This is a genomic window from Sagittula stellata E-37 (assembly GCF_039724765.1).
Classification (GTDB): Bacteria; Pseudomonadota; Alphaproteobacteria; order Rhodobacterales; family Rhodobacteraceae; genus Sagittula; species Sagittula stellata.
In genome coordinates this window covers 506,388-619,631 of record NZ_CP155729.1, presented here as the reverse complement: position 1 = coordinate 619,631, position 113,244 = coordinate 506,388, and the positions used below count along the sequence as shown (strand labels likewise).

Genomic DNA, 113,244 nt, shown 5'->3' with positions numbered 1-113,244 from the left:
GGACCCGAAACCTGACGCTCGATATGCCCGACTGCGCAAGAACAGGTGACTTTCTGGTGTTGAAAAACCTTGTGGAAGACCTGACAATCGCCGCGAGGTAGCGGCTAGGCTGACGAGGACCTTCATGACGATCAGACGTGCGGCGGTTTTCGCCGCACTTTTCCTTTTCATGCAGGCCGCTTCGGCTTTTGCACAGGATATCGTGCTGCGGTCCCGCGACGGCTCCATCGAGTTGAGCGGCAACCTCTTGGGCTTCGACGGCGAGTTCTACCGCATCGACACCCAGTTCGGCGTGCTGACGGTGGACGGCTCCGGCGTCAGCTGCACCGGGATCGGGTGCCCCTCGCTTGTCGACTACGTGGCAGAGATCGAGGTGTCCGGCTCAGCCACCATCGGGCGCGTTCTCCTCCCCGCGTTGATCGAGGCCTTCGCCCTGCGCAATGCCATGTCGGCGGAACGAACGAACGTCGACGACACCCACTTTCGCTACGACCTGAGCAGCAACGGCACCGGCAAGATCGTGGGACGGTTCCATGTGCATGTCTCGAACACCGACGAGGGCTTTGCCGATCTCCTGGCCGACGATGCCGACATCGTCATGGCCCTGCGCGAAATCCGTCGGGAAGAGGCCCGCCGCGCGCGAGAAGTGGGACTGGGCGACCTGACCCTCTCCAATCGCTCGACCGTGCTTGCGTTGGACGCGGTGGTGCCGATTGTCGCCCCGGGCAACCCGGTCTCCTCCCTGTCGATGTCCGATCTCGTAGCCATCCTGTCCGGCAGCCAGTCGAACTGGCAGGTCTTTGGCGGACCCGACGCCCCGATCACCGTCCACATGCGCGACGAGGCGTCCGGGCTGGCGCAGGGCATCGAGGACAGGTTGCTCCAGCCCGCCCGCGCAAAACTCGGCCCTGCCGAGCGACACCGCTCCAACACGACACTGGCGGCGGCGGTGACGCGCGATCCCTTCGGTATCGGACTGGCCAGCTTCTCTGATGTCGGCAACGCCAAGGCGCTGGATCTGACCGGCCCCTGCGGCTTCCGGATGCGCGCTGCCCGCCGGACGGTGAAGACCGAGGACTACCCGCTGACCGCCCCTGCCTTTCTATACGTACCCGCCCGGCGGCTGCCGGCGTTGGCGCGCGACTTCCTGCGTTTCACCCGCAGCCCGCAGGCCCAGATCGTCATCCGCCGCGCCGGTTTCGTCGACCAGGCCGCCGAAGAGATCAGCGCCGACCTTCAGGGGGATCGCCTGTCGAATGCCATCCTCACGGCGCAAGGCGCAAACGGGCTGGCCACCTTGCAGCGTCTGACCGGCACTCTGGCGCCCATGCGCCGCCTGACGACCTCCTTCCGGTTCGAGACGGGCTCATCCAGGCTGGATGCGCAGTCGCGCTCGAACGTGTTGCAACTGGCGCATGACCTTGAGGCCGGGCGCTATGACGGACGCAAGCTGTTGTTCGTCGGCTTCTCCGACGGGGCGGGGCCGGCCGACGCCAATCTGGCCATCGCCCGCCGCCGCGCCGAGGCGGTGAAGTCCGCCGTGGAGGTCACCGCCGAGACCGCCGACCTGACCAGCTTCGAACTGGCGCTCGACGCCTTCGGAGAAGCGATGCCCATGGCCTGCGACGACACCTCTTGGGGGCGTCAGGTCAACCGGCGGGTCGAGGTGTGGGTGAAGTGACGCTCTGACAGGCCCTTAAAGCAGGCCCTCCGAGCGAAAGCTCAGCTCCCGCGATTTGCCGATCACGAGATGATCGTGCACCACGATGCCCATGACCTCTGCCGCCGCCTGTATCTGCACCGTCATGTCGATGTCCGCAGCCGATGGCGTCGGGTCGCCCGAGGGATGGTTGTGGACGAGGATCAGCGCCGAGGCGTTCAGTTCCAGCGCCCGCTTGACCACTTCGCGCGGGTAGACAGGCACGTGATCCACGGTGCCGCGCGCCTGCCGCTCATCGGCGATCAGCACGTTCTTGCGGTCGAGGTACAGCACCCGGAACTGCTCGATCTCGCCGTGGGCCATGGCGGTCTGGCAATACGCCAGCAGCGCGTCCCAACTGGACAGCACCTGCTTCTGCATCACCCGCGACCGGGCCAGCCGATGCGCCGCCGCCTCAACGATTTTCAGCTCGCAGACAACCGCCTCCCCCACGCCGCTGACCTCTGCCAGACGGGTGGCGGGGGCCGACAGGACGCCGTTGAAGTCGCCGAACACCTCCAGCAACTGCCGCGCCACGGGTTTCACGTCGCGGCGCGGGATCGCCCGGAACAGCACCAGCTCCAGCATCTCGTAGTCCGGCAAGGCATCCGGTCCGCCCGCAAGAAACCGTTCCCTCAACCGGGCGCGATGGTCCTTGATATAGGAAGGCAGCTTGGCCGTAGGGGCAGTGACCGGCGCTTCCTCGTGATCGAAGAGCGCCGCCTGCGAGTCGGAGAAGGATCGCCCACGGGTCATGGCGCAAGGCTGCACCGTGGGCGATGAACAGACGGTTAACCGGTCTCCTCGACCTTGCCAGAGGCATCCCCATCCCGCGGATTGCGGCGATAGTAGGTGGCCACGCGCCAGACGTAGATCGCCACCAAGCCGATCACGACCGCTGTCGACACCGGATCGAGCCATTGGGACACCACGTCATACCCGCTTTCCAGCCAATACCCCGCCATCGTCAGCGCCGTTGTCCAGGCGAAGGTGCCGATCGCGCTGTAGGCCAGGAACTTGCCCCTGTGCATCCGGCGCACCCCGGCGGGCACGGAGATCAGCGTTCGAACGGTGGGGATCAGGCGCCCGATCAGAACGGCGCTGCCCTTGTGCCGGTCGAACCAGCCGTTCGCCCGGTCCAGCTCATCGGGAGAGATCGACAGCCAGCGCCCGTGTTTGCGAGACAGGCTGCACACCCGGTCGAACCCGATCTTGCGCGCCATCCAGTACCAGAGATACGCCCCGGCAAGCGACCCGATGCTGCCGGACACGATCACCAGCCAAAGCGACATGTCGCCTCGCGCGGCGTTGAACCCGGCCAACGGCATGATGAGTTCGGACGGGATCGGCGGGAACACGTTTTCCAGAAACATCAGCAAGGCGACGCCAAACGCACCCATGCTGTCGATAAGGCTCGTGATCCAGTCGAACATCCGCTTTTTCGCTCCCAGTGCCTCTGTGAAGGACTGTAGTCTGAACCCCGTGGCGTTTGAATTCGTTCCAAGTGCTTCGACTGACGACGATTTTCCGGTCAGGGCCTGTCTCGAACGAAAAGGGCGAGGTGGATGAACCACCCCGCCCCTCGTATCTTGCACAACCCCGGCGCCATGGCATGGCCGGAGCACCCTTTGCGGCTTCAGCCCTTCATCGAATCCCAGAAGTTCTTGACCGAACTGAAGAAGCTGGAACTTTCCGGGTTATTGTCCTCGGACAGCTCGTCGAATTCCTTCAGCAGTTCCTTCTGGCGCGCGGTCAGGTTGACGGGTGTTTCCACAGCAAGCTCGATGAACATGTCACCGGCCCCGCCGCCCCGGAGGGCAGGCATCCCCTTGCCGCGCAGACGCATCTGGCGCCCGGACTGCGACCCCGCCGGGATCTTCACGCGCGACCGCCCGCCGTCGATGGTCGGCACCTCGATGTCGCCGCCAAGCGCCGCCGCGGTGATCGACACCGGGACGCGACAGTGCAGTTCCGTGCCCTCACGCTCGAAGATCTTGTGCGACTCCACCTCGATAAAGATGTACAGGTCGCCCGGAGGGCCACCCCGCATCCCAGCCTCGCCTTCGCCGGCCAGCCGGATCCGCGTGCCCGTCTCCACCCCGGCGGGGATGTTGACCGACAGCGCCCGGTCCTTCTGGACGCGGCCCGCACCATGGCAATTGCCACAGGGGTTCTTGACGATCTGCCCCATGCCCGAACACGTCGGGCATGTCCGTTCGACCGTGAAGAACCCTTGCGTCGCGCGCACCTTGCCCATCCCCGAACAGGTCGGGCAGGTGGTGGGTTCGGAGCCGCCCTCCGAGCCGGTGCCGTTGCAGACACCGCACTGGACGGACGTCGGCACGTTGATCGTCTTGGCCATGCCGTTGAAGGCGTCTTCGAGACTGATCCGCAGGTTGTAACGCAGGTCGGCGCCGCGCGCTGCGCGCTGGCGTCCCCCCTGACGTCCGCCCATGAAGTCGCCGAACAGATCGTCGAACACATCCGAAAAGGCGCTGGCGAAATCCGCGTTTCCTTGCGCACCGCCACCGGGACGCGGTCCGCCTCCCATGCCGCCTTCAAAGGCCGCATGTCCGAAACGGTCGTACGCAGCCTTCCTGTCGGCGTCCTTCAGGACGTCGTAGGCTTCGTTCACTTCCTTGAATTGTGCTTCGCTGTCAGGATCGTCCTTGTTGCGATCCGGGTGCAGCTGCTTGGCCTTGGCCCGGTAGGCCTTCTTCAGCTCTTCCGCAGAGGCGCCCTTCTTGACCCCGAGCACGTCGTAATAGTCACGCTTGGACATTCAAGTCCTCCTCTCGGCCCGAACAGTCTGACCCTCGGTCAGAACGAAGGGGCCGGCCCGGCATCCGGACCGGCCCCTCCTGTGTTTCCGGGCGCGTGCCTCAGGCCCGCTTGTTGTCGTCAAGATCCTCGAAATCGGCATCGACGATATTGTCGTCGGCCGACGTGTTGCCACCGGTGTCGCCACCCATGTCCACGTCGTCGCTGCCGCCGTCGGCCTGCGCCTTGTAGATCGCCTCGCCAAGACGCATCGCCGCTTCGGTGACGTTCTGGATGCCCGACTTCAGCTTGTCAGCTGCAACGTCGTCCTTCTCCAGATCGTCTTTCAGCGCGGCAACCGCCAGCTCGATGGCTTCGATGGTCGACGGATCGACCTTGTCGCCATGCTCCTCGATCGACTTCTCGGTCGAGTGGATGAGGCTTTCCGCCTGGTTCTTCGCCTCGACAAGCTCCTTGCGGGCCTTGTCGCCTTCGGCGTTTTCCTCGGCTTCGCGGACCATCCGGTCGATGTCCTCATCCGACAGACCGCCAGACGCCTGGATCGTGATCTTCTGTTCCTTGTTGGTGCCCTTGTCCTTGGCACCGACGGACACGATGCCGTTGGCGTCGATGTCGAAGGTCACTTCGATCTGCGGCATGCCGCGCGGTGCCGGCGGGATATCCTCGAGGTTGAACTGGCCGAGCATCTTGTTGTCGGCAGCCATCTCGCGTTCACCCTGGAACACGCGGATCGTCACGGCGTTCTGGTTGTCCTCTGCGGTCGAGAAGACCTGGGACTTCTTCGTCGGGATCGTCGTGTTGCGGTCGATCAGGCGGGTGAACACGCCACCCAGCGTTTCGATACCCAGCGACAGCGGCGTCACGTCGAGCAGAACCACGTCCTTGACGTCACCCTGCAGAACACCGGCCTGGATGGCGGCGCCCATGGCGACGACTTCGTCCGGGTTCACGCCCTTGTGCGGCTCCTTGCCGAAGAACTTGGTCACTTCTTCCATGACCTTCGGCATACGGGTCTGACCGCCGACCAGAACGACCTCGTCGATGTCGGAGGTGGTCAGGCCCGCGTCCTTCAGGGCCGCCTGACACGGCTTGATCGACGCCTTGATGAGATCGCCGACGAGGCTTTCCAGCTTCGCGCGGGTCAGCTTCATCACGAGGTGCAGCGGCGTGCCGCCGGAGCCCATCGAGATGAACGGCTGGTTGATCTCGGTCTGCGTCGCGGACGACAGCTCGATCTTCGCCTTCTCGGCCGCTTCCTTCAGACGCTGGAGCGCCATCTTGTCCTTGCGGAGGTCGACGGAGTGCTCTTTCTTGAACTCGTCCGCGAGGTAGTTGACGATCCGCATGTCGAAGTCTTCACCGCCGAGGAACGTGTCGCCGTTGGTAGATTTCACTTCGAACAGGCCGTCATCGATCTCCAGGATGGTCACGTCGAAGGTGCCGCCGCCGAGGTCATACACGGCAATGGTCTTCGCATCCTTCTTGTCCAGACCATAGGCCAGCGCGGCCGCCGTCGGCTCGTTGATGATGCGCAGCACTTCGAGGCCGGCGATCTTGCCCGCGTCCTTCGTCGCCTGACGCTGAGCGTCGTTGAAGTACGCCGGAACGGTGATGACCGCCTGCGTGACTTCCTCGCCCAGATAGGACTCGGCGGTCTCTTTCATCTTCTGCAGCGTGTACGCAGAGATCTGGCTGGGCGAATACTTCTCGCCGCGGATCTCGACCCATGCGTCGCCGTTGCCGCCGTCGACGATCTTGTACGGAACGATGTCCTTGTCCTTCGTCACCTCGGCGTCGGTGGTGCGACGGCCGATCAGGCGCTTCACGGCAAAGACGGTGTTCTCCGGGTTCGTCACCGCCTGACGCTTCGCGGGCTGGCCGACCAGCCGCTCGTCTTCGGTGAAACCAACGATCGAAGGCGTCGTCCGCGCGCCTTCGGCATTTTCGATCACCCGGGCCTGGCTGCCATCCATGATGGCGACGCAGGAGTTGGTGGTCCCGAGGTCGATGCCAATTACCTTACCCATGTCTTCGATCCCTTTATCAAGTTCAGGCGATACCGCGAGGCCCTGGACCCGTTTCGGCATCCGCGCCCCGCATTGGTTGACGCGGGCGGTGGCCCCGCCAGCGCGTTCGGAGGGTATATAAGGAGGCCCTCCCCCTTTGCCAAGCGTCCGCGACGGGCCAATTTGCGTGGATTCGGGCCTTGTGGGGCGATGAATACGCGACAAATCCTTGGCAGACCGTTTTCAAGGCGCCAGATGTGACGCATGGATCGCATTTCCCACCAAGGTTTCGAGATTTTCCCCGCAGCCCTCGATCGCACCACGCAGGAACGGGTTGTGGCCGATGTCCGCAAGGTGCTGGAACAGGCCCCGCTTTTCCGGCCCCGCACGCGGCGCGGCCCGATGTCGGTGCGGATGAGCGCGGCAGGCCGGTTCGGCTGGATCAGCGACACCAAAGGCTACCGCTACGAGGAAACGCACCCGAACGGCACCGCCTGGCCCGCGATCCCCGACAGCATCATGGCGCTCTGGGACACATACGCCGACAGTCCGCGCCCGCCGGAATGCTGCCTTATCAACTGGTACGCCGAAGACGCGCGCATGGGTCTGCACCAGGACGTGGACGAACAGGATTACGACTGCCCAGTGCTCTCGGTCTCGCTGGGGGACGACGCGCTTTTCCGCATGGGCGGAGAAAACCGCCGCGACCCCACACGCTCCGTCTGGCTGGCGTCCGGCGACCTCGTGCTGCTGACCGGCCCGTCCCGCCGGGCGTTCCACGGCATCGACCGGCTGCGCCCCGGCACCTCGACGCTCTTTCCCGATGGCGGACGACTCAACCTGACCCTGCGCGTCGTCACCTGAACCGTCACGGGCCGTGGCTTGGAGGGTGGGCCGCTGGTGCCCGAAGGGCCGCCAGTCGGGGCGCCCGTAAAGCGGCGGCTCAATCGCCCAGCGTGCAGCAGCCGGACAGCACCCGCCGATCCCCGCCCGACAGCACCACCGACACGTCCAGCCCGAACGCCCGGTCCGACATGCCGTCGTTGCAGGCGGCGCGCTGGATGATTGCCGCAACCGCACCCTCCGGACCACTGCCATCGACCAGGTATTTCTCCAGCGCAGCGGGCATGCGGCGCAGTTCACCGACCTCATAGGCTGCGCCGTCCATATTCTCCGGCGAGGTCAGGACGGCTTCGGCACCGGGTGCGATCTTCAGGCTCCAGAACGGCTCTGTCCCGAAACAGCGCAGCGCGCCAGCCTCGGCCAACGTGCCGCCCGGCTCCGCCTCCAGGAACCGGAGGGACGCCCAGCCCGCCCGCTCGCCCGCGTTGACCAGCCCCCAGCCGCCCTCCGTCCGCACAACGCCGACCCCCGTGGCATCCGGCGCAAGGGTGCCCACGATCTCGGTTTGCGCCGAAGGGCCCGCCCGCACGTTCAGCACGTCGTCCGCAGCCACGCCGGTCACCCTGTGCAACGCCGGAAGCGTCCCGTCCTGCGCCACGGCGGCGACCGCCGTCCAGAAAGTCACCAAAATTGCCAGAATTGCACGCATCGTCCCTGCCTTCCCGTGGCCGGGGCGCGTCCGTCCTCAGCGCCGCGCGCCCCAGGAAACCGAGGCATGTTTGCGGGTGTAGAACTCCCCCATCAGCCCGATCATCACCAGGACGATAGACAGGTAGAAGGCGTATTCCCAGCTTGAATTGCGCGGCACATAGTTGACGAAGGCATAGCCGCGCGACTGGTCGATGGTGTGGAACAGCGGGTTCCAGTCGAACATCACCAGCATGTAGCCCGGCAGCGTGTTGGCCACGAACATCTTGCCCGACGCAATCATGTTCGCCCGCTGGTAAACCGTGGACAGGATGCTGACAGGCGTCGGGAACCATGGCTTGACCGCCAGCACCACCATGCCGATCGCCGCCCCCGAGAACCACGACAGCAGCAGCATCGCCAGGCACCCGATCGGATCGTAGATCTCCTGCATGACGAAGGGATTGAAGGCCACGTCGTAGACGAAGAGGATCGCGAACAACGACAGCACCTGGATATAGAGTGTCGAAACCATGGCTGCGGCGATGGCGATGGCGGTGTTCATCGGCGCGTGCTGCATCATCGGGCTGGCCGGCCCCTCCGATCCGGCGACCGCGCCCATCGTCTTGGTGTGCGTCATGTAGAGGAAGACGCCCGTCATGATGTAGATCATGAAGTCGCCCCTCAGCGCCGCGCTGCGCATCCCCATGATCTTGAACATGAAATAGAAGGCCAGCACGAAGATGATCGACTGCAGCATGTTCATGAAGATGGCCATGAAGGCGTTGCCATGCGCCTTCCGCACCGCGCGAACCGAGTTGTGGTAAACCAGTTCTGCGATGTTCAGCGCCGAGCCCAGGCTGGACTTCGGTCGCGTCGTTGATTGAAACATAGGCCTGCTCCGTGATGCGCGTGCATTTTGCAGCGCTCTGCTCTGCCATATCCTGCGGCATCCTTGCCGTTCTTTGTAAACGGCAGCATAAGGCCAGTAGCGTTGCAAATCAATAAATCGCCGCCGGACGCGGGGCCGTGCGCGAAAGGAGCTTTCCATGAACTATTCGGAACTGATGAACGTCATGCGCCGTCTCGCCCTCGAAGCGGGCGACAAGATCATGGAAATCTACGACTCGCCCGATTTCGAGGTGAAGACGAAATCCGACGCCTCCCCCGTGACAGAGGCCGACGAGGCCGCCGATGCCCTGATCTCTGCCGGCCTGCGCGAGGTCTTCCCCGATGTCGCGCTCGTGACCGAGGAACAGGCCGACTCTCATGACACGTCGGCCATGACCTTCCTGATCGTCGATCCGCTGGACGGCACCAAGGAGTTCATCAAGCGGCGCGGCGACTTCACCGTGAACATCGCGCTGGTCGAGGACGGCGTGCCGACCCGCGGCGTGGTCTATGCCCCCGCCAAGGGCCGCATGTTCTACACCAATTCCGTCGGCCACTCGGTCGAGGAGATCGGCCCCTTCGACCCGGCCACCCCCGGCGAGACCAAGCAGATCCGCGTGACCGAACCGAGCAACGACTCCCTGATGGTCGTGGCGTCGAAATCGCACCGCGATCAGGCCACCGACGACTACATCGCGCTCTACAACGTCAAGGACATGACCTCTGCGGGCTCTTCTCTGAAGTTCTGCCTTGTTGCCACCGGCGAGGCGGACCTCTACCCGCGTCTCGGCCGCACGATGGAATGGGATACCGCAGCCGGTCACGCCGTTCTGGCGGGCGCCGGTGGCCGGGTCGTGCGTTTCGACGACCACTCGCCCCTGTCCTACGGCAAGGACGGCTTCGCCAACCCGTTCTTCATCGCCTACGCGCCCGGGGTCGACCTGAAGAAGGGCTGAACATGGTCCTGCCGGTCAGCATCGTGGTGGTCAGCAGGCACCGGCCCGCGGCCCTCATGCGGTGCCTGACCGGCATCTCGCAGCTCGACTATCCCAGCTACGAAGTCATCGTCGTCGCCTGCCCTGACGGGCTGGCGGCGCTGGCGCGGCGCCCCGACGCAGACCAGATCAAGCAGGTCGCCTACGACGAACCGAACATCTCGGCGGCCCGCAACCTCGGGATTTCCCGTGCCGCCGGAGAAGTGGTCGCCTTCATCGACGACGACGCCGTGCCCGAACCGCTCTGGCTGACCCATCTCGCCGCTCCGTTCGAGACCGCGGACATCGCTGCCGCCGGGGGCTTCGTGATAGGGCGCAACGGCATCACCTTTCAGTGGACCGCCCGCACGGCGGATGCCACCGGTCAGGCCACGCCGCTCGACGTGTCGGATATGCAACCCACCGTACTGCACCCCACCCCCGACCGCGCGATCAAGACCGAGGGCACCAACATGGCACTGCGCCGTGACGTGCTGGCACAGATGGGCGGCTTCGACCCGGCCTTCCGCTACTTTCTCGACGAAACCGACGTGAACCTGCGGCTGGCGCAGCGCGGGCTGGCCACCGCCATCGTCCCTCTGGCGCAGGTGCATCACGGATTCGCTGAAAGCGCCAGCCGCGCCTCCGACCGCACCCCGCGCGACCTGACCGAGATCGGCGCCTCGCAACAGGCGTTCCTGCGCAAGCACTGCCCGTCGAACGCGCGAGCCGCCGCGTGGGACGGCTTTGTCCACGACCAGCGCAAGCGCCTTCTGGGCTACATGCAGCGCGGTCCGCTCGATCCGATGGGCGTCCGCCGCCTCATGCGCGGGCTGGAGCGGGGCGGTCGCGACGGCGCGGAACGCATCCTTGAGCGCTGCCCCGAGATCCCCCGTGCCGCGCAAGGCTTCCTGCCCTATCCCGGGCGGCCCGGCGCGCCACGTGTCAGGCTGTCTGGCCGGACATGGCAGGCCGCGCAACTCCGCCGGACGGCAGCCGAAAAAGCCGCCCAGGGGGCCATCGTTTCTCTCTACATCCTCAGCCCCGGCGCCCGATTTCACCGTGTGAGGTTCACCGATACGGGTGTCTGGGAGCAGACCGGCGGGCTCTTTGGACGTAGCGTCAGGAAGGGGCCCTTATGGCAACCATGGAGCCATCAACGCAGGGTTGACTCGGAAGTGCTGCGGACACAAAAGGTTCGTGGTTAATGTGCCCATTTATTGGTGCAACCACACGAAATGTGCCATAACTTGGGGCCGAGCCACTGGCATTTTGACTGGTTAAGCGCGATGGTCCGGTCAGCTACACGACACCGATTTCAAAATGACCATCCGATAGCAAAATAAAGGAGCATCCGGATGCCCAAAAAGGTCACCAAAGCAATTTTCCCGGTTGCAGGCCTCGGAACCCGTTTCCTTCCGGCGACGAAATCCGTCCCGAAAGAGATCATGACGCTCGTGGACCGTCCGCTGGTCCAGTACGCAATCGACGAAGCCCGTGCCGCAGGCATCAAGGAGTTCATCTTTGTCACGTCCCGCGGGAAGGGCGCGCTCGAAGACTACTTCGACCACGCCCCGCAACTTGAGCAGGAGCTGAAGAAAAAGGGCAAGGACGATCTGCTGAGCATCCTCAAGTCCACCAACATGGACTCGGGCGAGATCGCCTACATCCGCCAGCACAAGGCGCTCGGCCTCGGCCACGCGATCTGGTGCGCGCGCAAACTGGTCGGCAACGAGCCTTTCGCCGTGATGCTGCCCGATGACGTGATCGCCTCTGAAAAGCCCTGCCTCCAGCAGATGGTCGAGGCCTACGAGGAAACCGGCGGCAACATGGTCGCGGCGATGGAAGTCCCGCAGGAGAAGACCAAAGCCTACGGTGTGCTCGACGTCGCGGAAGACATGGGCTCCATGGTCAAGGTGAAGGGCATGGTCGAAAAGCCGGAGCCGAAGGACGCCCCATCCAACCTTGCCGTGATCGGCCGCTACATCCTGTCGCCGCAGATCTTCAAGAACCTCAACTCGAAGCAGGCCGGCGCCGGCGGCGAGATCCAGCTTACCGACGCGATCGCTCAGGAAATCGACAAGGAGGACGGCGGCGTCTACGGCTTCCGCTTCCGTGGCCAGCGCTTCGACTGCGGCTCCAAGGCGGGCTTCCTGCAGGCGACCGTCGCCTTTGGCCTCGCCCGCGACGACCTCCGAGATGAACTGGAAGGCTATCTCCAGGAACTGATGTCCACTCGCAAGGCGGCAGAATAGGACAGTGACTAACGTTCTGGTTACCGGCGGAGCCGGGTACATCGGCAGCCATGCCTGCAAGGCGCTGAAGGCTGCGGGCTATACACCTGTCACTTATGACAATCTCGTCACCGGCTGGCAGGACGCGGTGAAGTTCGGCCCCTTCGAACAGGGCGACCTGATGGACCGCGCCCGACTGGACGAGGTGTTCCGCAAATACGAACCCGCAGCCGTCATGCACTTCGCGGCACTCAGCCAGGTGGGCGAGGCCATGGCCAAGCCCGGCATGTACTGGCGCAACAATGTCTGCGGCTCACTGACCCTGATCGAGGCGGCGGTCGAAGCCGGCTGCCTCGACTTCGTGTTCTCCTCCACCTGCGCGACCTACGGCGAACACGACAACGTCGTGCTCGACGAAAACACGCCGCAGGAACCGCTGAACGCCTACGGTGCGTCGAAGCGCGCGGTCGAGGACATCCTGCGCGACTTCGGTGCCGCCTACGGGCTGCGCCACGTCATCTTCCGCTACTTCAACGTGGCGGGCGGCGACCCGGAGGGCGAAATCGGCGAACACCATCGTCCCGAAACCCACCTGATCCCCGTCATGCTGGAAGCCGTCGACGGCAAGCGCCCGGCTTTGACGGTGAACGGCACCGACTACGACACGCCGGACGGCACCTGCATCCGCGACTACGTGCATGTCTGCGACCTCGTGGACGCGCACGTGCTGGGGCTGAAGTGGCTCAAGGACGGCAAGGGCAGCCGGGTGTTCAACCTGGGCACCGGCAAGGGGTTCTCGGTGCGCGAGGTCATCACCGCCGCGGGCACCGTCACCAACGCCGAAGTCCCCTGTTCGGAGGGGCCGCGCCGTGCCGGCGATGCGACGAAGCTGGTCTCCGGCTCCGTTCGCGCCCACGAAGAGCTGGAATGGGTGGCCCACCGGTCCACGATGCCCCAGATGATCGCGGATGCATGGCGCTGGCACAGGAACGGGCACTACGATAAATAAATTGGGGCGCGCTCAGGCGCCCCGGTTCAAAGGCAAATAATGACAAGACTGCTCGACCTGACGCGGTTGATCGCGCGGGCCGGTTTCCGCACCACCGGCATCGACCGCGTCATATACTGTTACCTCGATCATTTCGTTCGGGATACGTCAGTGCCGCTGTTCGGCATCGTCCGCACGGCAGCGGGCTACATCCTGTTGGACCGATCCGGTTGCGCGGACCTGCGTGACCGGATCCGGGACAACCGTTGGGGCAAGCCCGATCTGCTGTCGCGCATCCGGCGCAAGTACAAACCCAACCTCGCCGCCGCCGAGTCCGACATGCGCCGCGCGGCCCTTGCCCGCTCCCCGGCACGGGGGCTTGAACGGATGCTGAAGAAACGCGTCGGGACCGGGATGCAGTACTTCAACTTGGGACAGAAGGCCCCGACCCGGCGCCTTCTCGACACGCTCAAGACGCTCGACGGCAAGATCATCACGATGATCTACGACACGATACCGCTCGATCATCCGGAATTCTGCGTGGGCAGGGTCACCGAAATGTTCGACGATTTCTTTCAGCGCATGATGAAATACTCGGACATCACCATCTGCATTTCCGAGTTCACGCGACAGAACGTGCTCCGGCACGCGGCACCGTTCACACCCCGGACGGTGACCGCGCACCTGGGTGTCGAAATTGACCTGCCCGACATCCGGCCCGCCACGCCGCCGGGCGGCAGACCTTATTTCGTCATCCTGTCCACCATCGAGGTCCGAAAGAACCATCGCCTGCTGCTCGATATCTGGCCGGAAATTCCGGAGGCCGATCTCGTGATCGTCGGGCGGCGCGGCTGGGGCGTGGATGAGCTTTTCGAACGGCTGGACGCGCGCCCCCCCCATGTCTTCGAATACAACAATGCCAGTGACGAAGAGGCCTTCAGCCTCGTGAAGGGGTCGACCGGAATGCTCTTCCCCTCGTTCAACGAAGGATACGGCCTGCCGCCGATGGAAGCCGCCGTGATGGGGGTGCCCGTGATCTGCAACGATCTTCCGATCTTCCGCGAGATTCTGGGAGACTACCCCGTTTACGCGGACGTCAATGACCGTTATCTGTGGATAAAGGCGATCAGGAAGCTGGCACAAGACCACAAGGCAGGCGTCGCGACGCAGCCCCCCATGGAACCCCCGACGTGGGACGACCATTTCAAGGCAGTCTTAAGGCACCTCTGATAGCCGGAGCAGAGGCATTCGACCGGGACCCCGGGCGATGAGAAGGGCAAGACACGTTGGGTGCTTGGCAGTCATACAAGATGCGGCTGCGGAGGCGACGCTGCCGCATTCGCGCGTTCAGGAAACGCCGCGAGCTGAGACCCGTTGCCGACCGCACATCCGACATCCGCCCGTCCGACCTGCTGGTGTTCTCCACCCAGCGCAACGAGGGCGTGCGCCTGCCATACTTCCTGCAGTATTACCGCGACATGGGAGTGAACCACTTCCTCTTCGTGGACAACGACAGCGACGACGGTTCGCTCGACTACCTGAGCCGCCAGCCGGACGTGTCTGTCTGGGCGACCCGGGCCAGCTACAAGCGGTCGCGCTTCGGCGTCGACTGGATGAACTGGCTCCTGATGAAATACGGGCACGACCACTGGTGCCTGACCGTCGATCCGGACGAGCTGTTCCTGTACCCGTTCTGCGACACCCGGCCCCTGCGCGCGCTGACCGACTGGCTCGACGCCTCCTCGATCAAGTCGTTCTCGGCCATGCTGCTCGACATGTATCCAAAGGGGCGGATCGACCTGCATCCCTACAGCGCCGGGCAGGACCCGCTTGAGATCGCGAACTGGTTCGACGCCGGGAACTACACGATCTCCAAGAACGCACAGTTCGGCAACCTCTGGATCCAGGGCGGCCCGCGGGCCCGCATGTTCTTTACCGCGATGCCGGACGCCGCGCCGGCGCTGAACAAGATCCCGCTGGTCCGTTGGAACCGGCGCTATACCTACATGTCCTCCACCCACAACCTGCTGCCGCGCGGGCTGAACCTGATCTACGACGAATGGGGCGGCGAAAAGGCCTCGGGCGTGCTCTTGCATACCAAGTTCCTCGACACCTTCGGCAAGAAAGCCGAGGAGGAGCTTGATCGCCGTCAGCACTACGGGGCGTCCCGGGAATACATCGCCTATGCGGACGGCGTGAAGGACAATCCCGACCTCTGGTGCAAGTGGTCGGAGAAATACATCAACTGGCGCCAGCTCGAAATCCTCGGCATCATGTCCAAGGGGAACTGGGCATGAGCGTCGGCATCGTGATGCTGGTCCACACCGCCTTCGACCGCGCCGAACAGATGGCGCTGCACTGGGCGAAGGGCGGCTGCCCGGTGGTCATCCACGTCGACAGCGCCGTACCGCGTGCCAGCTACGACGCCTTCCGCGCGCGCCTGTCGCAGACGCCCGGCATCCTGTTCTCCAAGCGCCACCGCTGCGAATGGGGCACCTGGGGGCTGGTCGCCGCCGCGCAGGACGCGTCCGAACTCATGCTGAAAAGCTTCGAGGAGGTGCGCCATGTCTACCTTGCATCGGGGTCCTGCCTGCCGCTCCGCCCGGTGGAGGAACTGACCAGCTACCTCGCCGAACGCCCCCGCACAGACTTCATCGAAAGCGCCACGACCGCCGATGTGCCATGGACCGTCGGCGGGCTGGACCACGAACGCTTCACGCTGCATTTCCCCTTCTCCTGGCGCAAGAACCGGATGCTCTTCGACAACTTCGTCGAACTGCAGCGCATGGTCGGCTACAAGCGCCGCATTCCCAACGGCATCGTCCCGCACATGGGGTCGCAATGGTGGTGCCTGACACGGCAAACGCTGTCCGCCATCCTCGGCGATCCCGAGCGGCGCCGGTACGATGCCTACTTCCGGCACGTCTGGATCCCGGACGAAAGCTACTTCCAGACGCTTGCGCGGGTCTACTCCACGCAGATCGAAAGCCGCTCGCTCACGCTGTCGAAGTTCGACTTTCAGGGCAAGCCGCACATCTTCTACGACGACCACCTGCAACTCTTGCGCCGCTCCGACTGCTTCGTCGCGCGCAAGATATGGCCGCACGCCGACCGGTTGTACGACGCCTTCCTCACCGACCCCAACCGCGCCATGTCGCGACAGGAACCGAACCCCGGCAAGATCGACCGCATCTTCGCCAAGGCGGTGGACCGACGGACCCGCGGGCGTCCCGGCCTCTACATGCAGTCGCGCTTCCCTAACTACGGCTGGGAAAACGGCGTCACCGCCGGCAAGTACTCCGTGTTCCAGGGCTTTTCCGAGCTGTTCATCGACTTCGAGCAATGGTTGGCCCGCGCCACCGGCGCGCAGGTGCACGGCCACCTCTACGCCCCCGAAAGGGCCGAGTTCACGGGCGGGCAGACGCTGATCAACGGCGCCCTTTCCGACAATGCGAAGCTGCGCGACGCCAACCCCCGCGCGTTCCTCACCAACCTGATCTGGAATACGCGCGGCGAACGGCAGTGCTTCCAGTACGGGCCCCGCGACAACCCGGAGATCCTCTGGCCGGTCTCCCGCGACCCCAACGCCCAGATCTCGGTGATCTCCGGCGCCTGGGCCGTGCCGCTCTTCAAGTCCAACGCCAACTTCGCCGACATCCGGGCAGAGGCCGCGCGCCTCCAGAAGGTCGAAAGCAAGATGCTCGACACCCTGCGCAGCCCGGACGTGAAGGCCCGCATCCGCATCTGGTCCATGGCCGAATTCATCGAAAGCCCGATGGAGCCGCTGCAGGTCATCATCGACGAGATCGGCCAGAAGTCCCTGCGCCGCCTGGCCGAAGCCCCGCGCCTCGAAGACCTGACCGGCTTCGGCCAGTTCCTCCAGAACCTCAAGAACCAGGGCATGCACCCCTACCTGATGGGCGACTTCCCCGTCGATCCCGCCCCGCGCAACACCCGGGGCAACACGCGCAAACCCTACCTCGTAAAGAAATAACCCATGCCCAAATTCGATTGCTTCGTTGTCTTCGCCGAAATGCGCACCGGCTCCAATTTCCTCGAGGCCAACCTCAACGCCTTCGACGGGCTGTCCTGCCTCGGCGAAGCGTTCAACCCGCATTTCATCGGCTACCCCAACGCCGAGGACGTGCTGGGGATCGTGCAGTCGGAACGCGACCGCGACCCGGAATGCCTGCTCACCCAGATCCGTGTGGCGACACCGGGCGGGCTGGGCGGGTTCCGCTATTTCCACGACCACGACCCGCGCATTCTCGACACGCTGCTGACCGACCCGAAGATCGCCAAGATCGTGCTGACGCGGAACCCGGTGGAAAGCTACGTGTCGTGGAAGATCGCCCGCGCCACCGGCCAGTGGAAACTGACCAACGTCAAGAAGCGCAAGGAGGCCAAGGCTCACTTCGACGCCCGAGAGTTCGAGGCCCATGTGAACGGCCTCCAGGCCTTTCAGGTGAAGATCCTGAACACCCTGCAAACGACGGCGCAGACCGCCTTCTACGTCGGCTACGAAGACCTGCAGGACGTCTCGGTGATGAACGGGCTGGCACGCTGGCTGGGCTGCTCCGCGCAGCTCGACAGCCTGAACACCGCGCTGAAACGGCAAAACCCCGAACCCCTGTCCGAAAAGGTCGAGAACTTCGACGAGATGCAGAAGGCACTCTCCCGCCAGGATACGTTCAACCTGACCCGCACACCGAACTTCGAGCCCCGCCGCGGCCCGGTAGTGCCCGGCTACCTGGCCTGCGCGAAAACGCCGCTCCTCTACATGCCGATCCGATCCGGCCCGGAACCCATGGTCACGCAATGGATGGCCGCGCTCGATGGCGTGAACACCGGGCAGCTCGCGGGCGATTTCAGCCAAGGCAGCCTGCGCGCGTGGAAACGTGAACGACCGGGACACCGCAGCTTCACCGTGATACGGCACCCCCTCGCCCGTGCACACGAAGCCTTCTGCTCGAAGATCCTCTCCACCGGCAAAGGCAGCTTCAAGGGCATCCGCCAGACGCTCCGCCGCGTGCACGCCCTGCCGATCCCGGAACACGAGCCCGGCCCGGACTACGACGTGAACGCCCACCGCGAGGCCTTCACCGCCTGGCTGCGCTGGGTCAAGGCCAACCTTTCCGGCCAGACCGCGGTCCGGGTCGACGGTCACTGGGCCACCCAGGCACAGTCCATCCAGGGCATGGGTGACTTCACTCTCCCCGACATGGTCATCCGCGAAACCGAAGCCGCGGACTACTTGCCCGCCCTCGCGATGCAGGTCGGCCATGCCGCGCCGCCCGACCCGGAACCGGTCCCGACCGAAGCGCCTTTCGGCTTGGCGCAGATCTACGACGAGCAGATCGAAGCCCTCTCCCAGGACGCCTATCAGCGCGACTACCTGATGTTCGGCTTCGACAGTTGGGGCTGACGCCGATGGCGTCAGCGGTGGAGGGGCTCCGCCCCTCGCGCTCCCCGAGGTATTTCAGCCAAGATGAAGGGAAAGGGCCGCGGGCCTTCATCTTGGTCCAAATACCTGAAGGCCTCAACGGATCACGCGCGTGCTCCATTGAAGTTGGGAGCGTCATGCGTCAACGACCGGGTATCGCCGGCTGGTCGGGGGATGAAGGGTCGGTGGGCGGGCGAATGGCGCAGCCAGAGTCCCGTCCCGCCGACGGTCGCGGGTGTCAGGCCGCCTTGACCGTCTCGAACTCCGTCAGGATCGTGAAGAGGGTGGCCGGGTCGCGGTTGGCGCGCAATTTTGTGCACAGGCCTGCGTCCCGGAGGGTCCGGGACACAAGTGCCAAGGCTTTCAGGTGTTCGACCCCCGCCTCTTCGGGAGCGAAAAGCGAGAACACCAGGTCCACGGGTTGGCGATCGACGGCGTCGAAGTCGATCGGCCGTTCCAGCAGCATGAACACGCCCAGCACCTCGTCGAGCCCCGACACACGCGCGTGCGGCAGGGCGACGCCGTGGCCGACCCCTGTCGGCCCCAGCGATTCCCGTTCCAGCAGGGCTTCGACGACCCGTTGGGCATGCAGGCCATGGACGCTTTCGGCGAGGTCGGCGATGTCGTGCATCAGCCGTTTCTTCGACGAACAGGAGCCCATGACCTTGACGGCATCCGGTTTCAGCAGATCGCTAAACTTCATCATCCAGCCTCTGGTGAAAATCGTTTACCGGTCAACATGTCGCGCGGATCATGGATCGATCCAGCCGATGTTGCCATCGTCGCGCCGGTAGACGACATTCACTCCGTCTTTCTTTTCGTTCCGGAACACCAGCACCGGAGCGCCAGCCAATTCCATCTGCATCACGGCTTCACCGACGGACAGCGAGGGGATCTTGGTTTCCATCTCTGCCACGATGATCGGCTGAAGCGTCTCGGGTTCGGCAGCGTCGTCTCCGCCGTCGTGCGCGAGGATATACGAAGAGGCCCCGAGAAATTCAACAGGTTCCGTACGGTCCTTGTGGTGGTCCTTCAGGCGTCGCTTGTAGCGCCTGAGCTGCTTGTCCATCTTCTCGGAGCAGGCGTCGAAAGCGGCATAGATTTCAGTGGCATGCCCCTTTGCGGCGGCGTTCAGACCGCTCGACAGGTGGACGACGGCCTCGCAAACGAACTGATGGGCCGCCTTGGAAAAAATCACGGTCGCGTCGGTCGGGCGCTGGGAATACTTCTCCAGCACCGAGCCAAGCTCGGTCTGAACGTGGGTCTGCAAAGCTTCGCCAATGTCGATTTGTTTGCCCGTGATCTGGTAACGCATGATCCGTCCTTCTCTCTTATAACCAGACACTTCCTCCGGGGGTGCCATACCCCCGGCAGGAAAGATGCCGGTTCAGGAAAGGCGCCCGTATGCGGTCAGCGCGCAACCGCCCCGGAAAGCCGGGAGTCGGAAGATCTGACATGCCGCAATACAGAGCACCATGTTGCTATTTGAGGTGGAAAGCTCCCCGAGTGTCAATGCAAACCGGAGTGACAGGGTGGTTCATTTCCTGACGTCCCGCGACGCTCCTACGATGCATTTGCGAATTTTCCGTTCACCGGACAAGGAATGCCGCGCTGCGGCACGACATCCGGTCAGGCCAGGCGGAAGTTGTCGCCCAGGTAGACGCGGCGCACGTTCTCGTTCTGCACCACCTCTTCCGGCGTGCCCGACATCAGCACCTGCCCGTCGTGCAGGATGTAGGCCCGGTCGACCAGTTCCAGCGTCTCGCGCACGTTGTGGTCGGTGATCAGCACGCCGAGGCCCCGCGTCTTCAGGTCCGCGACGAGGTGGCGGATATCGCCCACGCTGATCGGGTCCACGCCGGCAAAGGGTTCGTCCAGCAGCAGGTACTTCGGATCGGCGGCCAGGCAACGCGCGATCTCCACCCGGCGGCGTTCACCGCCCGACAACGCCAGCGCCGGTGCCCGGCGCAGGTGCTCGATCGAGAACTCGCCCAGCAGTTCCTCCAGCCGCTCGCGCCGCTTGTGCGCATCGGGTTGAGAGATATCCAGCACCGCGCCGATGTTGTCCTCGACGCTCAGCCCACGGAAGATCGACATCTCCTGCGGTAGATAGCCGATGCCCAGCCGGGCGCGGCGGTACATCGGCAGATAGGTCGCGTCGTGGCCGTCGATCAGCACTTCGCCCGCGTCCGGGTTCACCAGCCCCGCGATGGCATAGAAGGAGGTGGTCTTGCCCGACCCGTTCGGACCGAGAAGCGCGACCACCTCGCCCCGGTCCAGCCGCATCGTCACGTCGCGGATCACGACGCGCTTGCGGTAGGCCTTGCGCAGGTGGTTCACACGGAGGCCGCTGTCGCCTTCGGTCACTCGCAATTCAGGTCGGGACATCGGCGCTACTGGCCCCCGTCCCGGCCGCCCTGCTGCAGCACGGTCTTCACACGGCCAGACATCTGCGCCGTGCCATCGTCGAGGTTGACCACCATCCGTTCGGAGGTCATCGCGCTCTCGCCCTGCGTCACCAGCACGTTGCCGGACAGCACGATCTGGCCGTCGTCGATGTTGTAGTCGGCGCGTTCGCCTTCGGCGGCTTCCTCGCCGCGCACCATGACGACGCCGCCGGTCGCCTCCATCCGGGTGATCTCGGACCGCGTGTCGGAATAGATCACCAGCACCCGAGGCGCGGCGAGGCGCATCTCGCCCTGAACGATCACCACGTTGCCGGAGTACAGAGCCGTGCCGTCCGCCTGGTTCACCGACAGGGAATCCGCCGTGACCTCGACCGGAGCGCTGGTGTCCTGACCGCCCCCGCCGAACGACACCTGCGACTGCGCCAGCGTCACGGCCGGGAAAATGGCCATGCAGATCGCCGCGAGTAATGCCTTGGTCATTCTTCAACTTCCTTGTCTGCAGGCCGGTATATCATCTTCACGCCGCCGGTGAAGTGGATTTGCACGGCGCCCTCACCGTCCGCCGGGGCGATGACCATGCGACCGGCCTCCAGCTCTTCCGCCGGGCCGTTGCCCGCCACCGGACCGAGGGTTTCGGCATTCACGGAGTCGAGCGCACTGACCATCGCATTTGTCGTGAGGATATAGCCGAGAGAACTTTCGATGCGAACGCCGTCGTCCAGGAAGGCCTTGCGTTCGCCTTCCCGCATCGTCGCCTTCTTGGAGTCGAGCTGGATGACCGATCCGTCGCCCATCTGCATGCGCGCCGAATACTGGTCGGCCAGGATGTCGCCATCCTCCAGCGGCCAGGCCCGGCGTGCCGTCATCGTCAGCATGTCGCCGTCGCGCGTGGTCCCGGAATAGTAAGGCGAGGAAACGCCTTCGGAGGCGACCTCGCCCTGCCGGAGGGCCTCGGCGAAGGGGACGTTTTCCAGCACCTCCCGGTCGGAGGCCAGAAGAAAGATGGTCGACAGCATCGCCAGTGCCGCAATCGGCAGAAGGATCTTGAGCCACGCGATCAGTCTGGAATAGCCCCCGCTCGCCCGGGCCATGGGTCAAACCACCGCGCCGCAGGGGCGGCATGTGGCGCAAGCCGTGTCGGGCCTGGGCAAATCGAAGACGGGCAGATTGGAGGCGGGCAAATCGAAGGCGGTTAGGTCAGGCATGGTCAGGTCAGGCATGGGCGAAGATATCCGTGTCGGGCCAGCCGGCGAGGTCCAGCTTCGCCCGTGCCGGCAGGAAGTCGAAACAGGCCTGCGCGATCTCCGTCCTTCCTTCGCGTTCCAGCATCGCGTTCAGGGCGGTGCGCAGCCGGTGCAGGTGAAGCACATCCGAGGCGGCATAGTCCTTCTGTGCGTCGGTCAGAGTCTCTGCCCCCCAGTCCGACGACTGCTGCTGCTTGGAGATATCGACGCCCAGCAGTTCCTGCGTCAGGTTCTTCAGCCCGTGGCGGTCGGTATAGGTCCGCACCAGCCGGCTGGCGATCTTGGTGCAATAGACCGGCGCGGCCAGTGCGCCGAAGGCATTGTACATAGCGGCGATGTCGAACCGGCCGTAGTGGAACAGCTTCAGCACGTCCGGGTCCGTCAGCAGGCGGGAAAGGTTGGGTGCCTCGGTCTGACCCCGTGCCACCTGCACCAGGTGCGCGTTTCCGTCTCCCGCCGAAAGCTGCACGACGCACAGCCGGTCGCGGTGCGGGTGCAGACCCATCGTCTCGCAGTCGATGGCCACCACAGGGCCGAGGTCGAGGTTGTCAGGCAGGTCGCCCTGGTGCAGTTGATTGGCCATGTCGGCGCGCGCCCCCGCGTTTGAACTCTAAGCGACATATCCGCAGGCCGGAGGTCTTTCAACTGAGCCCCCGGCCGAGGCCTGCCACAATTCACCCCTGAAAACTTGGGTAAATGGCGGGCGAGGGGCAGATTCGGGCGGAAATGGGGCCGTTCTCGGGTGCGATTCGGGCACCCTTTCTCACGCATTTCGGGCCCTTGTAACATTCCGTGATCAAAACCGCTCTCCCGGGAATTGTTTTTGCCCCCTCGTTCACGCGTGTGCGACAGATGCTCGGTCAACTGTGCGTTACCACCCCCTTTCAGCGCACAACCGGGGGTTTGACCGGGGGTCAAGTTTCCAGATGGGAAACGATTTCCCTATCCAACCGGCCTCTACGCCGCAAAGCAGAATGACAGTATCGCAAATCCGCATATATTGACCGGATTATTGTCAACCTATGACGCTCAATCGCGTCATATTCGTCCGCGAAATTTGACCTATCCTTTTGCGACGTAAGCCCCAAAAAATACCACTTCGGTGATACTCCTTTGGATATCACGCAACCTAATGGTGTAGACGAAATCATGCGAAATTTCGGGTGATTTTCGGTGCTCAGCGACGCCCCAATACAACCAAAAAGTGTGCGAAAAACCCTTTGTTGACCGGAATTTAGCCCAGGGGCATAAGAGCCCTGTCGCGTGGTGCTGACATACTTCTGCCCAGTTCCACTTTTCACGGCACTTGGGGGTTGGTGCTTCCACTTTGGGAGTTTTCGGGTACGTCTGCTGCGATCTGCCTTGATATTTTGCTGGTAATCTAACCGTCGCCCGAAAGGGCCCGGCGTCGTGCAACGCGCATTCTGCGCGGCGGCGAAGCTTTGCCGAAATTCAAGATCACGGCCGGTGTGCCTCCCCCGTCCTTCACGACGCACAGGAGGTCAAAATGACACTGCAATTTCGTCAGCCACTGCCGACGGCCACTTTCGAAGCGCTCATCAACGAGACGCTGTTCTGCGATACCGAAGCCACGCCTTACCGCGACGCGCTGAAGCGCGCGCTGGACGTGACGCTGGTCCTTCTGGTGGCACTGCCCGCCGCCCTGCTGACCCTCGCCTTCGCCGCGCTGGTCATGCTCGACGGTCACGGCCCCTTCTACAGCCAGCAACGCGTTGGCCGGAACGGCCGCACCTTCCGCATGTGGAAGCTGCGCAGCATGGTGCCGGACGCCGATGCCCAGCTTAACGCCTACCTCACCGCCAACCCTGAAGCGCGGATGGAATGGGACCTGACCCAGAAGCTGCGCCGCGACCCGCGCATCACCGCGATCGGCCGGATCATCCGCAAGACCTCGATCGACGAACTGCCGCAGCTCCTGAACGTGCTCACCGGCGACATGTCCCTGGTCGGTCCGCGTCCGATGATGCTGAACCAGCGCGAGATCTACCCGGGCACCGCCTACTACTCGCTGCGCCCCGGCATCACCGGCTTCTGGCAGACCTCGGTCCGCAACGAGTCCAGCTTTTCCGAGCGCGCCCGTTTCGACTCCGAATACCTCCGCGAGCTGTCCTTCGTGACGGACCTGCGCGTCCTGCTGAAGACGGTGCGTGTGGTCATCCACGGCACCGGCTGCTGAACACAAGGCCGACCGGCCAACCGGTCGCTTGCGTCTGACGCACCGGGTCCGAACCTCATTCGAGGGGAAGGCCAATCCACCGGCGAAGGCCCGGAACGGTGCAGATCACGCCACATCGTCGGCTCCTGGCCCGCAGCTTTCCTGCGGATCTCCCAAGGGCCGGAAAGAACGGGAAACGGACGACAGCCGCCTGTGCCGGCGGAGGTTCTCCGGCCCGAATGCGGAACGGCCAAGGCCATGGGGGAGCGTCGCCCCCTTGGACCCGGGCCGTTCCGCAGCGCATTCAAGCTCTTCCAATCATTGCATCGACCTTTTGGCCCAGGACGGCCTCCGCCCCCTGAGCCCTGAGCCCTGAGCCCTGAGCCCTGAGCCCTGAGCCCTGAGCCCTGAGCCCTGAGCCCTGAGCCCTGAGCCCTGAGCCCTGAGCCCTGAGCCCTGAGCCCTGAGCCCTGAGCCCTGAGCCCTGAGCCCTGAGCCCTGAGCCCTGAGCCCTGAGCCCTGAGCCCTGAGCCCTGAGCCCTGAGCCCTGAGCCCTGAGCCCTGAGCCCTGAGCCCTGAGCCCTGAGCATGGGGCGACAATTCGCCCGCGCCGGGTCAACCCCATGTTTTCCGAATCGCTTCAGGTTGGAGGGCGGTGGGGAGGGGAAAACACTGACAGGCCGTTAAGCAGCCGTTCACACAGGTTGGCCCTCGTTCACCTCTGCCGTCATGACCTGTCGCCCGTCCGGGCCGCGCACCCACATCCGGGCGCCGTCGCGGCACAGCTCTGCCGTCTCGTACACCATCAGCGCCGAGGTGCCCCTGAACCGGAAGGTCGAGACCGGGGCGGTCTCCCCGGCCCACAGGATCAGTTTCTGTGCCAGGAGAGGACCGTGCACCACCAGCCCGTCATAGCCCTCCACCTCCCGGGCATAGACCGGATCGTAGTGGATGCGGTGCCCGTTGAAGGTCAGCGCCGAGTACCGGAACAGCAGCGTCGGGTCGAAGCGGACCCCGGCAATGGCCGTGGCATCCTCCGGGGCACGGGGCGGCAACGGTCCCGGCTCACCGGGTGCGGCGTCGGCGCGATAGACGAGGTCCTGTGCTTCCCGCACGCAAAGCGTGCCGTCCTGCCAGATCTCATGCTGGAGGGTCACGAAGGCCAGCGGTCCGCTCCGCCCCGTCTTGCGGGACGTGTGGATGCAGGCAGAACGTTTCTCGGAAAGCCGTCCGGCGCGCAGCGGGGCGAGGAACTCCAGCGCTCCGCCCGCCCACATCCGGCGCGGCAGGCCGAAATCCGGGATCAGGTCGTCTCCGACCGCGGGATGACCATCGCGGCCCAGGGCTTCGGGCGGCCGGGCGTCCCAGAAATAGATCTGGTGGAAGAAGGGCGGGAGCGGCGTCCCCTCGGCGAACGTCGCGTCGATCCCGAGCGTTGCGGCCAGAGCCCCGGCGCGCGCCGGGTCCAGCACGTCCGTGCGGATCAGTTGAGAGGTGGGGGTGTCCTGCATCGGCGGCTCCTCACCCCCGATTAGCGAGGACTGCCGTAGGCGTCCAGAGGTGGGGCAAGGCTGTCGACGCCCGTGCCCCTGCTGGCCGTCCGGATGGGTTCACCCATGCGACCTGTGCGGGCATGCGGATCGCGCCATTGAATGCAGACCGGGGTTTTCCTCTCCGACGCGGCGCTTCAGCCTTTCGAATGCCGGGCACATGGAAAACGGGCACATGGACGACGAGCGCGCGCCTTTGCGCGTCGTCCGTATCCCTGCAGGCCGTGTTGCGCGCCGCGCGCGCCGTCTTTGCCCTTGCTTCACACGGATGTGCCGCGACGGGGGCCCATTCAGCCTTTGCAGGCCTCGGCCAGCCTGCGCAGGTCTTCCATCAGCTCGGTCAGCAGCTTGATCCCGGCCTCGTCTGTCAGGTGGCCGTTCTCGTCCCACTTGGTCGCGGTCTGGCCGACCATGACCTCCGGCCCGGGCAGGAGGTGCGGGCGGAAGGCGTTCAGGCAGAGCCGCGCCTGTGCCTGCGAGCGCGGCCCGCCCGCCATGCCGGAGGCGGCAGAGACCAACGCCACGGGCTTGTCCCGCCACGGGTTGCCCTCGGCCCTGCTGATCCAGTCCAGCGCGTTCTTCAGCACGCCGGTGATGCCCTTGTTGTACTCCGGCGAGGCGACGATCACGGCATCGGCTGCGGCGATCCCTTCCGCGGCCTTCCGGACTTCTGCCGGGATGCCGGGACCGTTCTCGATATCGGCGTCGTAGAGCGGGAAGCGCAGGTCCAGTTCGGTGTAGTCGGCCGGGCCGAAACGGCGGGCGGCCTCGTTCAGCAACAGGCGGTTGGTGGAAGCGGCGCGCAGGGCGCCGCAGAGGCCGACAAGCTTGAGATCGGGCATGGTGTCTCCTGTCTCGGGTTTCGCGGCGGAACCCCCGCGAAGATTTGCTATCGCCTCACAACATAAACGAAAAAGCGCCGCGGCAAGGCCACGGCGCTTCGGAAGGGCATTGCGGCGCCCCTCAAAAATGAAAGCGGGATCAGACCGCGTTCGGCAGGATAACGATTTCCACCCGGCGGTTCTGCTGCTTGCCCTGCGGCGTCAGGTTGGACGCGATGGGCTGGTCCTCGCCGCGGCCGATGACCTGGATGCGGCTGGAAGGCACGTTCTGCGCGAGGAAGACGTTGGCCACGGCCTGGGCCCGGCGCTGCGACAGCGAAAGGTTGTAAGCCGCGTCGCCATCGGAGTCGGTGTGGCCGATGATCTGGGTGGTGGTGTTCGGGTAGCGCAGGACGGACTGGGCCACGTCCTGGATGTCGCCCAGCAGGCCGCCGCTGAGGGTGGCGCTGTCGGTGGCGAACAGGATGTCCTGCGGCATGGTCACGATCAGGCGGTCGCCGGTGTTGCGGATGTCGACCTGCGAGCCAAGCTGCTGGCGCAGTTCGGCTTCCTGCTTGTCGAGCTGGTTGCCGATGGCGGCACCGGCTGCGGCACCGATCAGGGCGCCGGCCAGAACGGAGCGGTTACGCTCGCCCACGTCGCCGTTGCCGGCGGCCAGACGACCCGCCACGGCGCCGGTGGCTGCCCCGGCGAGGGCGCCGGTCTTGGCCTGACGGTTCGGGTCGTTCTCGTCGAAGAGACCGCCGCCGGTGGTGCAGGCGGACAGGCCGAGCGCGGCCACGGTGGAAAGAAGGATGGACGAACGGATCATGATGTCTCTCATTGCCTCTCGTAGTTTCTGGTGCGCCTTTCGCGGGCGCGTTGTTCTCCTGAAGGCTTAATGCCACAGCAGAGAGCGAGGTTCCCGAGAAAATCCACTGTTGGTGCGGCAGGCGGCGGCAAATTGCCACCGAACCTGACGGTCCGGAAGGTTTCGCGGCGAAACCTTATTTATTAACATACGGTTAACCATGCACAGAGGCCGATCACAGCCAACCCGGCGAGGCTGAAACGACCTGTCGCAAGCGCGCGTGTGGGCTTTCGTTATGGTTAGGAGACCCGGACAACCGCCTGCCCCGGCAACCCGCAGCGATCGGCAGGTGGCTGATCTTCGCTGTTGGAATCGGGCGGGAACGGCGCATCGCGATTGGCAAACGCCCATCACCGCACGGAAATCCGCGGGGAAGCCCCGGGCGAAAGCTTGCCGTCCGATGCGCGCACAGACCAATGCCGCAATCGGCGACTGGTACGCTGCCACGTTGCGGACGAGGCAAGTCACCCCAAGGGTTTCGGAAAAGGGCCGCGCATCTGCGTTCGTTCAAAGCGCCTCAACGAAGATGGCCCGACCCGGCGCCCGATCCATGTTCCAGCCAGGCGCGGTCTTCGGGTGACAGATGTGCCTCCATCATGGCGTTGTAGGCGGCGAGGTCGTCGTCGCTCAGGATGCTGTGCCACTGACCATTGGCGCCCCGGTGGAAGAAATCGGAATCCGATTTCATGAAGCCCTTGCCGCCGGAGGGCGCGAAACGGGCGGCGTTCCGCTTCATGTTGTCGAAGGACGCGGCCCCGATCAGGCGCGCCGTCAGCGGTGCGGGGTGCGACGTGCCAAGCATGCCCGCCACCCTCTCGAAGGTCGCCGCGAGGTCCCGCTTCATGTCGGCGTAGTGGAACAGCGCGACGTTGGGCCGGTCGGCCAGCGCGCGCGCGGATCCGTAATGCCTGAGGATATGCGCCAGCGGCACGGCATCGCAGTCGAACCCGTCCGGCGCACCGTCAAGGAAGCTGCGGAAGGTGCGGCCCCCTGTATCGTTCTCGGGATACCAGTCCTCGAACCACGGCACAGGAATGTTGCGGACGTGTTTGCGGAAGGACATGTGCACGTCCAGCGGATGCCGGAACACACAGATGTACTGCGCCCGATCGTCCAGCGGCAGCCCGTCCAGCGGCGTGTGGCTTTTCATGCTGCGCCGGTGCGTCATCGCGTCGAGCCGCCCGGCCACCTCTGCCAGGTCGCGATGCCTGATATCGACCCAGGGCATCCGGATCGACAGCTCCGTTTCGACCTCCGGATCGCCGGAGAGCAGGAGCGCGACGATGGTCTGCATCCATGTCGTTCCGCATTTCGGCGGGGTCACGACGATCACGTCGTCGGGCCGGAGGGGGACAGCCTCCCAGCGGCGGCTGTCGGTCAGCGGGCCGAGGTAGTGTGTGCGGCGGGTCATGGCGGTCCGGTCCGTGCGGGCGATGCGCCATGGTGGAACGGGACGGGCCCTCTGTGCAACGGGTTTGACGCCGCGCGTGTATCCCGGCCCGTTTGCGTTTCGGCATGGTTTCCAGCGGCCCGTGGCCGGGCTAGACTGGTGGCAAGACCAACAAGACGACATCGAGCAGGAGTAATGGCATGCGCAAGGCGATCCTTGGGGCGATGGTGCCCGCCGTGGCGGCGGCGCTGGTTCTGGCGGGGGCGGTCCCCGCAGCGGCACAGTGGCGGGAACGCTACGAGGTCTTCGGCGTCGAAGGCGACGACATGCTGAAGATGCGGGAAGGTCCGGGCACGGGGTATGTGGTGATCGTCGGCCTGCCGAACGGCACGGTGGTGCGCGTGCTGGACTGCCAGCGCACCGGGGCGACCAAGTGGTGCGAAGTGGGACTGGACCGGGCGATGGGGCTGAGGGGCTTCGTCTCGCAGGCGTATCTGCGCAAGAGGTGAGGTACGGCCTGCCGGGTCAGTCAGGTTGTGGCAGCGGGATTTCCGCGATGCCAAGGTGGGCGGCGAGGGTCGCGGCGGCAAGCTGGTGATCCTCGATGGAGGGCAGGCCGGAGACGGCGATGGCAGCCACCACGCCCATGCCCCCGACCGTGACCGGGAAGCCGCCGCCGTGGTCGACGAAATCTTCGTAGGCGAGGCCCGCGTCGGGCCACTGCACACGCCCGGAGCGTTTCAGTTCCAGCCCGACCCGCATGGAGGATTTCCACGTCCGGAGCACGGTGTTGCCCTTGCGGCGGCCCCATTCCTCGTTGTTGGGCGTCGCACCGGGGAGCGTGGCAAAGAAGAAGCGGCGGGAGGTGGCGCGGATCTCGATCGAGACGGGGGCGGCGATGGCCCGCGCGCGGTCGCGCAGCGCGCAGCCGATGGCAAAGGCCGTGTCCTCGTCGAAGGCGGGGAGCACGAGGGCGCGCTCCTGCTGCTGGATGGCGGCGATCAGGTCGTCTGGCATGGCGCTCCTCCTGCGGGTGGGGCGGAGTTTAGGGGCGCTGGCCGGGGCCGCAAGGGGGCGCCTGCTGGGGCCGGTCAGGCTTCGAGCCGCGCGGATTCCCAGGCGAGCAGCGCGCGTTTCACCGGGATACCCCAGTGGTAGCCGCCCAGCCCGCCGGACTTGCGCAGCGCGCGGTGGCACGGGATCAGGAAGCTGATCGGGTTGCGGCCCACGGCGGTGCCTACGGCGCGCACGGCCTTCGGATGGCCGATGGCCTCGGCGATTTCCGAATAAGTGGTGACGTGGCCGGAGGGGATGCGCATGAGCGCTTCCCAGACCTTGATCTGGAAGGGCGCGCCGATGAGGAAGAGCGGCACCGGCCCCTCCGCCTGCTGGCCGAAGGCGGCGGTCGCCCAGGGGCGCAGGCGCATGGGGTCCTCGACGTAGGTGGCTTTGGGCCAGCGTCCGGTGAGGTCCTGCATGGCGTGCTCTTCGGTGGTTTCCGCCGAGAAGGCGATGCCGCAGATGCCCTTGTCGGTGCCCATGACGAGCGCCGGGCCGAAGGGGCTTTCGAACCAGCCCCAGTAGATCGTGAGCCCCTGCCCGCCGCGTGCAAAGTCGCCGGGGCTCATCGCCTCCCACCGGAGGAAGAGGTCGTGCAGGCGGCCACCGCCGGAGAGGCCGGTGGCGAGCGCGGTTTCCAGCGTGGTGAAGCGGTCCTGCAGAAGTGCCTTGGCGTGACCGAGGGTGAAGTACTGCTGCAGGCGCTTCGGCGAGACGCCCGCCCATTGGCTGAAGAGCCGCTGGAAATGCGCCGGGGACATGCGCATCTCGGCCGCGAGCTGGTCGAGCGTGGCCTTCGGGCCGAGGCGGTCCACGGCTTCGATGGCGCGGGCCATGACGTGGTAGTGGTAGCTGTCGGTGTCGTCCCTGGGCATGGCTCTGGCTCCTTTGCGGGGAGGATAGCGTGGCGGGCCGGGGCTGCGCAGCCCGTTTCTTGCGCTTAAGGCCGGGGGTGGAGGGGGCGCTGCCCCCGCCTTCGGCTCCCCCGAGGTATTTTTGCCAAGATGAAGGGCGGCGGGCTGGCGCGGTGCTTGCGGGCCGGCGCATGAGCGGGCATGACGGTTTCATGGCCAGGCAGATGGATTATCACACTTTGCGCGAGGTGTTCTCGCGCTTTCGGGCGGCGGAGGCCGAGCCGAAGGGCGAGTTGAACCACGTGAACGCCTATACGCTGGTGGTCGCCGTGGCGCTGTCGGCGCAGGCGACGGATGCGGGCGTGAACAAGGCGACGGCGGGGCTGTTCGCCGTGGCGGACACACCCGAGAAGATGCTGGCGCTTGGCGAAGAGGGGCTGATCGACCACATCAAGACGATCGGTCTGTTCCGCAACAAGGCGAAGAACGTCATCAAGCTGTCGCGCATCCTGGTCGATCAGTACGGCGGCGAGGTGCCATGTTCGCGGGCGGCGCTGGAATCGCTGCCCGGGGTGGGGCGGAAGACGGCCAATGTCGTGCTGAACATGTGGTGGCATTACCCGGCGCAGGCGGTGGACACGCATATCTTCCGGGTCGGCAACCGGACGGGGATCTGCCCCGGCAAGGATGTCGTCGCCGTGGAGCGGGCCATCGAGGACAACGTGCCGGTGGATTTCCAGCAGCACGCGCATCACTGGCTGATCCTGCACGGGCGCTACATCTGCGTGGCGCGTAAACCGAAATGCAAGGCATGTCTCATAAAGGATCTCTGTCCCTTCGAGGAAAAGACCGCATGAGCCTTTGCCTGACCCCGCCCTCCGGGCGGCCCCTGGTGCCGGGAACCGCCCGGCCCCCATCCGGGACGGCGCGCGCGCTGCGTGCCGCCCGTTCCGTGCACGGCCCGGACACGCGGATACCATCCTGCAGGAGCAAGACCTCATGAAGAAGTACCAGGTTGTCGGGATCGGCAACGCGATCGTCGACGTTCTGACCCGGGAGAGCGACAGGTTCCTCGACCTGATGGGCATCCAGAAAGGCATCATGCAACTGGTGGAGCGCGAGCGCGCGGAACACCTTTACGGCGCGATGAAGGAGCGGGTGGAGGCGCCCGGCGGGTCGGTCGCCAACACGCTGGCCGGGATCGGGGCCATGGGGCTGCGGACCGGGTTCATCGGACGGGTCCGAGACGATGCGCTGGGCCGGTTCTATGCCGATGCCATGGCCGACGACGGCACAGACTTCGTCAACCCGCCGGTGGCGGGCGGCGAGCTGCCGACGTCCCGGTCGATGATCTTCGTTTCGCCGGACGGCGAAAGGTCGATGAACACCTACCTCGGGATCTCGGCCGAACTGGCGCCGGAGGATGTGTCCGAGGCGGTTGCCGCGGAGGCGGAGATCCTGTTCCTCGAAGGCTATCTCTTCGACAAGGACAAGGGGAAGGAGGCCTTCCTGAAGGCGGCGCGGTCCTGCCGCGCGGCGGGCGGCAAGGTCGGCATCGCGATTTCGGACCCGTTCTGCGTGGAACGGCACCGCGCGGATTTCCTTCGGCTGATCGAGCACGAGATGGATTTCGTCATCGGCAACGAGGCGGAGATCCGGTCACTTTACGGCAACGAGAACCTGGAGGCCGACCTGCAGGCGGTGGGTGCGATCTGCCCGCTGGTGGTCTGCACCCGGTCCGGCGACGGCGTGTCGGTGCTGCAGGACGGCACGCGCACGGATGTCCCGGTGGAGAAGATCGTGCCGGTGGATGCCACCGGGGCGGGCGACCAGTTCGCGGCGGGTTTCCTTTACGGTTTGGCGACCGGACGCGACATGGCCACTGCGGGCCGCATGGGCACGGTCGCGGCGCGCGAGGTGATCGGACACATGGGGCCGCGCCCCGAGGCCAACGTCATAGGGCTGTTCCGCCAGAAGGGCCTGGTCTGAGGCTGCCGCGCGAGGCGGGGCGTGACGGGCCGGTGCCTGGCGCAGAGTGGCGGGCCTGTTCCACGCAGGTGTGACGCCATTCGGCATCATTTTTAACGCGCCATTCACGCGGACATCGTTCCTGTGGATGGCGCGCGGATGTAGCCTTGGGACAGAGATTTTGCCCCGGGGATTTGATGTCCAGATTCATCGTGCTGCGCGACAGGGCCGACAATTGGCGCCGGCCGGCCGTGCCGCTGAGCGCCCCGGTGGCGCCGCGGTTTCCGGAGGCCGCATCCGATCCGCAGATCGAATCCGTCGACCTCGACCCCGCCGGGCTGCGCGACCTGATGCGCGACCGGAGCTGCCTGACCGTGGCTCCGGTGATGCCGACCCGGATCGTCAACCCCGAGCCGCTGGACGACCTGAGGGCGGAGGACGCGGTGCCGGGCTGGGGCTTGCGCGCGGTGGGCGCGGACTGGACCAATGCCACCGGGCGCGGCGTGCGGCTGGCGCTGTTGGACACCGGGCTCGACCGCAAGCATCCCGCCTTTGCCGGGGTGCGGTTGACCACCAGGGATTTCGTCGGCACCGGCGTGGGGGATGCGAACGGCCACGGCACGCATATGGCGGGCACGATCCTCGGACGGGATCTGGGCGGCACCCGGATCGGGGTGGCACGCGGGATCGAGGATCTGTTCGTCGCCAAGACGTTGGCGGACAGCGGCATGGGCCGGTCGGACTGGTTCATGCAGGCGGTGCTCTGGGCCGCCGGGGCAGATGTGGACATCGCGGTCTTTGCGCTGAGTTTCGACATCGCCGCGCAGGTGGAGGCGCTGACCGCCGACGGCTATCCACGGGTGCAGGCCAACACGGCGGCGGTGAACGCCTATCGCGGCAACCTGCGGATCTTCGAACTGGTGATGCAGATGATCTGCGCCGCGAAGGGGCCGCTCATGCTGGGGGCCATCGGCAACGACAGCCTGCGGGTGATCTCTCCGGATTTCGAGACCGGCCCGGCGGCGCCCGCGGCGGCCCGGCACGTACTGGCCGTGGGCGCCTGCGGGCCGGGACCCGAGGGGATGGAGCCCGCCGTCTTTTCCAACGCCGGGCCCGCGCTGGTGGCGCCGGGGGTGGGCATCATCTCGGCCAGCCTGGGCGGGGGGTTGAGGTCGCTGAACGGCAGTTCGATGGCGGCGGCCCATGCGGCGGGGGTGGCCGCGCTGTGGGTGGAACAGATGCGCGGCGAGGGCGAGACTGTCACGGCGCAGAGCCTTGCGGCCAAGCTGATCGGCACGTCGACGCGGAACGGGCTGGTGCCCGGGCAGACCATTCTGGATTGCGGGCACGGGCTGATCCAGGCGCCGAAGGGGCGGCTGGACTGAGTTTCAGGACCCGCTCAGGCGCGCGCGAAGGGCCTGCACCTCGGCCTCCAGTTCGGCGATGCGGTTGTCGCGTCTGGCGATGTTGGCGGCGACGTCCTCTGCCTCGAACCGCTGGGGGATGTGCTGCGGGCAGTTCACGTCCCAGGCCGCGACGTCGATCAGCAGGGCGCGGTCGGCGCGGGCGCCTTCGGGGCGAAGGCGGGCGACGGTGGCCGGATCGTCGGTGACACGGGCGTTGCCCCAGATCTTCACGCGCTGGCGGTGCATGTAGTCGATCAGGAACAATTCGACCCTGGGGTTTTCCGACAGGTTGCCGAGCGTGACGTACTGCCGGTTGCCGCGCAGGTCGGCCATGCCCAGCGTGCGGCTGTCGAGCACCCTGAGGAAGCCGGGCGCGCCGCCGCGGTGCTGGACGTAGGGCTGGCCGTCCGCACTGGCGGAGGCGAGGAAGAAACTGCGTTGCCGGGCGATGAACGTCTCCAGGTCGGCAGAGATGTCGATCGGCCATTCCGCCTGTTCGAACATCCCGCGCGAGCCGAGGCGGCGCTGCATGTCCTGCACGGCGGGTGAAAAGACCAGCCCGTCGGGAGAGCGGTCGAAATCGCCCATGTCAGTGCGCCTCGGCCCAGTTCGCCCCCTGCCCCGCATCGACCACCAGCGGCACGTCCAGTTTCACCACCGGATCGCAGGCGTTCTGCATCACCTCGCGCGCTACGTCGATCAGGTCGCCGGCGGCGCCGTCCTCGACCTCGAAGATCAGTTCGTCGTGCACCTGCAACAACATCTTCGCCGGGAGCTTCGCGATGGCGTCGGGCATCCGGACCATGGCCCGTCGGATGATGTCGGCGGCGGTGCCCTGAATCGGCGCGTTGATCGCGGCGCGCTTGGCGAAACCGGCACGCGGCCCCTTGGCGCCGATTTCCGGCGTGTGGATGACACGGCCGAACATTGTTTCGACCCGCTTGTGTTCGTTGGCGAATTTCACAGTGTCGTCCATGTACTGCTTGATGCCCGGGAAGCGCTCGAAATAGCGGTCGATGAAGCCCTGCGCCTCGGCGCGCGGGATGCGCAGGTTGCGGGCAAGGCCGAAGCCCGAAATGCCGTAGATCACACCGAAGTTGATCGCCTTGGCCTGACGGCGGATGTCCGGGGTCATCTCGTCCAGCGGCACGTTGAACATCTCGCTCGCGGTCATGGCGTGAATGTCCAGACCGTCGCGGAAGGCCTGCTTCAGCGCGTCGATGTCGGCCATGTGGGCAAGGATGCGCAACTCGATCTGGCTGTAGTCGAGCGAGACCAGCGTGTGCCCTTCCGGCGCGACAAAGGCCTCGCGGATGCGGCGGCCTTCCTCGCTGCGCACGGGGATGTTCTGCAGGTTCGGATCATTCGACGCCAGCCGCCCGGTGTTCGCTCCGGCGATGGAATACGACGTGTGCACACGGCCCGTATCGGGGTTGATGTGCTCCTGAAGCGCGTCGGTATAGGTCGACTTGAGCTTTGACAGTTGCCGCCAGTCGAGCACGCGGCCCGGCAGATCGTGTTCGGTCGCAAGGTCTTCGAGCACATCCGCAGGGGTGCTGTACTTGCCGTTCTTGCCGCGCTTTCCGCCCGGCAGGCTCATCTTCTCGAACAGGATGTCGCCAAGCTGCGCGGGGGAGCCGACATTGAACTTCTCACCCGCAAGCGCGTGGATCTCTTCCTCTAGCTCGGCCATCTTCTGCGCGAACTTGCCGGACATGCGCGACAGGGTGGCGCGGTCCACCTTGATGCCCCGCATTTCCATCGCCTTCAGTACGGGCACCAGCGGACGTTCCAGCGTCTCGTAGACACGGGTGACATGCGCGCGGTGCAGCTGCGGCTTGAAGGTCAGCGCGAGGCGCAGGGTGATGTCCGCATCCTCGGCGGCATAGCCCGTCGCCTTGTCCAGCGGCACCCGGTCGAAGGTGATCTGGCTTTTGCCGGTGCCCAGCAGGTCCTTGATCGGGATCGGCGTGTGGGCAAGGTAGCGTTCCGACAGCGTGTCCATGCCGTGCTGGTGTTCGCCGCCATGCAGCGCGTAGGACATCAGCATGGTGTCGTCGATCGGCGCGATCTCGATCCCGTAGCGGGAGAAGATCTTGGCATCGTATTTCATGTTCTGGCCGATCTTCATGACCGACGCGTCTTCGAGCAGAGGCTTCAGCGCATCGAGCGCCTGCTGCATCGGGATCTGGCCCTCGGCCTTGGCGTCGGAGGCGAAAAGCCCCTCGCCGCCGTCCTCGGCCAGGTGGGCAAGCGGGATGTAGCAGGCTTCGCCCGGGGCGACCGCAAGCGAGATGCCGACTAGGTCGCAGAGCATTTCGTTGAGGCCCGTGGTCTCCGTATCGACGGCGACGGTGCCGAGGTCCATGGCGCGGGCGATCCAGCGGTCGAGCGCCGCCATGTCCTGCACGCATTCGTAGGCGGCGGGGTCGATGGCAGGCCAGTCCGGCGCGGCGTCCGGCGTTTCCTGCTGTTCGGGTTCGGGGATGGCGGGCGCCTCCACCCCGGCGTTCTCGGCGATCCGCTTCGTCAGCGTGCGGAACTCCATCTTCGTCAGGAAGGCGAGCAGTGTGTCGGGATCGGGTTCCTTCACCTCAAGATCGTCGAGGGTGAAGGGCAGATCCATGCCGCAGTCGAGCTGCACCAGCTTCTTGGACAGTTCGATCTGGGCGCGCTTCTCGATCAGGGTCTCGCGGCGCTTGGGCTGCTTGATCTCGCCCGCGCGGTCCAGAAGCTCTTCGAGGGAGCCGAACTCGTTGATCAGGAGCGCGGCGGTCTTGATGCCGATGCCGGGGGCGCCGGGCACGTTGTCGACGCTGTCGCCCGCCAGCGCCTGCACGTCCACGACGCGTTCCGGACCGACGCCGAATTTCTCCATCACGCCTTCGCGGTCGATGCGCTTGTTCTTCATCGGGTCGAGCATTTCGACACCGTCGCCGACAAGCTGCATGAGGTCCTTGTCCGAGGACAGGATCGTCACCCGCCCGCCGGCCTCGCGCGCCATGCAGGCCAGCGTCGCCATGATGTCGTCTGCCTCGAAACCCTCGATCTCCTTGCAGGCGATGTTGAAGGCTTCGGTCGACTCGCGGGTCAGGGGGATCTGCGGACGCAGCTCTTCCGGCATGGCCTCCCGGTTGGCCTTGTAGTCGTGGTAGAGATCGTTGCGGAAGGTGTGGCTGCCCTTGTCGAAGACGACGGCGACGTGGGTCGGCGCGTCGGGGCCGGTGTTGTCCTCAACGTAGCGGTGCAGCATGTTGCAGAAACCCGACACGGCACCGATGGGTAGCCCGTCGGACTTGCGGGTCAGCGGCGGCAGCGCGTGGAAGGCGCGGAAGATGTAAGCCGATCCGTCGATCAGGTGCAGATGGCAGCCCTTGCCGAAAGTTTCCGCCATGTTGTCGCCTCCTCTGGATCTCCGGAGGGGTTTGCCACGTTGCGCGGGCGCGTGCCAGCCCTTCGCGGGGTCATCGCCCCGTCAGGAGATGCCGAAGAACCTGTCCTGCCAGCGCAGCGAGCGCCCGCCGCTGAAAACGCCGAACCGGTCGCGCATGTAGCTGACACATTCGAGGTTCGCCGCCATGCGGTTGAACCCGCCGAATTCGTAGTCGCACAAGGCGTCGATGTTGCGCACCGCGGTGCCGTCGACCACGGCGCTGTTCTCGATCTCGCGCCAGTCGACACCGGTGGGCACGATGGGGTGGCCGTTCTTGAGGTAGATGCCCGACAGCCAGACATCGTCGACCGTCCAGAGCACGTCGGGAATGTCGAAAGCGGTCTCGTCGACGAAACGCGGCTTGATCAGCACACCGCCCATGCCTTCGGCAATGTCGGGCACGTAGCCGCCGGCACGCAGCGGGCGCCACTGCCCGAGGGACAGCGCGCGACGCATCTTGTAGGCAGAGCCCTTGCCCTTCCAGCGTTCAAGGCTTTCCCACTTGAGGGTGGAGCGCCAGCGGTCGGCGATCACCGCGTCGGGATGCCTGGCCGAGGTTTCCGTGAGGCGTGTCAGCCAGTCGGGGTCGTAGGTGTAATCGTCGTCGCAATAGACAAGCAGCGCGTCCTGATCCCGGTAACGTTCGACCGTCGGCAGGATCTTGGTCGCCGGGCCATAGTCAGACTCGATCACATGGACGTCCAGCCCGTCCGGCAGGCCCGCGGGATCGAGCGTCCCGAATTCGGGTCGGCGATAGGTCCGGGGGACGTTGATCTCGATTGCGTCGGGCCGGGTGTTCTGCGCCAGCAGGCTGTTGACCGTGCCGGACAGGTAAGGGACGCGCGACGGAATCGTCGTCAGGGAAACGATGAGCTTGCTCAAATATGTCACTCCGGAGTGCGTCAGGGCGAGGGGAGCGCCCGCTCAGACCTTGCCTTCGAAGTCCTTGTGCACAAGCTTCGCATCGCAATAGGGGCATTCGACATAGCCCTTGTCTTCCGGGATCTGCAGCCAGACCCGGGGATGACCCAGCGCTGCGCCACCGCCGTCACAGGGGACGCGGTAGGCCTGAACGATGCGTGTTTCGGGGGCTTGCGTGGTCATGGCGATCCCTCTTGGTCGATGGCAGATGGCTTTGGGCGTTATGGTCGAACACCGGCGCGGGGGCAAGATGGCGCCGCAGCGCGTGGTTGATGCAGGATCACCGGTGTTGCCGGATCAATCAACCTGGAAACGGGACAGGGACAGCGTGACGGCAAAGGGCGTGGGCGTCCACAGCCCGAAGCGAATGCCGGCCCGCTCCAGCACCTCCGCGACCCAGACGTTGCAGGTTCTGAACAGGTGAAACCGGCCCGTTGCGGTGAAAAACAGGTCATATGGTCCGAATCCGGCGTCGGGTACGGGATCGGGCGCCGGGGCGTAATGGAGAATCGCGGCGCGCAGGCGGTCGTACTCCGCCGGGGTGAGGCGCAGGGGACGGGCGCCGCTGTCGTCGTCCAAGGCCCCTGCGACCGAGACATGCAGCACTGAAGCGTCGCCGGTGACGGCGTGCCAGATGGTCGCGGCATCGAGGTCGGCATAGCTTTCGGTGGCGGTGTAAAAGGCCCGCGCGCCCCAGCCGACGACGATCCAGTCCACCCGAGGATCGGACAGCGGCACGCCCGCGCGCTCGGCAAAGCCGAAGGCTGCAACGGTTTCGGCGTCTGCGGGCAGCAGGAAGTCATAGTGGATCGGCCCCGAGAGCAGCCAGACGGTCACCGGCCCGTCGCCGCCGCCCGTCCGGCCATTGGGCCAGAGCGCCCCGGCCACTGCCGCCAGAAGGTACAGCCCCACCAGCGCGGGCGGCACAAGAAGGAGCCGTCCGCGCCGTCTCATGCCTCAGCCGGCAGGTTCGAGCATCCGGCCCAGCGCGCGCCCGCCAAGGATGTGGACGTGCAGGTGCGGCACCTCCTGCACGGCGTTTTCGCCGGCGTTGGAGATCAGCCGCCAGCCGTCGGCCTCGACCCCCTCCATCTCGCAGACCTTGCCGACGGTGCGCACGTAATCGGCGATCTCGGCGTCGGAGGCGTTCTGCGCGAAGTGGTCGAAGGTGACGTAGGCCCCTTTCGGAATGACGAGGATGTGCAGCGGTGCCTGCGGGCGGATGTCGCGGAAAGCGAGCGAATGCTCGGTCTCCAGCACCGTGTCGTTCGGGATCTCGCCGCGAAGGATCTTGGCGAAGATATTCTGGTCGTCGTAGCTGTAGGCCATGGGCGTCATCCTGCGGTATTCGGTTTGCCGCCATGAAGGCGGAAAACACGGGCCGGTGCAAGATGGGGACACTTCGCAGGTTCCGGACCGGCACCGTGCATGAGCGCGGCAGTCGCCCGGGAGACCGGCCCGGGTCTGCGGTCCGGGGCGCGGCGGCGTGCCGGAGGCGTCGGGGATGCGGTCGTCCGGCCAGAGGTAGTAGGCGAGGCTCATCCAGTTGCCGCCGATGCCGCCGGCCCGGTTGTTCAGCCCGCCACAAGCGTCGGACTTGCAGGAATAGACAAGATCCATCCCCTGCCCGGCGAAGTCGTCCTCGTAGGCGCGCACCGCCGCGAAGGGCGAGACATCGGGCGCCAGAAGATAGACGTTGCGCGTGCGGGCGCCCTCGGCCACCAGCGAATCGTCGGGAGACACGACATAGACGTTGTTGCCGGTCCTGCCGTCGCGTTTCATGAGTTCGCTATTGGGGTATTCCGCCTGGTTCAGCGGCGTTGTCAGGTGGCTGACGATGACGGCTCCGGGCAGGCGGCCGACGATATCGCTGTCCGAGGATCCGGCCACATCCGCGACGGGCAGGCTTTGCGCGTGTCCGGACGTTGCGAGGGCCGCGCAAAGCGTTGCGATCATGAGAAGGGTTTTCAATTCCAATCTCCCTGTCTGGGGTCAAATACTCCTTAACAATCTGGAAATGAGAACGGGGAACCGCCCAAAGCTTGGCGGCGCAAGGGTCTTCCGGCAAGTCAGGTATCACGGAGGTCGGCGCCGGTTGCCGCCTGACGGTCCGGATCGCCCGTTCAGTCGGCGAAGAGGTGGTCGTGCCGCACGATGTCCTGCGCCACGCTTTCTGGCACGGTCAGGAATTCGGCCACGGCGCGGGCGCTGACCTCCATCGGGTCGATCTCGCGCATGTGGTTGAGATACTCGAACTCCGCGTCCCGGATGCGGTCGCTTTCGTGGATCATGTCGTTGCGCACGGTGGGCAGGAGCCGCTCGATCGTCTCGCGCGGGGTGCGGGCACCGGCGAGGCCGACGCGCATCGCGTGGCCGATCAGGTAATCGTCCGAAAACTGGCACTCCACCTCAAGGAAGCGGGTCGTGGACCGGTCGCGGCCGAAGTCCTCCAGCAGGTCGAGGTTGGCGGGGTCCATGCAGACCAGCAGGCGGTCGGTGTCGTAGTAGTCGAACAGCATCCGCATCAGCGCGCGGCGGTGGCGGTGGCGCTTGCCCATCGTCGACTGGATGCCGCCGAGATCGGGCAACGGGCAGCTTTCCTCGTTGAACAGGTACTCGACGCAGGGGACGTTGGTCATCTTGCGGATACGTTCGACCAGCCGCTTTGCCACGTGCCATTTCTTGCACACGACGATCAGCAGTTCGCGCTCACGCCCCAGCGAGCTTTCCGTTTCCCAGAAGCGCGGCGCGAAACGGCGGCCGATGCGACCCTTGCCGGACAGGAAGTTGAAGAGCGAGCGGCCCTCGTTCGAGATCTGGAATGTCACCCCTTCCGAGGAGAAGAGCACGCCCAGCCGGCGCTTCAGCTCCAGCGCCTCCGGACTGATCTTGCGGGCGAAGAGAAAGTCCTGGCTCAGCAGCAGATCGTAGTGGTCGTTGTAGAAGACCACCGGCATCCCGTACTCCGTGAACATCAGGAAGGTGAGCGTGCGGCTCTCGATCTCCTTGTCGGGGACGAGGTGGCGAACGAGGGTCTGAAAGAACGTCTCGTCCGGAATCCACGTGGTCGAGAAGAAGCGCATCACGTCGCGCCGTTTCTTTGCGAAGTCGAGGATCCATTCGATGGTGCGCCGCCGCAGACACCACCATTGCGAGCCGATCATCACGTCGATGTCGGCAGGAATCGGGCGCGTCAGGCCAAGGCGCTGCTGAAGGTTGAACATCGCGTAGAAGCGTTTCTTCTGCGTGCGTTCGTTGAACCAGTGGCGGTAGACCAGCCGCTCTTCCTTCCAGCCGGTCTTGATCCAGTCGGAATTGAAGTAGTCGAAGCTCTCGATGAAGTCCTTGTCGTGCCGGTCGAGGAAGTCGTGGGCGTATTCCGCCGACTTGATCGCCATGCAGTCGCCCGAGAGCATGTAGAAATGCGTGGCACGCGGGAAGGCTTCGACCGCCGCGTCCACCGCCTGCAGCGTGGCAGCGACCAGGGACCATTCGCCCCAGCCGCATTTCAACCGCTTGCCCGCGAAGGTGACGTTGGGATTGTCACGCAGCGCGGCGCGGATCTTGGCATAGTCTTCGGGCCTGGCGCGGGCGTCGAAATGGATCGACATGTAGTCGCCCGCCGCAGTCAGGCTTTGCGCCTGGCGGATGATCGCGTCCGGCTCCTTGTGGCACAGGAGTATGAAGGCAATTTTCGCCATTCAGTAAACGGTCTGCCCTAGTTTTGCCCGATTGTTTATGTTGATAGATGTGAACGGACGCTGAATAAACCTGCTTTCTTTGAATTTTGAAAGCGGGTTAGACAGTCCGCAGAAGAAAACGACAGACGGACCGAGGCAAGAGGCATGGGCTTTCCAGGCACCTGGATGACCGAGAGCGAGAGCGTTGTGTACCGCGTGGTGCCGAAGTGCGCCTGTTCGACCATCGGCCAGATCATGTATTATTCCGATCACGGCGAATTCTTCGACGGCGACATCCACGATGCCACGTCGGGGATGCACAAATGGGCCATCGCGGACAGCCAGCCGAAGATCAAGGCGAACGTGAAGACGCGCACGTCCTACGCCTTTACCTGCGTGCGCAACCCCTACACCCGCATCCTGTCGTCCTTCTTCGACAAGATCTGCGGCATCCAGCGCAACGGGAAACGCTACCGCGGCAACCTCGTGCCGTTGCTGATCCAGAAATACGGGATCGAGGTCGGCGGCGAAGACGGCAAGGAAGACTTCGACCAGATCCGCAGCTTCCGCCGGTTTCTGCTGTTCGCCCGCGACACCATCCGCTGGCGCCGCCCGATGGAGCCGGACATCCACTGGTCGGCGGTGTCTGGCCATGTCTCGACCTTCATCGTCAACGGCGGACGATACAACAAGATCTTCTGGACGGAGGCGTTCAACGACGGGATGCAGGAGGTGCTGAACCACATCGACACCCCGCACGCCATCGACCTGAACAACATCCCGCGCTTCAACGAAAGCGAAGGCCACGGCCCGAAGCGGGCGCACCCGGTCGAGGATTACTTCGACGACCTGTCGATGCATCTGATCTACGAGATCTATAAACGCGACTTCGAACTGTTCAAATACGATTTCGAGAACCCGGGGAACAAGATGCCGGTGGGCGAGATCGACCTCGACGAGGTGCACGCCAAGCTGGGCGACTGACGCGCGGACGTCGTCAGCGCCGGGTGTTGCGGTCCACGAAGCGGCGCACGCGCGGCGCGATCAGCAGGACGGCGGGAAAGGCGATCATCCAGGACGAGGCCCAGGCGCTCATCCACAGGAAGAAGAAGTCGGCGGGCAGGCCCACGGCCCGCAGCGTCGCCACGCCCGACACGAGCAGCGACATGAAGCCGGAGAGCAACAGCCCGAAGATCACGGGCGCCAGTCTGGGATGAATCATCTGCGGGTCAGCCTTCGGGCAGTTCGTCCGAGGGGATGATCCGGAAGAATTCGCCGGAAGACCAGAGGCCGAACCACCCGTCGTGGTGCGTCCCAATGTCCACGAGGCGGTAGAAACTTTTCCGGTCGATCAGCGCTTCGAGATTCGCGCGCACCAGGACATAGGGCGAAGGTTCGCCGGTTTCGGGGTCGCGGGTCACCCGGATGGGATGGTCCGGCCCCGCGACGGCGGTGTCGCCGACATGCGTGTGGAACGTGAGAAGCTGCGCCTCGCCGCTGCCCTCGGCGGTGAAGTCCACCGCCACGAAGGGCGCATCGTCCACGGTGATCCCGACCTTTTCGACAGGCGTCACAAGGAAATAGTCGTCGCCGTCCTTGCGCAGGATCGACGAGAAAAGCCTTACAAGTTCGAAACGGCCGATGGGCGTACCAAGGTAGAACCAGGTCCCATCGCGCGCGATGCGCATGTCGAGGTCGCCGCAGAACGGGGGATTCCACTTGTGGACAGGCGGAAGACCCTTGCCCTTTTTTGCGGCACGGGCGGAGGCGGCGATGCCATCGGCGGAGGGAGTCACGAGATTTTGTGTGCTCATTGCTTTTGCCATTAAGCTGCCAGAGGATACATTCTGAGCAAGAGTATAGTCCCTGAACGGAGAGACGCCATGGCAGAGGCCGAAGATCTGGTTGCCGACATCGAGGCGCTGGAAGAAAAACTGGCCGAGGCCAAGAGATCCATCACCGCACGGTTCATCGGGCAGGAGCGGGTCGTCGACCTGACGCTGTCGTCCATGCTGTGTGGCGGCCACGCGTTGCTGATCGGCCTGCCCGGCCTCGGCAAGACGCGGCTGGTGGAAACGCTGTCGACCGTCATGGGCCTGAAGGGCAACCGCGTGCAGTTCACGCCGGACCTGATGCCCGCCGACATCCTCGGCTCCGAGGTGCTGGAAACAGGCGTCGACGGCACCCGCGCTTTCAAGTTCATCGAAGGCCCGATCTTCTGCCAGTTGCTGATGGCGGACGAAATCAACCGCGCCTCTCCCCGTACCCAGTCGGCCCTGCTGCAGGCGATGCAGGAAAAGCAGGTGACCGTCGCGGGGGAAACGCGCGGGCTTGAGGCGCCGTTCCACGTGCTCGCCACGCAGAACCCGATCGAACAAGAAGGCACCTACCCGCTGCCCGAGGCGCAGCTTGACCGTTTCCTCGTGCAGATCGACGTGGCCTATCCCGACCGCAAGACGGAGAAGGATATCCTGCTGGCGACGACCGGCACCGAGGAGGCGCAGTCGCACCAGGTGTTCACCGCCGAGGAGCTGATCATGGCGCAGCACCTGCTGCGGCGGATGCCGGTGGGCGATGCGGTGGTTGAGATGATCCTCGACCTCGTGCGCGCCTTCCGCCCGGACGACGAATCCGCGCCGGAGCGGGTGAAAGAGATCGTCGCCTGGGGTCCGGGCCCGCGTGCCGCACAGGCGCTGATGCTGACCGTGCGCGCCCGCGCGCTGTTGCAGGGGCGGCTGGCGCCCTCTCCGGAGGACGTTCTGGACATGGCCAAGCCTGTGCTGGTGCACCGGATGGCACTGACCTTCTCGGCGCGGGCGCGCGGCGAGGATCTTGGCAAGCTGATCGACGAGGTGGCCGGGGCGATGTCCCCGCGTGAGGCCGCCGCGTGAGTTCGGTCGCCCACCTTCGCACCCGCGCACAGATCGAGGCGAGCCGGTTCCCGGCCCTTCTTGCCCGCGCGGAGCATCTGGCCGGGACCGTCCTTCTGGGCGATCACGGCCGGCGGCGCGCGGGGCTGGGCGACGACTTCTGGCAATACCGACCGCTGCGCGCGGGGGATTCGTTCCGGCAGATCGACTGGCGGCGCTCGGCCCGCGGCGACGAACAGTTCGTGCGCGAACGCGAGTGGCAAATCGCCCAGTCGGTTCAGATGTGGGTCGATCCCGGCGCCTCGCTGCGGTTTTCCTCCCACAAAGACCTGCCGACCAAGGCCGACCGCGCGCGGCTGGTGGCGCTGGCCGCCGCCGTGCTGCTGATCCGGGGCGGCGAGCGTGTGGGTCTGACCGGCTGGGACCTGCCGCCGCGCCGGGGCGATGCCCAGACGCTGCGGCTGGCCGAGTACTTTAGCGACGAGGGCGAGGACGACTACGCCGAACCTGAATCGCGCGGGATGCTGCCGAACGCCAAGGCGCTGTTCGTGTCGGATTTCCTGGGCGACCTCGCACCGGTGGAGGCCGCTTTGACCAAGGCGGCGGACCGCGGCGTGCGCGGCGTGCTTCTGCAAGTCCTCGACCCGTCCGAAGAGGCATTCCCGTTCAACGGCCGCACGATCTTCGAATCGGTGAACAAGACGCTGCGCTACGAAACGCTGAAGGCCGGCGATCTGAAAGAGCGCTACCTTGAGCGCCTGGCCGAGCGGAAGGCGCGGCTGGATCATCTCTGCCGCCTGACCGGCTGGCAGCACTTCACCCATCACACCAACAACACGGCGCAATCGGCCCTCCTGTGGGTCTACCGTGCGCTGGACGGGAGCCAGGGATGACTTTGTTCGGACTGGGCTTCACCGCGCCTTGGCTCTTGCTCGGGCTGCTGGCGCTGCCGATCCTCTGGGTCATCTTGCGCGCGGTGCCACCCGCGCCGATCCGGCGGATGTTTCCCGCCGTGGTCCTGTTGCTGGGGCTGAAGGACGAGGAACAGGTCACCGACCGCACGCCGTGGTGGCTGCTGCTGCTGCGGATGTTGGCGGTCGCCGCGGTGATCGTGGGCCTGGCCGGACCCGTGCTGAACCCGCGCGACGAGACGCAGGCGGCGGGCAACGGGCCGCTCCTCGTGGTGATGGACGCAAGCTGGGCCTCGGCGGCCGACTGGCGGTCGCGGACCATCGCGCTGGAGGGCCTTCTGGCAGAGGCGGGGCGCAACGGGCGCACCGTCGCCGTGATGCGCCTGACCGCGCCCGAAGCGCCGCAGTTCCTGTCGGCGGACGTGCTGCGCAGCCGCCTGTCGGGCATCCTGCCGGAGCCGTGGGAACCCGACTCCGCCCGCATGACCGAAGCGGCAGAGATGCTGCCGGACGGCGCTTTCGACACCTACTGGATGTCCGATGGGCTTGAGCGGGAGGGTCGTGAGGCGTTGGCCGACGCGCTTGAAAGCCACGGTGCGCTTATCGTCTTCGAAGCGCCGCGCAACCTGCTGGCGCTCGAACCGGCGACGCTGGAAGACGGCCACCTCGTCTTTACCCTGCGTCGCCTGCGCGAGGGGCCGGAGGCGGAGGTCGTGCTGGAAGGCCACGGCAAGGACCCGGCGGGCAACCCGGCGGTGCTGATGCGCCAGCCCGTCACCTTCGAAAGTGGCGCGCTGGCGGTGGAGACGGAGCTTTCGCTGCCCTCCGAACTGCGCGCCCGGATCGAACGATTCGAGGTGGCGGGGGCAGACAGCGCCGGGGCCGTGACCCTGCCCGACGACAGCCTGCGGCGGCGCGAGGTCGCGCTGATTTCCGCCCGCGAGGACCGCGAGGGGCTGCAACTGCTCGACCCGCTGCATTACCTGCGCAAGGCGCTCGAACCCACGGCGGACCTGCTGGAGACGGATCTTGGCACGGTCCTGCCCGCGAACCCGGACGTGATCGTCCTTGCCGACATCGCCCGGCTGACCGGCAAAGAGGCGGCGGATGTGCTGGAGTGGGTGGACAGCGGCGGCACGCTGCTGCGCTTTGCCGGGCCGCGCATGGCGGCGTCGGATGTGTCCCGCGACACCGAAGACCCGCTGATGCCGGTGCGCCTGCGCGCCGGGGGCCGCAGCGTCGGTGGCGCCATGAGCTGGGGGGAACCCAAGACGCTGGCGCCCTTCACCGAGGACAGCCCGTTCTTCGGCCTCGACATCCCCGACGACGTGACCATCGAAAGCCAGGTGATGGCGCAACCGGACCCGACGCTGGCCGACCGCGTGATCGCCCAGCTTGCGGACGGCACCCCGCTGGTGACGCGCCAGAACATCGGTCAGGGGCAGGTGATCCTGTTCCATGTCACCGCCAATGCCGAATGGTCGACCCTGCCGCTGTCGGGCCTCTTCGTGCAGATGCTGGAACGGCTGGCGGTGTCGTCGGCCATGGTGCAACCGGATGTTAACGATCTGGAAGGCACGATCTGGCAACCTGCGCTTGTGCTGGACGCGTTCGGCGCGCCGCAGGAAGCGGGCACCCTGCCCGGCGTCGACGGACCGGCGCTGCTGACCGAGGCGCTCGGGCCAGATCTGCGCCCGGGCCTGTACGAAGGGGAGGACCGCGCCTTGGCCCGGAACGTCGTCACGGCCGAGACAGAGCTGCGGCCCGCCGCATGGCCGGACGATATCTCCGTCGAAGGGTTGAACCGCCCGCAGGAAACGCCCCTCGCCGGCTGGCTGCTGGCCGCCTCCATCCTGATTCTGCTGGTCGACGTGATCGCCTCGCTCGCGCTGTCCGGACGGCTACGCGGCGCGGTGGCGGCAGGCCTCGTGCTGGCGATGCTGGGGGGAATGCCCATGCCCGGCCACGCACAGGAGGTGGTCGAACAGCCCACGTCGGAGGACGACGCGCTGGCGATCGCCGCCACCGCCGAAGTGGTGCTGGCCCATGTCCTGACCGGCGACGACCGGCTTGACCAGGTCGCCCATGCCGGGCTGCGCGGACTGTCCGACACCCTCTACTTCCGCACCTCCGTCGAACCGGCGGAACCCATTGGCGTGAACCTCGAAACCGACGAACTGGCGTTCTACCCGCTGCTGTACTGGCCGATCACCCCCGATCAGCCGACCCCCTCGGCCGAGGCCTACGCCAAGCTGAACACCTACCTGCGCTCCGGCGGGATGATCCTGTTCGACACGCGCGACGCCGACGTGGCGGGCTTTGGCGCGGGCACGCCGGAGGGACGCAAGCTGCAGCAACTGGCGGCGCCGCTGGACATCCCACCGCTGGAACCGATCCCTCAGGACCACGTGCTGACCCGAACGTTCTACCTGCTGAACGACTTTCCCGGTCGCTACCAGGGCCGCGGCATCTGGGTCGAGGCGGCACCGCCCGACGCGCAGTTGATCGAGGGGATGCCGTTCCGCGACCTCAACGACAACGTGACCCCGGTTGTGATCGGCGGCAACGACTGGGCGTCGGCCTGGGCGATGGATGAGACCGGCATGCCGCTGGTGCCCATCGGCCGCGGCTTTACCGGCGAACGCCAGCGCGAGATCGCCTACCGGTTCGGAGTGAACCTCGTGATGCACGTTCTGACAGGCAACTACAAAAGCGACCAGGTGCACGTGCCTGCGTTGCTGGACAGGCTGGGCCAATGAACGCAGGACAGATCGTCTTTGACCCGCTCCTTCCGTGGGGTGTGATCTATGCGCTGGCGGCGCTGGCGCTGGCCGGTGTGGTGCTGGCGCTTTGGCGCGGGCTGAAGGGCTGGCCCCTGCGCTTCCTCGCCGGTCTGGTCCTGGTCGCCGCGCTGGCGCAGCCGTCGTGGCAAATGGAGGACCGCGCGCCGCTGTCGGACATCGTGCTGATGCTGGTGGACGAAACCGCCTCGCAACGGCTGGCAGAGCGCGCGGGCGTGACCTCCGACGCCGCCGACACGATGGAAGCCCAGCTTCTCGCCCGCCCCAACACCGAAGTCCGGCGCATCCCCGTCCCCGACGGCGAGGGCGACGCCGGCACGCAACTGATGACCGCGCTGTCGCAGGCCTTGGCGGAGGAGCCGCGCGGCCGGGTCGCCGGTGTGGTTCTGCTTTCGGACGGGCGGCTGCACGATCTCGAACGCCTGCCGGACCTGCCCGCGCCGATGCACCTGCTGCTGACCGGGCGGGAGGACGACTGGGACCGCCGCCTGATCGTCAAGAACGCCCCGGCCTTCGCCATCCTCGGCGAGGAAGTCGAGCTGACGCTCAGGATCGAGGACGAGGGCGCCGCGCCCGGCGACGCCACGACCGACCTTCAGATCTCCATCGACGGGTCCGAACCGCAGACCTTCCGCGTCGCCATCGGCGAGGACCACGCGCTGCCGATCACCCTGCCCCACGGCGGGCTGAACGTGATCGAGTTCATCGTGCCCGAAGCAGAGGGTGAGCTGACCGACCGCAACAACCGCGCGCTGGTGCAGATCAACGGCGTCCGCGACCGCCTGCGCGTGCTGCTGGTGTCGGGCGAACCCCACGCCGGGGGCCGGACCTGGCGCAACCTGCTGAAGTCCGACAGCTCCGTCGACCTCGTGCACTTCACCATCCTGCGTCCGCCGGAAAAGCAGGACGGCGTGCCGGTGTCCGAACTTTCGCTGATCGCCTTCCCGACGCGCGAACTCTTCCTCGAGAAGATCGACGATTTCGACCTCATCATCTTCGACCGCTACAAGCGGCGCGGCATCCTGCCCGCCATCTACCTCGACAACGTCCGCAACTACGTCGAGAAGGGTGGCGCGGTGCTGATTGCCGCCGGTCCCGATTTCGCGTCGGCGGATTCGATCTACCGCTCGCCGCTGGCCGACATCCTGCCCGCCGAACCCACGGCGCGGGTCATCGAACAGGGCTATCGCCCCGCTGTCACGGAGCTTGGCCAGCGCCACCCCGTCACGGCAGGCCTGACCGGGGCAGACACCTGGGGCCGCTGGCTGCGCCAGGTGGAGGTCGAACCGATGTCCGGCGAGGTCGTCATGCAGGGCGTCGACGAAAAGCCGCTCCTCGTGCTCGACCGCGTCGGCGAAGGCCGCGTGGCGCTTCTGGCGTCGGACCATGCCTGGCTGTGGAACCGCGGATACGAAGGCGGCGGCCCGCAGCTCGAACTGCTGCGGCGGCTGGCCCACTGGATGATGAAGGAGCCGGAGCTTGAGGAAGAAGCGCTCTGGGCCGAACCCACCGGGCAGACCATGCGCATCATCCGCCGTTCGCTGACCGACGACGTGGGCGACGTCGAGGTCACCGGCCCGGACGGCCAGACGGTGACGGTTCCGCTCGAAGAGGTCAGCCCGGGCCGCTTCGAAGGCATCTACGACGGGCCCGAGATCGGGCTCTACCGCCTGCAGGAAGACGATCTGGAAGCGGTCGTCGGCCTCGGCCCCGCCGCCCCACGGGAATTCGTCCAGACCATCGCCAGCGGCGCGGCGCTCGAACCGGCCGTCGACTCGTTGCGCGGCGGCATCCTGCGGCTCCAAGATGGCGTGCCCACCGTGCGCAACGTTCGCCAGGGCCGCCCCGCCGCCGGCCGCGGCTGGATCGGCCTGACCCCGCGCGACGCTTTCGAGACGCTCGACATCCGCCAGACCCCGCTGATGCCGCCATGGCTGGTGCTGATCCTCGCCGCCGCGATGATCGTCGGCGCCTGGCTGCGCGAAGGCCGGAGCTGACCGGTCGGAAAACCGAGTGGCGCCAGGATCTCACGGGTGCGACCGACCCGGGCCCCACCCTTCATCTTGGCCAAATTACCTCGGGGGGCCCGCAAGGGCGGGGGCAGCGCCCCCTCCATCACTCGGGTCAACGCGATACCTGATCAGACGCGCAACATGCCGTAGGGCGGAGGCCCCCTCCGCCCCCCCAGACCGCAGGCGCGACTGGACTGTCAGGGCTTCCCGGAATCCGACGGGTCCATCAGCACCGCGCGGGAATGCGACCAGAACTCCCGCCGCAGGATCACGGCGGCGGTCACGAGCGTCGCCGCGATCAGCGCCCACGCGCCGATCAGCCAGGCCGAAGCGCCGATGCCGAAATAGACCGAACGCAGGCCGCGGTTGTAGCTGCGGGCGCCCGCGACGTTGATCTCTGCCGCCTTGCGCGCCCGGGGTCGAGCCGCCGGGTCCTCGGGATCGTTGGGCACCGCAGCCATCAGGACGGACGTGTACCCGAACAACCGGTGCGACCAGACGAACTTCAGGAAAGCGTTGGAGGCGAAGAGCAGCATCAGGATCAGCTTGATCTCCAGCACCACCACCGGATCGGTGGAGGGTGTCAGGTCCTGCGCCACGCCCTGCAACCGCTCGGCGTTGCCCAGCAGTGCAAAGCCGCCGCCGATGGCGATCATCGAGGCGGAGGCGAAGAAGGACGTCCCTTGCCTGAGGCTCGCGACAATCTGGCTGTCGAAGATGCGCGGCGTGCGGGTGACGAAGGCTTCCATCCATTCCCGCCTGTACCGCGCCATGAGCGCCGAGACAGAGGGACGCGCGGCAGGTGGATGTTCGATCAGCAAAGTCGCGGCGACCCAGGCCAGCATGAGCAGGCCGACCGCCACCACGTCCATCGCGGTGAAGCCGGAAATGACGGCCCGCCAGTCCATCTCAGAACGGCTGCACGACCACGACCCAGAGGATCGCGATGGTGCCGATGACGGAGGTCTCGTTGAAGATGCGCAGGAACATGTCACTTTCGCGGAACTCGCCCTTCTGCGCGCGGCGCACCAACCTGCCGGTCCACAGGTAATGCACCGCCAGCAGCGCCACGAGCGTGGCCTTCAGGTGCAGCCACGCGGGCCAGCCCAGCCAGGTGCCGTACCAGACACCGGTCACGATGGCGATCACCCCCAGTCCGAAGGAAAAGCGATAGAGCCGGAAGGTCAGGTCGCCCAGCGGACCGTTCTCTCCCAGCCGGGCGTATTCGCGTTTCCAGTAGATCAGCGCGCGCGGCACGGCGAAGATGGACGTCATCCAGCCCATGACGCACAGAATATGTATGATCTTGACCCAGGCCATCGGTCGCTCCGTTTTTGGCAAATGACCCCGATGCCCCGGAATGTGCAAGCCGCGCGCGTGAAATTGACTCGCGCGCCGGGTATTTTGGTTATATGACTTGACCAATTGCCGCTTTCTTGGTCGCGACCTGCGGCCGGGACGGCGCGGACGGACCCGAGGGAGGTGCCACCATGCAGATGCCGGAACCGGACGGCGCGATCCTTGCCCGCAAGGCGCGCATCGTGGAGCGGCTTGCCGCCGTCTCGCCGCGCGGCGTGATCTCGGAACCCGCCGAGGTGCGGGCCTACGAATGCGACGCGCTGACCGCCTATCGCTGCCCGCCACTGGCGGTGGTGCTGCCGTCGTCGACCGAGGAGGTCTCCGCCGTGCTGAAGGTCTGCCACGAGGAAGGCGTGCCCGTGGTGCCGCGCGGCTCCGGCACATCGCTGGCGGGGGGGGCGCTGCCCACGGCGGATTCGGTGATCCTGGGCGTATCGCGGATGAACGCGGTGCTGGAAACGGACTACGAGAACCGCTTTATCCGGGTAGAGACCGGACGCACCAACCTGAGCGTGACCGGCGCGGTGGAAGAGGAGGATTTCTTCTACGCGCCCGACCCCTCGTCGCAACTGGCCTGCGCCATTGCCGGGAACATCGCGATGAATTCTGGCGGGGCGCATTGCCTGAAATACGGGGTGACGACCAACAACCTGATGGGCGTGACCATGGTGCTGATGGACGGCACGGTGGTGAAGCTGGGGGGCGCGCACCTCGACGCCGGCGGGCTGGACCTGCTGGGCGTGATCTGCGGGTCGGAAGGGCAGCTTGGCGTGGTGACGGAGGCGACGCTGCGCATCCTGCGCAAACCCGAAGGCGCACGGCCGGTGCTGATCGGCTACGCGTCGAACGAGGTGGCGGGCGCCTGTGTCAGCGACATCATCAAGGCGGGCGTGTTGCCGGTGGCGATCGAGTTCATGGACGCGCCCTGCATCCGCGCGACGGAGGATTTCGCCAAGGCGGGCTACCCGGATTGCGAGGCGCTGCTGATCGTGGAGGTCGAAGGCTCGGAGCCGGAGATCGCCGAGCAGCTTGCCAAGATCAAGGAGATCGCGCAGCGCCACGACCCGGTGGAGCTGCGCGAGGCGAAGTCGGCCGACGAGGCCGCGCGGATCTGGCTGGGCCGCAAGTCGGCCTTCGGCGCGATGGGCAACATCAACGACTACATGTGTCTGGACGGGACGATCCCGGTGACGGAACTGCCCTTCGTGCTGAAGCGCATCGGTGAGATGTCGGCGGAGTTCGGGCTGGAGGTGGCGAACGTCTTCCACGCGGGCGACGGCAACATGCACCCGCTGATCCTGTTCAACGCCAACGAGCCAGGGCAACTGGAGCTCTGCGAGCGGTTCGGGGCGGAAATCCTGAAGCTTTGCGTCGAGGTGGGCGGCTGCCTGACCGGCGAGCATGGCGTCGGCATCGAGAAGCGAGACCTGATGACCCACCAGTACGCGCCCGAGGATCTGGAAGCACAGATGGCGGTGAAGGATGTGTTCGACCCGAAGTGGCTGCTGAACCCGGCGAAGGTGTTCCCTCTGGCGGCCTCTGACGGGCGGCGCGCGGTGGCGCTGGCGGCGGAGTAGCCGGGGTTCCACCCCGGACCCCGGAGTATTTGGAAAGCAAAGAAGCACGAAGGGCAGGCGCGATGAGACCTGGAAGCGAGGCGGAACTGGCCGAGGCGGTGCGCGGGGCGCAGGCGCCTTTGCGGGTCCGCGGCGGCGGCACGCGCAGCATCGGCGGCGGCGGCGCGGGCGCGGTGCTGGAGACCGGCGGCATCGCGGGCGTGTCTCTTTACGAGCCGGGCGCGCTAACGCTGGTGGCGGCGGCGGGCACGCCATTGGCCGAGATCGAGGCGGTGCTGGATGCCGAAGGCCAGCGTCTGGCCTTCGAGCCGATGGATCATCGCGGCCTGCTGGGCACCGAGGGGCAGTCGACCATCGGCGGGGTGGTGGCGGCGAACGTCTCTGGCCCGCGGCGGGTGCAGGCGGGGGCCTGCCGGGATTTCCTGCTGGGCGTGCGGTTCGTCGACGGCACCGGGACGGTGGTGAAGAACGGCGGGCGGGTGATGAAGAACGTCACCGGCTACGACCTCGTGAAGCTGATGGCCGGATCGCGCGGGACGCTGGGCGTGCTGACGGAGGTCAGCCTGAAGGTCCTGCCGAAGCCCGAGGCCGTGGCCTGCGTGCTGATCGACGGGTTGGTGGACGCGGCCGCCGTCGCGGCGATGGCCCGGGCGCTCGGGTCGCCCTACGACCTGACCGGGGCGGCCCATCTGCCGGTGGGGCCGGACGGCGATCCGCTGACCTTGCTGCGGGTCGAGGGCTTCGCCGGATCGGTGGCGTATCGCGCCGACAAGCTGGCGGCGTTGTTCGGCGGCACCGCCGTGCGCGTCGAACGCGATCCCGGCGCGGTGGCGGAGGCCTGGACCCGCGTGCGCGACGTGGTGCCGATGCACGGCGGGGACGGCGATGTCTGGCGCATCCACTGCAAACCCTCGGACGCGCCGGAACTGGTGGCCCGGCTGGAACCGCACGCGGTTCTCTACGACTGGGGCGGCGGGCTGGTTTGGGCGCGGACGCCCACCGGCATTGACGCACGGGCGAAGCTGGGCGACTTCGACGGTCATGCGACGCGCGTGCGGGGCCGGGGCACCACGCCGGTTTTCCCGCCCGAACCGGCGCCGGTGGCGGCCCTGTCGCGCGCGATCCGGGCGCGGTTCGATCCGCGCGGGATCTTCGATCCGGGCACTTTGCACTGATGACCTGGCCCGTCGTCTCAGCCTTCGTCGTGACGTTCGTGGTCGGGCCCTTGCTGTGCGCCGGGCTGCTTCGACTGCCCTCCACGCTGGCCGTTCTGGCCGGGCTGGCCTTGGCGGTGGTGCTCAGCATGGGTGCCGCGCTCTGGCTGGAGCCGCGCGCGCCGCTGCCGTCGCTCTTGCTGCTGTGGGCCGGATGGGTCACGGCCGTGGCGATGGTGGGCCACGCGTTGTACCGCCGGCTGGAGGGCAAGGCGGCCCGCCGCTGGATCACCGTAATTGCCATACTGGCCACAACCCTGCCGTGGTTCGGACTGGCCACCGCACGGCTGATGGCCTGAAGACCCAGAGAGAGCCATGCAGACCAATTTCACCGAAGAGCAGCTTGCCGACGCGGGCACCGCGCGCGCCAATGAAATCCTCCGGGCCTGCGTGCATTGCGGGTTCTGCACCGCCACCTGCCCCACCTACCAGGTGCTGGGCGACGAGCTGGACAGCCCGCGCGGCCGCATCTACCTGATCAAGGACATGCTGGAGAACGAGCGTGTGCCGGATGCGGACACCGTCAAGCATATCGACCGTTGCCTGTCGTGCCTGGCCTGCATGACCACCTGCCCGTCGGGCGTGCACTACATGCACCTCGTCGACCACGCCCGCGCCTATATCGAGGAGCGGTATGAGCGGCCCCGGTCGGAGCGGGCGCTGCGCTGGCTGCTGGCACGTATCCTGCCGTATCCGGGCCGGTTCCGGCTGGCCCTGCTGGGGGCGAAGATCGGGCGACCCTTCGCGCGTCTGATCCCCGATGCGCGGCTGCGCGCCATGCTGGAGATGGCGCCGAAGCAGGTGCCGCCCGTGTCGCGCAACGACGATCCGCAAAGTTTTGCGCCGGAGGTGCCGAAGCGGATGCGGGTTGCGCTGATGACCGGCTGCGCGCAGCGGGCGCTGAACACCGACATCAACGACGCCACGATCCGGCTGCTGACGCGGCTGGGGTGCGAGGTCGTCGTGGCCGAGGGCGCGGGTTGCTGCGGATCGCTGACGCATCACATGGGCAAGTCCGAAGAGGCGCATGGCACCGCCGGCCGGAACATCCGGGCCTGGGCGCGCGAGATGGACGGCGCCGGGCTGGACGCCGTGGTCATCAACACGTCGGGCTGCGGGACAACCGTGAAGGACTATGGCCACATGTTCCGCGAGACGCCGCTGGCCGGGGACGCCGCGCGGGTGGCGTCCATCGCCCGCGATGTGACGGAGGTGCTGGCCGACCTGATGCCGGAGGTTCCGGAGGCGGGCGTCAGCCCGGCGCGCATGGGGATCGCCGGGATCGACCGTGCGGGCGCCCGGGACACGCCCGGCGGGGCGGGGCCGCTGCGCGTCGCCTACCACGCGGCCTGCTCCTTGCAGCATGGTCAGAAGATCAAGGGCACGCCCAAGGACCTTCTGAAACGCGCGGGATTCGACGTGGTGGAACCTGCCGACAGCCACCTGTGCTGCGGCTCTGCCGGAACGTACAACCTGATGCAGCCGGAGATCTCGAAACAGCTCAAGGCGCGCAAGGTGAAGACGCTGGAGGCGAAGACCCCGGACGTGATCGCCGCCGGCAACATCGGCTGCATGATGCAGATCGGGTCGGGCACCGGCGTGCCGGTGGTGCACACGGTCGAACTTCTGGACTGGGCGACAGGCGGGCCGAAGCCGCCGGCGCTGCAGACGTGATCTTGCCGATCCATCGTCGGTCGTGCGATCCACTCCGATGTGCCGCATTTTTGCCCTGAAGAACCGGTAAACCGCGCGCAAAGAGGAAAGACCAAGTGCGCGCAATTTTCGCCATCTGCCTGATATTTTTGTCAACGAGCGCCCCGGCACAGGGCATCTTTTCGATGGAGAGCACCGAGGGCGCGCGGCGGTGGGAAGCGGTCGGGCGGCTGGAGATCGCCGGAGAGGCCTTCTGCACCGGCGCGCTGATCACGCCCAGCCTTGTCCTGACGGCGGCGCATTGCCTTTTCGATCCGGCCACCGGGGCCCGCGTGCCGGTCGACGACATCCAGTTCCTGGCCGGGTGGCGCAACGGGCGGGCGGCGGCCTATCGGCGCACACGCAAGGCCATGCCGCATCCGAAGTACGATTTCGCGTCCTCCGACGGCGTGGCGCGGGTGGGTCACGACATCGCCCTGATCGAGCTTCAGCACCCGATCCGCAACACGACCGTCCTACCCTTCGGCACCAGCGACCTGCCGGTGCCGGGTGCAGAGGTCGGCGTGGTGTCCTACGCCCACAACCGGTCGGAGGCACCGTCGATGCAGGATCTCTGCACCGTGATCGCGCACCAGTCGGACATGCTGGTCCTTTCGTGCAGCGTCGATTTCGGCGCCTCCGGGTCCCCGGTCTTTGCCTTCGGTGCGGATGGCGAAGCGCGGATCGTCTCCGTCATCTCGGCGAAGGCGGAGGCTGACGGCAAGCCGGTGTCGCTTGCCGTGGACCTTCTCGACCCCCTCACGGAACTGCGCGCGGCGCTGGAGACGGCGCAGGACCCGGGCAACGGGCTGGAACGGATGGCCGCGGGCGCCCGGCGGGAAACAGGTGCAAAATTCGTGAAGCCCTGAGATACGCGGCCTTGGGCCTCATGGGCGGTCTCTGGCTGGCCAGCGGCGCCGCAGCCCTGACCGGATGGGAGGCGGTGGGCCGGCTGGCCAACGGCGAGACGTCCTGCACCGGAACGCTGATCGAGGCCGATATCGTGCTGACGGCAGCGCATTGCCTGTACGACGACAACGGCCAGCCGGTCCTGCCGCAGAAGGTGCGGTTCGAGATAGGCTTTGGCGCGGCGGCCGTGCGCCGTGGCGTGGCCGACTGGGCGGTGTCGCCCGGGTACAGCGACAACGGCGGGATCGGGCTGGACGAGGCGAAGATCGCCAACGACGTGGCCCTCCTTCGCCTGTCCGAGGCCATTTCATCGAATGACGCCCGCCCCATCGCACTGCACCCGGCCCGGGCACCGGACGGGACGGTCTACCTTGCGCCCTACGGCGACGCGCTCCACCGAGGTGGGTCGGCCCCCCGCGCCTGCGGCCTGCTGGCACGTATCGTTGGCGGCATCCTCGTATTCGACTGCACGGCGGGCTACGGCGCGTCGGGCGCGCCGCTACTGGCCGAACATGGCGGCGGGTTGCGCATCCTGTCGCTGGTCTCGGCCACCGGCATAGACGCGGAAGGGACGGCCAGGGTGTTCGGAATGGAGCTGACGACTCACATCGTCATCCTGAAGGATCGGCTGAGTCGCCACACGGCGCCGCGTGCCCGGATTGGAACGGTTCTTCTGCCCGGCGGGGCCGAACGGGCGGGAGGCGCCCGATTCGTGCGCCCACCTGGGATGAATGCGCCAAAAGATTGAGCGTTTCACGCCTGTTGGGGAGCACCTGTTTCCGGCGCGCAACATTCTTAACGCTTCGTAATTTTGACCACTATTCGGGCGAATAGGTTTTTGGCACTTTCACCGCAGCAAGCACCCGCTTTTTTTCGGTGAGGGGACATAATGTTCAAGACTTTTCTAGCCGCCTCCACGGCGATGACACTCGCTCTGGCCGCGCCCGCACACGCGCAGAACGCAACATCCAACATCATCTTCATGATGGACGAATCGGGCTCCATGTCCGGCGAGCAGGATTTCCTGACGCAGTTCGTGCTCGACCTCGACGCCTCGCTGGCCGTCGGAGGCTTCGGAACCCGCAACTACGGCCTGATGGGTTTTGCCGCGGGTTCCACCAACCCGGGCCTGATCCGCGAGTTCACCATTGGCGGCAACCAGATCGGCAACGCCACTGACCTGTCGGCGGCAACGCTCAACCTGACCACGCCGGGCGGCACCGAGGACGGCTATGCCGCCATCGACTACGTGCTGAAAAACTACACCATTCCTGCCGGCAACACGACGCTGGTGCTCATCACCGACGAGGACCGTGACGACACGACCTCCGGCAATGTGCTGTATGCCGACGTGCTGAACGCGATCCAGACTGCCGGCGCGAACCTCGTGGCGATGGTCGACATCGGCATCCGGGACGCCAACGGCGACGCCGCGATTTCCACCGACGGCACCACCACGCTGATACAGACCGGGACCACCTTCGCTTCGACCGCGCACGGCAACTTCGTCGGCGGCTACGGCACCACTGAAGCCGACTACGCCGACCTCGCGCTGGCCACCAAGGGCGGCTGTGTCGCCGACCTCAACCAGCTCCGCCTTGGCGGCGATGCTGCGGCGGCCTTCGCCCTGGCCTTTCAGACCTGCGTCATCAACGCAGCCACCGATGCCGGGACCAAGTTCATCCTGACCACCGACATCTTCCGCAATTCGTCGATGACGGTCGCGCAGAACATCCGCGCGCAGATCCGCATCCTGGCTCTGGTGAAAAGCTACCTGGGCACCGGCGGCTTCTACTCGACCCAGGGCAATGCGATCGTCAACGACATGCTGGGCATCGAAGGCCTGCGCGGCTACGCCTTTGCAACCGCATCCTCCGGCTCCGCTTCCGGCGGCACCGACCTCAGCGGCAAAGGCCTGACCATCGGCGCCGATTACACCTTCCAGACGCAGCAGTACCTGTTCCGCACCGGTATCGCCCTGAGCGGCCTGAACAGCTCCAGCGATGCCAGCGGCTTCGACTCCGACAGCGACACCAAGACGGCGAGCCTCTACGGCCTGTACCAGACGTCGGGCGGCCTGCAGCTGTATGGTGACATCACCGCCGGCCGGACCGACCACGACTACACCATGATGTTCCCGACCGGCACGGCGTCCGGTTCCACGGAAAGCGACTACCGCTCCGCCTCGCTGGAGCTGGGTCAGCGTTTCGCCATCGGCGGGCAGGCTTCGAACATCCTGATGCCCTATATCGGCGTGTCGCGCGAACTGCTGGAAATTGACAGCTTCACCGCAAGCAACGGCGCGATCATTCCGGGCTACGACCAGACGACGACCTTCGGCAAGCTGGGCATGCGCTGGGAAAAGACGACCGCGATGAGCTTTGGCGCGCTGCACACCGACGTCGACTTCTCGTGGAACCACGTGATGAACGAGGACATCGACGTCAACAGCGGCGGCACCGTCACGGCGACGCCGGGTGGCACCGACGAAAACCGCTTCGACCTGGCCCTGAACTTCGGTCTCGACACCAAGGGCGGCGGCCGCGTCATCATGACCCTCGCCGGTTCCAAGAGCGAGAACGTCCGTATGGGCACCGTCGGTCTCGGTTACGAAATGAAGTTCTGATCTTACGATCACATCTTTGTGAAAGCGCCCCGAAGAGCCGTCTTCGGGGCGCTTTTTCGTGTGCTGGAGGCTCTTGAAACGCGCGCGTGGCGTGCCCAATTTTTGCGTACCGGAACGCCTCTGACAGGGTTCCGGTAACTGAAAAGACGGTCTGTCCCCGATGGGAAGGCCGGACACAGGTATCGCTCAACTGGAGGATTCCATGCGACATTTTGATTTTGCCCCGCTCTACCGTGCATCCGTCGGCTTTGACCAACTGGCCGAGATGATGGACCGCGTCCTGACCAACGACGCACCGCAGCCGGGCTATCCGCCGTACAACATCGAAAAGACCGCCGACGACGCCTATCGCATCTCCATCGCGGTGGCCGGTTTCGCGGACAGCGACCTTGGCGTCGAGGTGAAGGAGAACGCGCTGATCGTTTCGGCCCGCAAGGCGGACGAGGACGGGAACCGCAGCTACCTGCACCGCGGCATCGCCACCCGCGCCTTCGAGCGCCGCTTCCACCTTGCCGACCACGTGCGCGTCATCGGAGCCACGCATGAGAACGGCATGCTGCACATCGACCTGAAGCGCGAGATCCCGGAAGCGCTGAAACCGCGCCGGATCGAGATCGCGAAACCGGATGTAAAGGCGGTCGAGAAGGATGTCGTGGACGCCGAAACCGTCAACTGAGATCTGATCTGCACGACGAACGGGAGGGGGCCTGGTGCCCCCTCTTTTGCTTTTGACGTGAAATCGGCCGTCATCCATACAGGACTGCATGGACTGGCGCTCTGTCACTTTCGACTGGAACCGCGCGCGGGCCTTCCTCGTCACAGCCGAGGAAGGGTCGCTTTCGGCAGCGGCGCGGGCGTTGGGCATGACCCAGCCGACGCTGGGTCGGCAGGTCACGGCGCTTGAGGAAGAGCTGGGCGTGGTTCTGTTCGAACGGGTCGGGCGCGGGCTGGTTCTGACGGAATCGGGCACGCGGCTGGTCGAACACGTGCGCGCCATGGGTGAGGCGGCAGTCGCCGTGTCGCTGGCCGCCACCGGACAGGCGACGGACGTGTCCGGGCCGGTCGCCATCGCCGCGCCGGAGCTTTACGCGATGTGGCTGTTGCCGCCGGTCCTGAAGCGGCTGGCAGAGGTGGCCCCCGGCATACGGGTAGAGGTCGTGTCCTCCAACCGCATGAGCGACCTGAAGCGGCGCGAAGCGGACATCGCTATCCGCAATGCCGCGCCGGATCAGCCAGACCTGATCGGCAAGCGCCTGACCGACGACACCGCCGGCTTGTTCTGCAGTCCGGACTACGCCGCAAGCTTGGGCGAGGTGCGCGGCCCGGCCGAGTTGGACAAGGCGCGGTTCATCGGCTTCGAGGAAAACGCGCCCTTCGTGGCGGCACTGACGCAGCGCGGCGTGGCGGTGACGGATACGAGCTTTGGCCTGCGCACCACCTCGCACGCCGTGCATTGGGAAGTTGCGCGGCAGGGTTTGGGGATCGGGATCGGGCCTGTCACACTGGGCAGCGGCGACCCTTTGCTGGTGCAGGTCCTGCCCGAGGTCACCTTCGACTATCCCGTCTGGCTGGTGGCCCATCGGGAGCTGAAGACCAGCCCCCGGGTGCGAATCGTCTGGGACCTTCTGGCAGAGATGCTACCGCGCCTGCTGAAAGGCTAACGGTTTCGGTCGTTGCGGCCGGAATACGCCCAGCTGACGCGGCGCAAGAGATCCTCTCTCGGCAGCACACGGCCGGTTTCCACAAGCCACAGCGTCGCCGAAAGCCGGTCGGCGAAGCGGAATGCCCAGAGGAACGCCCAGAGCGCCAGTCCGCAGGACACCAGCATCCCGAAGGGCGCGGTCCGAGCCAGCATGGCCGCCGCGCCCGCGACGACGATGGCGGACCAGACCTGCACCTCCGCCCGCATGCGGGTGGCGACCTGCGCGGGGGTCGGCGTCTCTTGCGGCACGGCGCGGCCCAGCAGAAGCGCCTCAAGCCAGCGTTGGCGGCGTTGTGCGTTGATGTAACTGGGCGGAAGCTGTTCACGGTCGAGCAGGTCGTTGGCGATGTTGTCGTCCAGCCAGCAGATCCGCAGCGTGGCCAGAACGCCAAGCAGCGCGCAGGCCGAAGGGGCGAAGCTGAGGGCGCCGAATGCACCTGCCGCCACGGCCAGGGCACCCGCCACAATGCACAGAACGAAAGACAATTCAGGATCCTCCGGCATCGAACCTTCCCCATGGTTTCAGCCGAAGTCTGGCACACAAGGTTTAAGGCCCGGTTGTCTTCAGACGGCGCAACAAAACGCCTGCCAAAGACGTAGGGCAGCCATGACGTGAGACCAGCGCGCCTGACAATCCTGTCCGGTCAGAGGACCTTGGCACGTCGTCCCGGAACCGATCCGGCAATCGTGGCATGGATGTCACGACTGTGTTGGGGTGCCGGGTGTTCTGTCGCAGGCTCACCTGCGTGGCGGACGTCCCGTCGGGCCGCCACGCGCGGCGCAAAAGGAAAGCGCCCCGCAAGAGGTCTGCGGGGCGCCTTGGGTTCGTGGATACGACCGGTTTAGTGGGCGGCGGTGTTGGCCGTGCCGGCCTTCCAGAAGAACGTCTCGCCCGAGCTGTCGTCCACGCCATCGTTGTCGGTGGAGGCCCAGATCGTGCCGTCTGCGGTGATGGCCAGACCTTCGACCTTGTCGACCACGTAGCCACCCTGCGCCTGAAGCATCGGGATCAGGTCCACGACCTCTTCCTTCGAGACGACCGGCAGGTCGCCGCCCAGCGGCGCCGCGACCATCTCGGCTGCGGGGATGCGGTAGATCTTCTTGGTCACAGCGTCCGCACCGATCTGGTTGTCACGCTCGACGACGTAGACCCAGTCGCCGTGGGCCACGATCTCAGACAGGCCGACCCAGCCCTTTTCCGGTGCGGCCTTCTGGTAACGGACAGCGCCCCATTCCCCGGTTCCGAGGTCATAGGCGACCAGCTTCACGGTGTTCTTCGGATCGTCCTTCCACTCACGCTGGACGGCCATCCAAAGAGTGTCGCCGATCTGCGTGATGCCTTCGAACCCGAAGCGGACCTCGTTGTTGAGCAGCTCTGCGGGCAGGCCGATCTCGTCCTCGATCTCGCCCTCGGCATTCACGTGGTAGATCGCATGCGGCACGACGCGGTCGGTGCGGCCTTCGGAGGCCACCCAGAAGCCGCCCTCGCCGTCCAGCGCGATGCCTTCCATGTCGAGCTTTTGCGCGGGCATGCCGTTGCGGGTCACCGGCAGGGCACGGGTAATGCGCGCCGGGGTCTGCGACGGGTCGATGGTGAAGATCGTCGGCTGATAGGCGTAGAAGCTGTCGTTGACGGCGTAGATCATGCCGTCCTCGCCTGCCACCATGCCCGAAATCGCACCCCAGCCGATCAGCGCGTCGGCGCCTTCGGACGTCATCTGCGGATAGGCTGCCGGGGCGTCCTGGTATTCGTAGATCATCACGTGCGCCCGCACGCCGCCGTCCTCGATCAGGTCCGCCTCGTTGGCGGTGACGAAGAGGTTGCGCCCGGGGATGGCGATGGCGCCTTCGGGCGCGATGCCAGAAGGCAGGAGCTGCTTGAACACCGGGTTCGCCGGGTCGGTTGTGTCGTAGACAGACACGGTGGAGGACCGCTCGCCCAGCACGAAGGCATAGGGCGTGCCGTCGAAGGTGGCGAATTCCATGCCCTCCGGTTCCACGCCCTTCGCGTCGGAGCGCTTGTCGGGGTAGTGGCCGGCCTGGATGATCGGCGTCTCGAAGTCGGAGCCGCTCTCGAACACCTCGGTGCCGTCCTTGGCGAAGACGGTGATGGAGCGGGAGCCGCCGTCCATGTCGCCCTCGTTCGCCAGCATGAAGTGGGTGTCGTCCAGCCATTGCACGCCATCGGGCTCGCGCAGGCGGCCCGGCTGTTCGCCGTCGAACACCAGCGAGGCGCGGTCATCCTCGGTGTCGATGCGGGTCAGGTCCACGGCACCGGCGGGGAAGTGCGCCATCACCGCGTTGTCCGCACCGATCACCACGATGTGGTTGTTTTCCTGCAGTGTGACGACGATCTCGCCCAGACCGTTCACGTCGACGAATTCCGGCTCCGGGTCCTCGCCCGCGATCTCCGCCAGGCCGGTCATGTCGATCTTCACGACATCGCAGTTCATCGCGCCGTTCTCGATCATCACCTTCGATACCCAGCCGGCGGGCATCTGCGGCACGCGGCCATCGCCCGCGTCCTCGTCACGCTCGTTCTCGATCGCGGCGACGACGAAGGTGCCCGCGTCGTCATGCGCGGTGGAATCGGGCTGGCCGCCCAGGTCGCATTCGCCGGTCAGCGCGCCGGTGGCGAGGTCCATCGACACCAGCTTGCCGCTCGGCTGCGTGTAGGATTCGGAGGTGTTCACGCCGATGAAGGCGGTGTTGCCGATCACGGTGACAGATGTCGGTTCGCCGCCCACATCGGTGTTGCCCAGGGGCTTCGGCGCCTTCGGGTCGGTGATGTCGACGCGGCCGACGGCGCCCAGCGGGCTGTCGGTGTAGACCAGCGTCATGCCGTCTTCGGAGGCGGCGATGATCTCGGCGGAGGTCTCGCGTTGCGTGTCCTCACCCTCGGCCATGTTCAGCGGCGTGGCAAAGGCGGCAATGCGGTTGAAATTCATCTGGCCGTGGCTTTCGGCAAAGGCCGTGCCGGCCGTCAGCGCCAGTGCGCTGGTCAGGCAGATCGAACGGATGGTCATGTGATGGCTCCTTGTCGGAATGACATGGGTGCCGCATTGGTCCCGCAGCGTAACAGTGCCGTGACGGTTTTGTTAAGGCGCGGTGAAACCCTGCCTCCGGGGGTGTGCGGAGGCAGGGTTCTTGCAGCTCGATAGGCGGGACGGCGGGCGGGGCGATGCGCAGTGCGCGAGCGTCCGTCCCGCCGCCCTCGTCAGGCGTGTGCGCGGGTCAGCGCTGCAGGCTTTGCGCAAGGCGCATCAGGTTGATCGCCTCCTGCCGGTAACCGAAGGGGTCCTCGCCGCGCGCACCCGTGGCCAGCGCGATGGCGTCGCCCATCGACCAGTCGCCGATCAGGTCCGAGCCCGTGAGGATCTGGCCGAAGCCCGCGATGGCGGTGGCCCAGTCGGCCTGAGGCAAGGGCCCGGCATCCGACCGAACCGGCGTCTCGATCAGTCGGCTCTCGCTTTCGCCCGGCGCCTTGTAGCGCAGGCGGAGGAAGCCCAGTTCGGCACTCTCAGCGCCGCTCTGTTCCGCAGCCACCTGTTCCGGCGCGTAACGCAGCGGGTCGGTCATCCGCGCGTCCGAGCCCACCGGCGTGATCTCGTAAAGCGCAGTCACCTGGTGCCCGGCGCCGATCTCTCCGGCATCGATCTTGTCGTTGTTGAAGTCCTGGCGGCGCAGGGCGCGGGTCTCGTAGCCGATCAGTCGGTACTCTGCCACTTCTGCGGGGTTCCACTCCACCTGGATCTTCACGTCGTCGGCGATGGGCACCAGCGCGCCGGTCAACTGGTCGACCAGCACCTTCTGCGCCTCCGACAGAGTGTCGATGTAGGCGGCCATGCCGTTGCCGTGCTGCGCCAGCGCCTGCATCGTCGCGTCGTCGAGGTTGCCGCGCCCGAAACCCAGCACAGACAGATAAGTGCCCGTCCCGCGCTGCGTCTCGATATAGTCCTTCATGTCGTCCGGATCGCTGATACCGACGTTGAAGTCGCCGTCCGTGGCCAGGATCACCCGGCTGACCGCGCCGTCGCGGGCCATCTCGGTGGCGGTGGCATAGGCCTGTTGCAGCCCCGCCTGCCCGGCCGTGCTGCCCCCGGCCTCAAGCCGGTCCAGCGCGTCGAGGATCGTCTGACGGTCAGATGCCTTGGTCGGCTCAAGCACCCGGCCCGCCGACCCGGCGTAGGTCACGATGGACACCATGTCCTCTTCGCCAAGCTGGCCCAGCATCAGGCGGAAGCTCTGCTTCAGGAGCGGCAGCTTGTTGGCGTCCTGCATTGACCCGGAGGTGTCGATCAGGAAGACGAGGTTCATCGGTGGGCGCGCCTCCGGCAGCATCCCCTGCAGACCGATCTGCACAATCTGCGTGCCCTCGCGCCACGGGCTGTCGGAGATGCCGACATGGGTCGCGAAAGGCGCGTCCCCCTCCGGCGCCGGGTAGTCGTAGGAGAAGTAGTTCACCATTTCCTCGATCCGCACCGCGTCCTTGGACGGCAACATGCCCCGGGTCAGCGAGTTGCGGATGATCGACCAGGACGCCGTGTCCACGTCGATTGAGAAGGTCGACACCGGGTCCTCCGCCGTCACCTTGATCGGATTCTGCTCAGCTTCCGGGAAAGCCTCGGTATCGGGCGCGGGCGTCGGCACCGGTTCGAATTGCGGAACCGGGACGGGCGCCGGGGCGATACGTCCATTGACCTGCCCGGTCAGAGCGCCACCGAACCCACCGCTGAGCCCTCCGCCAGACTGAGGCGCCGCGCCGGTGGGGGCCGTCGACCGCCGCAGGGTCATGTCGCCGGCGGACCGGCTGGGGACACGCGGCGCGGGCGCGTCGGCGTCGAACTCTTCGCGCGCTTCCAGTGCGGCGGCAGGCGGCATCGGCGGCTCTGTCACCGCACTGTCCGACACCCTCGCACGACCGGTGTCGGTGGCCGTCGCGCCCCCGTCACCCGGGGCCAACGCCTGGACGTCGTCAACGGAGAAGAGCTCCGGCTGCGGCGCGGGGTCCGGTGCGACCATGTCGGTCTTCACCTCGGACCGGTCCCCGGCGATCCCTCCGCTCATCCGGTCCGGCATCTGCGTGACGACCGGGATGACCGCGACAAGCGCCACTGCGGCCAGCGCGGTCGTTGCCGTCAATACGGCGCGGGTGTTCATCTGAAACAGCATGTGAATGGCTCCTCTGAATATGCCCTTGGGCTGTGATTCAGAGGTCTGACGCGCCACGTCCGCCGTTTCTTGGGTCCGGTCGAAATTTTTCATCGCCAGCGCGATGGCATCGGCCCGGCGCGCGGGATCGGGCTTCGGCAGCTCCCTGTCGAAGAGGTCCTTCAGCTCGTTCAGATCGTCGAGGTCGTCGTTCATTTCGTCACCTCCCGCGCTTCGGCCTCTTTCAAGGCCCGAAGGCGTTTCTTCGCGTCCGAGACGCGCCATGCGACGGTGCCCTCGGGGATGCCGAGGATCTCGGCCGTCTCGGCCTGGCTGATGCCGTCGAGCACCAGCGCCAGCGTCTCGCGCAGGTCGACCGACAGGGCGCCCATCGCCCGTGTCAGCCAGTCGCGCCGCTCCGCCTGTTCGGCGATCTCGGCCTGCCGCGCCTGTTCCCAGTCGCCCCAGCCTTCGGCAGCCTTCATGTAGGTGGCGCGGCGGCGAAAGCGGTCCCGCGCGGCGTTGACGGCGATGCGATAGAGCCACGTCTTCAGGCGCGCCTCGCCCCGGAAGGACTGCAGCTTGGCGGGCAGCGCGGCGCAGAGATCCTGCGCCAGATCTTCGGCATCCGCCCGGTTGCCCGTCAGGCGGATGGCATAGGCGTAGACACGGTCGTAGACACGGCCCACCAGCAGGGCGAACGCCTCCCGGTCTCCGTCTGCGGCCGCGCGGGCCAAGGCTTCGTCACTGACATCCATGCGCATCTTGTGACTGAGACGCGCCCCGCGCGCCATTCCTTGGCGCAGGGTAGCAGATTTTTCACGCAAAGGCGGCAGGCGGCGCAAAGCCCCGCCCTATCCATCGTCACGCCGGTCGCCTCCGGATCACATCGACAGGAGCCGTTCGGTCAGCGCCCCCGAGGGATCGGCGAGGCTGTCGATCACGTCGAAGTGATGCTTGCCCTCATCGACGACGCGCGCGCAGCCCCAGGCCTCCTCCAGCCATTCCGCCTGTTCGAGGAATGCGGGACGTTCGGCGCCGCCCACCCAGACCGTCACCTTGGCGCGTGGGGCAGAGTGGAAGATCGGGCTTTCGGTCCGTGCCTCCTCTGCATCCAGCTTCAGGTTGGCGTTCATCGCGGTCTCCATCAGCGGCCGCAGGTCAGACAGTGGAGAGATCGGCAGGATCGCCTTGACCCGCGCCGCAACGTCCTCGGGCAGAACGCCGGTTCCCATGCGTGCCACAAGATGCCCGCCTGCCGAATGGCCGGTCAGGCGGATCGGACCCTGTACCTCTTCGGCGGCGATGGTCACGGCCTGCACGATCTGGGCGGTGATGTCCCGGATCCGGACCGACGGACAGAGGTCGTAGGACGGGATCGCCACGGCCCATCCGCGCGCCCGTGCGCCTTCGGCGAAATGCGACCAGTCGGACTTGTCGAAACGCTGCCAGTAGCCTCCGTGCACGAAAACGACCAGCCCCTCCGGTGTACGGTCGGGCAGGAACAGGTCCATCCGGTGCCGCGCCTCTTCACCGTAAGGCAGCCCCAGCACCGCCTTTTGCGCCGGAGACAGGCGCTGGCGATAAGCCTGCGCCTCGCTCGCCCAGCGGGGCGGATAGCCGGCCGCGTCCGGAATATAGGCGCCGTTCTCGTAAGCGTCTGAGAGGTCTGTTTTCTGGTCCATCTTTGTCCTGCGTTCCTGCCGTTCCTTGCCATACCGCTGCAAATGCCGTTTCAACCCGCCGGGCGAAAGGAGTAGAGAGGGGCAAGTCCTGTCCCGTTCGACGGACGGACAGCCCGATTACACTTGCGTACGGTGCGCACTAGGTGTGCACCCTAACGCATAAAAGCGGAGAGGAAACCATGCTCGACCAGACGACCGATCTCAAAAGCCTGCTCAAGGATCCAACCCTGCTGGAGACCCGCGCCTACGTCGACGGCGCGTGGATCACCGGCGACAAGACGTTTTCCGTCACCAACCCGGCCCGTGGCGATGTCATCGCCGAGGTCTGCGACCTGAGCCGCGATCAGGTGGCCAAGGCCATCGACGCAGCCTACACCGCCCAGAAGGACTGGGCGACGTGGACCGGCAAGGAACGGGCCGCCGTCCTGCGCAAGTGGTTCGACCTGATGGTGGAGAACCAGAACGATCTCGGCATCATCATGACCGCCGAGCAGGGCAAGCCGCTGGCCGAAGCCAAGGGCGAGATCGCCTATGCCGCCGGGTTCATCGAGTTCTTCGGCGAAGAGGCCAAGCGTATCTACGGCGAGACCATCCCCGGCCACCAGCGCGACAAGCGCATCATGGTGATGAAGCAGCCGATCGGTGTCGCCGCCTCCATCACGCCGTGGAACTTCCCTTCGGCGATGATCACCCGCAAGGCCGGTCCGGCGCTGGCGGCGGGCTGCGCCTTCGTCGCGCGCCCGGCCAAGGAAACGCCGCTGTCGGCCATCGCGCTGGCGGTGCTGGCTGAACGCGCCGGCGTGCCCGCGGGCGTGTTCAACGTCGTGACATCGTCGTCCTCGTCGGAGATCGGCAAGGAGTTCTGCGAGAACCCGAAAGTCCGCAAGCTGACCTTCACCGGCTCGACCGAGGTGGGCCGCATCCTGCTGCGCCAGGCCGCAGACCAGGTGATGAAGTGCTCGATGGAGCTGGGCGGCAACGCGCCGTTCATCGTGTTCGACGACGCCGACCTCGACGCCGCCGTACAGGGCGCGATCATGTGCAAGTTCCGCAACAACGGCCAGACCTGCGTGTGCGCGAACCGGATCTACGTGCAGTCGGGTGTCTATGACGCCTTCGCCGAAAAGCTGCAGGCCGCCACGGCCAAGCTGAAGGTCGGCGACGGCCTGGAAGACGGCACGGACCTTGGCCCGCTGATCAACTCCGATGCCATCGACAAGGTGCAGGAGCACATCAGCGACGCGACCTCCAAGGGGGCGAAGGTGGTCTATGGCGACGGCAAGCCGCTGAGCGGCGAAGGCCACTTCCTGCCGCCGACCATCCTGACCGGCGTCACGCAGGACATGCAGGTCGCCACCGATGAAACCTTCGGGCCGCTGGCGCCGCTCTTCAAGTTCGACGACGTGGACGACGTGATCGAGATGGCGAACGACACCATCTTCGGCCTTGCGTCCTACTTCTACGCCAAGGACCTGAGCCGCGTGTACAAGGTGGCCGAAGCGCTGGAATACGGCATCGTCGGCGTGAACACCGGAATCATCTCGACCGAGGTCGCGCCCTTCGGTGGCGTCAAGCAGTCCGGCCTTGGCCGCGAAGGCTCCCACCACGGGATCGAGGACTACCTGGAGATGAAATACGTTTGCCTAAGCGTATAAGTCCGGAACGCTTCGATCTGCTGGTCGACGATGGCGATGTTGTCGTCGACCTGCCCGCATGGTTCGCCGCCGCCCACACCGGCGACGGCGCGCCATGGCTGCCTGCCGCGCAGGCCGACGAACTGGCCCGCTACGGGCTGAAGCGCGGCGAGGGTGTCGCGCTGATGGAAGCCGCCGCCCGGATGTTCCGCGAACCGCCCAGCGACATCGGCTGGGAAATCCTCGGCAACGACCGCGACGGCTACAACTGGACCGACCACCGCGATCCGAAGCTGGCCTACCGCGTCTTTCTGGCAAAACTTAAGAAGGCCCGGATGGACGGTGTCACCCTGCTCTACAAGCTTTGGCTGGAACCGGGCGGTGCCTGAACCGAAGGTCGCGCGGTTCTACCTCTACCCGGCCCTGCGCGCGCGTCTGCTGGCCGGGCGGCTGCCGTTCCTGTCGACCTTGCGCGACCTGCTGGAAGCCCGTGGCTGGGACGTGCACCTGCATGACGACAGCCCGGAGGAACTGGCCGCCGCCCGCGACCGCCCCGGCTACGCGCTGGTGCGGATGATCGAGCCACCGAACCCGCGCGGCCTGACCTTCCGGCGCACCTACTTCGCCCCTTTCTGGCATATCGAACGCAGCGCCGAACGCTGGACCTGGCCTGTGGCGCGGGCAGAGTTCGACCCTGACACGGTGAACCCGCAGAAGGCCGCGCGCTTTCTGCGCAACATGCGCGCCCGTCACTTTGCCGATGCGCGGATCACGCGGGAGGGCATGGTGCTGGTCCCGCTGCAGGGCCGCCTGCAGGAGCACCGCAGTTTCCAGAGCATGTCGCCGCTGGCCATGCTGGAGGCGGTGCTGGCGCACGATCCCGCCCGTCGCGTGCATGCGACCCTACACCCGAAGGAACGCTACAGCGCGGCGGAGACCGACGCGCTCGACGCGTTGCAACGCCGGGTCCCCCGCCTAACCGTCAGCCTCGGCGGCACGGCGGCGCTGCTGCTCGCCTGCGACTACGTGGCGACTCAAAACTCCTCCGTCGCTGCGGCGGGATACTTCCTGGAAAAGCCCGCCGTGCTGTTCGGGAAGATCGACTTCCACCACATCGCCGCAAAGGTCCATGACCTCGGTGCCGAGGCCGCGATCCGGCAGGCGCCCGACATGGCGCCAGACTTTGCCGCCTACCTATGGTGGTTCTTCCGCGATCACGCCATCGACGACAGCCGCCCGGATGCGGAAACGCGCATTCTGGAGGCTCTGAGGCGCGGCGGCTGGCCGGTCGGCGGCTGACCCCGCCACACACCTCTTGCCAGACCATGCCCGCATGGCGCAGAACATCCTCAGGGGAGGCGATGGCGTCGCCGAACACATCCCCGATTCCGTCCTGTACGCCGGGACCTTCGTTTGCCAGCGCGGCAGGGGAAGGCCCGCCGCGCGACAGGAGACACGGAATGACCATCACGACCCTCGAAAAGCCAACCCAGAGCCGCCCACAAAGCTACCGCTTCCATCAGGGCGACCGCGTCCTGCCCTTCGCACCCGCCGAATACGACGCCCGCCTCGCCGGGCTGCGCGCGATCCTGAGGGATGCCGGGCTTGACGCCGCCGTGCTGACCTCGATGCACAACATCGCCTACTACTCGGGGTTCCTTTACTGCTCGTTCGGGCGCCCCTATGGCCTTGTCGTGACCCAGACCGAAAGCGTGACGATCAGCGCGGGCATCGACGCGGGCCAGCCGTGGCGGCGCTGCCATGGCGACAACATCACCTACACCGACTGGGAGCGGAACAACTACTGGCGCGCGATCCTGTCGGTAACCGGCGAGGGCAAGGCCATCGGCTACGAGGCCGACCACATGACGCTGGCCTCCAAGGGGCTGATGGACAGCTTCCTCAAGCCTTCCACCTCTGCCGATATCGCACCCGCCACGATGCGCCAGCGCATGATGAAGTCCGCCGCCGAGATCGAGCTGATCCGCGCCGGTGCCGCCGTGGCGGACGTGGGTGGCTATGCCATCCACGACGCGATCCGCCCCGGTATCCGAGAGATCGACGTGGCCATGGCGGGCCGCGACGCAATGGAACTGGAAATCGCCGCGCGCTTCCCGGACGCGGAGTACCGCGACACCTGGGTCTGGTTCCAGTCGGGCATCAACACAGACGGCGCGCACAACCCGGTGACCGCCCGCCAGTTGCAGCGCGGGGACATCCTGTCGCTGAACTGCTTCCCGATGATCTCGGGCTACTACACCGCGCTGGAACGCACGCTGTTCGTGGGCGAGGTCGATCCGGCGGCGCTGAAGATCTGGGAGGCCAACGTCGCCGCCCATGAATACGGCATGTCGCTGCTGAAACCCGGCGCCTCCTGCGCGGATATCACGCTGAAGATCAACGACTTTTTCGCCGAGCGAGACCTGCTGCAATACCGCACCTTCGGCTACGGCCACTCCTTCGGGGTGCTGTCGCACTACTACGGGCGCGAGGCCGGGCTGGAACTGCGCGAGGACATCGACACGGTGCTGGAACCGGGCATGGTGATCTCAATGGAGCCGATGCTGACCATCCCCGAAGGTCAGCCCGGCGCGGGCGGTTACCGCGAGCACGACATCCTTGTCATCACCGGGGACGGCAACGAGAACATCACCGGCTATCCCTACGGTCCCGATTTCAACGTGGTCGGTTGAGGTCTGGCGAGGGTGCAGAATCTGCACCCTACACCTTGCGCGGCCCGGTGGCGTCCGGTCCGCGCGGACAGACGGGCAGCGGCAAAGGCCGCCCGTCCCTGTAGCGGCGGATCACTGGCCGATCACTGGCCGAAGGCAGCCATGCCCCCGAAGTCCATCGTGTCGAGCAGCCCGCGTGCGGTTTCCAGATCGCCCTCGGCCTGCACCAGCACCCGGTTGCCGACCAGCGCCATCATCTGCCCGTCCTGCACCGCAAAGCGCTGGCGGCCGATGCGTTCGGTCTTCATCCCCATGGCGCCGGCGTTGGAGATCATCGCGGACATGCTGGCGACCATCGGGTTGTCCGCCATCAGGGTCAGCTTCAGTTCCTCGCCGTCCTGCGACATGTAGCGCGCCTCGGCGCCGACACCGCCCCCCATCATGGCAAGGCCGGCGTTCATCTCGGTATTCACCTCGCGCGTCCAGCCTTCGGGCGCGTCGGGCAGGAAGGCGCCGAGAGACGCGGTCTTCATCTCGACCAGCCGCTGCCGGGCCATCTCAAGGTCGTCGAGCGCGAACTGGATGTCCCCGGCGTCATACGCCTCGCGCGCCGAATCGAGAAGGTCGGTCACCTCGTCGGCCTGCGCCGGCAGGGCCATCAGGGACAAGGCGGCAAAAGCGGGGGCAAGCAAGGTGCCTGCGGTCAATCGGGTCATGGAAATCTCCTCGGGTTCGAAACAATGCCGACACTTTGACGCTGCACCAGCGCCGCCGCAACCCCCGGCCCGTTGCCTTCGGGGCGCGGCGGGGCCATCTTCCGAGACATGATAACCGGTCTCCTGATCCCCACGGCGATCCTCATCGCGCTCGCCGTCTTCGTCACCCGCGGGTTGGAGCGGCTGATGCCGGAAACCGTCCCCGGCATCGCGGCCACGGCGCTGGTTTCGGCGGTGGCGCTGGTGGGGCTGTCGGCCTGCCTGTTTGCCGTGCTCTACCTGCTGGAGACCCCGGCAGCCGCACGCCTGATCGGCCAGACGGGCGGTGTGCTGCACTTCCTTCTACTTGGGGTCCAGGCGGGGCTGGTCTGGGGACCGATCCTGTTGCTGGTGTCGGTCACCGCCCCGCGCCGCTGGCGCACCAACGTCTGGTAGGGCGGCTACTTCCACCGGATCCGCAAGTGCCTGAGCTCCCTGAGGATCAGGACCGCCGCCAGCACAACGACCACGAAGGCGGCAAAACCCGTCAGCATGACCTGTTCGAAGCGCCCCGTCTCCTCGAAAATGTAGGCGAGCAGACGCACCGGGAATGTGGAATCGGTTTCCATTTCGCAAGTCCTCCTTGTTGAAACCTGCACATGCGCAAGGAGAGTGCGAGCGGACCAACGCGCAGAATCGCTGCCCGCTTCGGACTGATGCAGGGTCCGGAAAGAATAGGATCGCGCTGAATCCAATACGTGACACCTGCGCCGCACCTTCGCGCGGGCGCTGTTTGTCGTTGATTTTCCACGCTGGCCGTATCAGGTCATGAACAAAGGGAGACTGCGATGCTGGCCTTCGGGCGCTTCTTCATCCTCGCGTTCGTGATCTGCTCGGCCGCTTATGTCGTGCTGTGGCTCAGCCTGCGTGCCCGCCGCCGCCGCCTGATCCTTGAGGAGTGGAAGGCCAACCCCGACGAGATGTCCCTTCACGCCTATCTCGATGCCGAAACCACGCGCTGGGACCGTGCCCGCCATCGAACTCTGATCGTACTGGTCTACATATTGCCTATGTGCGCCGTCACCGCGATCATCTATCTTACGAATTTCCACTGAAAGGTCCGCTCCGCCATGAAATACGTGAAATGGACGTTCATCGCGCTGTTCTGGCTGCTGGTCGCGGCCTTCCTGCATTACACGCTGCCGCAGCACGATGTGGTGCGGATCACCGACACCTATGAAAAGCGCGTCGATCCGGGCGAGAACAGCCTGTTCTGGGCGCAGGCGGACACCGGTACGAACGGAACGCTGCCCAACCGCGACGTGTTCTTCATCCAGACCCGGAAAGACGACGGCGAAATCATCGTCTATCGCAACGAGGACACCGGCTGGGGTTGGCCGCCCTATTTCAAGTTCGACACCTCGAACCTGCAAGCTGAGGCGGCCGACCTGAAATCCACCGCCGACAACCCGCGCTGGGTGGCGGTGCGGCACTATGGCTGGCGGAACGAGTTCCTGACGATCTTCCCGAACGCAGTCGGCCTGAAACAGGTGGCGGGGCCGGACGTCACGATCATCCCCTGGACAGCCATCGTCATTCTCGTGCTGCTGGCGGCGATCTACTGGGCGATCCGGGTGCGGTGGAAGCGGTTCTGGCGCAGCCGCGTCGATCCGATGCTGGAAGAAGCCGGAGACCGGCTGGACCAGGGCAGCCACCGGATGCGGGGCATGTTCAGCTCGAAATAGGGCGAGTCTTCGCGGGGCGTCCGAACCGGGCGCCCTGTCCGGCCCGTGTGGACGTGGCTGCCCCTGATACCACGGGCGCGACATTACGTAGGGCGGAGATTCTCCGCCCCCCCTCAGCCGTCTCCGCGCGCGAGGACGATCTGCAGCCAGACCGCCGGCACATCCACCAGAGTCCATTCGCGGCGCAGGCCGTCCGGCCCGAATTCCGCGTGGGTCATGCCCATGACCAGCAGTTCGGCGCCGCTCGGCGCGCCGAACAGACCCCAGCCGTCGTGCCGCCCGTTCAAAGTCCAGCGCACCGCGGCGCGCGGGCTGGCGGGGGCGTCATCCTCGCCCATGGCGCTCTGCACCGCGAACAGTGCGGAGGGGAGCGAGGCGCGCAGACCGCTCCAGAACCGTGCCGCCGCCTCCGGGCCGCTGTCGGGCTGACCGCCGGGGTAGATCACTTCGGCCGCCGGATCGAACTGGCGGGAGAGGACCGCGATCTCGCCCGCCATCACGCGCGTCAGGATGTCCGCCAATGTCTGGCCCCAAGGCGACGTATTGCCCTTTCCGTCGAAGCGCGGCGGCGTGTCCGTTTCAGGCGACAGAGGCGGCGCACAGCGGTCCGGCCCGCTCTGCGCGGCCACGGTCCCGCGCGCCCAGTCTTCCGGCGCCTCTCCCAGGGCGTTCAGAATGGCGAGCGTGTCGGCAACGCGCCACTCCTCGCCGATCTCGTTGCTGCGGCACCAGAGGTCGGTCATCACGCGATGGCTGATGTCGCGCCCTGTCGGCGCGCCGTAGGGGCCGGGACCGTCATGCGTCGCCCGGCACCAAAGCCGCCGCGACGCCTGAACCGACTTGTACCCCGACTGTGTCCAGATGGTCTCCTCGGGGAAGAAGGCGATGTCGGGCATGGCGGCCAGACGCCCCTGCGCCTCGGCCAAGATCGCGGCGCGCCCCCGCAGCAGGCCCGGGGCGGTGTGCACGACGGCGTCTTCGGCATAGACCCGCGCGATGCGGTCGAGCCGCCGGTCGGTCCAGATCTCGCGCAGGGTGCCGTCGATGAAATCCGGCGCATCGCGCCACCGCTCATCGAAACCCGGCAGGAATGGCATGGATCGGACGCTCCCGTTCAACCGGACGGCGCGCGTCCGTAGTAGAGGCCCACGACGTGTTCGGCTTCGGCAAAGAACAACCAGCGGGCCACCACCACCCCTGCCACATGGGACACCACTGCAACAAGCGCAAACAGGTGGTGGAACGGCAGGAGCAGCAGCAGGACCGGCAGGATAAAAGCAAGCGTTGCGGCGATGACCCGCAGTTTCGCCGCGTGCTTGCGCCCCACGACAAAGACCATCTCGCGCGTGAGGTAGTTGGACCCGGTGTGCGGCGGCTCGAAGGCACGCGGGGTGCCATGGGTGAGGCCGGTGGCGCTGGCCAGCGTCGTGCCGGAGCGCGCCAACCGCCGGTCGCCGTCCCACCACACCCAGCCCTGGGCTGCACCGCAGGCGACGAGCAGGAGGATCGCGGCCACAACCCGGCCCGACAAGAGCGCGCCCCCCGCCAGCGCGTAGAGGAGGAAGACCACGGGCGTCGACGGATCGTGCCAGCGCGGCACGGTCCGAAGCTGGGTGTAGATCATCGCGGTCGATCCCACAGTGACGAGCGCCATGAGCGCGCCCAGCCAACCCAGCGGCAGGACCGGCGTCGCGAAGAACACCAGCGCGGCCGCGTAAAAACCGCTCAGTGTCAGCGCCGCGGCGGCGGCCCATGCCTCCCGCGAGAGCCAGCTCGACCGCCACTGGGTGAAGGCCTTGAGCGCCCGCTCGGGCCGCCCGAGGTGTTTGGCGCTGGCGCCCAACCCGCCCAGGGCGAGGACGAAGGCGATAGCGAAGAAGACGAAGGCCACCCAGCCGGTGGGCGGCGTCGCGTCGATGCCCAGCCAGAACAACAGGCCGAAGCCCAGGCCGGACAGCGTGGTGAAGGCGATGAGAGACGGGGCCGGATGCATTCTTGTCCTTCGGAGGAAGGCGGCGCAAAGCCCCGCCCTACAGGGTGTTGCGCCAGATGATTCAGAGTTTGTCGAGGGCCCGGTCGAGCCAGCCGAGGAAGCCGCGCGGCTCCTCCGCCACCGGCGCGAGCCACGGGGCCAGCACGTCGGTTTCCTCTTCCCAGGTGTCCCGGGGTCGGGGCGGAAGGTACTTGTTCACGGGTCTGGTGCCCTGTTCGGGCATGAGGTCGAACCCGCCGCGCTCTGCCACCAGCAGGCTGACGGGGCTGTCGGGGTCGGAGAGGTCTCCGAAATGCCGCGCGCCCGCCGGACAGGTGCGGACGCAGGCCGGGACGCGGTCCTCCTCGGGCAGGTTCTCGTTGTAGATCCGGTCGACGCAGAGGGTGCATTTCTTCATCACCCCTTCGGCGGCGTCCAGCTCGCGCGCGCCGTAGGGGCATGCCCAGGCGCAGAGGCCGCAGCCGATGCAGTCGCTTTCGTTCACCAGCACGATGCCGTCTTCGGTCCGCTTGAAGCTGGCGCCGGTGGGGCAGACGGTGACGCAGGGCGCGTCCTCGCAGTGCAGGCAGCTTTTCGGGAAGTGCACCAGCTGGGCTGCGCCCGCCTCCGGCGTGACCTCATAGCTGTGCACGCGGTTGAGGAAGGTACCAGAGGGATCGGCGCCGTATGGGTCGGTGTCCGAGAGCGGCGAGGGCTGGCTTTGCGTGTTCCAGCCCTTGCAGGCCACGACGCAGGCATGGCAGCCGACACAGGTGTCGAGGTCGATGACAAGGCCGAGTGTCCTGTCGGTGCGTTCGGGCAGTTGTGTCATTTGAGGGCGCCCCGAAGGTTGGCCGTGGCCCTTGCCGGGCGGACGCGCGGGGTGGTCAGGCCTGTGCCGTGAGTATTTGGGAAGCAGAGAAACATGGGGTCAGTCCCTGACCTGCCAGCGGAGGGTGTCCGGAGAGGGAGGAACGGGGCTGGTCTGCCGGCCGGTCTGCGGACGCGCCTCCTGCGGGGGGGTGGCCTTTGCGATGCGGACGCGCAGGTCGAACCATGCGGCCTGCCCGGTGACCGGGTCGGAGTTCGACCATCTCAGGCCGTCGCCCTTCGGGGGCAGGAGTTCGTGGATCAGGTGGTTGAGCAGGAAGCCCTTCGTTGCCTCGGGCGCGTCCGGGTCCAGCGCCCAGGCCCCCTTGCGCTTGCCGATAGCGTTCCACGTCCAGACCGTATTCGGGTTCAGCGCGACCATTTCCAGAACCGGGACGGTGATCTCTCCGTGCGGGGAGGTGACGCGCACCCAGTCGCCGTCGTGCAGGCCCTGTGCCTGCATGAGCGCCGTCGGCAGGTAGAGCGGGTTGTGGCCGTGGATCTGGCGCAGCCAGGCGTTCTGGCTGCCCCAGGAGTGGTACATCGCCATGGGCCGCTGGGTCAGCGCGTGGATCGGGAAGTCCGCTGTGTCGCCGCCGTCGAAAGGGGGATACCAGACGGGCAGCGGCGTCAGGCAGTCCCTGATCCGGTCGCGCAGGTGGTCGGGCGGCTGGACGTCGCCCTTGCCCTCGGCGGCGCGCTGGAAGCGACGCAGGGGTTCGGCGTAGAGGGTGAAGAGGTAGGGGGTGGGCGCGTCCATCAGGCCGTGTTCCACCGCCCAGTCCTGGTAGCCCATGTTCCACGGCTTGAAGTACTGCGCATCCACCGGGATATGCATGGCGTTGAAGCCGCCGTTGGCGATGTAGCTGTCGAGTTGTCCGCCGTTCGGGTCGCCTCGCCCGTGTTGCAGCCCGTTTTTGCCCAGGCGCCAGCCGGAGAGCGGGCCGATGCCGGGTTTGCGTTCGTGATTAACCATGTAGTCGGCGTAATCGTCGTAAAGCGGCGCGCCCGCGTCGTCCACCATGCCCGGCAGGCCCAGCCGTGCGCCGAGGTCCAGCAGCACCGACTGGAAACCGCGCACGTCGCGGTCGGGCTCCACCACCGGCCAGCGGATCGCGTCGGCGGCGGCGCCGGGTTCCGATATGGGGCGGTCGAGCAACGAGATGCAGTCGTGCCGTTCGAGGTAGGTGGTGTCGGGCAGGATCAGGTCGGCGTAGGCCACCATCTCGGACGAATAGGCATCGGAGTAGATGATGCGCGGGATGACGTAGTCGCCGCTGTCGTCGGTGCGGGTCAGCATCTCCATCACGCCTTGCGTGTTCATGGAGGAGTTCCACGCCATGTTCGCCATGTAGAGGAACAGCGTGTCGATCCTGTACGGGTCTCCGGCGACCGCATTTGAGATCACCATGTGCATCAGCCCGTGGGCGGACAGCGGGTTTTCCCAGGTGAAGGCCTTGTCGATCCTCAGCGCCTTGCCGTCCGGCCCAAGCGCGAGGTCGGCAGGCCCCTGCGGGTAGCCGAGGTGCGGGCCGTTCAGCGGCTGGCCCGGAACCGACTGTGCGTGCGGTTTCGGGTGGGCGGTGGCGGGTTTCGGGTAAGGCGGCTTGAACCGCATGCCGCCTGGCGTCTCCACCGCGCCGATCAGGATCTGCAAGAGGTGCAGCGCGCGGCAGGTCTGAAATCCGTTGGAATGGGCCGAGATGCCGCGCATGGCGTGGAAGGCCACCGGGCGGCCGATCATCTGCGCATGCCGCTCGCCCCGGAAGTCGGTCCAGGGGCGGTCCAGCACCACCGGCGCATCGAAGGCGGCGCGGGCGATCTCGGCCGCCAGGGCGCGGATACGCGCGGGCGTCAGGCCGCAGCGGTCGGCCACCGCCTCGGGCGCGTAGCTGTCGGACAGGTAGGTCTCGGCCAGACGGGACATGACCGTGCCGTGGCTGACGCCGGCCCGCCGGATGTGACCGGCCAGGTCGGGCCGGATGCCGGGTGTGTCGAAGGCCACCGTCTTGCCGCTCAGCCGGTCGACGACAAGGGGCTTGCCCTCCCCGTCGCGCAGAAACAGGCCATGCGTATCGGACCGCGGGTCGCCGTCGAGGAGGACCGGCGCGTCGGTGAAGCGCGACAGGTAGTCGAGGTCGATGCGCCCGGCCTTCAACAGGCAATGCACGAGGCTGAGGATCAGCAGGCCGTCGGTGCCCGGCGTGATCCCCACCCAATCGTCCGCCACGGCGTTGTAGCCGGAGCGCACCGGGTTCACGCCGACGATCTTCGCACCGCGCGCCTTGAGCTTGCCGATCCCCATCTTGATCGGGTTGCTGTCGTGGTCCTCGGCCACGCCGAACAGCACGAAGAGCTTCGCGTGCTCCCAGTCGGGGGAGCCGAACTCCCAGAAGGCGCCGCCCATGGTGTAGATGCCCGCCGCCGCCATGTTGACGGAGCAGAAGCCGCCATGTGCCGCGAAGTTCGGCGTGCCGTATTGCTGCGCCCACCAGCCGGTGAAGCTTTGCGACTGGTCGCGCCCGGTGAAGAAGGCCAGCTTTTCGGGCGCCGTCTCGCGCAGGGGTTTCAGCCAGGAAACCGCTGTTTCCAGTGCCTCTTCCCAGGTGATTTCCTCGAATTCGCCCGAACCGCGCGGGCCTGTGCGACGCAGGGGCGCCCTCAGCCGGGCGGGCGAATTGTGCTGCATGATCCCGGCGCTGCCCTTCGCGCAGAGCACGCCCTTGTTCACCGGGTGGTCACGATTGCCTTCGATATAGGCGACCTTGCCGGACTTCATGTGCACGTTGATCCCGCAGCGGCAGGCGCACATGTAGCACGTCGTCTTGCGGACCTCATCCGAGATACGCGGCGCTGTATCGACCCGTGGCTCTCCCATCCGGCCTCCCTGTCACCGTGCCGCTTCTCGGGGGACCCGGGGGCACGTCTGCATCATTGGTAGATCAATTCCGCCGGACCGCAAGCATCCGGGCCGCAGTTCCGCGAAACTCGGCCAAAGCGGGACACGTTTGGCGATCCGGGCGCCACTTCCGGAACGATGTTCGCGGGCGCGCAGCGCTGGCCCCCGCAGGTTGATCTTCGCCCGCCGCGCGGTCAAAGTCTGCCGCGCATCGGTGGCGGGGGTGGCATGGCGGTTCTGGAACAGGCATTCGAAACGGCCCGCGCCCGGCAGGCCCGTGTGGTCTTTCCCGAAGCGGGAGAGCCGCGCATAGACGCTGCCCGCGAGCGTCTTCTGGCCGAGGGGCTGGCGATGCCCGTCTCGCTGACCGATACCGCGACGGAAGCACAGGTCGCGGCCCTGACCGGCGCGCGCGGCATGAAAGAGCCGATCGCCCGGCGGATGCTGGCGCGCCCGCTGTTCCGGGCCGCCGCCATGGTCGCCGCGGGTGAGGCAGAGGCCATGGTCGCCGGTATCGCCAACCCGACACGCCGGGTGATCGAGGCGGCCTCCATCGCCATCGGCCTGGCGGAGGGCGTGACGATCCCGTCCAGCTTCTTCCTGATGGTCTTTCCCGACGGGCGAGAGATGATCTTTGCCGACTGCGCCGTGAACGTGGCCCCCGACGCCGGGGGGCTGGCCGCCATCGCAAGGGCCTCTGCCCTGTCCGCAACCGCGCTGCTGGGGGAGGCGCGGGTGGCGCTTTTGTCCTTTTCCACTGGCACCAGCGGCGCGGGGCCATCCGTCGACATCGTGCGTGCCGCCGCCGGGCAGACCGGTTTCACCGGACCGATCCAGGCCGACGCGGCACTGAACGCCGCCATCGCCGCCACGAAGGGGATGGGCGCGGGCGATGCCAACACTCTGATCTTTCCGTCGCTCGACGCGGGCAATATCGCCTACAAGCTGGCGCAGGAACTGGCCGGGGCGCAGGCCATCGGGCCGATGCTGCAGGGCTTCCGCAGGCCGGTCTGCGACCTGAGCCGTGGCGCCAGCGTGGACGACATCGTCGCCGCCACCGCGCTTTGCATCGCGATGGGCTGACGCGAAACACCCCTCGACGACGGGCGGCCCGCCAAGGCACGCCGCCCTTTCCGACCGTTCAGCCATGGCCCGGCTGGGGCCGCATGTCCGCAGGGTCGATACCGGCGACGACATTGGGCTTCTTCATCGCGTCGCGGCGGAAGGGTTCGCCCAGTTCCTGGTTGATCATCGCCTCGATCAGCGTGGTCACACCGTCTTCCATCTGGGCGCGGCAGGCCTCTGTCAGCGCGTCGCGGAGTTCGTCCATGGAGCGCGCAACCACGCCCTTCAGCCCGCAGGCCTGCGCGATTCCGGCATAGCTCACCTGCTCGTCCAGTTCCGTGCCGACGAAGTTGTCGTCGTACCAGAGCGTCGAGTTCCGCTTTTCCGCGCCCCACTGATAGTTGCGGAAAACGATGTGGGTGATCGCGGGCCACTCCTTCCGGCCGATGGCCGTCAGTTCCGTGACCGAGATGCCGAAGGCGCCGTCCCCGGCAAAGCCCACCACCGGCACGTCAGGGCAGCCGATCTTGGCGCCAATGATCGCGGGCAGGCCATAGCCGCAGGGGCCGAACAAACCCGGCGCCAGGTACTTTCGCCCCTCGTCGAAGGACGGGTAGGCGTTGCCGATGGCGCAGTTGTTGCCGATATCGCTGCTGATGATCGCGTCCTGAGGCAGCGCGGACTGGATCGCGCGCCACGCCATGCGCGGGCTCATCCAGTCGGGCTTGTCCGCGCGGGCGCGCTCGTTCCACGTGGTGCCCGGATCGTCGTCCTCGTGATCCATCGACGAAAGCTGCTGCGCCCACTTCGATTTGGTCTCGGCGATCTTCGCCTTGCGGGCATCGCGGCCTTCGTCCCCGGCATCCGCCGCCAGTTGCCGCAGGATGCCATTCGCGACTCTGGCGGCATCGCCGACGATGCCGACCGACACCTTCTTGGTCAGGCCGATGCGGTCGGGGTTGATGTCCACCTGGATGATCTTTGCGTCCTTGGGCCAGTATTCCATCCCGTAGCCCGGCAGGGTGGAAAACGGGTTGAGCCGCGTGCCGAGGCAAAGCACCACGTCTGCCTCGCGGATCAGTTCCATCCCCGCCTTCGACCCGTTGTAGCCGAGCGGCCCGGCGAACAGCGGGTGCGAACCGGGGAAGGCGTCGTTGTGCTGGTAGCCCACGCAGACCGGCGCATCGAGCCGCTCCGCCAACGCCATCGACGCCGCGATGCCGCCGCTCGACAGCACCACCCCCGCGCCGTTCTGGATCACCGGCGCCTTGGCGTTCGACAGAAGCTCCGCCGCCGCCGCGACAGAGGTCTCTCCACCCGAAGAGCGTTCGAACTCGATCGGTTCCGGGATCTCGATATCGACGATCTGGGTCCAGAAATCGCGCGGCATGTTGATCTGCGCCGGTGCGCTGGCCTGCTTCGCCTTCGAGATCACACGCGTCAGCACCTCGGCCACGCGGGAAGGATCGCGCACCTCTTCCTGATAGGCGACCATGTCCCGGAACAGCGCCATCTGCTCCACTTCCTGGAAACCGCCCTGCCCGATGGTCTTGTTCGCCGCCTGCGGCGTCACCAGCAGCAGCGGTGTGTGGTTCCAGTAGGCGGTCTTCACGGCGGTGACGAAATTGGTGATGCCCGGGCCGTTCTGCGCGATCATCATCGACATCTTGCCCGACGCGCGGGTGTACCCGTCCGCCATCATCCCGCCCGACCCTTCGTGCGCGCAATCCCAGAACATGATGCCCGCCTGCGGGAAGAGGTCGGAAATCGGCATGAAGGCCGATCCGATGATGCCGAAGGCATGCTCGATCCCGTGGCGCTGCAGCACCTTCACGAAGGCTTCTTCGGTGGTCATTTTCATGGAGTGTCTCCCCGGACATACGGTTCCCGGCGGAGGCTCCGTCCGGGCTTTGCGTGCCAATCTAGCCAGCGACCCCGGCCCGCGATAGGGCCAGTTCAATTGCCGGATTAAGTCCAGAAAAGACAGCCCCCATCGCGTTGACCTTCCCGCTCCGGCAGGTAAGGGTCGGGCTATCTTGTTGAAAGGACTTTCGAATGCGTCTTGCCTTGGCCTTCATGCTTCTGGGCACCCCCGCCCTTGCCGCCGACATCATCGACGGAGGGGACCCGGTCATGGGCTGTGCCGTGACCCTCAGGGGGATCATCGCGCCAGGCGACACCGAAAAGGCCTCCGACGCCATCCGCTCGCGCGTGCGGGAGATGGCCGCCGCCGACGGCGATCCGGAGGAATCCTATTCCCTGACCATATGCCTCGACAGTCCCGGCGGCTCGCTGGCCGAGGGCATCCGGCTGGCCCGGTTCTTCAGCGACAGCAAGACGATCACCGCTGTCGCGCGCGACACCCGCTGCGAAAGCGCTTGCGCGGTGGCCTTCCTGGGCGGCGCAGCGAACACCTATTATGCCGACACGTTCACCGACCGGAAGACCAGGCGCATCCTGCACCCGACCGCGCGGCTCGGTTTCCATTCCCCCTCACTGACGGTCGAGGACGGCAACTATACCGCCGAGACGGTCAGCCGCGCGTACGGCGTCGCGCTTGCCGGGATCGGCCAGTTGCAGGAGCTGAAGGAAAAGATCTACATCACCGACGCCCTGATGAGCATCATCCTGACCACGCCGCCCGACAGCATGACCTATCTCGAAACGGTCGGTCAGTCGGCGTCGTGGCACATTCAGGTCACGCCGGTGAAGGCACCGACCGAGCTGACGCGGGACCTTGTCGCGACGATGTGCAACAACATGAACCGCGCCGCGCCGAAGGCGGCGGGCGCCGCGGCCTCTGTCGAGCCGAGGCTACGGGCGGACGACATCGAACTGTCCAAGCCCGATCCCGACGAATCCTACGTGTTTGTCACAGTCGATGCCACCTACCGTTACCCCGGAAAGGTCCCGTGTTCCTTCGGGTGGCAGCCGCTGTCCGCAGACCACACCCCGACCCGGCTGCTGGACGGGACGCTCGATGTCTTCATGGACATGCCCTACGCGTGGCTGGCCGCGCCCGAGACGCGCCTGGCCTCCCTCGCCCGGCGCGACGACTGGACGCCCGAAAGCACCGGCGGCGGCGCGCCTGCCAGCACAACCGCCCGCGCGCTCTGCCTTGTGCTGCGGGATGCGGAGTTGCGCGATCAGGACCTTTGCACATTGACCCGCACACCGCAGGGCACGACGGAGGTCTTCACCTTCACATGGCCCTCCGGCGCGCGCACCGTGGTCGAAGAAACCGGCAGCGGGCCGAAGTTGAACGGCGCGAAGACGAACACCGAAAGCCGTTACATCAGCAAGTTCTCCACCAAGGCCTCCCGCGATGCGATGATGCGCGTGGCCGCGGAGCAGGGGATCGAGGGCAACGCATGGCGCTGCTGGCTGAACCCGTCGTCCGGCAACCGGTTCTGCGTGCTCGACACCGCGCGCGAAGGGGCGATCTTCGACTGAGGCCGAACCGGGGCGGAAAGCGCGGGCCGTCAGAGCCGCGACAAAAGCTCCGCCTTCTTCGCCTCGAATTCCTCGTCAGACAGGATGTGGATGTCGCGCAGGGCACCCAGCTTTTCCAGCGCGGCAAAGATCTCGTCGGCAGAGTTCAGGACCCGCGCACCGGAGTAGATGGAGGGCGCTTCGGGCTCTGGCCGGGGCGCCGAGAACGGATCATTCTGCGGCTCGGACGACGGTGGTGTGACCCATGCCGGTTCCTGCGTGTCCTCCGCCGCGGCGGAATTGTCCCGCGCCGTGAATTCCGGCGGGCGCGAGGCCTCGGGCAGCTCCGGCGCCTGCGAGGGTTCCGCCGGTGACGGGTCCGGGTCATCCAGCGCGACCGGGCCCCATGTGCTGTCGCCCGAAGACCCGCTGTCCATGTCCAAGGTCGCGGCTTCTGGCGTGTCCTGCTCCGGCGCCTCGGTGGTTGGCTCCTGCGGGGCAGGCGCCTCTTCCGGGTCTTCGCGGACCTCCTGCAGGCTGCGCAAGTCGACGGTGCCGTACTGGCTGGTGAAGGTCCAGGACGTGTTTCCGCCCTGCTGCTGGCTGATGCCGCCGATCTCGTGGTTGCCGGTGTCGTAGACCGTCACCCGTCCGGCAAGATTGATCGCCAGCCGCCGCTTGCCGGGAAAGATCGCGTAGCTCAGATCGTTCTGCGCCCCCTGGCTTGCGGGCTGGCCAAGTCCCTCCGGCCACCATCCAGAGGAACCGCCAAGGCCCATGCTCATGCCGCCGGGCTGACCCAGCCCCTGCGACTGGAACTGGCCGCCGGAATATGTGCCTGACTTCGGTGCGCTGCGCTCGTAGAGCGGGGTGCGCGAGGCAACCTGTGCGATTTCCGTGCACAGCGCGTCGACCTGCGCTTTCAGCCCGTTGTTGAACATGTCGCCGACCATGGTCATGCCGCCCCAGGACCACTGACCCATGCCGCCAAGTTCTGGGATGTCGAACTGCGCCTGTGTGCCGCCACCGCGCAGAACCGCATCCATCAGCGTCTGCACGGCTTCGCGGGACACCCCGTGCCGGGTGCTCAGGTCTTCGCGCAGTTGCGCGCCTGCTTCGGTGAGGCCACTCATGAACGAATCCCTTGTGCGTATATCGGCTTTTCCCGGCGCTACCACGGATCGGCCAGAGTCTCCACCGCGTAGCCCGTCATGTCAGGCCGAACGCCGCCGAGGGTCCCGGCGTTTCATCGCGACGGCCTCGTCCAGCAGAATTTTCACGCGTTTGCCCCAGGCGTCCCAGTTCAGCCGGGTCTCGTAGATCGTGCGGGAGGACCGGCTGAGCGCCGTGTACCGTTCCGGCGCGGCAAGGTGTTCGCGAATGAGGCTGGCGAAGTCCTCTGCCCCCGAACCGCGCGGCAGGGCATAGCCGTTCTCCCCGTCGCGAACCGGCACGCCACCGACCCGCAGGCAGAGCGAGGGCATCCCCCAGGCCGACGCCTCGCAGAATGCAAAGCCGTAGCTTTCGTGGGAGGGCATCACCATGAAATGCGCCTGCCTCAGCGCGTCTTCGAAGAGCGCCAGTTCCGCCGGCACCGCCTTGTCGAGATGCGCGCGCACGGTGACGTGTTCGTTGATGTGCATGTCGGGCGGGACGCAGCCCACCACCGTCAGATTCGCGTCGACACCCTGCGCGCGCAGGGCGTTCAGTGTGTCGAATGCAAGGGGCCCGCCCTTGGCGAACCAGTCGCGGCCCAGAACCAGCAGCCGCACGGGACCGTTCGGGTCCAGCGCCTTCGGCCCGGTCCAGTCCGGCGCCTCGATCCCGGCCCCCCACTCGACGCATTTGCCGACCCCCGGCGCCAGGCCATAGCGGTCGTCCACCGCTGTCCGCAGCCACTCCGACGGCCAGAGCCCCAGGTCGAGCTGCCGCAGAACCTTCCGTTCCTGCCGTTCGACCCAACCGTCGAGCGCGCGACCGAACGGCAGCGTCCGCTCATGCGCCGCGCCGATCTCGGAACAGCGGAACACGGTCTGGACCGCATCGGATGTAAAGGCGCTCACCACCTGCCCGGGCACCTGCACGCCCGAAAAGCTGTGCAGCGCATAGGCGCCAAACACCACGTCCGGAGAAGTCTCCTCCAGGTAGCGTGTCACGTTCCGCCCAACGACGCCGCGCAGAGCGTAACGGGCGCGCCAGCGCAGCCGCATGTTCGTGGCCGTCGATGTCGACAGGATCGCCTGCCGCACGGGCTCGGCGGCGCCCCAGTCCTGCGGCACGACCGACACCTCGCCGACATGGCGTTCCAGTGCGTCGAAGATCCGCCGGTTGCCCCCGGAATAGATGTTCCGGTCTTTCGGCGGCATGTCTGTCAGAAAGGCAATGCGCAATGTGAAGTCCCCGGAAACGCGAAACGAGCAAGGACCTGCCCTGAAATGGCAATCCGGCGACAGTATGGCACCTGGAGGGCGAAGTTTCCAACCGTTCAACGGCGTGACCGGTTGCGCACAACCGGCCCTGCATTCCTTACAATCGGCGCATTGCCGACGCGACTTTGCCTGACGCCGCTGCTATCACGCGGACACCGGGGTCCGTCCACCAGCCTCCGGCCCGCACGCACGCCCAACCCGCAGCACGAAGGCCCGCAGCGCCCAGATGCCCAACCCGATCGCCTTCCTCGCCCTCGCCTGCTTTCCGCTGGTGGTCGCGGTGCTGTACGGACGGCTTCCCGCGGACCGGGCGTTGATCTGGTCGATCCTCGCCGGCTACCTGTTCCTGCCCGAACCGCCCGCCGTCTTCGACTTCCCTGCCGCCCCGCCGCTGTCGAAACACAACATTCCCGCCCTGATGGCCTTTGCCATGGCGATGTGGCGCCACGGTCCGCAAGGCCCGCTTCTTCCGCAATCGCTGCTCGGCAAGGCGCTGGTCCTGACCTTCGTCCTGTCGCCCGCGCTGACGGTCCTCACGAACGGCGATCCGGTGTTCTGGGGGCAGATCGGCCTGCCCGGGCTGGGCATCAAGGACGCGCTCGCGCTGACCATACAGCAATTCCTGTTCCTGCTGCCGTTCCTCATGGCGCGCCAGTTCCTCGCCAGCGGCGGCGCCCAACGGGAACTTCTGAAGGCGCTGATGATCGGCGGGCTGGTCTATTCGCTCCTGATGCTGATCGAGATCCGGCTGTCGCCGCAGCTCAACCTCTGGGTCTACGGCTTTTACCAGCACCAGTTCGGGCAAAGCGTCCGCTTCGGCGGTTACCGCCCGGTCGTCTTCCTGTACCATGGCCTGTGGGTGGCGTTTTACACCTTCATGGCGGTCATCGCCGCCTGGGGACTGTGGCGCTTTTCGGCGGGCGGGCACGGGCTGAAGTTCCTGATGGCCGCCATCTGGCTGACCACCGTGCTGGTGCTTGCCAAGTCGCTGGGCGCCTTGATCTTCCTCGTCGCGCTGGCGCCGCTGGTCGTTCTCGTACCCGTCCGGATGCAGGTGCGCGTCGCGATCCTGATCGGCCTCCTGGCGCTGGCCTACCCGCTGCTGAAGGGCGCCGCCCTGATCCCGGAAGAGACTCTGCTGTCACGCGCCGCCGCCATCGACCCGGACCGCGCCGCCTCGCTCCGGTTCCGGTTCATGAACGAGAACACGTTGCTCGACCGGGCCTACCTGAAGCCGTTCTTCGGCTGGGGAAGCTGGGGACGCAACCATATCCTCGACCCGGTGACGGGCTTTATCCTGTCGGTCACGGACGGACGCTGGATCATCACCATCGGCGTCTATGGCTGGGTCGGCTTCGCGGCAGAGTTCGGCCTGATCCTGCTGCCCTTGCTCCTAATCGGACGCGAGGTCCGGCTTGCCAGGTCGCAGGTCTCGCCCCTTGTCGGGCCGCTGTCGCTGATGCTTGCGGCGAATCTTGCCGACATGATCCCCAACGCCACCCTGACCCCGCTGACGTGGATGATCGTAGGCGCGCTGACCGGCTATGCCGAAAGCCTGCGGGCCGACCGTCTCAGGGCGTCGCCCACAGGCCCCCTTGAAACGCCCACCGACGACCCGCAAAAGACCGGCACGACCACACCAGGCTGGCGCCCAGTCATCGGCGCCCCGAAGGAGAGCAGATGACCCGCGTTCTCGCCGTCGCAGAGGCGGCCAATCCCGAATGGGTCAGCGTACCGCTGGTGGGCTGGTCGCTTGCCTCTGCCCTGCGCGAGGTGGCCGATGTCCACATCGTCACCCAGACCCGCAACCGGGATGCCTTCCTGCGCGCCGGAATGCGCGAAGGCACGGATTTCACCGCCATCGATTCAGAGGCCATCGCCCGCCCCATGTGGAAGCTGGCCGAAAAGCTGCGCCTCGACAGCGGCAAGGGCTGGACCACGCTGCAGGCGGTGAACGCCCTGTCCTATCCCTACTTCGAACGTCTGATCTGGAAGCGCTTCGGCGACGACATCCGGCGCGGCGCCTATGACATCGTGCACCGCATCACACCGCTTTCGCCGACGTCGCCCTCTCCGCTGGCCGCGAAATGCGCCCGTGCGGGCGTCCCCTTTGTCCTCGGGCCACTCAATGGCGGTGTGCCCTGGCCCAAGGCCTTCGACGCTGAACGCCGGGCCGAAAAGGAGTGGCTGTCCTACGTGCGCGGCGCCTACAAGCTGCTGCCCGGGCGCCGTGCCACCCTGACCAACGCCAGCGCGATCCTCGCCGGGTCGCGTCACACCGCGTCGGAAGTGCCCGAAGACCTTCAGGACCGCGTGATCTGGTTGCCGGAGAACGGTATCGACCCGGCCCGCTTTTCGCGTACCGCCGCGCCGCAACCGGGCAAGCTGCGCGCCGCTTTCGTCGGGCGGCTGGTGCCCTACAAGGGACCGGACATGCTGCTGGAGGCCGCCGCCCCGCTGCTGCGCGACGACCGCATGACGCTCGACATCATCGGCGACGGTCCGATGATGCCCGCCCTGCGCGATCAGGCCCAGCGGCTGGGCATCGACGCGGCGCTCACCTTCCACGGCTGGCAGGCGCACGAACAGGTGCAGGACATCCTCGCCAGGTGCCACCTGCTCTCGTTCCCGTCGATCCGCGAATTCGGCGGCGGTGTGGTGCTGGAGGCGATGGCCCTCGGCGTCGTGCCCCTGATCGTCGATTACGCCGGCCCGGGCGAGCTGGTGGACGCCACGATTGGCCTGAAGGTGCCATGCGGCACGCGCGACCAGATCGTCGCCGGTTTCGCCCGGGAACTGGCCCGCCTGGCCGACGCGCCAGAGCAGCTTGCTCCCATGGCCGCAGCCGCCCGTACCCGCGTGCAGAACGATTTCCTCTGGTCCGCCAAGGCGCGGCAGGTGGCCCGGGTCTACGACTGGGTTCTCTCGGGACGCACGTCACCGAGACCGGACCTGTTCCGGCCCTGAAGCCCGCCATGGTCCATCCACCAACCCAGCCGCCCAGCCGCGCGCGCGGACCGGGCACTGGCATCACAGCAGACGCGGCCTGCGTCTGCGCATCATGACCATGTCGCGGACCTTCGCCTTGAGCCCGCGCGGCGGTAGGATTTCGCGGTCCATCTCGAACACAGTCCCGCTGTAGGAGGCGTCGCCTTTCAGCGCCAGCCGCACGCCCCACTCTGCCGAGACTTTGGGCGCCACGCCATCGGGGATTCCCATGGTCGTCGCCAGCATCCCCGGCATCCAGTCCGACACGACGATCCTCGGCAGCCGGTCGCCGATGTCCGCCAGAAGCGCACGGGTGAAGATGCGCGCCGCCCCCTTCGACACCGAATAGGCAGAGGACGCGGGCAACGGGTTCAGGTCTGCAAAGGTGGCGACGTTCAGGATGCGCCCACGACCGCGCGGGGCCATGTCCTCCAGAACGGCCCGGGTGCAGTTCACCACCCCGCCGAGGTTGACCGCCATCGTCCCGGCAAAACTCTCACCGCTTTCGTCAAGGATATCCCGGCGCGGGTAGACGGCGGCGTTGTTCACCAGCACCGCCACCGGGCCAAGCGGCGCAAAGCCTTCCCGCACCGCGGTCCAGTCGGCCACGTCCATCGGCAGCGCGGTGAAGCGCCCGCCGCACTGATCCGCCGTCTCCGACAGCGCCCCTGCCCGCCGCCCGGTGCCGACCACGCGGAACCCCCGCGCCGCAAAGGCCAGCGCCATCGCGCGGCCCAGCCCGGACCCGGCGCCCGTCACCACGACGCATCCGTCCTCCGGCGTGAAATCAGTCATCCGCCCCCATCCCCTTTGCCACATGCAACGCGAAGGCCGCGATCGTCAGGCTCGGGTTAACCCCCATCGACGTCGGCATGAAGGAGGCATCCGCAACCCACAGGTTCTCGACATCGTGCGCCCGCCCGTCGGGCCGCAGGACAGAGGATGCAGGATCGCTGCCGAACCGCAAGCTCCCGCAGGGATGCCCCCAGTTCAACTCCGGCGCGAAGCCCAGGAGCATCCGCCGCTGGCCGCGAAACGCGCGCCGGATCGCCTTGCGGAACGCCTTCCGCCGCGTCTTCAGCTCGGCGTGCAGGGTGTAATGCACCACGCCGTCAGCGTCGATCCGGTTCTCTGCATAGGGCAGGTCCTCCATCAGGCCGACGAAGATCTGGGCAGACCCCATGATCTTCTGCGCCAGTGCGGCGGACAGGCGCGACAGCGGGGCCAGCCGGGACAGGCCGCGCGCCGCCAGCATCCGGTTCAGATAGTACACCGTCTCGCCATAAGAGGCGCGGATGCCCATGGCCTGCACCGTCCCCAGCCGTTGCCCTTCGAGATGATAGAGATCGCGAAGCGAGATCGCCTTCGTCGCTTCGCCTTCGATGCCCGGCCAAAGGGCGAACATCTCGTTGAGATGAAACATCAGGTTGCGCCCGACAAGACCCGACCGATTGGCGACCCCCTCTGCCCAACCTTCGCAGGCAGAGCGCAGCAGCACGGGGGGCGACCCCAGCGCACCCGCCGCAAGCACGTACCGTCGCGCGGTGAAGCGCCGGACCTCGCCGTCCACCCGCGCCTCCACCGTCGAGACGCGGTTGCCGTCCATGACCAGCCGCGTGACCTCTGCCCCGGTCAATAGCTGCGCCCCGGCGGCCAGGGCCGGTTCCACCCCGGCGGACCGACCGTCCATCTTGCAGGCGCGCGGGCACTTGCGGCCAAGGCACATTGTGCAGCCGTCCAGCCGCTCCACCCCGGTGTGGGCGTGGTAAGGATGCAGGCCCGCCTTGCGAAACCGGGCCATGAGGGACGCCTCGACATCCGTCAACTCGGGCGCATCGCGCAGCGGCTGCGGGACCTCCGGCGACAGCGGGTCCGGCGTGCCGTAGACCCGGTACATGCGCGCCGCCTGCGCGTAGAACGGCGCCAGCGCGTCGAAATCCAGCGGCCAGCCGCCCGTGGGATGCGGGCGGCCCGGAACGTCCTCAAGGTCGTGGCGTTCGGGACGCTCCAGCGTGGCCGCGTAGAACACCGACGACCCGCCCGGCCCCGCGCCCCGCGGCGCATAGAACGCCTGCGCGACCCCGTCGACGTTCACCGACAACGGCTCTGGCCAGAGGCCACGGACGGCACGCGCCTCCGGCACGAAGATCTCCGACAGGCCGTTCTCGGCGCTGCGCACGTCGGCCTGCCCCTTTTCGAGGAACAGCACCTTCTGCCCGGCCTCGGCCAGCGCGCGCCCAAGCGTGCCGCCGCCCATGCCGGTGCCGATCACCACGGCGTCCCACTGCTGCACCCAGAGGGTCATCCGTCGGTGGCGCCCGTCTGCGCCGCCTCCGCCGCGAAACCCTCGAACAGCGGGGCAAACAGATCCCGCACCCTCAGCGCCGCCGCGTTGGTCACGTGGTTGTTGTCGAAGAACTGGCCCACGCCATCCACAATCGCCGAACAGCGCGTCTCGTCGCAGAACTTCGGCCAGGGGTCGATCAGTTCGATCCGGCCCTCTGCCGCCAGCGTCTTCCATGGCGCGTCGGCCAGTGCCGCCCGCGCCTCCAGCGCCGCCCGCGGCACCTCCGCCTCCGTGGTCGGCGGGGCGGCGAAAGGCAAACCGGCATGGGCCGCTTCCCGCGCCGCGCGCCGGCTGTCGTATTGCGGGATCTCCGGCGGCTGGCGCAGGACGAGGATCCGGTCGAAGTAGCGTTCCAGATATCCGACCGTCGCCTCTGCGGCACGCGACACCACGGCGGACTGAGCCTCGTCCACCTGTTCCGGCCCGGTGATCGGGTAGATGGCGATGCGGTTGCCGGCGTCCAGCCCGCTGCCCGTGCCCTCGGCGTAATAGCCCCAGCGGCCGACCAGCAGCACCGCCTCGATGCTGCCGAGCCGCGCGAAGGCTTGCTTGATCTGGGTATTTGCCTGCGCACAGGCGGTGTTCTGCGCGGGCGTCGCGGCGGTCTCCACCTTGCGGACGTCGATCAGCGGCGGACAGCCCGCGCGCCACAGGATGATCCCGGGCACTCCGGCCTCATGCGCGGCAAGGTCCAGCCCCTCCTTGAAGGCGCGCAGGTGGCTGTCGCCCCAGACCAGCACCTTCGGCGGGCCGACCGGCCCGATCGGGCAGACCTCAAGCCCGTCGAGCGGCAGATCGTCGGCCACGTAGCACCGGCTGAAATCCTGCAGGAAATCGCCCGACGCCGCGATATGCACCGCCGCCTCCGGGCCAAAGCGCTGCGGCAGCCCGTCCTTGAGGTAGACGTAGGCGCCGAACCCCAGCGCGGCGGCAGAGGCGCCCAGCGTCCCGACCAGCACGGCCCAGCCCGGCAGGTTCCTGGCCCGGCGCACGGGTTGCTCGACAAAGCGCCAGGACAACCAGGCCAGAGCCACCGACAAGGCCATCCAGATCACCGCTTCGAGCGGGTTGGCATAGCCGTCGCGCAGGTAGCTCGACAGCACGAATACCGGCCAGTGCCAGAGGTAGAGCGAATAGGAGATCAGACCGAAGAAACGCAGGGCAGGCAGGCGCAGGATGGCGCTGACGCCATTCGTCCCGTTGCCCGTCGAGAGCAGCATCAGCGTGCCCGCCACCGGCACGATCGCCAGCAGTCCCGGGAACAGCGGGCCGGCCGGGATGAAGATCACCGACACCAGCACCAGAGCGAGGCCGAGCCACGCGAAAGGTGCCCAGCCGTGCCAGTCGGACTGCCTGCGGTGGCCCCAGATCGCCAGCAGCACCCCGCTCAGCAGCTCCCACGCGCGGAACGGGAAGAGAAAGAAGGTCGCCGTCGGATAGGCCGGGGTCAGCACGACGCAGGCCGCCAGCGACACCGCCCAGATGGCCACCAGCGCACCCAGCAGCCCCCAGCGCCAGCGGGCCAGGAGGAGAATCAGGAGCGGCAGGAAGATGTAGAACTGTTCCTCCACCGCCAGCGACCAGGTGTGCAGCAGCGGCTTGTCGTGGGCGGCCACGTCGAAATAACCGGTCTGCCGGAAGAACAGCACGTTCGACAGATAGACGGTCGAGGCGATGGCGGTCTTGCCGAATTCCCGGAACTCGAACGGCAGCATCAGCACCCAGGCCGCGGCGGCGGTGACCGCCAGCATGGTGAAGAAGGCGGGCGCGAGGCGGCGGAAGCGGCGCAGGTAGAAGTGACTGAGCCAGATGCGGCCCGTCGCATCGTATTCGCGCCAGAGGATGCCGCCGATCAGGAAGCCCGAGATGACAAAGAAGATGTCGACACCGGTGAACCCGCCGGTGAGCGGAACCCCGAAGTGATACAGCACGACGGACAGGACGGCGATGGCCCGCAAGCCGTCGATGTCGCCGCGGTACGGCGGATGGCGGGTCTGCGAAGTCATTGTTCTGCCGGTTTCTCCGGTTGCTCGAAACGCGCCGCCCCCGCCTGCGGCAATACCTGAGGCGGAACAATGTCAAACAATGTAATGCGGCGGGCCCGTGCGGTCGTCTGTTGCGTTTGGACCCATGATAACCCATTTCATGGCAAGAGTGAGGCAGATCGAAGGCCCCGGGACAGAATGCAACAGGACACACGGATTTCTGCCGACGTGCCCGACTGGTCGCGCGAGCGCATCGACGCATTCTGGGAACCGGGCAAGAAGCTGATCCGCGCCGTACGCCGCTACCAGTACTGGCGCGGACGCGGTGCCTTCGGGCGCATGGTTTCGAAGTACTGGGTCGCGAATCACTGGTTCTGGTCGCTGGTGACGCAATGCGAGCTGCACCTGGAGACCGAGATCGGCGGCGGCCTGCGCCTGACACATCCCACCGGCATCATCGTGCACCCCCGGTCGCGAATCGGTGTGAACTGCATGATCTTTCACCAGGTGACGCTGGCCGGACCGGTGGTGCTGGGCGGCCACGTGGACGTGGGCGCGGGTGCCAAGCTGCTGGGACCGCTGAGCGTGGGAGACCACGCGGTGATCGGTGCCAACGCCGTGGTGACCCGCGACGTGCCCGCGGGTGCGACGGTCGCCGGCATTCCGGCTCGGGTGATTTCGTCCGGAGCGCCGGACAGCTAGGGTTTTCGGCCCGCCTGCGGCGGCCCGACCCGCCGGGAGAGGCCTTGCCTCCCCCGGACCCCCTCCAAGGTATTTGGGCCAAGATGAAGGGGCGCGGGTCAGCCTTTGCGGGCGCGGATGCGCATCATCAACGCCTTTGCCGCCTCGACCGGCAGGATCGCAAGGCACTTCAGGTAGCGCGGGCCGAGGCGTTTCGGGTTGGACGCGGCCCGCCAGAGCCATTCCATCGAGAGCTTGCGCACGAGTGCCGGGGCACGGTTCTGGGTGCCGGCGAAGAAATCGAGCCCCGCGCCGATGGAGGCGAAGCCCACTTCCGGCGCGCGTGTGCGTCCGAAGGCGGCGAAGGTTTCCTGCTTGGGCGCGCCCAGCGCCACGAAGCACAGCCGCGCCCCGGACTCCGCGATTTCGGCCAGGTAGGCTTCGGCCAGTTCGCCTTTGGGATCGAAACCCATGCGCGGCGCGATGCAGCAGACCACGCTCAGGTCCCGCACCTCGCGTTCGAGATAGTCCTTCGCGGCCTTCAGCACGGCGTCCGTCGCGCCGAAGAGCGCCACCTGCACGCCCTGCTGCGCGGCGATGCGTGCCAGCGGCAGGATCGCCTCGGACCCCGGGATCAGCGAGACCGGCCGTCCGGCGAGTTTCGACATCCAGACGATCGGATTGCCGTCAGCCACGACGAAATCCTGCGCGGCGTAGGACATGCGGAACGCCGGCGAAGCGCGCAGCTTCACCAGGTGATCCAGGTTGATGGTCGCGAGCGCGAACCCGCGTCTTTGTGCGAATCTCTCCCTTACGCGCGCTTCGAGCACGGCCCACGTCGGCACGTTGACGCGGATGGGAAGATCCTCGATCCGGAATTCCATGACACCCTCATTGCCTCACGCTGTTCCATAGCGCGGATCGAAGGCATATGCCGTGCCGAAACTGCAACATGGGGTGCAAAAAACGCGCAGATGATGCTGCGCCGCCGCAGCGCAGCGGGTTTGGAGAAAGGATGCCGTCTTCTCGCCATGATTGGCTGCGAGAAATGGCGCAATCGTTAAGGGGGTCCGCTGGTGGTTGCGGAACATTGGACAATCGGGGTGCGTGGCGCCGCAAAGGTGGCGGCATGACGGACAGGGTTCTTCTGCTCGGCTGCGGATTCGTGGCCGATCTTTATGCGCGTTCGCTCGCCACTTTTCCGGGGATCGAGGTCGCCGGGGTCTACGACATCGACACGGCGCGGCTGACGGCGTTCTGCGCGCATTGGAACATGCCCGCCGCCGCCTCCTTCGAGGGGCTCCTGGCCATGGCGCCGGGGGCGCTGGTGCTGAACCTCACCAACCCCGGCACGCATTTCGGGACGTCGCGCGCCTGCCTGGAGGCCGGGCACCCGGTCTATTCGGAGAAGCCGCTGGCCATGACGCTGGAGGACGCGAAGGCCCTGCACGCCCTGGCTGCGGAGAAGGGTCTGGCACTGGCGTCCGCGCCCTGTTCGGCGCTGGGCGAGGCGGCGCAGACGCTTGGACATGCCCTGCGCCGCAACCTGGCCGGCACGCCGCGCGCGATCTACGCAGAACTCGACGACGGGTTCATTCCGCAGGCGGCCTACGACAAGTGGCTGTCGGAGTCCGGCGCGCCCTGGCCGGCGGAGGACGAATTCCGTGTCGGCTGCACGCTGGAGCACGCGGGCTATTACCTGACATGGCTGATATCGTGGTTCGGGCCGGTGCGCCGCGTCGTGGCCGCCAGCGCCGAGACGGTCCCGCCCGCCGACAAGGGCGGCGGCGGCCCCTATGCGCCCGATGTCTCGGTCGCGGTGCTGTATTTCGAGAACGGGCCGGTGGTGCGGCTGACCTGCTCCATCGTCGCGCCGCACGACCACGGCATCCGCATCGTGGGCGACGCAGGCGTGCTGTCCTGCAAGGCCGCCTGGGACAACGAGGCCAAAGTGCGCTTTGCCCGCCGCCTGACCCTGCGCCGCCGGTTGTTGGAACATCCGTTTCCGTCCCGCGTGAAACTGCCCGGACCGACACATCCCAAGGTCAAACGCTGGGGCGCGGCGGCGATGAACTTCATGCTCGGCCCCGCCGAAGTGCTGGACGCGCGACGCGAAGGACGCCCCTGCCGGATGTCCAACGACTTTGCCCTGCATCTGACGGAGGTGACGCTGGCGATCCAGAACGCCCGCGAAGGCGCGGCGGTCGACATGACCACCCGATGCGCCCCGATGGAGCCGATGCCATGGGCGCGCTGATGGCCATCGCCGTGACCGGCGCCAGCGGCTATGTCGGGCGCGCCTGCGTGGCAGAGGCGCGGCGGCGCGGCCATCCGGTGCTGGCTGTCACCCGCAGCGCGCCTCCGGCGGACTGGGCACAGGACGCGGGCATCACCGCGCTGCAACTGGATCTGACCGCGCCGGAGGCGGCCGAGCGGCTGACCGGTGCGCTGGCCGACGGCAGCGCCCTGATCCATGCGGCGGCCCATCTGGGCGACGATCCGCAGGCGCTGGCCCGGGACACGTTGCTGGCCAACCGTGCGGTCCATGCGGCCTGGGTGGCAAAGGCGCCGCGGCTTGTGCTGATCTCATCGCTTGCGGTCTACGACACCGACCGGCTGCACCCCGGCGATGCGCTGACCGAATCGAGCGCGCTGATCCCCCTGCCCGACGCCAGCCTGCGCGGCGCGCGCGATCCCTATGCCGGGGCGAAACGCCTTCAGGAGGCGATGTTTCTGTTCGACGAGCGCCTCGACGACGACTGGATTCTGCGCCCGGGCGCGATCTGGGGACCGGGGCGGTCCTGGCACGCGCTTCAGGGCTTCTGGGCGTCGAAGCTGTTTGTCACCATCGGCTCGGAGGGCGAGCTGCCTCTGGCCCATGTCGACCATGTCGCCGGCGTGGCCCTGCACTGCGCCAAGACGGCCCCTGTCGACGTGTCGGTCCTGAACGTCTTCGACGACGACCGGCCCACACGCGCGCGTTTCCTCAGGGCGCATCGCCGCGCCTATGGCTGGCCCCGCTTCAACGTGACCGTGCCCTACGGCGCATGGATGGCATTGGTGCGCCTACTGAAACCCCTGGCCCATCGTCTGCCCGGCCTCTTCCGCGAACCGATCCTGCGGGCAAGGATGATGCCGCTGCGCTATCCCAACGCCGCGTTGCGCAGTGCCCTTCCGGGTGAAGACACCGAAAGTTTCGAGGGCACGATGGCCCGCACGCGGGAGGCCGAGACATGACCCTGCCAAAGCTCGCCTACCTGACCGGCGAATATCCCCGCGCCTCCGACACCTTCATCCAGCGCGAGGTGGCCGGCCTGCGCGCGCTGGGCCACGAGGTCCTGACCTGCTCGATCCGCGCCACCGGCGCCGAACACCTCGTCGGGCCGGAACAACGCGAAGAGCACAAGCGCACGTTCAAGGTGCTGGCCGCCTGCAAGGGGCCGCGCCTCGTGACCGCGCACCTGCGCTGGATGGTCCGCCCGAAGCGCTGGCTGCGGGCACTCGGGCTGGCGTGGCGGACCGCGCCGAAAGGCGTGAAGGGGCGACTCTACAACCTGATCTACTTTGCCGAGGCGGGCGTGCTGGCCGACCACATGGCCCGCAACGGCGTCACGCATCTGCACAACCACATCGCCAAGGCGTCCTGCACGGTGGCCATGCTGGCCTCCGAACTGTCCGGCATCCCCTACAGCTTCACCATCCACGGGCCGGACATCTTTTTCGAACCGCACCACTGGCGCATCGACGAAAAGGCCGCGCGCGCTCGCTTCGTCGCCTGCATCAGCGACTTCGCCCGCTCGCAGCTCATGTGCTTTGCCGATCAGATGCACTGGGACCGTTTCCACGTCATCCATTGCGGCGTCGATCCCCAGCGCTACACCGCCGCGCCGCACGACGGGCAAGACCTGCTCTTCACCGGTCGCCTGGCGGCGGTGAAGGGTGTGCCGGTGCTGCTGCACGCGCTGGCAAAGCTGAAACCGGATCACCCGAACCTGCGCCTGACCCTGATCGGCGACGGGCCTGAACGGGTGGGCATCGACGCGCTGGCCCGGCAACTCGACATGCACACCAGCGTCACCTTCCTCGGCTACCGCAGCCAGGCGGAGGTGGCAGAAGCACTGGCAGAAACCGACATCTTCACCCTGCCCAGCTTTGCCGAAGGCGTGCCCGTCGTCCTGATGGAAGCGCTGGCCTCCGGCGTGCCCGTCGTCACCACCCAGATCGCGGGCGTGCCGGAACTGGTAGAGCACGGCGAAACCGGCCTTCTGGTGCCACCCGGCGATGCCGATGCGCTTGCTGCGGCCATCGCCACGCTGCTGGACGACCCCGACCGCCGCCGCGCCATGGGCGCCAAAGGCGCCGCGAAGGTCGCCGCCGAGTTCGACCTCGCGCAGGAGGCCGCGCGCCTCTCCGCCCTCTTCACCGCCTATACCGAAGGCGAGCAGCCGCCAAAACGCCCGGAGCCGCGCACATGACCCCCGTGGATACACCCGTCGATGTCGTTCTGATCGGCCGCAACGAAGGCGACAGGCTGAAAGCCGCTCTGGCCTCCGTCGCCGGGCAGGCGCGGCAGATCGTCTATGTCGATTCCGGCTCCACCGACGGCAGCGTGGCCGCGGCGCAGGACGCGGGCGCAAAAGTCGTCAACCTCGACATGACCCGCCCCTTCTCTGCCGCCCGCGCCCGCAACGCGGGTTTCGACGCGCTCGATGCGCCCGAATACGTGCAGTTCATCGACGGCGACTGTGCGCTGGTGCCCGGCTACCTCGACGCCGCGCGCAGCTTTCTGGACGAGAACCCCGGCACCGGCATGGTCACCGGCTGGCGGTCCGAGATCCACCGCGACGCCTCGGTCTACAACCAGCTTTGCGACTGGGAATGGCGCCGCCCCGCCGGAGAGATCGCGGCCTGCGGCGGTGACATGATGGTGCGGGCCGGCCTCTGGCGCGACGTGGGCGGCATGAAGCCCGAGGTCATCGCCAGCGAAGACGAAGAAATCTGCGTGCGCTTCCGCAAGGCGGGCTGGACGCTCTACCGCATCCCGCACGAGATGACGCGCCACGACGCCGCCATGACCCGTTTCGGCCAATGGTGGTCCCGCGCGGTGCGCACAGGTCACGGCTTTGCACAGGTCGGCTACCTGCATCCGGAGTACTTCTTCGTCGAACGCCGCCGCGTGCTGATCTACGGCCTTGCACTGCCGCTGCTTTTCCTCGCGGGCCTGCTGACGACCCTCTGGCTGTCTGCCGCGGTCCTCGCCGTCTACGCGCTGAATTACGTGCGCACCGCGCAGGGGCTGATCCGCGACGGGCTGCCTGCGGCGCAGGCTTGGCGGCACAGCCTGTTTCTCACCCTGTCCAAGATTCCAAACCTCATCGGCATGGCCCGGTTCCACACGCGACGCGTGCGGCGATCGGACATGCGCATAATCGAGTACAAGTAGATGTCAAAAACCATTCCCATCGGCCTGATCGGCGCCGGATACATCGCAGACTGGCACGCGGACGCTCTGAAGGCGACGCCGGGGGTGCGAATCGCCGCCGTCTGCGACCCTCGCGAATCGGCGGCGCAGGCGCTCGCGCAACAACATGGCGCGCAGGTATTCACAACTGTGCAGAAAATGATCGAGGCGCGCGTTTGTGAGGCAGTTCATATCCTCACTCCACCCAACCTGCACGAGCCCATTGCGACAGAATGTCTCTCTGCGGGGCTCCATGTGCTTGTGGAAAAACCTGTTGCCGAATCAAGCGACGCGACCCGCCGAATCGCCGAAGCCGCACAGGCGGCGGGCCGATTCTTCGCACCCGGACACAACTTCCTCGGGCTCCCGTCATACCTGAAGCTGAAAGAAACGATGCAGGCAGGGGATTACGGGCGAATCCACACGGCCGAGATCACCTGGGCCCTGCCGCTCGCCCCGCTGCGCTCCGGCCCTTACAACCTGTGGCTGTTGAGGAAACCGGAAAACCTGCTGCTCGAACTGGGGCCGCACCTCTTTGCCTTCGCCCATGACCTCTTTGGCCCGGTGACCGTTACCCACGCCGAAGCCGGCCATCCCGTCATGCTCCCCGGCGACGATCCGCGCCCGCAATCCTTCCGCATTCTCGCCCGCGCGGGACACGTCAATGTGCTGTTCCAGATCGCCATGGTCGAGAGTGTGGATGACCGCTCCGTCACGCTGCGCGGTTCCTCCGCCCGGGCGCGGCTCGACTTCGCGTCCGACGTGCTGACCGTCGAACGGGAAAACGCCGCCGACCTCGTGATGAACCCGCTCCGCCGTCAGCTCGACCTCTCCGGCCAGCACCTGAAGAACGGCCTCCGCAACGCCTGGACGCAGGGCAAGTCGCTCAACACGAAGAACCCCTACGCGCAAAGCTTCCGGGGCATGGACGCCGCGATCTACGGCGCCATGGCGCAGGGCAGGCAGCACCCGTCCTTCTCCGCCGACAGCGCCGTCGCCGTGATGCAGACGATCGACGATGCCATCGCTTTGCTCCCCGAGGAAGTGACGCAGGTCGCCGCACCGGCCGTCTCCACGCGCAAGCCGCAGCCCACCGCGATGGTCATCGGCGGCACCGGTTTCATCGGCCGCGCCCTGACGCGCCGCCTTGTCGACAACGGCTACGATGTGCGCGTCCTGTCGCGCGGCAAGAGCGGCCCCTTCCCCGACCTGCCCAACAGCGTCGAAACGGTGGGCGTCAGCCTCTACGACCTCGACGCGCTGACCGAGGCGATGCAGGGCATCGAGGTGGTCTTCAACCTCGCCCGGTCGCTCGAAGGGACATGGGCCGACGCTCTGATCCACGATGTCGGCGTCGCCACCCGCATCGGCATGGCCTGCGAAAAGGCGGGGGTGAAGCGGCTGGTCTACACCGGCACCATTGCCTCGTACGACATGTCCGATCCGACACGGACCATCACCGAGGTCACGCCCTTCCCCGCCGATATGACCGACCGCAACATGTACGCCCGGTCGAAGGCCGAATGCGAACGCCAGCTTCTGAAGCTCCACAAGGAGCGTGGCCTGCCGCTGGTCATCGCCCGTCCCGGCATCGTCGTGGGTCCCGGCGGCCCGCTTCAGCACTGGGGCATCGCGCGCTGGCACGGTGCGGGCGCGGCGCGCATCTGGGGGCCGGGCACCAACACCCTGCCCTTCGTGCTGAACGACGACATCGCCGACGGTCTGATCGCCATGATCGACGCGCCTGTGGTGGGCGAAAGCTTCAACCTGACGGGCGAACCGATGCTGACCGCGCGCGACTACTTCGACGCGATCAACGAGCGGCTGGGTGCGCGCATCCGCGTGTCCTCGGGCAACCTCACCGCGTTCTACGCCTCCGACGCGGTGAAATACCTGCTGAAGAAACACGCGCTGCGCCGCAAGGGCGTGGTCCGGCCGTCGCTTGCCGACTGGAAGAGCCGCGCGCATTTCTCGCCCTTCGACAACGCGAAGCCGAAGACGCGGCTGGGGTGGCAACCGGAAGCGGACCGTGCACGCTTTATCGACCGCGCCATAGGCGAGGCGGGGCTATTCGGCTTCTGACGGGGGTGTGATGGTGCCGAATGGTAAACAATCCCTTCGGATCACCATATTATGGCCAGAATTGACTGGTCTAAAGGGCCTGAACGCTTGTGCCCCTTCGCGGGGCGCAAAGATATCAACTGGCGCAAGCGCCGCCTGCGCCAGATGGGCAGGAGCCCGAGGGCACAAGGCATGAACATGATGGACAGCCGCAAGTTTCGCCGCAAGCGCAAGCCCCTGACGACCGAAACGCCCTCCCCGCAGGAGGACGCCTCGAAGGACATGGCCCCCGTTCCCCCGCTTGAAACGCGGGAAGAACGGCTGGCCCGCCGCGCCCGCGAAGAAGGCGAGGGGCAGACCCGCCCCGACCCGGACGCCGCCCGCCAGGCCCGCGCCCGCGAAGCCGCCCGCATCGCCGCCGCCGCAGCCCGCCAAAAGGCTGAGGCAGAGTCCAAAGCGCAGGCAGACGCCCAACGTCGGGCCGAGGAACAGGCCCACGACGAAGCGGAGGCGGAAGCCCAGCGTCAGGCTGAGGAACAAGCCCGCGCCAAGGCAGAAGCGGAAGCCCAACGTCAGGCAGAGGAACAGGCCCACGCCGAGGCCGAAGCGGAAGCCCAGCGTCGAGCCGAAGAACAAGCCCGCGCCGAAGCGGAAGCGGAAGCCCAGCGTCAGGCTGAGGAACAAGCCCGCGCCAAGGCGGAAGCAGAAGCCCAGCGTCAGGCTGAGGAACAAGCCCGCGCCAAGGCGGAAGCAGAAGCCCAGCGTCAGGCAGAGGAACAGGCCCGCGCCAAGGCGGAAGCGGAAGCCCAGCGTCAGGCAGAGGAACAAGCCCGCGCCGAAGCGGAGGCGGAAGCCCAGCGTCAGGCCGAGGAACAAGCCCGCACCGACGCGGAGACGGAGGGTCGGCGGCGGAAGCTCGCGGAGGCGCGGCAGGCGGCAAAGCTGCGCCGCGCGGAAGAGGCCCGGCGCGCCGCCGAGGCCGACGCCGATGACGCCGACGATGAGGACGAAGACGGCACCGCCGAACAGGCCGACACGCCGGTCGCTCGGCCCGCACCTGCCATGCCGACGCTCGCACTCACACCAGAGCAGCGCAGCCCGGCGGCTGACCAGACACCCCTGCCGCAGTCCACGCGGCTGCAGACAGACACCGCGTGGCGCGACCTTCCCGTGGCGCGTTTCGAACTCAGCCAGCTCAACCGCCACCGCGTCGTCACCGCGGACCGGCTCGACCCCGCGCACGCCACGTTCGACGTGCTGCGCACGCGGCTGATGCACACATTGTCCGAACGCGGGTGGAAGCGGGTCGCCGTCACCTCGCCGGGCAAGGGCTGCGGCAAGACGTTCACGGTCGCCAACCTCGCCATCTCTCTGTCACGGCAGGAAAACACGCGCACGCTGGTGATGGACTTCGACATGCGGCGCCCCAGCCTGCACCGCGTTCTGGGCGTCGACAGCCCCGGCCCCATCGGCGACGTGCTGCGCGGCAAGCTGGCACCCGAGGACCACCTGATCCGATTGGGCGAAAACGACTTCAACGCCGGGCACAACATCGCCTTCGGCCTGAACACCGTGACAGAAGCCTACGCCTCCGAACTGCTCCAGGACCCGCGCACGCGCGTCACGCTGGACCGGATCGAGGAGGAACTGCGGCCCGACGTGGTCCTCTTCGATCTGCCGCCCGCGCTGTCCTATGACGACGTCATCGCCTTCCAGCCGCTGTTCGACGGCGTGTTGCTGGTGGTCGGCGGCGGCCTGACGACAGAGCGCGAGGTCAAGGAAGTGGAACGCAGGCTCGGCACCGAAACGCCGCTTCTGGGCATGATCCTGAACAAGGCCGAAGGCGTCGACGTGGAGCGCTACGCTTACTGAACGGCGCGGCCCCGGCCGGTCCCGGCGCCTGCGCGCGCTACAGTCTTCCCCAAATCACATCCAGACCCGGTCCAACAGGTAACCGCGGCAAGGCCCCACCGGCCCGCCGCGGTCCCGTTCCCGTCCGATCCCCACCAGAACGGGAAACGTGTTCGGGTTGGATGAGGATCAGCCCCGAACGGCGCGGCGCGGTGCCCCGCCGCCGAACAGCGCGCCCAGGCCTGAGATCTTCGTCAGCCAGGCCGCCACACCGCCGACCAGCGCGACGATGCCCAGGGCCTTGGCCAGGAACTTCAGGCCGCCCCACGTCCGGTCGCGGCGGGTCGAGATCACCGGGATAACGACAACCGGCTGAATGCCCAGCACACGCTCCATCTGTTTCTGGGTGCGGATCGCGGGGTTCATGATCTCGAACACAAGCGCCACGATCAGACCGGCGATCAGGCTGGCGACGGCGCCCATTCCGGCGATCTTCTTGCGGCTGGAGGTGACCGGATCGTCCGGCACCAGCGCGGTCTCAAGCACTTCGTAGCGGCCCGCGGCCTGCCGATCCTGCAACGCCTGGCCCATCTCCGCCTCGGCCTTGCCGCGGGTGATCACGCTGTACTGGTCCTTCAGACGGTCCATTTCGCGCTCCAGCTGGCCAAGCTGGCGCTCGACCTCCGGGGCAGAGGCGATCTGCCCCTCGATCTCGGTCGCGCGGGCGGCAACCAGCGCGCGCTGGTCCTCAAGCTGGGCAACCTGCCGGGCCAGATCTTCCGGCCGCTTGCGGGCGGTATCGCCCTGGATCGTGATGATCTCCTGCGACAGGTCCAGCTCCGTCTCGCGCAGCGTCGTCAGCTCGGTGCGCAGTGCGGCGACACCGGCGGGCAACTGCGCGGAGTTGGCCTTCTTGTAGTCGGCGATGCGGTCTTCCAGCGCGACGATCTCTGCATCCACGCGGGCTTCCTCGGTCTGGTAGAAGGCCAGCGTCTCGCTCGCCTGCTCGGCCGACCGGTCGCGGGATTCGGCGATGACCTTGGTCATCAGGTCGTTGGCCACGACGGCGGCCTTCTCCGGATCGGGCAGCATGACGGATATCATCAGCCCCGAGGGCGCCTGCGCGGCAGCGGAGAAGGTCGGTCCGGGGCGGGTGATCGGGGTGATGCGCGCGGCCTGCCGCATCATGTAGATGCGCTCGCCATCGTTGAGCGCCGGATCTTCGGCAAAGAGGTCGTACTTGTCCATCAGGCTCACGAGGTTGTCCCGGGACATCAGCCGCTGCTCGATCAGTTGCAGCCGGCGCGACGCTTCATTGGCGTCGGCGGCGGTGCCCGTGGCGGTGCTCGTGACGCGGGCGTCCTCGATCTGGACCACGGCGGTCGCCTCGTAGACCTTCTGCTGCATGAGCGCGTAATCGACCGAGATCACGCACCCGACAAGGAAGATGCCGAGGATCACCCAGGCGCGACGGCGCAGGGCGGCGAATACCTCTCCGACAGATTGAAACTGGCTCATGTCACACACTCCCGCAAAGTTGGCCCCCGATGCGGAGAAGGTTGCCCCGATCCGGCCAAGGGTTTGACCGATTGCGACCGAGGTGCGCCCTCTTCTCGCCGCAATCTAGGCCATCTGCCATATTTAAGCCACGCCCGGATGGCCGGTGTTCCGGAAACAGAGCGTCGCCAAAACCTGAAACACCGCCACATTTCCGCCGCAATTTCCGCAGGATAGACAGAATGCCGCGATCCAGGCGGGATTGAACACGAAGCGTCCGTCCCATGCTAGGCTTTCGACCGGCTGACCGACAGGATCAACCCGCCGCCGACCGCCTGCGCGACGCAAAGCGGCCGCCGCGATTCGGGCGGAATTGCGGCCACCTCCGGGTGGTCGGTGTAGCGGGCGCATCCTTCGGCAAGGTCCACCTCGATGCCGTGGAGACCGTGCATCACCCGGGTGTGGGGATACTCCGCCTTGAAGACTGCCTCCTTGGCGGAGAACACGCGGACCGCCGGTGTGCCGTATTCGGACGGCAGGCAGATCTCCGGCACCAGATCCGGATCGAGGGGTTTGTCGGCCTCCAGATCGATGCCGAGCCGCACCGGAGACCGCGCGACGGCGGCGACCGCAAGCCCTGCGGCATGGCTGATCGACCCGGTCAACCCGGCGGGCCAGAGCGGCAGCCGGTCGGGACCGGCGGGCAGGTCGGTGGGCCGGTCGTCCGGTCGCAGGCCGGCCAGCGCGCGGCGGGCCGCGAGGCGCCCGGCGGCGAATTCCTGCCTCCGGGCGGGCACGGCCCGGGCGACCGAGGCCGCTTCGGACGCCGAAAGGACAGCGTCCTCGTCGAGCCGGGAGATTCCCCAGTGCACATCTGGTGTATGCAACTGGCATACGAGAGCCAGCAGGGTCTGTTCGGCCTGTGTCATGGGTGGCCTTTTCCAGTGCGGTTTCGGGCCGCTGGCGCGGCCCGACCCGCCGGGGGGCGCCGCCCCCCGGACCCCCCGAGGTATTTCGGCCAAGATGAAGTCGGATGCGGGCATGGGATCAGGCGCGCCTGCGGCTGCGCATTTCGCGCCGGCGGGCCATGGCGTCGGAACGGGCGCTTGCCCGGGTGGCGGCGGTCTGTTCCGGCATTTGCGACACGGCGACCGGCTCGGGTCCCGGCGCCGGTGGCGCGGTCCGTGCCGGCACCGCCTTCGGCACGACCGGGCCGGCCAGTTCCGCGACCCGTTTGGCGAGGTCGGAGAGGACCGGCAGGCGGAAGATGTCGGTGATCGAGAGCTTCACCGCGCCCAGTTCCTCGCGGATGGCGCGGTGCACCTGCACGGCGAGGAGGGAATGGCCGCCGAGGTCGAAGAAGTTGTCCGTGCCCTTCGGTTTCTGCACACCGAGGTAGCGTTCCCAGATCGCGGCCACCTGCGCCTGCACGGCCAGCGGGTCGGCGCCCTCGCCGGTGGCGGAGGCGTTGGGGACTCCGGGCGCTGCTATGGTGCGGTCCGGTTTCCGGGTCGGCTTCTGACCCGTTTTCTGGCCGGATTTCTGGCCCGAGTTCGCGACGGAAACGGCTTCGGGGCGCGGCAGGGCCTTGCGGTCGACCTTGCGGTTCGGGGTCAGAGGGAAGCGCGCCAGCGCCACGAAACGGCCCGGGACCATGTAGGCCGGAAGGTCCTTCGCCATGGCCGCCTTCAGCGCGGCTTCGTCCTGCGGGGTGCCGGTGTAGTAGCCGACCAGCCGCATGTCGCCGGGCGTGTCCTCGCGTGCCATGACGACGGACTGGGTGACGCCGGGCAGCGCTTCCAGCACGGCCTCGATTTCGCCCAGTTCGATGCGGTGTCCGCGCAGTTTCACCTGGTGGTCGACGCGGCCGACGAAATCGATCCGCCCATCCGGCCTGCGGCGCACGAGATCGCCGGTGCCGTACATCCGTCCCGGGTGGAAGGGGTTCGGCCTGAAGCGTTCGGCGGTCAGGTCGGGGCGCTGCCAGTAGCCGCGCGTCACGCCCTCGCCGCCGATCCACAGCTCGCCCTCCATGCCGATGCCGACGGGCTGCCCGGCCTCGTCCAGCACGTAGAGCTGCTGGTTGGCGAGCGGCAGGCCGATGTTGACCACCTGCTCGCCCGGTTCGGCGCGCGTGCAGGAGGACCAGATCGTCGTCTCTGTCGGGCCGTACATGTTGGTCACACGCGCCTTCGTGATCCGGGCGAATTCCGCCACCAGCGCGCCGGGGAGGGGTTCGCCACCCAAGTATACATGTTGCACACTTTTCAGGGCAAAGCGCGCCTCGTCGTTCAGCGCGATCATCCGTGCCATCGACGGCGTGCATTGCAGGTGGGTCACGCCGTGCCGCACGATCTGCGCCGCGATGGAGAAATCGTCCGGCGCCAGTGTACGATCCTCGTTGGCTTTGGCCACGACCTTCGCCAGCGGGCGCAGCCCTTCCAGCACCACGTCGCGGTCGATGCCGTAGTCGATCAGGCAGGCGACTTCGGACACGCCGATGGCCCGGACCTCCTCGACCCGCGCCAGCGCGTCCTCCACCGTGCCGAACAGGCCGCTGTCGTTGAAGTAGCGTTCGAAGGCGAAGTCGAGGATGGCGTCCAGTTCGTCCGGCTCAAGCCCGTCGAGCTGCAGGTCGAAGGCGTTCGACACGCCCTCAGGCCGCTTGAAGGCGGGAAAGGCCCAGGCGTATTGCTTGATGAGGCCCGCCGCCGAGTTCAGGTAGTCCTTCATCGGGCCGCGGGCGATTTCGCGGGCGTGGTCGCGGGTGTCGGAGATGAAGGTGTGCAGCATCAGCGTCACCTTGAAATCCGCCGGGTCGTGGCCCGCTTCGCGCAGCGCCGCGTGGTAGAGGTCGATCTTGCCCTTCACCTCGGCGACCGACTGGCCCAGCAGGTGGGTCAGCACGTTGCAGCCGTTGGCGCCCGCCTCCTTCCAGGTGGCCGGGTTGCCCGCCGTCGTCACCCAGACCGGCAGATCGGACGACACCGGGCGCGGCTGGGTCACCACCTCGTGCAGCGATCCGTCCTTGCGGGGGAAGGCCACCGCCTCGCCGCGCCACAGCTTCCGCACGGTGTCGAGGTCGCGCATCATCGCGGGCTTGTTCTCGGGCGGGGTGTTCTCGGGGCGCAGCACGAAGTCGTCGGGCTGCCAGCCGCTGGCGATGGCCATGCCCGCGCGCCCGTTCGTCAGGTTGTCGATGACGGCCCATTCCTCGGCGATGCGGGCGGGATGGTGCAGCGGGGCCACGACCGATCCGGCGCGCACGCCGATGTTCTTCGTCACCGCAGCCACGGCGGCGCCGGTCACAGAGGGATTCGGGTAGGGTCCGCCAAAGGCGTGGAAGTGGCGTTCCGGCGTCCAGACCGCGACGAATCCGTTCTCGTCGGCGAACTTGGCACCCTCCAGCAGGAGCGCGTACTTGTCCCGCCCCGCGCCGTCGTCATTGCCCCAGTAATACAGCGAGAAGTCCATCCCGCCCGCCGTCGGCATCGGCCCCTTCGAGATCATGCCGCGGTCCTCGTCGCCGGTCAGCACGACCGTCATGCCGCGCGCCGTGGTCCAGAACAGCTCCAGCACCGAAATGTCGAAGGACAGGGAGGTGACGGCCAGCCAGACGCCCTCTGCCGGGATATGCTGGTCCATGCCGAGGTAGAAGTTCACGGCGTTGCGGTGTTCGACCATGACGCCCTTGGGCTTGCCGGTCGAGCCGCTTGTATAAATCATGTATGCAAGATCGGAGGGGCCGCTGACAGGCGCCGGGTTGGCGTCGGGCATGGTGTCCAGCCGGGGCTCCGCGTCCAGCACCAGAAGGGCCGCATCGTGGCGGGGCAGCTTTGCGTCCAGCTTGGCCTGCGTCACGATCACCCGCGCGCCGCTGTCCTCGACGAAGTGCTGAAGCCGGTCCGCCGGGTAGGACGGGTCCATCGGCAGGTAAGCGCCGCCCGCCTTGAGGATCGCCAGCGCCCCGACCATCAGGTCGACCGAGCGCGAGGTGCACAGACCCACGACCTGCCCTGCGCCGACGCCCAGCTCGCGCAGCAGATGCGCGGCGCGGTTGGCGCGGGCGTTGAGGTCGGCATAGGTCAGCTTCGTATCCTCGAAGATCAGCGCCACGGCGTCCGGAGTCCGGGCCACCTGCGCCTCGAACGCGGTCTGCATCGTCAGGCTGCGGTCGTGGTCGAGACCGGTGGCGTTCCATTCCTCCACGACCTGCGCGCGCTCTTCCTCCGGGAGGGGCAATTCGGGCGTCACGGCCCAGCATTCCAACCGCGCGGCGAGGATCTCGGCCATGCGCGGCGCAAGCCGGCCGGCGTCGTATGTCAGCGCCCCGGTTTGCAGGTCCACCGTGACCACCGTGCCCGGCACGTGGCCGCCGCGGCTGACGCCGATCTCCGGCATCTCGGGCCAGGACAGCTCTGGCGCGCGGGCAAACAGATCGGTGGCGAAGGGCAGCGGTTCGGACGGCTCCGCCGCGCAGCGCCACAGCGCCCAGTCGGACACCAGGTCGGACCCCGTGTGCCAGGCAAAGGCAAGGTCGACGACCTCAAGCCCCGTCACGCGCCGCGCCCAAAGCGACACCGCCGCCTCCGACACGGTCTCAAGCTCCAGCGCACGGATCTCTCCCGGTGTGCCGCCCGCGCCCGGCACCGTGGCCTGCGCGTAGGTCCTGAAGGCCGCGCGCGCGGCCTTTTCCGCCCGCACCGCGTCCGTCGCATCGCCCACCGCGCCCAGCGGCAACACGTCCCCGACCGAGGCCACCTCGGACGCGTCCACCGGCATCCCGCAGATCCGCGTCAGCCCGCTCAGCGCCAGCGCGCCGCCGCCGCAGGCCACGACCAGCCGGTCGCCCGCCTCCAGCACCGTGCCGGGCGCGGCGTGGCTTTGTTCGACCCTTGCGCCCCCGACCAGCCACAGCGCATCGCGCGACCGCAGTTTCGCGGCACACAGCGGGTTCCAGTAGGGCCCGTGGTCCAGCGCGCGCACCAGCCGCTCAAGCTCGGCGGCGGGCCGAGTGAAGTCCAGCAAGCCGAAGCCGGCAGGCCGGTCCTTCAGCGCGTGATACGTGCGCTGCGACAGGTCCTGCGGCTGGCGTTTCAGGCCGGTCTCAAGCTGGTCCAGCACCTCGGGGAACGAGGCCATCGCTGCCTCCCACGCCTTGGTGTTCAGCGTCAGGGCGGTGTCTTCCGGCGTCACGTCGAAGCCGCGCTGCACCAGCACGTCGCCCTCGTCCACGCCGCCCTCGATCATGTGCCAGGACACGCCGTGCGTCGTCTCGCCCTCGACCAGCGCCCAGACCGGCGCGTTCAGCCCGGCGTGGCGCGGCAACGGACCGTCGTGGAAGTTGACGGCCCCCGACGCCGCGCAGCGCAGCACCGTGTCCGGGATCATTTCCAGGTTGGCGATCGACAGCAGCCAGTCGAAGGTGCCCAGCCGGTCCGAGAGGCCGGGGCCGTAATCCTCCACCCGCAGGCCGCGCCCCGTGGCCCAGCGGCGGACGTCATCGCTCTTGGTGACGACCGCGCGGATCGCGTGGCCGCGCTTCAGCACCATCTCGGCGCATTGCACCAGCAAAGATTCGTTTCCCATCAGGACGCAGTCAAACGCGGGCATGGTCTTCCCTCCGTTGCGGGCCGGCTGGCCGCGGAAGCGGGCGCAGCATGGCTTTCAGATCGTGTTTCACGAGATCGCGCAGGAAATGCGCGGGATCGGTGGACGGCTTGTCTTGCAAAAGCACCCTCAGCCGCCACAGCAGCCCACCGGCCACATGCGCGGCGGTCGCGGCCATGGCATAGGCCCGCCCGTGGTTCTTCGAAAAGTAATGCCAGCGGCTGTCCAGCCAGAAGCCGGGCACCCGCTGCCACCGGCCCATCCCGGTGGAGACAGAGCCGATGTGCACGACTTCGCTTTCGCATACATAATGTATACTGCTTCCAGCGCGCACGGCGCGCAGGCACAGATCGGTTTCCTCGAAGTACAGGAAAAAGGTCTCGTCGAAGCCGCCGATGCGGTCCAGCAGGCTTTGCCGGATCATCATCGACGCCCCGGCCAGCCAATCCACCGGGCAGGTCGCCTCCGGCACGCCCAGCGGCACAGTGTACGCGCCCAGCAGGCGGCTGATCGG

99 protein-coding genes (2 of these 99 running past the window's edge) are annotated in these 113,244 nt (G+C 66.8%); 48 read left to right on the top strand and 51 right to left on the bottom strand.

Annotation, left to right across the window (positions count from 1 at the left end):
• Positions 1-101, top strand: the final stretch of a protein-coding gene (locus ABFK29_RS02910; protein ID WP_005863955.1) for a hypothetical protein. 1,000 nt of this gene lie to the left of the window's left edge; the window shows 101 of its 1,101 coding nt (coding positions 1,001-1,101); its start codon lies off the left edge, out of view; the stop codon is at positions 99-101.
• Positions 102-124: 23 nt separating this feature from the next.
• A complete protein-coding gene (locus ABFK29_RS02905) occupies positions 125-1,681 on the top strand; it encodes a substrate-binding domain-containing protein (RefSeq protein WP_005863953.1) in 1,557 nt (518 codons plus the stop codon).
• A 15-nt stretch (positions 1,682-1,696) separates the two neighbouring features.
• Here ABFK29_RS02905 and radC read toward each other — a convergent pair whose 3' ends face one another.
• From radC to dnaK, 4 genes are all read right to left on the bottom strand, one after another.
• Entirely contained in the window at positions 1,697-2,455 is a 759-nt protein-coding gene (gene radC, locus ABFK29_RS02900; RefSeq protein WP_005863951.1) for a RadC family protein, read from the bottom strand.
• A 35-nt stretch (positions 2,456-2,490) separates the two neighbouring features.
• Positions 2,491-3,132: a DedA family protein gene (locus ABFK29_RS02895; protein ID WP_005863950.1), complete on the bottom strand. Its 642-nt coding sequence runs from the start codon at positions 3,130-3,132 to the stop codon at positions 2,491-2,493.
• A gap of 203 nt (positions 3,133-3,335) precedes the next feature.
• The gene (gene dnaJ / locus ABFK29_RS02890; RefSeq protein WP_005863948.1) at positions 3,336-4,481 is read right to left on the bottom strand and encodes a molecular chaperone DnaJ; all 1,146 of its coding nucleotides are present in this window, start codon (positions 4,479-4,481) and stop codon (positions 3,336-3,338) included.
• A gap of 100 nt (positions 4,482-4,581) precedes the next feature.
• Positions 4,582-6,507 (bottom strand): molecular chaperone DnaK, encoded by a 1,926-nt coding sequence (dnaK, locus tag ABFK29_RS02885; RefSeq protein WP_005863946.1) that lies wholly within the window; start codon positions 6,505-6,507, stop codon positions 4,582-4,584.
• A gap of 243 nt (positions 6,508-6,750) precedes the next feature.
• Between dnaK and ABFK29_RS02880 the strand changes: the two genes are divergently transcribed.
• Entirely contained in the window at positions 6,751-7,350 is a 600-nt protein-coding gene (locus ABFK29_RS02880; protein WP_005863942.1) for an alpha-ketoglutarate-dependent dioxygenase AlkB family protein, read from the top strand.
• Between the two features lie 79 nt (positions 7,351-7,429).
• Here ABFK29_RS02880 and ABFK29_RS02875 read toward each other — a convergent pair whose 3' ends face one another.
• On the bottom strand, positions 7,430-8,038 hold the full coding sequence (locus tag ABFK29_RS02875) for an SH3 domain-containing protein (RefSeq protein WP_040605231.1): 609 nt from the start codon (positions 8,036-8,038) through the stop codon (positions 7,430-7,432).
• 36 nt (positions 8,039-8,074) lie between these two features.
• Positions 8,075-8,908 (bottom strand): ABC transporter permease, encoded by an 834-nt coding sequence (locus tag ABFK29_RS02870; protein WP_005863939.1) that lies wholly within the window; start codon positions 8,906-8,908, stop codon positions 8,075-8,077.
• Between the two features lie 157 nt (positions 8,909-9,065).
• Here ABFK29_RS02870 and cysQ point away from each other — a divergent pair, with 157 nt between their 5' ends.
• The 8 genes from cysQ to ABFK29_RS02830 all read left to right on the top strand — a co-directional run bounded on the left by cysQ (position 9,066) and on the right by ABFK29_RS02830 (position 18,528).
• Positions 9,066-9,863, top strand: a complete 798-nt coding sequence (cysQ, locus tag ABFK29_RS02865; protein ID WP_005863937.1) for a 3'(2'),5'-bisphosphate nucleotidase CysQ — start codon at positions 9,066-9,068, stop codon at positions 9,861-9,863.
• Positions 9,864-9,865: 2 nt separating this feature from the next.
• Entirely contained in the window at positions 9,866-11,089 is a 1,224-nt protein-coding gene (locus ABFK29_RS02860; RefSeq protein ID WP_005863935.1) for a glycosyltransferase family 2 protein, read from the top strand.
• A 150-nt stretch (positions 11,090-11,239) separates the two neighbouring features.
• A complete protein-coding gene (gene galU / locus ABFK29_RS02855; RefSeq protein WP_005863933.1) occupies positions 11,240-12,136 on the top strand; it encodes a UTP--glucose-1-phosphate uridylyltransferase GalU in 897 nt (298 codons plus the stop codon).
• 4 nt (positions 12,137-12,140) lie between these two features.
• Positions 12,141-13,124 (top strand): UDP-glucose 4-epimerase GalE, encoded by a 984-nt coding sequence (galE, locus tag ABFK29_RS02850; RefSeq protein WP_005863931.1) that lies wholly within the window; start codon positions 12,141-12,143, stop codon positions 13,122-13,124.
• A gap of 39 nt (positions 13,125-13,163) precedes the next feature.
• Positions 13,164-14,333: a glycosyltransferase gene (locus ABFK29_RS02845; protein ID WP_005863929.1), complete on the top strand. Its 1,170-nt coding sequence runs from the start codon at positions 13,164-13,166 to the stop codon at positions 14,331-14,333.
• A gap of 80 nt (positions 14,334-14,413) precedes the next feature.
• The gene (locus ABFK29_RS02840; protein WP_005863927.1) at positions 14,414-15,400 is read left to right on the top strand and encodes a glycosyltransferase family 2 protein; all 987 of its coding nucleotides are present in this window, start codon (positions 14,414-14,416) and stop codon (positions 15,398-15,400) included.
• A complete protein-coding gene (locus ABFK29_RS02835) occupies positions 15,397-17,097 on the top strand; it encodes a beta-1,6-N-acetylglucosaminyltransferase (RefSeq protein ID WP_005863925.1) in 1,701 nt (566 codons plus the stop codon). Before ABFK29_RS02840 ends, ABFK29_RS02835 begins: the two co-directional genes overlap by 4 nt.
• Positions 17,098-17,100: 3 nt before the next feature.
• Complete coding sequence (locus tag ABFK29_RS02830) at positions 17,101-18,528, top strand: hypothetical protein (RefSeq protein WP_005863923.1); 1,428 nt, start codon at positions 17,101-17,103, stop codon at positions 18,526-18,528.
• Positions 18,529-18,784: 256 nt separating this feature from the next.
• On the opposite strand, the gene ABFK29_RS02825 is transcribed toward ABFK29_RS02830, so the two are convergent.
• From ABFK29_RS02825 to ABFK29_RS02800, 6 genes are all read right to left on the bottom strand, one after another.
• Positions 18,785-19,249 (bottom strand): PTS sugar transporter subunit IIA, encoded by a 465-nt coding sequence (locus ABFK29_RS02825; protein ID WP_040605232.1) that lies wholly within the window; start codon positions 19,247-19,249, stop codon positions 18,785-18,787.
• A gap of 48 nt (positions 19,250-19,297) precedes the next feature.
• Entirely contained in the window at positions 19,298-19,861 is a 564-nt protein-coding gene (gene hpf / locus ABFK29_RS02820) for a ribosome hibernation-promoting factor, HPF/YfiA family (RefSeq protein ID WP_040605229.1), read from the bottom strand.
• A 314-nt stretch (positions 19,862-20,175) separates the two neighbouring features.
• The gene (gene lptB, locus ABFK29_RS02815; protein WP_040605228.1) at positions 20,176-20,934 is read right to left on the bottom strand and encodes an LPS export ABC transporter ATP-binding protein; all 759 of its coding nucleotides are present in this window, start codon (positions 20,932-20,934) and stop codon (positions 20,176-20,178) included.
• A 5-nt stretch (positions 20,935-20,939) separates the two neighbouring features.
• On the bottom strand, positions 20,940-21,434 hold the full coding sequence (gene lptA, locus ABFK29_RS02810; RefSeq protein WP_005863915.1) for a lipopolysaccharide transport periplasmic protein LptA: 495 nt from the start codon (positions 21,432-21,434) through the stop codon (positions 20,940-20,942).
• Positions 21,431-22,045 carry an LPS export ABC transporter periplasmic protein LptC gene (gene lptC, locus ABFK29_RS02805; protein WP_005863913.1) on the bottom strand — a complete coding sequence of 205 codons (615 nt, stop codon included), beginning with the start codon at positions 22,043-22,045 and terminating at the stop codon, positions 21,431-21,433. Before lptC ends, lptA begins: the two co-directional genes overlap by 4 nt.
• 121 nt (positions 22,046-22,166) lie before the next feature.
• Entirely contained in the window at positions 22,167-22,781 is a 615-nt protein-coding gene (locus tag ABFK29_RS02800; protein WP_005863911.1) for a ribonuclease D, read from the bottom strand.
• A gap of 924 nt (positions 22,782-23,705) precedes the next feature.
• Between ABFK29_RS02800 and ABFK29_RS02795 the strand changes: the two genes are divergently transcribed.
• Positions 23,706-24,395, top strand: a complete 690-nt coding sequence (locus ABFK29_RS02795) for a sugar transferase (RefSeq protein ID WP_005863909.1) — start codon at positions 23,706-23,708, stop codon at positions 24,393-24,395.
• A 674-nt stretch (positions 24,396-25,069) separates the two neighbouring features.
• On the opposite strand, the gene ABFK29_RS02790 is transcribed toward ABFK29_RS02795, so the two are convergent.
• The 4 genes from ABFK29_RS02790 to ABFK29_RS02775 all read right to left on the bottom strand — a co-directional run bounded on the left by ABFK29_RS02790 (position 25,070) and on the right by ABFK29_RS02775 (position 29,027).
• Complete coding sequence (locus ABFK29_RS02790; protein WP_005863907.1) at positions 25,070-25,885, bottom strand: hypothetical protein; 816 nt, start codon at positions 25,883-25,885, stop codon at positions 25,070-25,072.
• A 329-nt stretch (positions 25,886-26,214) separates the two neighbouring features.
• Positions 26,215-26,766 carry an NADPH-dependent FMN reductase gene (locus tag ABFK29_RS02785; protein WP_005863904.1) on the bottom strand — a complete coding sequence of 184 codons (552 nt, stop codon included), beginning with the start codon at positions 26,764-26,766 and terminating at the stop codon, positions 26,215-26,217.
• 139 nt (positions 26,767-26,905) lie between these two features.
• Positions 26,906-27,577, bottom strand: coding sequence for an OmpA family protein (locus tag ABFK29_RS02780; RefSeq protein ID WP_040605227.1), 672 nt, complete (start codon positions 27,575-27,577; stop codon positions 26,906-26,908).
• Between the two features lie 556 nt (positions 27,578-28,133).
• Positions 28,134-29,027, bottom strand: coding sequence for a sulfotransferase domain-containing protein (locus ABFK29_RS02775; protein WP_005863900.1), 894 nt, complete (start codon positions 29,025-29,027; stop codon positions 28,134-28,136).
• A 179-nt stretch (positions 29,028-29,206) separates the two neighbouring features.
• Between ABFK29_RS02775 and ABFK29_RS02770 the strand changes: the two genes are divergently transcribed.
• Complete coding sequence (locus ABFK29_RS02770; protein ID WP_005863898.1) at positions 29,207-29,515, top strand: SH3 domain-containing protein; 309 nt, start codon at positions 29,207-29,209, stop codon at positions 29,513-29,515.
• 16 nt (positions 29,516-29,531) lie between these two features.
• Here ABFK29_RS02770 and ABFK29_RS02765 read toward each other — a convergent pair whose 3' ends face one another.
• Both ABFK29_RS02765 and ABFK29_RS02760 read right to left on the bottom strand, forming a co-directional pair.
• Complete coding sequence (locus ABFK29_RS02765) at positions 29,532-30,023, bottom strand: heme-degrading domain-containing protein (RefSeq protein ID WP_005863896.1); 492 nt, start codon at positions 30,021-30,023, stop codon at positions 29,532-29,534.
• A 74-nt stretch (positions 30,024-30,097) separates the two neighbouring features.
• Positions 30,098-30,940: a methylated-DNA--[protein]-cysteine S-methyltransferase gene (locus tag ABFK29_RS02760; RefSeq protein WP_005863894.1), complete on the bottom strand. Its 843-nt coding sequence runs from the start codon at positions 30,938-30,940 to the stop codon at positions 30,098-30,100.
• Positions 30,941-31,131: 191 nt separating this feature from the next.
• Here ABFK29_RS02760 and nth point away from each other — a divergent pair, with 191 nt between their 5' ends.
• The 3 genes from nth to ABFK29_RS02745 all read left to right on the top strand — a co-directional run bounded on the left by nth (position 31,132) and on the right by ABFK29_RS02745 (position 34,272).
• A complete protein-coding gene (nth, locus tag ABFK29_RS02755) occupies positions 31,132-31,776 on the top strand; it encodes an endonuclease III (RefSeq protein WP_040605058.1) in 645 nt (214 codons plus the stop codon).
• 142 nt (positions 31,777-31,918) lie between these two features.
• Positions 31,919-32,908, top strand: coding sequence for an adenosine kinase (locus ABFK29_RS02750; protein WP_005862762.1), 990 nt, complete (start codon positions 31,919-31,921; stop codon positions 32,906-32,908).
• 176 nt (positions 32,909-33,084) lie between these two features.
• Entirely contained in the window at positions 33,085-34,272 is a 1,188-nt protein-coding gene (locus ABFK29_RS02745) for a S8 family serine peptidase (protein WP_005862760.1), read from the top strand.
• 3 nt (positions 34,273-34,275) lie between these two features.
• Here ABFK29_RS02745 and ABFK29_RS02740 read toward each other — a convergent pair whose 3' ends face one another.
• The 7 genes from ABFK29_RS02740 to ABFK29_RS02710 form a co-directional block, all read right to left on the bottom strand.
• Complete coding sequence (locus ABFK29_RS02740; RefSeq protein ID WP_005862759.1) at positions 34,276-34,881, bottom strand: pyridoxamine 5'-phosphate oxidase family protein; 606 nt, start codon at positions 34,879-34,881, stop codon at positions 34,276-34,278.
• Position 34,882: 1 nt separating this feature from the next.
• Positions 34,883-37,687: a DNA polymerase I gene (gene polA, locus ABFK29_RS02735; protein ID WP_005862757.1), complete on the bottom strand. Its 2,805-nt coding sequence runs from the start codon at positions 37,685-37,687 to the stop codon at positions 34,883-34,885.
• Positions 37,688-37,768: 81 nt separating this feature from the next.
• Positions 37,769-38,608, bottom strand: a complete 840-nt coding sequence (locus ABFK29_RS02730) for a hypothetical protein (RefSeq protein WP_005862755.1) — start codon at positions 38,606-38,608, stop codon at positions 37,769-37,771.
• Positions 38,609-38,650: 42 nt separating this feature from the next.
• Positions 38,651-38,830 carry a zinc-finger domain-containing protein gene (locus tag ABFK29_RS02725; protein ID WP_005862754.1) on the bottom strand — a complete coding sequence of 60 codons (180 nt, stop codon included), beginning with the start codon at positions 38,828-38,830 and terminating at the stop codon, positions 38,651-38,653.
• 114 nt (positions 38,831-38,944) lie between these two features.
• A complete protein-coding gene (locus tag ABFK29_RS02720) occupies positions 38,945-39,601 on the bottom strand; it encodes a TIGR02117 family protein (RefSeq protein ID WP_005862752.1) in 657 nt (218 codons plus the stop codon).
• 3 nt (positions 39,602-39,604) lie between these two features.
• Complete coding sequence (locus ABFK29_RS02715; protein ID WP_040605055.1) at positions 39,605-39,976, bottom strand: histidine triad nucleotide-binding protein; 372 nt, start codon at positions 39,974-39,976, stop codon at positions 39,605-39,607.
• Positions 39,977-40,770: 794 nt separating this feature from the next.
• Positions 40,771-42,348: a DUF5928 domain-containing protein gene (locus ABFK29_RS02710; protein WP_005862748.1), complete on the bottom strand. Its 1,578-nt coding sequence runs from the start codon at positions 42,346-42,348 to the stop codon at positions 40,771-40,773.
• Between the two features lie 144 nt (positions 42,349-42,492).
• On the opposite strand from ABFK29_RS02710, the gene ABFK29_RS02705 reads away from it, so the two are divergent.
• Positions 42,493-43,311, top strand: a complete 819-nt coding sequence (locus ABFK29_RS02705) for a sulfotransferase family protein (RefSeq protein WP_040605041.1) — start codon at positions 42,493-42,495, stop codon at positions 43,309-43,311.
• Positions 43,312-43,324: 13 nt separating this feature from the next.
• Here ABFK29_RS02705 and ABFK29_RS02700 read toward each other — a convergent pair whose 3' ends face one another.
• Entirely contained in the window at positions 43,325-43,549 is a 225-nt protein-coding gene (locus ABFK29_RS02700; RefSeq protein ID WP_005862744.1) for a DUF2798 domain-containing protein, read from the bottom strand.
• 7 nt (positions 43,550-43,556) lie between these two features.
• Positions 43,557-44,141, bottom strand: coding sequence for a DUF1285 domain-containing protein (locus ABFK29_RS02695; RefSeq protein WP_005862742.1), 585 nt, complete (start codon positions 44,139-44,141; stop codon positions 43,557-43,559).
• A gap of 69 nt (positions 44,142-44,210) precedes the next feature.
• On the opposite strand from ABFK29_RS02695, the gene ABFK29_RS02690 reads away from it, so the two are divergent.
• From ABFK29_RS02690 to ABFK29_RS02675, 4 genes are read left to right on the top strand one after another with little or no spacing between them, the layout of a single operon-like run.
• Complete coding sequence (locus ABFK29_RS02690; protein WP_005862740.1) at positions 44,211-45,218, top strand: AAA family ATPase; 1,008 nt, start codon at positions 44,211-44,213, stop codon at positions 45,216-45,218.
• Complete coding sequence (locus ABFK29_RS02685) at positions 45,215-46,090, top strand: DUF58 domain-containing protein (protein WP_005862738.1); 876 nt, start codon at positions 45,215-45,217, stop codon at positions 46,088-46,090. Before ABFK29_RS02690 ends, ABFK29_RS02685 begins: the two co-directional genes overlap by 4 nt.
• A complete protein-coding gene (locus ABFK29_RS02680) occupies positions 46,087-48,867 on the top strand; it encodes a DUF4159 domain-containing protein (protein WP_005862736.1) in 2,781 nt (926 codons plus the stop codon). The genes ABFK29_RS02685 and ABFK29_RS02680 overlap by 4 nt, the downstream gene beginning before the upstream one ends.
• Positions 48,864-50,906 (top strand): glutamine amidotransferase, encoded by a 2,043-nt coding sequence (locus tag ABFK29_RS02675; protein WP_005862734.1) that lies wholly within the window; start codon positions 48,864-48,866, stop codon positions 50,904-50,906. Before ABFK29_RS02680 ends, ABFK29_RS02675 begins: the two co-directional genes overlap by 4 nt.
• A 212-nt stretch (positions 50,907-51,118) precedes the next feature.
• On the opposite strand, the gene ABFK29_RS02670 is transcribed toward ABFK29_RS02675, so the two are convergent.
• Both ABFK29_RS02670 and ABFK29_RS02665 read right to left on the bottom strand, forming a co-directional pair.
• Complete coding sequence (locus ABFK29_RS02670; RefSeq protein WP_005862733.1) at positions 51,119-51,829, bottom strand: DUF599 domain-containing protein; 711 nt, start codon at positions 51,827-51,829, stop codon at positions 51,119-51,121.
• A gap of 1 nt (position 51,830) precedes the next feature.
• A complete protein-coding gene (locus tag ABFK29_RS02665) occupies positions 51,831-52,241 on the bottom strand; it encodes a CopD family protein (protein WP_005862731.1) in 411 nt (136 codons plus the stop codon).
• A 170-nt stretch (positions 52,242-52,411) separates the two neighbouring features.
• On the opposite strand from ABFK29_RS02665, the gene ABFK29_RS02660 reads away from it, so the two are divergent.
• The 9 genes from ABFK29_RS02660 to ABFK29_RS02620 all read left to right on the top strand — a co-directional run bounded on the left by ABFK29_RS02660 (position 52,412) and on the right by ABFK29_RS02620 (position 61,959).
• Positions 52,412-53,857, top strand: coding sequence for an FAD-linked oxidase C-terminal domain-containing protein (locus tag ABFK29_RS02660; RefSeq protein ID WP_040605040.1), 1,446 nt, complete (start codon positions 52,412-52,414; stop codon positions 53,855-53,857).
• 62 nt (positions 53,858-53,919) lie between these two features.
• Positions 53,920-55,032 carry an FAD-binding protein gene (locus ABFK29_RS02655; RefSeq protein ID WP_005862727.1) on the top strand — a complete coding sequence of 371 codons (1,113 nt, stop codon included), beginning with the start codon at positions 53,920-53,922 and terminating at the stop codon, positions 55,030-55,032.
• Entirely contained in the window at positions 55,032-55,370 is a 339-nt protein-coding gene (locus tag ABFK29_RS02650; protein WP_005862726.1) for a hypothetical protein, read from the top strand. The genes ABFK29_RS02655 and ABFK29_RS02650 overlap by 1 nt, the downstream gene beginning before the upstream one ends.
• Positions 55,371-55,386: 16 nt before the next feature.
• Complete coding sequence (gene glcF, locus ABFK29_RS02645) at positions 55,387-56,745, top strand: glycolate oxidase subunit GlcF (RefSeq protein ID WP_005862724.1); 1,359 nt, start codon at positions 55,387-55,389, stop codon at positions 56,743-56,745.
• 164 nt (positions 56,746-56,909) lie between these two features.
• Positions 56,910-57,632 (top strand): trypsin-like serine peptidase, encoded by a 723-nt coding sequence (locus ABFK29_RS02640; protein WP_005862722.1) that lies wholly within the window; start codon positions 56,910-56,912, stop codon positions 57,630-57,632.
• Positions 57,633-57,652: 20 nt separating this feature from the next.
• Positions 57,653-58,420 carry a trypsin-like serine peptidase gene (locus ABFK29_RS02635; protein ID WP_005862720.1) on the top strand — a complete coding sequence of 256 codons (768 nt, stop codon included), beginning with the start codon at positions 57,653-57,655 and terminating at the stop codon, positions 58,418-58,420.
• A gap of 141 nt (positions 58,421-58,561) precedes the next feature.
• Positions 58,562-60,298, top strand: a complete 1,737-nt coding sequence (locus ABFK29_RS02630) for an autotransporter domain-containing protein (protein WP_005862718.1) — start codon at positions 58,562-58,564, stop codon at positions 60,296-60,298.
• Positions 60,299-60,500: 202 nt separating this feature from the next.
• Complete coding sequence (locus ABFK29_RS02625) at positions 60,501-60,974, top strand: Hsp20 family protein (RefSeq protein WP_005862716.1); 474 nt, start codon at positions 60,501-60,503, stop codon at positions 60,972-60,974.
• Between the two features lie 88 nt (positions 60,975-61,062).
• Positions 61,063-61,959 (top strand): LysR family transcriptional regulator, encoded by an 897-nt coding sequence (locus ABFK29_RS02620; RefSeq protein ID WP_005862714.1) that lies wholly within the window; start codon positions 61,063-61,065, stop codon positions 61,957-61,959.
• Here ABFK29_RS02620 and ABFK29_RS02615 read toward each other — a convergent pair.
• The 5 genes from ABFK29_RS02615 to ABFK29_RS02595 form a co-directional block, all read right to left on the bottom strand.
• The gene (locus ABFK29_RS02615; RefSeq protein ID WP_005862712.1) at positions 61,956-62,504 is read right to left on the bottom strand and encodes a hypothetical protein; all 549 of its coding nucleotides are present in this window, start codon (positions 62,502-62,504) and stop codon (positions 61,956-61,958) included. The two genes, ABFK29_RS02620 and ABFK29_RS02615, sit on opposite strands and share 4 nt — an antisense overlap.
• A 338-nt stretch (positions 62,505-62,842) precedes the next feature.
• Positions 62,843-65,026 carry an esterase-like activity of phytase family protein gene (locus tag ABFK29_RS02610; protein ID WP_005862710.1) on the bottom strand — a complete coding sequence of 728 codons (2,184 nt, stop codon included), beginning with the start codon at positions 65,024-65,026 and terminating at the stop codon, positions 62,843-62,845.
• Positions 65,027-65,234: 208 nt separating this feature from the next.
• Complete coding sequence (locus ABFK29_RS02605) at positions 65,235-67,367, bottom strand: VWA domain-containing protein (protein WP_005862708.1); 2,133 nt, start codon at positions 67,365-67,367, stop codon at positions 65,235-65,237.
• A complete protein-coding gene (locus ABFK29_RS02600; RefSeq protein WP_040605053.1) occupies positions 67,364-67,909 on the bottom strand; it encodes an RNA polymerase sigma factor in 546 nt (181 codons plus the stop codon). The genes ABFK29_RS02605 and ABFK29_RS02600 overlap by 4 nt, the downstream gene beginning before the upstream one ends.
• 126 nt (positions 67,910-68,035) lie before the next feature.
• Positions 68,036-68,836 carry an alpha/beta hydrolase gene (locus tag ABFK29_RS02595; protein ID WP_005862705.1) on the bottom strand — a complete coding sequence of 267 codons (801 nt, stop codon included), beginning with the start codon at positions 68,834-68,836 and terminating at the stop codon, positions 68,036-68,038.
• A gap of 179 nt (positions 68,837-69,015) precedes the next feature.
• Here ABFK29_RS02595 and ABFK29_RS02590 point away from each other — a divergent pair, with 179 nt between their 5' ends.
• From ABFK29_RS02590 to ABFK29_RS02575, 4 genes are all read left to right on the top strand, one after another.
• On the top strand, positions 69,016-70,491 hold the full coding sequence (locus ABFK29_RS02590; RefSeq protein WP_005862703.1) for an NAD-dependent succinate-semialdehyde dehydrogenase: 1,476 nt from the start codon (positions 69,016-69,018) through the stop codon (positions 70,489-70,491).
• A complete protein-coding gene (locus ABFK29_RS02585; RefSeq protein ID WP_005862701.1) occupies positions 70,476-70,859 on the top strand; it encodes a hypothetical protein in 384 nt (127 codons plus the stop codon). Before ABFK29_RS02590 ends, ABFK29_RS02585 begins: the two co-directional genes overlap by 16 nt.
• A complete protein-coding gene (locus ABFK29_RS02580) occupies positions 70,852-71,769 on the top strand; it encodes a hypothetical protein (RefSeq protein ID WP_005862698.1) in 918 nt (305 codons plus the stop codon). The genes ABFK29_RS02585 and ABFK29_RS02580 overlap by 8 nt, the downstream gene beginning before the upstream one ends.
• 161 nt (positions 71,770-71,930) lie before the next feature.
• Positions 71,931-73,163 (top strand): aminopeptidase P family protein, encoded by a 1,233-nt coding sequence (locus ABFK29_RS02575; protein ID WP_005862696.1) that lies wholly within the window; start codon positions 71,931-71,933, stop codon positions 73,161-73,163.
• Between the two features lie 122 nt (positions 73,164-73,285).
• On the opposite strand, the gene ABFK29_RS02570 is transcribed toward ABFK29_RS02575, so the two are convergent.
• A complete protein-coding gene (locus ABFK29_RS02570; RefSeq protein ID WP_040605037.1) occupies positions 73,286-73,858 on the bottom strand; it encodes a hypothetical protein in 573 nt (190 codons plus the stop codon).
• Between the two features lie 108 nt (positions 73,859-73,966).
• Between ABFK29_RS02570 and ABFK29_RS02565 the strand changes: the two genes are divergently transcribed.
• Positions 73,967-74,293 carry a hypothetical protein gene (locus ABFK29_RS02565; protein ID WP_005862692.1) on the top strand — a complete coding sequence of 109 codons (327 nt, stop codon included), beginning with the start codon at positions 73,967-73,969 and terminating at the stop codon, positions 74,291-74,293.
• A gap of 5 nt (positions 74,294-74,298) precedes the next feature.
• On the opposite strand, the gene ABFK29_RS02560 is transcribed toward ABFK29_RS02565, so the two are convergent.
• Positions 74,299-74,466, bottom strand: a complete 168-nt coding sequence (locus ABFK29_RS02560) for a hypothetical protein (protein WP_005862691.1) — start codon at positions 74,464-74,466, stop codon at positions 74,299-74,301.
• Positions 74,467-74,685: 219 nt separating this feature from the next.
• Between ABFK29_RS02560 and ABFK29_RS02555 the strand changes: the two genes are divergently transcribed.
• Together ABFK29_RS02555 and ABFK29_RS02550 are read left to right on the top strand one after the other, a co-directional pair.
• Positions 74,686-74,952, top strand: a complete 267-nt coding sequence (locus tag ABFK29_RS02555; protein ID WP_005862689.1) for a hypothetical protein — start codon at positions 74,686-74,688, stop codon at positions 74,950-74,952.
• A gap of 15 nt (positions 74,953-74,967) precedes the next feature.
• A complete protein-coding gene (locus ABFK29_RS02550; RefSeq protein WP_005862687.1) occupies positions 74,968-75,582 on the top strand; it encodes a DUF1523 family protein in 615 nt (204 codons plus the stop codon).
• Between the two features lie 113 nt (positions 75,583-75,695).
• Here ABFK29_RS02550 and ABFK29_RS02545 read toward each other — a convergent pair whose 3' ends face one another.
• The 4 genes from ABFK29_RS02545 to ABFK29_RS02530 all read right to left on the bottom strand — a co-directional run bounded on the left by ABFK29_RS02545 (position 75,696) and on the right by ABFK29_RS02530 (position 81,302).
• Positions 75,696-76,679 carry an ester cyclase gene (locus ABFK29_RS02545; protein ID WP_005862685.1) on the bottom strand — a complete coding sequence of 328 codons (984 nt, stop codon included), beginning with the start codon at positions 76,677-76,679 and terminating at the stop codon, positions 75,696-75,698.
• A gap of 17 nt (positions 76,680-76,696) precedes the next feature.
• On the bottom strand, positions 76,697-77,575 hold the full coding sequence (locus ABFK29_RS02540; protein WP_005862683.1) for a dimethyl sulfoxide reductase anchor subunit family protein: 879 nt from the start codon (positions 77,573-77,575) through the stop codon (positions 76,697-76,699).
• A gap of 61 nt (positions 77,576-77,636) precedes the next feature.
• Positions 77,637-78,386, bottom strand: coding sequence for a 4Fe-4S dicluster domain-containing protein (locus ABFK29_RS02535; protein ID WP_005862681.1), 750 nt, complete (start codon positions 78,384-78,386; stop codon positions 77,637-77,639).
• 99 nt (positions 78,387-78,485) lie between these two features.
• The gene (locus ABFK29_RS02530) at positions 78,486-81,302 is read right to left on the bottom strand and encodes a molybdopterin oxidoreductase family protein (protein WP_040605036.1); all 2,817 of its coding nucleotides are present in this window, start codon (positions 81,300-81,302) and stop codon (positions 78,486-78,488) included.
• A 249-nt stretch (positions 81,303-81,551) separates the two neighbouring features.
• Here ABFK29_RS02530 and ABFK29_RS02525 point away from each other — a divergent pair, with 249 nt between their 5' ends.
• Positions 81,552-82,406 carry a phosphate acyltransferase gene (locus ABFK29_RS02525; protein ID WP_040605051.1) on the top strand — a complete coding sequence of 285 codons (855 nt, stop codon included), beginning with the start codon at positions 81,552-81,554 and terminating at the stop codon, positions 82,404-82,406.
• 58 nt (positions 82,407-82,464) lie between these two features.
• On the opposite strand, the gene xsc is transcribed toward ABFK29_RS02525, so the two are convergent.
• Entirely contained in the window at positions 82,465-84,249 is a 1,785-nt protein-coding gene (xsc, locus tag ABFK29_RS02520; RefSeq protein ID WP_005862676.1) for a sulfoacetaldehyde acetyltransferase, read from the bottom strand.
• 194 nt (positions 84,250-84,443) lie between these two features.
• Between xsc and ABFK29_RS02515 the strand changes: the two genes are divergently transcribed.
• Complete coding sequence (locus tag ABFK29_RS02515; RefSeq protein WP_005862674.1) at positions 84,444-85,841, top strand: hypothetical protein; 1,398 nt, start codon at positions 84,444-84,446, stop codon at positions 85,839-85,841.
• Positions 85,842-85,870: 29 nt separating this feature from the next.
• On the opposite strand, the gene ABFK29_RS02510 is transcribed toward ABFK29_RS02515, so the two are convergent.
• Together ABFK29_RS02510 and ABFK29_RS02505 are read right to left on the bottom strand one after the other, a co-directional pair.
• Entirely contained in the window at positions 85,871-86,953 is a 1,083-nt protein-coding gene (locus ABFK29_RS02510; RefSeq protein ID WP_005862672.1) for an SHOCT domain-containing protein, read from the bottom strand.
• A gap of 81 nt (positions 86,954-87,034) precedes the next feature.
• A complete protein-coding gene (locus ABFK29_RS02505) occupies positions 87,035-88,210 on the bottom strand; it encodes a glycosyltransferase family 4 protein (RefSeq protein ID WP_005862670.1) in 1,176 nt (391 codons plus the stop codon).
• Between the two features lie 265 nt (positions 88,211-88,475).
• Here ABFK29_RS02505 and ABFK29_RS02500 point away from each other — a divergent pair, with 265 nt between their 5' ends.
• A complete protein-coding gene (locus ABFK29_RS02500; RefSeq protein WP_005862668.1) occupies positions 88,476-89,933 on the top strand; it encodes a hypothetical protein in 1,458 nt (485 codons plus the stop codon).
• Positions 89,930-91,216 carry a glycosyltransferase family 4 protein gene (locus ABFK29_RS02495; RefSeq protein ID WP_005862664.1) on the top strand — a complete coding sequence of 429 codons (1,287 nt, stop codon included), beginning with the start codon at positions 89,930-89,932 and terminating at the stop codon, positions 91,214-91,216. The genes ABFK29_RS02500 and ABFK29_RS02495 overlap by 4 nt, the downstream gene beginning before the upstream one ends.
• 63 nt (positions 91,217-91,279) lie before the next feature.
• Here ABFK29_RS02495 and ABFK29_RS02490 read toward each other — a convergent pair whose 3' ends face one another.
• From ABFK29_RS02490 to ABFK29_RS02480, 3 genes are read right to left on the bottom strand one after another with little or no spacing between them, the layout of a single operon-like run.
• The gene (locus tag ABFK29_RS02490) at positions 91,280-92,032 is read right to left on the bottom strand and encodes an SDR family oxidoreductase (RefSeq protein WP_005862662.1); all 753 of its coding nucleotides are present in this window, start codon (positions 92,030-92,032) and stop codon (positions 91,280-91,282) included.
• A complete protein-coding gene (locus ABFK29_RS02485; RefSeq protein WP_005862660.1) occupies positions 92,025-93,542 on the bottom strand; it encodes a GMC oxidoreductase in 1,518 nt (505 codons plus the stop codon). Before ABFK29_RS02485 ends, ABFK29_RS02490 begins: the two co-directional genes overlap by 8 nt.
• On the bottom strand, positions 93,539-95,590 hold the full coding sequence (locus tag ABFK29_RS02480) for an acyltransferase family protein (RefSeq protein ID WP_005862658.1): 2,052 nt from the start codon (positions 95,588-95,590) through the stop codon (positions 93,539-93,541). The genes ABFK29_RS02485 and ABFK29_RS02480 overlap by 4 nt, the downstream gene beginning before the upstream one ends.
• A 177-nt stretch (positions 95,591-95,767) precedes the next feature.
• Between ABFK29_RS02480 and ABFK29_RS02475 the strand changes: the two genes are divergently transcribed.
• On the top strand, positions 95,768-96,271 hold the full coding sequence (locus ABFK29_RS02475) for a serine O-acetyltransferase (protein WP_005862656.1): 504 nt from the start codon (positions 95,768-95,770) through the stop codon (positions 96,269-96,271).
• A 98-nt stretch (positions 96,272-96,369) separates the two neighbouring features.
• On the opposite strand, the gene ABFK29_RS02470 is transcribed toward ABFK29_RS02475, so the two are convergent.
• The gene (locus ABFK29_RS02470) at positions 96,370-97,134 is read right to left on the bottom strand and encodes a WecB/TagA/CpsF family glycosyltransferase (RefSeq protein WP_005862654.1); all 765 of its coding nucleotides are present in this window, start codon (positions 97,132-97,134) and stop codon (positions 96,370-96,372) included.
• A gap of 245 nt (positions 97,135-97,379) precedes the next feature.
• On the opposite strand from ABFK29_RS02470, the gene ABFK29_RS02465 reads away from it, so the two are divergent.
• The 6 genes from ABFK29_RS02465 (at position 97,380) to ABFK29_RS02440 (ending at position 105,644) form a co-directional block, all read left to right on the top strand.
• Positions 97,380-98,507: a Gfo/Idh/MocA family protein gene (locus tag ABFK29_RS02465; RefSeq protein ID WP_005862652.1), complete on the top strand. Its 1,128-nt coding sequence runs from the start codon at positions 97,380-97,382 to the stop codon at positions 98,505-98,507.
• Positions 98,471-99,487, top strand: a complete 1,017-nt coding sequence (locus tag ABFK29_RS02460; protein ID WP_005862650.1) for an NAD-dependent epimerase/dehydratase family protein — start codon at positions 98,471-98,473, stop codon at positions 99,485-99,487. Before ABFK29_RS02465 ends, ABFK29_RS02460 begins: the two co-directional genes overlap by 37 nt.
• Positions 99,484-100,725: a glycosyltransferase family 4 protein gene (locus ABFK29_RS02455; protein ID WP_005862648.1), complete on the top strand. Its 1,242-nt coding sequence runs from the start codon at positions 99,484-99,486 to the stop codon at positions 100,723-100,725. The genes ABFK29_RS02460 and ABFK29_RS02455 overlap by 4 nt, the downstream gene beginning before the upstream one ends.
• Positions 100,722-101,693, top strand: a complete 972-nt coding sequence (locus ABFK29_RS02450; protein WP_005862647.1) for a glycosyltransferase — start codon at positions 100,722-100,724, stop codon at positions 101,691-101,693. Before ABFK29_RS02455 ends, ABFK29_RS02450 begins: the two co-directional genes overlap by 4 nt.
• Positions 101,694-103,793 (top strand): NAD-dependent epimerase/dehydratase family protein, encoded by a 2,100-nt coding sequence (locus tag ABFK29_RS02445; RefSeq protein WP_005862645.1) that lies wholly within the window; start codon positions 101,694-101,696, stop codon positions 103,791-103,793. It abuts the gene before it with no gap.
• Between the two features lie 171 nt (positions 103,794-103,964).
• Complete coding sequence (locus tag ABFK29_RS02440; RefSeq protein ID WP_347100001.1) at positions 103,965-105,644, top strand: exopolysaccharide biosynthesis protein; 1,680 nt, start codon at positions 103,965-103,967, stop codon at positions 105,642-105,644.
• A 168-nt stretch (positions 105,645-105,812) separates the two neighbouring features.
• Here ABFK29_RS02440 and ABFK29_RS02435 read toward each other — a convergent pair whose 3' ends face one another.
• The 4 genes from ABFK29_RS02435 to ABFK29_RS02420 form a co-directional block, all read right to left on the bottom strand.
• Positions 105,813-107,141: a GumC family protein gene (locus ABFK29_RS02435; protein WP_005862641.1), complete on the bottom strand. Its 1,329-nt coding sequence runs from the start codon at positions 107,139-107,141 to the stop codon at positions 105,813-105,815.
• Positions 107,142-107,407: 266 nt separating this feature from the next.
• Positions 107,408-108,049, bottom strand: a complete 642-nt coding sequence (locus tag ABFK29_RS02430; RefSeq protein ID WP_005862638.1) for a 4'-phosphopantetheinyl transferase superfamily protein — start codon at positions 108,047-108,049, stop codon at positions 107,408-107,410.
• Positions 108,050-108,167: 118 nt separating this feature from the next.
• A complete protein-coding gene (locus tag ABFK29_RS02425) occupies positions 108,168-112,733 on the bottom strand; it encodes a MupA/Atu3671 family FMN-dependent luciferase-like monooxygenase (protein WP_005862636.1) in 4,566 nt (1,521 codons plus the stop codon).
• A protein-coding gene (locus ABFK29_RS02420; protein ID WP_005862633.1) for a glycosyltransferase family 2 protein crosses the window boundary here: on the bottom strand, positions 112,720-113,244 show its 3' portion. 465 nt of this gene lie beyond the right edge of the window; the window shows 525 of its 990 coding nt (coding positions 466-990); its start codon lies off the right edge, out of view; the stop codon is at positions 112,720-112,722. Before ABFK29_RS02420 ends, ABFK29_RS02425 begins: the two co-directional genes overlap by 14 nt.

What these genes read in the sequence shown, in the direction of transcription:
- ABFK29_RS02830 (WP_005863923.1), top strand. Translation starts at nt 17,101, where the DNA reads ATGCCCAAATTCGATTGCTTCGTTGTCTTCGCCGAAATGCGCACCGGC.
- ABFK29_RS02675 (WP_005862734.1), top strand. Translation starts at nt 48,864, where the DNA reads ATGAACGCAGGACAGATCGTCTTTGACCCGCTCCTTCCGTGGGGTGTG.
- hpf (WP_040605229.1), bottom strand. Translation starts at nt 19,861, where the DNA reads ATGCGTTACCAGATCACGGGCAAACAAATCGACATTGGCGAAGCTTTG.
- lptA (WP_005863915.1), bottom strand. Translation starts at nt 21,434, where the DNA reads ATGACCAAGGCATTACTCGCGGCGATCTGCATGGCCATTTTCCCGGCC.
- ABFK29_RS02560 (WP_005862691.1), bottom strand. Translation starts at nt 74,466, where the DNA reads ATGGAAACCGATTCCACATTCCCGGTGCGTCTGCTCGCCTACATTTTC.
- ABFK29_RS02440 (WP_347100001.1), top strand. Translation starts at nt 103,965, where the DNA reads ATGAACATGATGGACAGCCGCAAGTTTCGCCGCAAGCGCAAGCCCCTG.
- ABFK29_RS02640 (WP_005862722.1), top strand. Translation starts at nt 56,910, where the DNA reads ATGGAGAGCACCGAGGGCGCGCGGCGGTGGGAAGCGGTCGGGCGGCTG.
- ABFK29_RS02470 (WP_005862654.1), bottom strand. Translation starts at nt 97,134, where the DNA reads ATGGAATTCCGGATCGAGGATCTTCCCATCCGCGTCAACGTGCCGACG.
- ABFK29_RS02475 (WP_005862656.1), top strand. Translation starts at nt 95,768, where the DNA reads ATGCAACAGGACACACGGATTTCTGCCGACGTGCCCGACTGGTCGCGC.
- ABFK29_RS02835 (WP_005863925.1), top strand. Translation starts at nt 15,397, where the DNA reads ATGAGCGTCGGCATCGTGATGCTGGTCCACACCGCCTTCGACCGCGCC.
- ABFK29_RS02525 (WP_040605051.1), top strand. Translation starts at nt 81,552, where the DNA reads ATGGCGGTTCTGGAACAGGCATTCGAAACGGCCCGCGCCCGGCAGGCC.
- ABFK29_RS02615 (WP_005862712.1), bottom strand. Translation starts at nt 62,504, where the DNA reads ATGCCGGAGGATCCTGAATTGTCTTTCGTTCTGTGCATTGTGGCGGGT.
- ABFK29_RS02770 (WP_005863898.1), top strand. Translation starts at nt 29,207, where the DNA reads ATGCGCAAGGCGATCCTTGGGGCGATGGTGCCCGCCGTGGCGGCGGCG.
- ABFK29_RS02670 (WP_005862733.1), bottom strand. Translation starts at nt 51,829, where the DNA reads ATGGACTGGCGGGCCGTCATTTCCGGCTTCACCGCGATGGACGTGGTG.
- ABFK29_RS02870 (WP_005863939.1), bottom strand. Translation starts at nt 8,908, where the DNA reads ATGTTTCAATCAACGACGCGACCGAAGTCCAGCCTGGGCTCGGCGCTG.
- ABFK29_RS02450 (WP_005862647.1), top strand. Translation starts at nt 100,722, where the DNA reads ATGACCCCCGTGGATACACCCGTCGATGTCGTTCTGATCGGCCGCAAC.
- ABFK29_RS02765 (WP_005863896.1), bottom strand. Translation starts at nt 30,023, where the DNA reads ATGCCAGACGACCTGATCGCCGCCATCCAGCAGCAGGAGCGCGCCCTC.
- ABFK29_RS02630 (WP_005862718.1), top strand. Translation starts at nt 58,562, where the DNA reads ATGTTCAAGACTTTTCTAGCCGCCTCCACGGCGATGACACTCGCTCTG.
- ABFK29_RS02625 (WP_005862716.1), top strand. Translation starts at nt 60,501, where the DNA reads ATGCGACATTTTGATTTTGCCCCGCTCTACCGTGCATCCGTCGGCTTT.
- polA (WP_005862757.1), bottom strand. Translation starts at nt 37,687, where the DNA reads ATGGCGGAAACTTTCGGCAAGGGCTGCCATCTGCACCTGATCGACGGA.
- radC (WP_005863951.1), bottom strand. Translation starts at nt 2,455, where the DNA reads ATGACCCGTGGGCGATCCTTCTCCGACTCGCAGGCGGCGCTCTTCGAT.
- ABFK29_RS02655 (WP_005862727.1), top strand. Translation starts at nt 53,920, where the DNA reads ATGAGACCTGGAAGCGAGGCGGAACTGGCCGAGGCGGTGCGCGGGGCG.
- ABFK29_RS02480 (WP_005862658.1), bottom strand. Translation starts at nt 95,590, where the DNA reads ATGACTTCGCAGACCCGCCATCCGCCGTACCGCGGCGACATCGACGGC.
- ABFK29_RS02425 (WP_005862636.1), bottom strand. Translation starts at nt 112,733, where the DNA reads ATGCCCGCGTTTGACTGCGTCCTGATGGGAAACGAATCTTTGCTGGTG.
- ABFK29_RS02705 (WP_040605041.1), top strand. Translation starts at nt 42,493, where the DNA reads ATGGGCTTTCCAGGCACCTGGATGACCGAGAGCGAGAGCGTTGTGTAC.
- ABFK29_RS02720 (WP_005862752.1), bottom strand. Translation starts at nt 39,601, where the DNA reads ATGAGACGGCGCGGACGGCTCCTTCTTGTGCCGCCCGCGCTGGTGGGG.
- ABFK29_RS02750 (WP_005862762.1), top strand. Translation starts at nt 31,919, where the DNA reads ATGAAGAAGTACCAGGTTGTCGGGATCGGCAACGCGATCGTCGACGTT.
- ABFK29_RS02460 (WP_005862650.1), top strand. Translation starts at nt 98,471, where the DNA reads ATGCGCCCCGATGGAGCCGATGCCATGGGCGCGCTGATGGCCATCGCC.
- galU (WP_005863933.1), top strand. Translation starts at nt 11,240, where the DNA reads ATGCCCAAAAAGGTCACCAAAGCAATTTTCCCGGTTGCAGGCCTCGGA.
- ABFK29_RS02785 (WP_005863904.1), bottom strand. Translation starts at nt 26,766, where the DNA reads ATGCCCGATCTCAAGCTTGTCGGCCTCTGCGGCGCCCTGCGCGCCGCT.
- ABFK29_RS02495 (WP_005862664.1), top strand. Translation starts at nt 89,930, where the DNA reads ATGACCCGCGTTCTCGCCGTCGCAGAGGCGGCCAATCCCGAATGGGTC.
- ABFK29_RS02620 (WP_005862714.1), top strand. Translation starts at nt 61,063, where the DNA reads ATGGACTGGCGCTCTGTCACTTTCGACTGGAACCGCGCGCGGGCCTTC.
- ABFK29_RS02555 (WP_005862689.1), top strand. Translation starts at nt 74,686, where the DNA reads ATGCTGGCCTTCGGGCGCTTCTTCATCCTCGCGTTCGTGATCTGCTCG.
- ABFK29_RS02860 (WP_005863935.1), top strand. Translation starts at nt 9,866, where the DNA reads ATGGTCCTGCCGGTCAGCATCGTGGTGGTCAGCAGGCACCGGCCCGCG.
- ABFK29_RS02775 (WP_005863900.1), bottom strand. Translation starts at nt 29,027, where the DNA reads ATGACCCGCCGCACACACTACCTCGGCCCGCTGACCGACAGCCGCCGC.
- ABFK29_RS02485 (WP_005862660.1), bottom strand. Translation starts at nt 93,542, where the DNA reads ATGACCCTCTGGGTGCAGCAGTGGGACGCCGTGGTGATCGGCACCGGC.
- ABFK29_RS02745 (WP_005862760.1), top strand. Translation starts at nt 33,085, where the DNA reads ATGTCCAGATTCATCGTGCTGCGCGACAGGGCCGACAATTGGCGCCGG.
- nth (WP_040605058.1), top strand. Translation starts at nt 31,132, where the DNA reads ATGGCCAGGCAGATGGATTATCACACTTTGCGCGAGGTGTTCTCGCGC.
- xsc (WP_005862676.1), bottom strand. Translation starts at nt 84,249, where the DNA reads ATGAAAATGACCACCGAAGAAGCCTTCGTGAAGGTGCTGCAGCGCCAC.
- ABFK29_RS02875 (WP_040605231.1), bottom strand. Translation starts at nt 8,038, where the DNA reads ATGCGTGCAATTCTGGCAATTTTGGTGACTTTCTGGACGGCGGTCGCC.
- ABFK29_RS02545 (WP_005862685.1), bottom strand. Translation starts at nt 76,679, where the DNA reads ATGCCATTCCTGCCGGGTTTCGATGAGCGGTGGCGCGATGCGCCGGAT.
- ABFK29_RS02665 (WP_005862731.1), bottom strand. Translation starts at nt 52,241, where the DNA reads ATGGCCTGGGTCAAGATCATACATATTCTGTGCGTCATGGGCTGGATG.
- ABFK29_RS02845 (WP_005863929.1), top strand. Translation starts at nt 13,164, where the DNA reads ATGACAAGACTGCTCGACCTGACGCGGTTGATCGCGCGGGCCGGTTTC.
- ABFK29_RS02605 (WP_005862708.1), bottom strand. Translation starts at nt 67,367, where the DNA reads ATGAACGACGACCTCGACGATCTGAACGAGCTGAAGGACCTCTTCGAC.
- cysQ (WP_005863937.1), top strand. Translation starts at nt 9,066, where the DNA reads ATGAACTATTCGGAACTGATGAACGTCATGCGCCGTCTCGCCCTCGAA.
- ABFK29_RS02660 (WP_040605040.1), top strand. Translation starts at nt 52,412, where the DNA reads ATGCAGATGCCGGAACCGGACGGCGCGATCCTTGCCCGCAAGGCGCGC.
- ABFK29_RS02575 (WP_005862696.1), top strand. Translation starts at nt 71,931, where the DNA reads ATGACCATCACGACCCTCGAAAAGCCAACCCAGAGCCGCCCACAAAGC.
- ABFK29_RS02680 (WP_005862736.1), top strand. Translation starts at nt 46,087, where the DNA reads ATGACTTTGTTCGGACTGGGCTTCACCGCGCCTTGGCTCTTGCTCGGG.
- ABFK29_RS02880 (WP_005863942.1), top strand. Translation starts at nt 6,751, where the DNA reads ATGGATCGCATTTCCCACCAAGGTTTCGAGATTTTCCCCGCAGCCCTC.
- ABFK29_RS02740 (WP_005862759.1), bottom strand. Translation starts at nt 34,881, where the DNA reads ATGGGCGATTTCGACCGCTCTCCCGACGGGCTGGTCTTTTCACCCGCC.
- ABFK29_RS02690 (WP_005862740.1), top strand. Translation starts at nt 44,211, where the DNA reads ATGGCAGAGGCCGAAGATCTGGTTGCCGACATCGAGGCGCTGGAAGAA.
- ABFK29_RS02895 (WP_005863950.1), bottom strand. Translation starts at nt 3,132, where the DNA reads ATGTTCGACTGGATCACGAGCCTTATCGACAGCATGGGTGCGTTTGGC.
- ABFK29_RS02760 (WP_005863894.1), bottom strand. Translation starts at nt 30,940, where the DNA reads ATGCCCAGGGACGACACCGACAGCTACCACTACCACGTCATGGCCCGC.
- ABFK29_RS02430 (WP_005862638.1), bottom strand. Translation starts at nt 108,049, where the DNA reads ATGACACAGGCCGAACAGACCCTGCTGGCTCTCGTATGCCAGTTGCAT.
- ABFK29_RS02800 (WP_005863911.1), bottom strand. Translation starts at nt 22,781, where the DNA reads ATGGCCAATCAACTGCACCAGGGCGACCTGCCTGACAACCTCGACCTC.
- ABFK29_RS02515 (WP_005862674.1), top strand. Translation starts at nt 84,444, where the DNA reads ATGCGTCTTGCCTTGGCCTTCATGCTTCTGGGCACCCCCGCCCTTGCC.
- dnaJ (WP_005863948.1), bottom strand. Translation starts at nt 4,481, where the DNA reads ATGTCCAAGCGTGACTATTACGACGTGCTCGGGGTCAAGAAGGGCGCC.
- ABFK29_RS02565 (WP_005862692.1), top strand. Translation starts at nt 73,967, where the DNA reads ATGATAACCGGTCTCCTGATCCCCACGGCGATCCTCATCGCGCTCGCC.
- ABFK29_RS02790 (WP_005863907.1), bottom strand. Translation starts at nt 25,885, where the DNA reads ATGCAGGACACCCCCACCTCTCAACTGATCCGCACGGACGTGCTGGAC.
- ABFK29_RS02510 (WP_005862672.1), bottom strand. Translation starts at nt 86,953, where the DNA reads ATGAGTGGCCTCACCGAAGCAGGCGCGCAACTGCGCGAAGACCTGAGC.
- ABFK29_RS02540 (WP_005862683.1), bottom strand. Translation starts at nt 77,575, where the DNA reads ATGCATCCGGCCCCGTCTCTCATCGCCTTCACCACGCTGTCCGGCCTG.
- dnaK (WP_005863946.1), bottom strand. Translation starts at nt 6,507, where the DNA reads ATGGGTAAGGTAATTGGCATCGACCTCGGGACCACCAACTCCTGCGTC.
- ABFK29_RS02455 (WP_005862648.1), top strand. Translation starts at nt 99,484, where the DNA reads ATGACCCTGCCAAAGCTCGCCTACCTGACCGGCGAATATCCCCGCGCC.
- ABFK29_RS02700 (WP_005862744.1), bottom strand. Translation starts at nt 43,549, where the DNA reads ATGATTCATCCCAGACTGGCGCCCGTGATCTTCGGGCTGTTGCTCTCC.
- ABFK29_RS02435 (WP_005862641.1), bottom strand. Translation starts at nt 107,141, where the DNA reads ATGAGCCAGTTTCAATCTGTCGGAGAGGTATTCGCCGCCCTGCGCCGT.
- ABFK29_RS02825 (WP_040605232.1), bottom strand. Translation starts at nt 19,249, where the DNA reads ATGAAGTTTAGCGATCTGCTGAAACCGGATGCCGTCAAGGTCATGGGC.
- ABFK29_RS02530 (WP_040605036.1), bottom strand. Translation starts at nt 81,302, where the DNA reads ATGGGAGAGCCACGGGTCGATACAGCGCCGCGTATCTCGGATGAGGTC.
- ABFK29_RS02725 (WP_005862754.1), bottom strand. Translation starts at nt 38,830, where the DNA reads ATGACCACGCAAGCCCCCGAAACACGCATCGTTCAGGCCTACCGCGTC.
- ABFK29_RS02715 (WP_040605055.1), bottom strand. Translation starts at nt 39,976, where the DNA reads ATGGCCTACAGCTACGACGACCAGAATATCTTCGCCAAGATCCTTCGC.
- ABFK29_RS02635 (WP_005862720.1), top strand. Translation starts at nt 57,653, where the DNA reads ATGGGCGGTCTCTGGCTGGCCAGCGGCGCCGCAGCCCTGACCGGATGG.
- lptB (WP_040605228.1), bottom strand. Translation starts at nt 20,934, where the DNA reads ATGTCCCGACCTGAATTGCGAGTGACCGAAGGCGACAGCGGCCTCCGT.
- ABFK29_RS02600 (WP_040605053.1), bottom strand. Translation starts at nt 67,909, where the DNA reads ATGGATGTCAGTGACGAAGCCTTGGCCCGCGCGGCCGCAGACGGAGAC.
- glcF (WP_005862724.1), top strand. Translation starts at nt 55,387, where the DNA reads ATGCAGACCAATTTCACCGAAGAGCAGCTTGCCGACGCGGGCACCGCG.
- ABFK29_RS02490 (WP_005862662.1), bottom strand. Translation starts at nt 92,032, where the DNA reads ATGACTGATTTCACGCCGGAGGACGGATGCGTCGTGGTGACGGGCGCC.
- ABFK29_RS02500 (WP_005862668.1), top strand. Translation starts at nt 88,476, where the DNA reads ATGCCCAACCCGATCGCCTTCCTCGCCCTCGCCTGCTTTCCGCTGGTG.
- lptC (WP_005863913.1), bottom strand. Translation starts at nt 22,045, where the DNA reads ATGGCCCGGGCGAGCGGGGGCTATTCCAGACTGATCGCGTGGCTCAAG.
- ABFK29_RS02710 (WP_005862748.1), bottom strand. Translation starts at nt 42,348, where the DNA reads ATGGCGAAAATTGCCTTCATACTCCTGTGCCACAAGGAGCCGGACGCG.
- ABFK29_RS02445 (WP_005862645.1), top strand. Translation starts at nt 101,694, where the DNA reads ATGTCAAAAACCATTCCCATCGGCCTGATCGGCGCCGGATACATCGCA.
- ABFK29_RS02465 (WP_005862652.1), top strand. Translation starts at nt 97,380, where the DNA reads ATGACGGACAGGGTTCTTCTGCTCGGCTGCGGATTCGTGGCCGATCTT.
- ABFK29_RS02840 (WP_005863927.1), top strand. Translation starts at nt 14,414, where the DNA reads ATGCGGCTGCGGAGGCGACGCTGCCGCATTCGCGCGTTCAGGAAACGC.
- ABFK29_RS02905 (WP_005863953.1), top strand. Translation starts at nt 125, where the DNA reads ATGACGATCAGACGTGCGGCGGTTTTCGCCGCACTTTTCCTTTTCATG.
- ABFK29_RS02590 (WP_005862703.1), top strand. Translation starts at nt 69,016, where the DNA reads ATGCTCGACCAGACGACCGATCTCAAAAGCCTGCTCAAGGATCCAACC.
- ABFK29_RS02570 (WP_040605037.1), bottom strand. Translation starts at nt 73,858, where the DNA reads ATGACCCGATTGACCGCAGGCACCTTGCTTGCCCCCGCTTTTGCCGCC.
- ABFK29_RS02695 (WP_005862742.1), bottom strand. Translation starts at nt 44,141, where the DNA reads ATGAGCACACAAAATCTCGTGACTCCCTCCGCCGATGGCATCGCCGCC.
- ABFK29_RS02610 (WP_005862710.1), bottom strand. Translation starts at nt 65,026, where the DNA reads ATGACCATCCGTTCGATCTGCCTGACCAGCGCACTGGCGCTGACGGCC.
- ABFK29_RS02780 (WP_040605227.1), bottom strand. Translation starts at nt 27,577, where the DNA reads ATGATCCGTTCGTCCATCCTTCTTTCCACCGTGGCCGCGCTCGGCCTG.
- ABFK29_RS02650 (WP_005862726.1), top strand. Translation starts at nt 55,032, where the DNA reads ATGACCTGGCCCGTCGTCTCAGCCTTCGTCGTGACGTTCGTGGTCGGG.
- ABFK29_RS02595 (WP_005862705.1), bottom strand. Translation starts at nt 68,836, where the DNA reads ATGGACCAGAAAACAGACCTCTCAGACGCTTACGAGAACGGCGCCTAT.
- ABFK29_RS02535 (WP_005862681.1), bottom strand. Translation starts at nt 78,386, where the DNA reads ATGACACAACTGCCCGAACGCACCGACAGGACACTCGGCCTTGTCATC.
- ABFK29_RS02795 (WP_005863909.1), top strand. Translation starts at nt 23,706, where the DNA reads ATGACACTGCAATTTCGTCAGCCACTGCCGACGGCCACTTTCGAAGCG.
- ABFK29_RS02550 (WP_005862687.1), top strand. Translation starts at nt 74,968, where the DNA reads ATGAAATACGTGAAATGGACGTTCATCGCGCTGTTCTGGCTGCTGGTC.